This window comes from Curtobacterium luteum, from assembly GCF_014646995.1.
Lineage (GTDB): Bacteria > Actinomycetota > Actinomycetes > Actinomycetales > Microbacteriaceae > Curtobacterium > Curtobacterium luteum.
This window is the reverse complement of sequence record NZ_BMOI01000001.1, coordinates 268689-384031: the sequence shown is the minus strand read 5'-3', so window position 1 is coordinate 384031 and position 115343 is coordinate 268689. Positions and strand designations below refer to the sequence as shown.

Here is a 115343-nt window from a genome sequence, read left to right as displayed (position 1 = left end):
CCGCCGGAGAGGTCGTGGCCGAGGTCATCGCCGCGGTCGAGGCCGTCTTCGCCCGCGGCATCCCGCTCGTGATCTACAACGCCCCGTACGACCTGACCGTCCTCGACCGGGAAGCCAAGCGTCACGGCCTGGCCTCCCCCGTGATCGGCAACGTCGTCGACCCGCTGGTGATCGACAAGGCCCTCGACACGTACCGCAAGGGCAAGCGCACGCTCGAGGCCGCTTCGGAGCTGTACGGCGTGACGCTGTCGGACGCGCACGACGCCGGGGCGGACGCGATCGCTGCCGGCCGCGTGGCACAGGCGATCGCCGCGAAGTACCCGGACGAGCTCGGCGTCTCCGCCGAAGAGCTGCACCGCAAGCAGGTCGGCTGGTGCGCCGATCAGGCCGCGTCGTTCCAGGAGTACATGCGCACGAAGCGCGACCCGTCGTTCACCGCCGACGGTCGCTGGCCGCACCGCAACGGCTCGTAGGGCCGGCGTCGCGCGCTGCGGCGGTCGGGTGGCTCCGTTCTCCTGCCCGTCGGCCGCTGGTGCGCCACGCGACCGCCGCCGGTGCGTGCTCGCACAATCGAAGTCGTCCCGCACCACGGATCGCCGTGGTGCGGGACGACTCCGGTTGTGCACTGACGAACTGCACCGCAACCCGGCTGACGAACTGCACCGCGTCCCGACTGCCGATCCGTGCACCCGACCAGGCACCCGTGCACCCGACCGCGCGCCCACCCCGGGAACGCCGAACGGGCGGCCCTCCCGGAGGAGGACCGCCCGTCGCGGAACGCGAGGCTGCTTACTTGGAGAAGCCCTTGAAGCGCTGGTTGAACTTCTCGACGCGGCCGGCCGAGTCGAGGATGCGCTGCTTGCCCGTGTAGAACGGGTGCGACGCGGACGAGATCTCGACGTCGATGACCGGGTAGGTCGCACCGTCGAGCTCGATGGTCTTGTCGCTGGTCGCGGTCGAACGCGTCAGGAACGTCTCACCGGAGGCCAGGTCGCGGAAGACGATGGCGTTGTACTCGGGGTGGGTGTCGGTCTTCATGGAGATTCCTCGGTTGCAGATGGTCGGACTGCGCTGCGCTCGAGTGAGCACCGCGCGGGAAGTCGTCGGCGTGCGCCAGCCGTCCACGTTACCAGATCGGCCCGGCGAGCCGCTACGACGCGCGGGCGCTCCAGCGGCCGTCGTCCTTGGTCACGACGAGGTCGACGCCGAACGCCTGCGTGAGGGTCTCGTTCGTCAGGACCTCGTCGATCGGACCCGCGGCCTGCACGTGCCCGTCGGTGAGGACGAGCGCGTGCGTGAAGCCCACGGGGATCTCCTCCACGTGGTGCGTCACGATGACGATCGCCGGCGAGTCGGGGCTCTGGGCGTACCCGCCGAGCGTCCGCACGAGGCTCTCGCGTGCGCCGAGGTCGAGCGAGGCCGCCGGCTCGTCCAGGAAGAGCACCTCGGGGTCGGTCATCACCGCGCGGGCGATCTGGACGCGCTTCTGCTCACCGTCGCTGAGCTCCCCGAAGGTCCGCTCGGTGAAGGCCGCGAGGCCCCACTCGTCGAGCACGCGCTGCGCACGACGGACGTCGAGTTCCTCGTACTCCTCGTTCCACCGACCGGTGACCGAGTAGGCCGCGGTCAGCACGACGTCGAGGACGGTCTCCGTGAACGGGATCCGTCGGGCCAGGGCCGTCGAGGCGAAGCCGATGCGGGGACGGAGCTCGGCGAGGTCGGCGGTCCCGAGCTCGGTGTCGAGGACGTGCACCGACCCCGAGGTCGGGAAGGTCTGCGCGCCGGCGATCTGCAGCAGCGTCGTCTTGCCGGCACCGTTCGCGCCGAGCACGACCCAGCGCTCGTCGTCCTGCACCTCCCACGAGACGGAGTCGAGGATGGTGGCCCCGTTGCGGACCACGGAGACGTCTGACAAGCGCACGACCGAGGGCATGCCCCCAGCCTACGGGGTCGGACCGGGGCGTCCGTGGCGCGACACCGGTCGACGCGCGCCACGGACGAGGCCGCGTCAGCGCCCGGCGAGCACCTCGTCGTACACGGCACGGGTCCGGTGGGCGATGGCGTCCCACGTGAACTCGGTCTCGACACGGAGCCGTCCCGCGCGGCCCATCAGCTTCGCGAGCCCTTCGTCCTCCAGCACCTCGTTCAGGGTGGCGGCGAGGTCGGCGACGTAGCGGTCCGGGTCGGTCGGTGTCCCGGTGCCGTCCTGGGCCTGGTCGATCGGCACGATCCGGCCGGTCAGCCCGTCCGCGACGACCTCGGGGATGCCGCCGGTACCGGTGCCGACCACGGGGATGCCGCACGCCATGGCCTCGAGGTTGACGATGCCGAGCGGCTCGTAGATCGAGGGGCAGACGAACACCGTGCCGGACGACAGCACGTTCACGATCTCCTCGTGGGCGAGCATGCGGTCGATCCAGACGACGCCGTCACGCTCGGCGCGGAGCGACTCCACGAGCGCCGTGACCTCGGCCATGATCTCCGGCGTGTCCGGCGCGCCGGCGCACAGGACGATCTGCACGTCCGACGGGAGCGAGGCCACCGCGCGGAGGAGGTACGGCAGACCCTTCTGGCGCGTGATCCGGCCGACGAACACGACGCTGCGCCGCGTCGGGTCGATCCCGAGCGAGCGGACCGCGTCCTCGTCGACGGTGGGCTTCCACGCGTCGATGTCGATGCCGTTGTAGACGACCTGCACCCGGGAGGGGTCGATCGACGGGTAGGAGCGGAGGATGTCCGCCCGCATGGCCTTCGAGACCGCGATGACGCGGTCGGCACGCTCGAACGCCTCGCGTTCCATCCAGCTCGACAGACGGTACCCGCCGCCGAGCTGCTCGGCCTTCCAGGGGCGCAGGGGCTCGAGGCTGTGCGCGGTGACGACGTGGGGGATGTCGTACGTCAGCTGCGCGATCCGACCGGCCGCGTTCGCGTACCAGGTGTGCGAGTGCACGAGGTCGGCGCCCTCGACGTCCGCCGCGATCGCGACGTCGGTCCCGAGCGCCTGCAGCGCGCCGTTGGCCTGGCCGAGCGCGTCCGGCGTCCGGTAGGCCCAGACGTCGGCCTCGTCCCGGAACGCCCCGAAGGCGCGGACCCGCACCTCGGTGTCCGTGCCCGACCGCAGCGCTGCGGTGAGCTCGGCGACGTGGACGCCCGCCCCGCCGTACACCTCTGGTGGGTATTCCCTGGTCAACAGATCGACTCGCACGGGTTCAACGTAACCGTTCACCGGTCCGGACGCATACTGTGAGCGGTATGGCACCAAAGAAGGTCTTCGGCATCGTCCTCGCCGGCGGGGAGGGCAAACGCCTCATGCCGCTCACGGCGGACCGTGCGAAACCAGCAGTCCCGTTCGGCGGCAACTTCCGGCTCATCGACTTCGCGCTGTCGAACCTCGTGAACTCCGGGCTGCAGAAGATCGTCGTGCTGACGCAGTACAAGTCCCACAGTCTCGACCGGCACGTCGCCGAGACGTGGCGCATGGAGGGCCTGCTCGGCTCCTACGTGGCGTCCGTTCCCGCCCAGCAGCGACTCGGCAAGCGCTGGTTCGCCGGTTCGGCCGACGCGATCCTGCAGTCCCTCAACCTCCTCCGCGACGAGCGCCCGGACATCGTCGTCGTGGTGGGCGCCGACCACGTCTACCGGATGGACTTCCACCAGATGGTGGAGGCGCACATCGCGTCCGGCCGCAGTGCCACGGTCGCCGCGATCCGCCAGCCCATCGGCCTCGCCGACCAGTTCGGCGTGATCCAGGTCGCCGACGACGACCCGACGAAGATCGAGGCGCTCCTCGAGAAGCCCAAGGACGCGGTCGGCCTCGCGGACTCCCCCGGCGAGATCCTCGCGTCGATGGGCAACTACGTCTTCGACGCGGACGCCCTGGTGGACGCGGTCCTCCGCGACGGGCAGATCGAGACGTCGAACCACGACATGGGCGGCGACATCGTGCCTGACTTCGTGGCGCGCGGTGACGCCGGCGTCTACGACCTGCAGCGCAACGACGTCCCCGGCTCGAACGAGCGCGACCGGTACTACTGGCGCGACGTGGGCACGATCGACTCGTTCTTCGACGCCCACATGGACCTCATCGCCCCGGTGCCGGTGTTCAACCTGTACAACCAGGACTGGCCGATCTTCAACCAGCAGACGAACCTGCCCCCGGCGAAGTTCGTCCGCGACGCGAACGGGAACACCGGCTCCACGGTCGACTCGCTCGTCTCGCTCGGGTGCCTGGTGTCGGGTGCGCAGGTCGAACGCAGCATGATCGGCCCGTGGTGCAGCATCGACTCGGGTGCGAAGGTGCTCGACTCGATCGTGTTCGAGCGCGCGGCGATCGGCGCCGGCGCGACGGTCAACCGCGCCATCCTCGACAAGGACGTGGTCATCGCGCCGGGCGCCCAGGTCGGTGTCGACCGCGAGGCCGACGAGGCCCGTGGCTTCACGGTCACCGAGTCCGGGATCACGGTGGTCGGCAAGGGCGTCAAGGTCGACGCCTGACCGCGGACCACCGAGGACGGCCTGGAGGCACGGCTCGCGTCACGGACGCAGCCGTGCCTCCGTCTGTCGGTACCGTTGGTCCGTGCCCCGCTTCCTCGTCGTCCTCGATGCCGATTCCACCCTCCTCGAGGACGAGGTGATCGAACTCCTCGCCGACGCGGCGGGGACCCGACCACAGGTCGCGGCGATCACGGAGCGCGCCATGCGCGGGGAGATCGACTTCGCGGAGAGCCTCCGGGAGCGTGTCGCGACCCTGGCGGGCCTCCAGGACGACGTCTTCCGCACCGCGCAGGAGGCGGTCCGCGTGACGCAGGGCGCTGCGGACCTGGTCCGCGGCGTGCACGCCGCCGGCGGCTCCGTCGCGGTGGTGTCGGGCGGGTTCCACGAGGTGCTCGACCCCTTCGCCACCCGCCTCGGGCTCGACCACTGCCGGGCGAACCGGCTCGAGGTCGTCGACGGGGTGCTCACCGGGCGGGTCCTCGGCGAGGTCGTCGACGCGGCAGCGAAGGCCGCCGCGCTGCGCGAGTGGGCGGAGGCGGACGGCGTCGACCCGTCGCGGACCGTGGCGGTCGGCGACGGCGCGAACGACCTCGAGATGATGCGGGTCGCCGCGCTCTCCGTCGCGTTCGACGCGAAGCCGCGGGTGCGGGCCGAGGCCGACCTGGCCGTGGTCGACCGCGACCTGTCCGCCGTGCTGGCGCCACTGGGCCTGCGCGGCTGAGCGAACTCGGGCGCCGGCGCCGGCCGCGTCAGGCGGTGAGGACGGCCTTCGGGACGCGGTGCAGCGTCACCGCGCCGACCGCGGCGAACGGGTGCAGCGGGTCCGGTGTGCTGGAACCCGTCGGACCGCCGAGCTTCGAGTCGCCGACCGCGCTGAGCACGGCGTAGGCGTCCTCGGCGGTGAAGCCGTGGTCCTCGACCAGGAACGCGAACGCGTCCTCGTACCCGAGCCGCACGCTCTCCTGCACCGGGTCGCCGAGCCCGACGAAGAGCCAGTCGTCGGCGGTCTCGATGCGCGGCGCACGGAGCGGTCGACCGCCCCGCACCAGGTCGACGGACACGATCGCGGTGCCCTGCGCCTCGATCGCGACGAACGACGACTCCCCCTCGGCCATGATCGCGTGGATGTCGCCGATCGACAGCAACGCGCCCGGCACCCGGACCGGCAGGTACACCGTCGAGCCGGGGCGGGCCTCGGTGACGTCCATGTTCCCGCCCTCGGCGGTCGCGGGCATGATCGTCGAGTTCGTCCCCGACGCCGGCGCGACGCCGATGCACCCGATCATCGGCCGGACAGGGAACGCGTGCCGGTCGGTGACGTGCACGACGCCGTCCTCGATGGGGCAGCGGCGCGCGAAGACCCCCTCGGGCATGACGTGCTGGAGGGCGCCGGACCCGGGCAGCGACACCGACCACCCGTGCGTCGTGAGCGCGATGTCGTGGATGTGGACCGCCAGGGTGTCGCCGGGCTCGGCGCCCTCGACCCAGACCGGTCCGGTGACGGGGTTGATCGGTGCCTGCAGCTGCGCGAGGTCGTGGTGCTCGTCGAGCTCGGCGTAGACCGCGTCGGTGGTCTCGAAGCCGATCGTCTCGCCGGTCCCCGGGGCGATCCGGAGCACGGGTTCCCGGTCGGCGGAGAAGCCGGGACGCCCGAGGGTGTTCGGCAGGAAGTGGTCGGGGGTGGTCATCGCTGGCCCTTCTCCGTGGTGGTGGCGGGGTCACCGACGGACCCCTCGCCCAGTGTGCCCGGTTCCTCCGACCCGACCTCCGTCGAGCGGCCGGTCGACCGGTAGTACAGGAACACGCCCGCACCGACCACGAGCCAGACGACGCCGCCGACCTTGGCCTCGACGGCGGCGTTCAGGAGCACGTAGCCGATGATCAGGAAGCCGATGAGCGGCACGACGAGGTGGAGCAGCCAGTTCCGCGACTTCCCCCGGACGACGTGGTGCACGAACACCGAGACGTGCAGGAGCATGAAGCCGAAGAGGGCACCGAAGTTCACGAGGGACGAGATGGTGTCGATCTGCCCCACGAAGAAGAGCACCAGGATCGCGGACAGGACCGACACGACGATGATGGCCGCGGCGGGCACCTGTCGACGGTTCAGACGGTGCAGGAACGCCGGGAGCTGCCGGTCGCGGCTCATCGAGAACAGGAGACGGCTCGTGGCGGCCTGCGCCGCCATCGCGTTCGCGATCCCGACCGCCAGGACGTTGACCGCGAAGAAGGCCGTGGCCCACCCGCTCGAGGACGCCTGCTGGACCACGGTGAAGAACGCGTTCCCCACCTCGCTGTCCGGGAAGGCGTCACGGCCGGCTGCCAGCGCGGACGCGAGCCAGGTCTGCACGACGAAGAGGAACGCGACGATGACGAGCGCGAGGATCATCGCGGTGCCCGCACCTCCGCGGCGACCGGTCGACTCCTCGGAGAGCGTGGAGATCCCGTCGAACCCGAGGAAGCTCAGCACCGCGATCGACAGCGCGGACGCGATGAGCGGCGCCGACACCTTCGCGGGGTCCCACACCTGGTCCGTCGAGAAGGACGCGCCGGGGACGGTGCCGCCGGTCAGTGCCACGATCGCGATCACGACGAAGATCGCCACGAACACGAGCTCGATCAGCAGGAACACCCGGTTCGCGACCTTCAGGGACGAGACACCGAGCAGGTTGATCACGGTGTTGACCGCGACGAACAGCAGGGCCCAGAGCCACCGTGGCGAGCCGGGGAAGATCCCGACCATGCTCTCGGCCGCGAACACGTAGAGGAGCGTCGGGACGAGCAGGTAGTCGAGGAGGATCGCCCAGCCGGCGAAGAACCCCGCGGTGGGGTGGATACCTCGTCCGACGTACGAGAACACGCTGCCGGCGAGTGGGATCGACTTCGCCATCTGCGCGTACGCCAGCGCGGTGAAGATCATCGCGACCAGGCCGACGAGGTAGACCAGCGGCACCATGCCGCTGGAGGCGTTGTAGACGGTGCCGAAGATCGCCCACGGGGCGATCGGCACCATGAAGACCAGCCCGTACACGAGCAGGTCGGTGGTGGACACGGAGCGCTTGAGCTCCTGCTTGTAGCCGTAGGCCTCGAGCTGCTGCTGCGCGGAGAGCTCGCTGTGCTGCTGCGACATGGGGTTCCGTTCCGGGAGACGGTGCGTGGAGGGGGTGGCCGGACGGGCGGCGGGACGGGTGGTGGCCGCTCGGTCGGGGGACGGCGGATCAGCGGGCCGGCAGCCTGGTGGGTGTCGGCGGGTGGTCCGGGAGGGAGAGGACGGGAGGCACGGTGCGGGGGTGAGGGGCGCCTCCCGTCCGGCGTGGGGCCGGAGGACCCGCGCGTCGGTCGTCGGACCGACGCGCGCTGCTCAGTCGGCCGTGTCGTCGTGCGCCGCGAGGAACGTCGCGACGACGCGACGGAACGCCTCGGGCTGCTCCAGGTGGGAGCAGTGGCTCGCACCGGGGAAGACGTGCTGCTGGACGTCTGCGATCCGCTCGACGAACGGCTGCCAGGTCGCCGGGGTCGCTTCGTCGTGCTCGCCGGCGACGACGAGAGTCGGCACGGCGACGGCGTCCAGCCGGTCGACGATCGTCCAGTCCCGCATCGTGCCGATGACGTGGAACTCGTTCGGCCCGTTCATCGTGTGGTAGACCGTCGGCTCGGACTCCATCTGGGCCTCGGAGTCGACGAAGTCGGACGGCATCGGGACGACCCGGCAGACGTGGCGCTCGTAGAACACCCGCGTCGCCGCGAGGTACTCGGGATCCTCGACGGACCCGGCGGTCTCGTGCCGGGTCAGCGCGTCCTGGACGTCTGCCGGCAGCTGGGCGCGGAGCTCGGCGGCGCCGTCCACCCACAGCTGCATCGACGCCGGCGAGTTGCAGATCGCGAGACTCCGCAGGTGCTCCGGCTGCCGCACCGCGATCTCGGCACCGAGCATGCCGCCCCACGACTGTCCGAGGACGTGGTGGTCGCCGAGGTCGAGGTGGGCGACGAGCGCGTCGTACTCGTCGACGAAGAGCTGCGGCGTCCACGTCGACGCGGGTGCGTCCGGGCGGTGCGAGCTGCGGCCGCACCCGAACTGGTCGTGGTGGACCACGGTCCGGCCGGTCTCGTCGGCGATCGCGGCGAGGTTGCGGAGGTAGTCGTGGGCCATGCCGGGTCCGCCGTGCAGGACGACGAGGGGCAGCGCACCGGGCGTGGGCCGGTCGGGTTCGGTGATGCGGTACCAGGTGTGACCGTCCTGGAACGGCATCGTGCCTTCGGTGATGCGGGACATGACGGAAGCATGGCCCGCGCAAAGGTCTCGTGCAAGACCTTTTCGGGTCCTTTAACGTGGACGAAACGAACGAGGGGTCGGTCTTGTGGCGGAGCGGATGGTGGAGAGCCGGGTCGACGAGGTCGAGGACCGTCTGGTGACCGCGGTCGCCGTCGGCGAGTACCTGCCGGCGTCCCGCCTGCCCCCGGAGCGTGAGCTCGCCGGGCTCCTCGGCGTCGGCCGGGTCACCGTGCGCGCCGCCCTCGCGCGGCTCGTGGACCGGGGCCTGCTCGAGACTCGCCGTGGTCGCGGCGGCGGCACCTTCGTCCGGACACAGTGGCCCGACTCGTCGTCGGACGCGGTCGGACGCACGCTCCTCGCGCGGTGGGACGGCATCCGCGAGACCACCGACGCGATCGCGCTGCTGCACGGCGCGCTCGCGACCGCGGCTGCCGAGCGCATCACGCCGGAACAGGCGACCCTCGTCCGGGCACGCCTCGACGACTTCCGCGCGGCCACGTCGGGCCACGAGAAGCAACAGGCCGACGCCGTCCTGCACCGCACGGTGATCGACGCGGCAGGCAACGACGTGCTCGCGGACGCGTTGGCCGGACTCGAGTCACAGGTGTCGATCGCTGCGCCGGCACACCTCTGGGGAACCACCGAGGGCATGGCGGAGATGGAGGTCCGAGCGCTGCGGGAACACGAGGCGCTCGTCGAGGCGGTGTGCGCACACCGCGCGGCCGAGGCGGGCGAACTGGCCAGACGGCACGTCGGCATCGACCTCGAGCTGCTCGAGCGGGCGATGCTGCGGGCCGGTCAGGTCCCGACGGGCTGACGGCGCCGACCGGCCTCCCCGGCTAGTGCCCCATCCCGAGGCCGCCGTCGACGGGGATGACCGCGCCGGAGATGTACCCGGCACCGTCGCCCGCGAGGAAGAGCGTGGCGTCGGCGACGTCGTCCACCGTGCCGTAGCGCGACGCCGGGATCTGCTTCTTGAACTCGGCGACGAGCTCGTCCGGCAGCGACGCCGTCATGTCCGTCTGGATGAACCCGGGCGTCACGACGTTCGCGGTGATGCCACGCGATCCGAGTTCCCGCGTGATCGAGCGCGCCATGCCGATGAGCGCGGCCTTCGACGAGGCGTAGTTGACCTGGCCGACCTGCCCGTAGGTGCCGACGACGCTGCCCATGAGCACGATGCGGCCGAACTTCGCCTTCATCATGCCCTTCGTGGCGCGCTTCACCACCCGGAACGTGCCCGTCAGGTTCGTGTCGACGACGCTCGTGAAGTCCTCCTCCGTCATGCGGAGCAGGAGCTGGTCGTTCGTGATGCCCGCGTTCGCGACCAGGACCTCGACCGGGCCGAGCTCGGCTTCGACCTGCGAGAACGCCGCGTCGACCGAGGCGGTGTCGGTGATGTCCGCCTGCACGGTGAGCGCACCCTCGGGGCCGCCCGTGCCGCTCCGGGAGGTGACGGCGACGCGGTGCCCCTCGGCGACGAAGCGCGCCGCCAGGGCGTGTCCGATGCTGCGGTTGCCGCCGGTGACGAGGACGGTACGGGGGGTGCTCATGGTCGCTCCGTTCGAGGTGTGTCGGTCGGGGTGCCGAGCGGTTCCCCGCCGGACACGCCGGGCGCGTCGGACGGATGGCCGGTGGACACGCCCGGACGAGCGTACCCGAGCCGTTCCGCGCACTCGGCCCGCGCGCGGCGGAACCGGAATGTCCGCTCCGGGCTTAGGGTTGTCCCAGGAGACGATGGACATCCGAATGAAGACCACGCACAGCATCACGGCCCTCCCCGAGTCGCCGGAACTGGACCGTGCGCACCGGCTCTCACGGTACGTCTGGCAGATGGCCGTCCGAGTGATCTGCTTCGTTGCGGCGGTGCTCATGTGGACCGCGTGGCACACCTGGCTCGTGGTCATCCCGATCGTCCTCGCGGGCGTCATCCCGTGGGTGGCAGTCATCCTCGCGAACGCCGGCAACCGCGCCGAGAACGACGTCGTCGCACCGGCCGGGGCCGTGCAGCTCTACGACGCCGCGGACGTCCGCATGCGCGAGGAGCAAGAGGCCGCTCGTGCCCAGGCGTACCGCGACGAGCAGGACCGGCTCCGCGACGCTGCCCAGCACGCGCAGGACGAGTGGCAGCGCAACGGCGACCACACCAACGTCTGGCCCCCGAAGACCGGCGGACGACGCTGATGGGGGCGACCTTCGACCTCTTCACCGAGCCGGGGTCGACTCCCGTGTGCTCACGGGCCGGGTGCACCCAGACCGCCGAGTGGCGCGTCAACTGGCGGAACCCGCGCATCCACGCGACCGACCGGGTGAAGATCTGGGCGGCGTGCGACGAACACCGCGACTTCCTCGCCGACTACCTCCGTTCCCGCTCGTTCCCCGTCCGCGTGACGGGCATGCTCGAGGACGTCGACCGGCTCGACGACCTCCGTGACCCGAACGCCGGGCCGAAGAACGACGTCGGGGTGCGCGCCACCGGCACCGAGCGATGAGCGACGGCTTCGACCCGAGCTCCCGGTACGGCCGGCGTCACGCGGCGAAGATGCAGCGCAGCACGACGGCCGCGCCCGAGCACCGGCCCGGTGAACCGTTCGTCGGCTGGCGCTTCGTCCGCAGCCGTCGCTGGCTCGGCTACTTCGCGATCGCCGTCGCCTTCGCGATCGTCTGCGCCCTGTTCGGCATGTGGCAGTGGGACCGCCGCAACGAGGCCGTCCGCCAGAACGAGCAGATCGCCCAGAACTACGACCACACACCGGTGCCGCTCGACCAGGCACTCCCCCGGGCTTCGAGCTGGGACGCCGACCAGACCTGGCTCCGTGTCACAGCCACCGGCCGCTACGACACCGACGCCCAGCTGCTCGTCCGCAACCGCGTGCACAACGGACAGCCCGGGTTCGAGGTCCTCACCCCGCTCGTCACCGCGGACGGCCGTGCGTTCGTCGTCGACCGCGGATGGGTCCCGACCGGCAACCGGCAGGACGCGCCCGACCACGTCCCGGCGCCCCCGAGCGGCGAGGTCACGGTCGTCGTGCGCCTCCAGCAGAGCGAACCGCGCATCCCCGGCCGCTCCGACCCATCGCACACCGACCAGGTGCAGTCGGTCACGTTGTCCGACGTCCGCGACAAGATCGACATGCCGATCTGGACCGGCGCGTACGGCCAGCTCGCCTCTGAGGACCCGGCGCCGACGCAGACCCCACCGCTCGGCTGGGAGCGCCCGTCGGCCGACACCGGTCTGCACCTCAGCTACTTCATCCAGTGGTTCCTCTTCGCGGCCGGCGGCTTCGGGTTCCTCGCGTACGTGATGGTGCAGGAGTACCGCAACCTGAACCAGGACGACCCCGAGGAACGCGAGCGAGCCGAGGAGCGTCGTCGACGCCGGGACGCGAAGCCGAAGTCCGACGCCGAGGTCGAGGACGAGTTGCTGAACGTCGGTCGCTGAACGCGACCTGTCACGGACGGGAGGCGCGTGGCGGTGTCGCCACGGGCCTCCCGTCCGATCGCGCGCGCCGCGCGCCCGCCGGTCAGGCGAGCTCGATGAGCTCCGCGTACTCCTTGTTCCAGTGGTCCTCGGTACCGTCCGGCAGCAGCAGGACACGCTCCGGGTTGAGGGCCTCCACCGCTCCCGCGTCGTGCGACACGAGCACGACCGCACCCTCGTAGCCCGCGAGGGCGCCGAGGATCTCCTCACGCGAGGCCGGGTCGAGGTTGTTCGTCGGCTCGTCGAGGAGCAGCACGTTCGCTCCGGACACGACGATCATCGCGAGCGACAGCCGCGTCTTCTCGCCACCCGAGAGGACGCCGGCCTTCTTGTAGCCGTCGTCGCCGGTGAAGAGGAAGGAGCCGAGCACACGTCGGGCCTCGGTCTCGTTGAGGTCGTTCGACGCCGACACCATGTTCTCGATCACGGTGCGGTTGACGTCGATGTTCTCGTGCTCCTGCGCGTAGTAGCCGATCCGCAGCCCGTGGCCGGGGAGGATCTCGCCGGTGTCCGGCCGGTCGGCGCCCGCGAGGATGCGGAGCAGCGTCGTCTTGCCCGCACCGTTGAAGCCGAGGATGACGACCCGCGAGCCGCGGTCGATCGCGAGGTCGACCCCCGCGAAGATCTCGAGCGAACCGTACGACTTGGACAGCCCCTCGGCCATGAGCGGCGTGCGGCCGCACGGCGTCGGGGTGGGGAACCGCAGCTTCGCGACGCGGTCGACGGCACGCTCGTCCTCGAGGCCGGCCAGGAGCTTCTCGGCTCGGGCGACCATCTGGTGGGCCGCCGCTGCCTTCGTCGCCTTCGCACCGAAGCGCGCTGCCTGGTCCTTGAGGGTCGCGGCCTTCTTCTCGGCGTTCGCGCGCTCCTTGCGGCGACGTTCCTCGTCGGCGGCCCGCTGGCGCTGGTACAGCTTCCAGCCCATGTTGTAGACGTCGATCGACTGCCGGTTCGCGTCGAGGTAGAACACACGGTTCACGACCTCGTCGACGAGCTCGACGTCGTGGGAGATGACGATCACACCGCCCGGGTAGCTCTTCAGGTGCTCGCGCAACCAGACGATCGAGTCGGCGTCGAGGTGGTTCGTCGGCTCGTCGAGGATCATCGTCTCGGCGTCCGAGAACAGGATGCGCGCGAGCTCGATGCGCCGACGCTGACCACCGGACAGGGTCTTCAGCTGCTGGTCGAGGATGCGGTCCGGCAGCTTGAGGTTCGACGCGATCGACGCTGCCTCGGCCTCGGCCGCGTAGCCCCCGAGCGCGTTGAACTGGTCGTCGAGTCTGCTGTACCGGCGCATCGCCTTCTCGGCCACGGCCGGGTCGTCGCTCGCCATGTCGAGGGTCGCGAGCCGGATGCCCTCGACGAGCTCGCCGAGACCCCGAGCATCGAGGATGCGCTTCCGCGCGGTGTCCTCCGGGTTGCCGGAGCGGGGGTCCTGCGGGAGGTACCCGATCTCGCCGCCGCGTTCGATCTTGCCCGCGGTCGGCTGCGTCTCCCCCGCCAGCGCCTTCGTCATCGTGGTCTTTCCGGCACCGTTGCGCCCGACCAGCCCGATCTTGTCGCCCTTCTCGACACGGAAGGAGACGTTCTCCATGAGGAGGCGGGCCCCGACGCGGATCTCGAGATCGTGCACGGCAAGCACAGTGGACGTCCAATCAGTTGGTGGTTTTGCACAACGACGTGTGCGGGAGGCGCACCGCTACGCTGACGGGACCGATGGTCTCAGAACGGGACCAGCAGTCCATTCTAGGAGAATCCATGACGAACGCCACCGGGTTCGCTCGCCGCGCAGTGCTCGCCGACCGTCTTCGTTCCCACGGCCTGGCCACCGACGCCGCCCTCGTCGCCGGCGGTGCCCTGTTCACCGCAGCGATGGCCCAGGTCGAGGTCCCGATGTGGCCCGTGCCGATCACCGGCCAGACCCTCGCGGTCGTGCTCGTCGGCGCCACGCTCGGCGCCCGGCGCGGCATGCTCCCCCTCCTCGTCTACGCGGTCGCCGGCCTCGCGGGTGCGCCGTTCTTCGCCGGGTTCTCGGGCGGGTTCGCTGCCCTGACGTCGCCGAGCTTCGGCTACGTGATCGGCTTCATCCCCGCGGCCGGGCTCGTCGGCTGGTTCGCCCGTCGGAACTGGGACCGCCACGTCGGCCGGGCCTCGGTGGCGATGCTGCTCGCGAGCGCGATCCCGTTCGTGACGGGGCTGCCGTGGCTCGCGGTCGCGCTCGGCCAGCTCGGCGCGCCGAACGACCTGCAGTCGGTGCTCGCTGCCGGGCTGTACCCGTTCGTCCTCGGCGGTGTCGCCAAGGCGCTCATCGCGGCGGGCGTGCTGCCGCTGGCGTGGAAGGCCGTCGGCCGGCGCTGAGCGCCGCGCACCGCTCGGCAGCGGCCGGGGTCCCAGGGTGCTGGGACCCCGGCCGTTGTGCTGTCCGGCGGACGGGTGCGCGACACGCCCGAGTGCGGACGCCGAGGTCGCACGACATGCCGCAAGCGTGACGCCGAGGTCGCACGACATGCCGCACGCGTGACGCCGAGGTCGCACGAAGTGTCGCCAGCGCACCGCGGAAGCGACAGCTCGCGCGACCACGGCGAACTCCGCCGGGCGTGTCGTCGTCGCGGGTACCAGCCGCACGACACGCACGAGCCGCACGACACGCCCGGGTGCGGACACCGAGGAGGCACGACATGCCGCACGCGTGACGCCGAGGTCGCACAAAGCGTCGCCAGCGCACCGCGGAAGCGACAGCTCGTGCGACCACGGCGAACCCCGCCGGGCGTGTCGCGACGACCAGCGCGACCACATGAGCGACGGGAGGCGCGGTGCCCACTGGCACCGCGCCTCCCGTCAGGTGTGGTCGCGACTAGATCGAGAAGCCGAGCGCACGCATCATCTCGCGCCCGTCGTCCGTGATCCGCTCCGGGCCCCACGGCGGCATCCAGACCCAGTTGATCCGGAAGGCGTCGACGATCCCGTCGAGCGCGTTCGCGGTGTCACCCTCGATGACGTCCGTGAGCGGGCAGCCCGCACTCGTCAGCGTCATGCTGATGACGAGCGCGTTCGCCTCGTCGTCCATCGCGAGGTCGTAGATCAGCCCGAGGTCGACGATGTTCACGCCGAGCTCCGGGTCCTGGACCTCCTTGAGGCCCTCGACGACCTCGTCGAACTTCTCCGGGGAGAGTGCGGTGATCATCAGTTGCCCGCCGCTGCGGCCTGGACGTACCGGTCGTAGCCCTCGTTCTCGAGGCGCTCGGCGAGCTCGGGGCCGCCCTGCTCCGCCACCTTGCCGGCGACGAACACGTGCACGAAGTCCGGCTTGATGTAGCGGAGGATGCGCGTGTAGTGCGTGATGAGCAGCACGCCGAGGCCGGTCGCACCCTTCGCGCGGTTCACACCCTCGGACACGATCTTCAGTGCGTCGACGTCGAGGCCGGAGTCGGTCTCGTCGAGCACGGCGAACTTCGGCTTGAGGAGTTCGAGCTGCATGATCTCGTGGCGCTTCTTCTCGCCGCCGGAGAAGCCCTCGTTGACGTTGCGCTCCGCGAACGCCGAGTCCATCTTGAGGTCGGCCATCGACTGGCGGAGGTCCTTCACCCAGCCACGGAGCGCGGGGGCCTCACCGTCGATGGCGGTCTTCGCCGTGCGGAGGAAGTTCGACACCGTCACACCGGGGATCTCCACCGGGTACTGCATGGCGAGGAACATGCCGGCGCGGGCGCGCTCGTCGACGCTCATCGTGAGGACGTCCTCGCCGTCGAGCGTGATGGAGCCGCCGTCGACGTTGTAGCGCGGGTGCCCGGCGATCGTGTACGCGAGCGTGGACTTGCCGGAGCCGTTCGGCCCCATGATCGCGTGGATCTCGCCCTCGTTGATGGTGAGGTCGACGCCCTTGAGGATCTCCTTCGTGCCCTGATCGGTGTCGATCGAGACCTGGAGGTCACGGATTTCGAGAGTGGACATTGCGTTCCTTCGGTTGCAGCTGGTGCGCGGCGTCAGCCGCGGGACGTGGTGGGGGCCGATCCGGCCCGGGACGGCGGGGTCAGTCGACGGGGACCGGGTCGTGCACGTCGACGTAGACGTCGCCGTCACGGACCTCGACCCGGAAGACCGGCACGGGCTCGTACGCGGGGAAGTTCTGCGGCTTGCCGGTGGTCAGCGAGAACTTCGACCCGTGCGCCCAGCACTCGAGGGCATCGCCCTCGACGAACCCCTCGGCAAGCGAGATGTCGCCGTGGGTGCAGGTGTCCCCGATGGCGTGCACGACGCCCGCGGAGTCCTTCACGATCGCGACGGCGGTGCCGTCGACGACGACCCGCATCGGGCTGTCCACCGCGATGTCGGCCTCGGCGCAGACCTTCTCGGCCATCAGGCGTCTGCCTGCGCGGTCTCGGGGTCCGCCTCGGCGATGACCGAGCGACCAGCGGCCAGCTCCTCCTCGACGGCGGCGATGAGCCGCTCCTCGAGTTCGGGCGCACCGATCTTCTGGATGACCTCGACCAGGAAGCCGAGCACGACGAGGCGCCGTGCTTCTTCTTCCGGGATGCCCCGAGCCTGCAGGTAGAACAGCTGCTCGTCGTCGAAGCGACCGGTGGCGCTGGCGTGACCGGCGCCCTCGATGTTGCCCGTCTCGATCTCGAGGTTCGGGATGCTGTCCGCGCGCGTGCCGTCGGTCAGGACCAGGTTGCGGTTCTGCTCGTACGAGTCGGTGCCGTCGGCCGGGCGGCCGATGAGCACGTCGCCGATCCACACGGTGTGCGCACCCTCGCCCTGCAGCGCCCCCTTGTAGTTGACCCGTCCGCGCGTGTTCGGCGCGTCGTGGTTCACGTAGACCTGCTGCTCGATGTACTGCCCGGCGTCCGCGAAGTAGACGCCGTACATCTCGGTGTCGGCACCCTGCGCGCCGAGGTGCGTCGAGGGGTTCACGCGGATGACGTCGCCGCCGAGGGACACCACGACGTGCTTGAGGAAGGCGTCGCGGCCGACCTCGGAGAAGTGCGTCGAGACGTGCACCGCCTCGTCGTCCCAGTCCTGCAGGCTGACCACCGTGAGTCGGGCGTTGTCGCCGACGACGATCTCGATGTTCTCGCTCAGGAGGGCCTTGCCGCGGTTGTCGATGACGACGATGCCCTGCGCGTTCGGCTCGGCCGTGATGACCGTGTGCGCCGCGCGGGGCTGCGTGCCGAAGTCCGAGCGCGTGATGGTGATGAACTCGTGCTGCTCGGTGGCCGTGACCGTGACCGCGAGCACCGCGTCGCGCGCCGTCCAGGCGGCGGCGGATGCGCGGTCCTCGGGGAGCCCGGCCGAACCGACGCGCGGGTCGTCGCTGCGGACCCACTCGACGTCGGCGCCGTCGGACTGCCGCGCGAGGTACGGGTACGGCGAACCGTCGAGTCCGCCGTCGAGCAGCGGCTGGAGCTTCGCGAGCGGCGCGAACTTCCAGTTGACCTCACGACCGGTGACCGCCGGGAAGGCGTCGAGGTCGGCCGACTGGAAGCGCTCCGACCGGGTCTGGACGGGGACCTTCTTCTCTGCCGCGTCCCACCCGCCGTCGGAGTGCGCACGAGCGCCGTGCTGCTCGGTGCCGCCGGTCGCGGCGGCGCTGGGCTGTTCGGTGGTGCTGGACATCTAGCCGACGGATCCTTCCATGCTCATCTCGATGAGCTTGTTGAGTTCGAGTGCGTACTCCATCGGGAGCTCGCGGGCGATCGGCTCGATGAAGCCGCGGACGATCATCGCCATCGCCTCGTCCTCGGGCAGACCGCGGGACATGAGGTAGAACAGCTGCTCCTCGCTCACGCGGGAGACTGTGGCCTCGTGGCCAAGCTGCACGTCGTCGACGCGGATGTCGATCGCCGGGTAGGTGTCCGACCGGCTGATCGTGTCGACGAGCAGCGCGTCGCACCGGACGGTGTTCGCCGCGTGGTGCGCGTTCGGGTCGACACGGACCTCGCCGCGGTACCCGGCACGACCGCCGCCGCGGGCGATCGACTTTGAGACGATCGAGGACGTCGTGTACGGCGCCATGTGGATCATCTTCGCGCCGGCGTCCTGGTGCTGACCGGGACCGGCGAAGGCGACCGACAGCGTCTCGCCCTTGGCGTGCTCGCCCGCGAGGTAGATCGACGGGTACTTCATCGTCACCTTGGAGCCGATGTTGCCGTCGATCCACTCCATCGTGGCGCCCTCGTGCGCGATCGCACGCTTGGTCACGAGGTTGTAGACGTTGTTCGACCAGTTCTGGATCGTCGTGTAGCGCACGCGGGCGTTCTTCTTCACGATGATCTCGACGACGGCCGAGTGCAGGGAGTCCGACTTGTAGATCGGCGCAGTGCAGCCCTCGATGTAGTGGACGTAGGAGTCCTCGTCCGCGATGATCAGCGTCCGCTCGAACTGCCCCATGTTCTCGGTGTTGATGCGGAAGTACGCCTGGAGGGGGATCTCGACGTGCACGCCCTTCGGGACGTAGACGAACGAGCCGCCCGACCACACGGCCGTGTTCAGCGCGGCGAACTTGTTGTCGCCGGCCGGGATCACGGTGCCGAAGTACTCCTCGAAGATCTCGGGGTGCTCGCGGAGCGCGGTGTCGGTGTCCATGAAGATGACACCCTGCTGCTCGAGGTCTTCACGGATCTGGTGGTAGACGACCTCGGACTCGTACTGCGCGGCGACGCCGGCGACGAGGCGCTGGCGCTCGGCCTCGGGGATACCGAGCTTCTCGTAGGTGGCGCGGATGTCCTCGGGGAGGTCTTCCCACGACTGTGCCTGCTTCTCGGTGGAGCGCACGAAGTACTTGATGTTGTCGAAGTCGATGCCGGTCAGGTCGGCACCCCACGTCGGCATCGGCTTGCGGCCGAACAGCTGCAGGCCCTTGAGGCGGTTCTTGAGCATCCACTCGGGCTCGCCCTTGAGGTTCGAGATGTCGGTCACGACCTCCTCCGAGATGCCACGGCGCGCGGAGGCGCCGGCCGAGTCGGAGTCGGACCAGCCGAACTCGTATTGGCCGAGCCCTTCGAGCTCGGGACGGTCGATGAGCACGTCGGACATGGTCTCCTCGTTTCCTTCTCGCGGCAGCGTCACCGGGACCAACCCGGCGCAGCTGGACGCCATTCCACCCCGGACCACCGACACGGTCGGCCAGGGTGCTGCTGCCTCGCAACGCCAATGGTTCCACGCGGTGGCGGGCCGTAGTGACGATCTCGGCCCATTCGGAGCCGGCGCCTGCCTAGACTTGACTGCCGCTGAACCCTCGAATCCTACAGGTTCGGTGCACGGAACAACAGGAAGGCACCACCCTCGTGACTCGCGTCGGATCCCCCGTCGAGCAGGACGTCCGCACCCGGTGGTGGTCCCTCCCCCGCGCGGTCGACGTCCGCGTGATCTGGCTGGCGTGGGCGTCGTTCGTCGTGGAGGTCGTCCTCATCGGCACCGGCGGGCTCGTCCGGCTCACGGCGTCCGGCCTCGGCTGCCCGACCTGGCCGACGTGCACGTCGGACTCCCTCGTCTCCACGCCGGAGATGGGCATCCACGGCGTCATCGAGTTCGGCAACCGGCTGCTCACCTTCGTGCTGGTCGTCGTCGCGATCGCCACGTTCCTCGCCGTCGTGCGGATGCGACGCACCCGTCCCGAGCTGTTCTGGCTCGCCTTCGCCCAGGGTGCGGCGATCCCGGTGCAGGCCGTGATCGGCGGCGTCAGCGTCTGGACGAACCTCAACCCGTTCGTCGTCGGACTGCACTTCGTGGTCTCGGCCGCACTGACCTCGGTCACGGCCGCGCTCGTGTACCGCGCGATGAACGGGCCCCGCACCGCGGTCCGACTCGTCCCCGCGTGGTACACGAACGTCGTCCGCGGCACGGTCGCGGCCGTCGTGGTCACCGTCCTCGTGGGCATCCTCACCACCGGGAGCGGCCCGCACGCCGGCGCCGACGAGGCCGTCGACGGCGGACGACTGCACCGCACCGGGTTCGACCCCGCCGTCATGGAGCACGTCCACGCCGTCCCCGCCTACGTCCTCTTCGCCCTGACCCTCGTTCTGGTCGTCGGTGCGGTCCGGCTGCGACTCTCGAGCCGGTGGGCGCTGGCGCTCCTCGTCGTCGAGTTCGTCCAGATCGCGGTCGGCCTGACGCAGGCCCGGACTGGCCTCCCGGTCGGACTCGTCGGCACGCACATGGTGCTCGCCGGCCTCCTCGTCGCAGCGACCACGGCCGTCGTGCTCTCCACCCGCGGGAGCGCCGGTCGCGGCGCCGTCCGCGAGCCGCTGGACGCCTGACCGGCGTCCCGGAACGACGAAGCGCGCGTCGATCGACGCGCGCTCCGTCGTTCCCCGCGCACTCCGTGGTCCCCCGCACGCCCGGTTCGACGACGCACCACGTCATCGACGCGCGGATCGTCGGAACGCGCGCGTTCCGTGGTCTGGTCGCGACCGCCAACCGGACGGGAGGCACGGTGCCGGCCCGCCCCGCGCCTCCAGGTCGCCGTCGTGGAGCGACGTCATCGTCGTCGTCCGACGACAGAAATGTCGTCGCTTGCGCGGCCGCGCATCCCGCGTGCGCAACGAACGACGGGGCCGCTGTCGTTCGACAGCGGCACCGTCGTTCGACAGCGGCACCGACGGGCTCGTCGACAGCGGCCGCGTCGCGAACGTCGGGACCGGCACCGACGGGCTCGTCGGGACCGGTCGCGACCCTCCCTAGAAGGTGAAGACCTGCGGCAGCAGCGGGTCGATGCCCACCGCGATGAAGAGCAGGGTCAGGTACGTGATCGAGCTGCGGAACACGCGCATCGGGTGCACCTGCTCGACGTGCTGGATCGCCCGCGAGTACAGCCGGTGCGACTCGACGACGAACCAGATGCCACCCGCCAGTGCCACGACCGTGTACAGCGGCCCCATGTGGGCGACCGGGATCAGCAGGAGCGAGCACACCAGCGTCGCCCAGGCGTAGAGGACGACCTGCAGGCCGACGACCGTGCGGCCGCGCACGACCGCGAGCATCGGGACCTCGGCGGCGTCGTAGTCGTCGCGGTACTTCATCGAGAGCGGCCAGTAGTGCGGCGGCGTCCAGAGGAAGATCACCATGAACAGGATGATCGGCGCCCAGCTCAGCGACCCGGTGACACCGGCCCAGCCGATCAGCACCGGCATGCAGCCGGCGGATCCACCCCAGACGATGTTCTGCGGGGTGCGCCGCTTGAGCCAGAGTGTGTAGACGCAGACGTAGATCAGGATCGCGATGACGCTGAGCGCCGCGGCGAGCCAGTTCACGAAGACGACGAGGACGACCGTCGACACGATGCCGAGCGTCCACGAGAACACCAGGGCCTCACGGTCGGAGAGCTCGCCGGTCACGAGCGGCCGCGTGCTCGTGCGCTTCATGAGCCGGTCGATGTCGCGGTCGATGTAGCAGTTGAACGCCGACGCGGAGCCCGCCGACATCGCACCGCCGAGCATCGTCCAGAACACGAGCCAGAGGTCCGGGACGCCCCGCGCGGCGAGGAACATCGTCGGCGCCGTCGTGACCAGCAGCAACTCCATGACCCTGGGCTTCGTCAGGGAGACGTACGCCCGGACCTTGCGCGAGAGCGTCGATCGGGGTCGATCGGTGTCCGGCCGGGTCACGGTGGCAGTGGGCAAGGGAACCTCAGTCTGTTTCGCGTCAGCTCGCACACTCGGTGGACGGCTCCGTCGTCGTCCGGGCGTGCGTCGACCCGGAATGACCACGGGCCTCCGTCAGTTTAGGCCATCGAGGCGCCGCGACGATGCCCCGCCCCGCCATCCGGACCGATCGACGGTCGGACGAGCACTCCCCCGCCACGCGTGGCCGTGCCCGCCCGGACCGTGTGACCGCGACGGACCGACGACGCTGACACGCCCGGGCCGTCCGGACGGTCGGCGTTGGAGCGCTGCACCCCGCGTCCGCACACGGTGAACAGAACGTGTCACCTGAACCCTCACTGAGTGCATGGTCACTATGCTGGAGTCGCCCTCCCGCAGTGCGTGCCCCGAAGACGTCGGTCACGACGAGCCGGTCGGCCGCCAGCAGACGGCGACCCGAACCCCGGCCCCCGGGATGGCGATCATGTCCGTGCGATGGCACGAGCCCTCGCACATGTCGCATTCAAGAAGGGTCAACATCCAAGTGGCTGAATTCACCTGGGACGCCATCGACAGGAAGGCCGTCGACACGGCCCGCGTACTCGCCGCCGACTCGGTCGAGGCCGCCGGCAACGGTCACCCCGGCACCGCGATGAGCCTCGCGCCGGTCGCCCACCTGCTCTTCCAGAAGGTGATGCGTCGCGACCCCAGCGACTCCACCTGGATCGGCCGCGACCGCTTCATCCTCTCCGCGGGCCACGCCTCGATCCTCCAGTACGTGCAGTTCTACCTGCACGGCTACGGTCTCGAGCTCGAGGACCTCCAGCACCTCCGCAAGTGGGGCTCGAAGACCCCGGGTCACCCGGAGTACGGCCACACCGACGGCGTCGAGATCACGACCGGCCCGCTCGGCCAGGGTCTCGCGTCCGCCGTGGGCTTCGGCTACGCGCAGCGCTTCGAGCGCGGTCTGTTCGACCCGGAGACCGCCGACGGCGAGTCCCCCTTCGACCACTTCACCTACGTGATCGCCGGTGACGGCGACATGCAGGAGGGCGTGACGAACGAGGCCGCGAGCCTCGCCGGTCGCCAGCAGCTCGGCCGCCTGGTCGTCTTCTACGACTCGAACCAGATCTCGATCGAGGACGACACCGACATCGCGTTCTCCGAGGACGTCGCAGCCCGCTACGAGGCGCTCGGCTGGCACGTCCAGCACGTCGACTGGAAGAAGACCGGCGAGTACTCCGAGGACGTCGAGGAGCTGTACCGCGCCGTCGAGGCCGCCAAGGCGGAGACGACGAAGCCGTCGCTCATCGTCCTCAAGACGATCATCGGCTGGCCGTCGCCGACCAAGCAGAACTCCGGCAAGATCCACGGCTCCGCCCTCGGCGGCGAAGAGCTCAAGGGCCTCAAGGAGGTCCTCGGCTTCGACCCCGAGCAGACCTTCCACGTCGACCCCGAGGTGCTCGAGTACACCCGCGGCGCCGTCGCCAAGGGCCAGGCGGAGCACGCCGAGTGGCAGAAGACCTTCGACGCGTGGGCTTCGGCCAACCCGGAGAAGAAGGCGATGCTCGACCGCATCAACGCCGGCGAGCTCCCCGAGGGCCTCGAGGAGGCGCTCCCGGTCTTCCCGACCGAGAAGGCCGTCTCGACCCGTGCCGCGTCCGGCAAGGTCATCAACGCCATCGCGCCGCTCATGCCCGAGTTCTGGGGCGGTTCGGCCGACCTGGCCGAGTCGAACCTCACCACGATCGAGGGCGCCAAGTCCTTCGGCCCGGCCGAGGCCTCGACGAAGACCTGGAGCACCGACCCGTACGGCCGCGTGCTGCACTTCGGCATCCGCGAGCACGCGATGGGTTCGATCCTCTCCGGCATCGTCCTGCACGGGAACACCCGCCCCTTCGGCGGCACCTTCCTCATCTTCAGCGACTACATGCGCCCGGCGGTCCGTCTCGCCGCGCTCATGAAGGCGCCGGCGATCTACGTCTGGACGCACGACTCGGTCGCCCTCGGCGAGGACGGCCCGACGCACCAGCCGATCGAGCAGCTCACCGCCCTCCGCGCGATCCCGGGTCTCGACGTCGTCCGTCCGGCCGACGCCAACGAGGTCGCCTACGCGTGGCTCGAGATGCTCAAGCACAAGGACCGCCCGGCCGGCATCGCGCTGAGCCGTCAGAACCTCCCCGTCTTCGAGCGTGGCGAGGGCGAGGCCTCGGGTGAGACCTTCGCGTCGGCCAAGAACGTCGGCAAGGGCGCGTACATCCTCGCCGAGGCGCCGAACGGCACCCCGGACGTGATCCTCATCGCGACCGGCTCCGAGGTCCAGATCGCCGTCGAGGCGCGCGAGCAGCTCAAGGGCGAGGGCATCAACGCCCGCGTCGTGAGCGCGCCGTCCCTCGAGTGGTTCTTCGAGCAGTCGGAGAACTACCGCGACCAGGTGCTCCCGAAGGACGTCACCGCCCGCGTGTCCGTCGAGGCGGGCATCGCCATGAGCTGGCGCGACATCGTCGGCGACAAGGGCCGCAGCGTGTCGATCGAGCACTTCGGTGCCTCGGCCGACTACCAGACGCTCTTCCAGGAGTTCGGCTTCACGACGGAGCACGTCGTCGCGGCCGCGAAGGAAAGCATCGCAGCCTCCTGACCCACCAGGGCCGGGGTCCGGTCACCCGGATCCGGCCCTGCTGCCGGGAGGCGCGGCTCGGCCCCGCCACGCGCCCCCGGTCCCCACGACCACGGCCAGACGGCCGACGAAGGAAGAAGAACAACACATGGCTGAGACCACCCCCACCGCCGCCCTCTCCGAGGTCGGCGTCAGCATCTGGCTCGACGACCTCTCGCGCGAGCTCCTCGAGACCGGCAAGCTCGAGCAGCTCATCGCCGAGAAGAACGTCGTCGGCGTCACCACGAACCCGACGATCTTCGCGTCCGCCCTCGCCAAGGGCGAGCGCTACGACGCCCAGGTCAAGGAGCTCGCCGCCGCGGGCACCGACGTCACCGACGCGATCTTCGAGATCACCACGCAGGACGTCGCCAACGCGTCCGACGTCTTCAAGCCGATCTACGACGAGACCAAGGGCTTCGACGGCCGTGTCTCGATCGAGGTCGAGCCGGGCCTCGCGCACGAGACCCAGAAGACCATCGAGCAGGCCAAGTTCCTGTTCGACAAGGTCGGCAAGGAGAACGTCCTCATCAAGATCCCGGCGACCGTCGAGGGCCTCGAGGCCATCACCGAGGTCATCGCCGCCGGCATCTCGGTCAACGTGACCCTGATCTTCTCGCTCGAGCGCTACCGTGCCGTCATCGACGCGTACCTCGGCGGGCTCGAGAAGGCCAAGGCCGCCGGCCACGACCTCTCGAAGATCCACTCGGTCGCCTCGTTCTTCGTGTCCCGCGTCGACTCCGAGATCGACAAGCGCCTCGACGCCGTCGGCACCGACGAGGCCAAGGCCCTCAAGTCGAAGGCCGGCATCGCCAACGCACAGCTCGCGTACCAGGTCTGGACCGAGGCGTTCGCCACCGAACGCGCCCTCGGCCTCCTCGAGTCCGGTGCGAACACGCAGCGTCCGCTGTGGGCCTCGACCGGTGTCAAGGACCCGTCGCTGCCCGACACGCTCTACGTGACCGAGCTCGCCGCCCCGAACACCGTGAACACCATGCCGGGCAAGACGCTCGACGCGACGTTCGACCACGGCGAGATCCACGGCGACGCCATCGCCGGCTCGTACGACGCCGCGCAGGAGGTCCTCGACCAGGTCGCCGCGCAGGGCATCTCCTACGACGAGGTCGTCGCGCTGCTCGAGAAGGAGGGCGTGGACAAGTTCAACGTCTCCTGGGGCGAGCTCGTCGACACCGTGAAGAACGCCCTCGAGGGCGCGAAGTAGCGTGACCGTCTCCATCGCCGCCAGCGGCGCGGCTGCACGGGCCATCGACACGGTGGTCCCGCAGCTCGTCGCCGACCTGGTGGCGTCGGGCATCACGGCGCAGGACCCCGGTCTCTGGGGCCCTGCCGCCGAGTCGGAGGCGTCGAAGCGTCTCGGGTGGACGGAGGCCGTCTCGGTCTCCCGTCCGCTCGTCGCGGAGATCACGGCGCTGCGCGAGCAGCTCGCCGCCGACGGGGTCGACCACGTCGTCCTCGCCGGCATGGGCGGCTCCTCGCTCGCGCCCGAGGTGATCACGCGGACGTACGGCGTCCCGCTGACGGTGCTCGACTCGACCGACCCGGGCCAGGTCCGGGCGGCGGTGGGACACGACCTCGAGCGCACCGTGCTCGTGGTCTCGTCGAAGTCCGGCTCCACCCTGGAGACCGACTCGCAGCGACGGGTGTACGAGCAGGCGTTCCGTGACGCGGGGATCGACCCCGCGTCACGGATCGTCGTCGTCACCGACCCGGGCTCCTCGCTCGACGACCTCGCACACGACGCCGGGTACCGCGTGTTCACCGCGGACCCGGACGTCGGTGGCCGGTTCTCGGCCCTGACCGCGTTCGGCCTCGTGCCGTCCGGGCTCGCCGGCGCCGACATCGACGAACTCCTCGACGAGGCCGACGCCATCTCGGTGCTCCTCGCCGTGGACACCGACGAGAACCCTGGGCTGGTCCTCGGCGCCGCCCTCGCGACGCTCGACCCGGCCGTGGCGAAGATCGGCATCGTGCCGGACGGCACCCACATCGTCGGGTTCGGCGACTGGGTCGAGCAGCTCCTCGCCGAGAGCACCGGCAAGGACGGCAAGGGGCTGCTGCCCGTCGTGCTGACGCCGGACTCCCCCGAGGTCACCGCGGGTCTCGCCGACCTGCAGATCGTCCGCATCGTCGGTTCGCGCGAGGACGAACGGCACGTCGCCGAGGGCGAGGTCGAGATCGACGGCACCCTCGGTGGCCAGTTCCTCGTGTGGGAGTACGCGGTCGCCGTCGCCGGGCGCCTCATCGGGATCAACCCGTTCGACCAGCCCGACGTCGAGGCCGCCAAGGCCGCGGCACGCGGGCTGCTCGACGATGGCCCCGCGCCGACGGAGCCGGCCTTCACCGAGGGCGGCACCGCCGTCCGCGCGACCGCCGGTCTGGCGGTCGGGACGACGATCGCGGAAGCCGTGACGGGCCTCCTGGCCGGACTCGACGCGACCGGCTACCTGGCCGTGCAGGCGTACGTGGACCGCACCGCGAACCGCGACCTCGAGTCGCTCCGCGACGCCTTCGCGGCGCGCAGCGGCCGACCCGTCACGTTCGGCTACGGCCCGCGCTTCCTGCACTCGACCGGGCAGTACCACAAGGGCGGACCCGCGAACGGCGTCTTCCTGCAGATCGTGGCCGACGAGGCGGAGGACCTGGCGATCCCGGGCCGCTCCTTCACGTTCGGCCGACTCATCCAGGCCCAGGCCGCCGGCGACGCGAGCGTCCTCGCGCAGCACGGCCGGCCGGTCCTGACCCTCACGACGTCGGACGTCGCCGCTGCCACCGCAGCGTTGCGCGCCGCCGTCTCCCTCTGACTCGTAAGGAGTTCACCGACTCATGTCACCGGTGGCGATCACCCCGGAGCACAACCCGCTCCGGTTGCCGACCGACCGACGTCTGAACCGGATCGCGGGCCCCAGCACCCTCATCATCTTCGGCGTGACGGGTGACCTGTCGCGCAAGAAGCTGATGCCCGCGGTCTACGACCTCGCGAACCGGGGGCTGCTGCCGCCCGGCTTCGCGCTCGTCGGGTTCGCCCGGCGCGACTGGGAGGACCAGGACTTCTCCCAACTCGTGCACGACGCGGTCCGGGACCACTCCCGCACCCCCTTCGACGAGGCCGTCTGGAAGCAGCTCGAACAGGGCATCCGCTTCGTGCAGGGCTCGTTCGACGACCCCGAGGCGTTCCTCGAGCTCAAGCGCACCGTCGACGAGCTCGACGCCGAGCGCGGCACGCTCGGCAACCACGCCTTCTACCTGTCGATCCCGCCGAAGATGTTCCCGGTCGTGACCGAGCAGCTCAAGGTCTCCGGGCTCACCGAGAAGTGCGACGGCTCCTGGAGCCGCGTCGTGGTCGAGAAGCCGTTCGGCTCGGACCTCCGCACCGCACGCGAGCTGAACGCGATCGTCGAGAGCGTCTTCGCTCCCGACGACGTCTTCCGCATCGACCACTACCTCGGCAAGGAGACCGTCCAGAACCTCCTGACGCTCCGATTCGCGAACCAGATGTACGAACCCATCTGGAACTCGAACTACGTCGACCACGTGCAGATCACGATGGCGGAGGACATCGGCGTCGCCGGACGTGCCGCGTACTACGACGGCATCGGGGCGGCGCGCGACGTCATCCAGAACCACCTGCTGCAGCTCCTGGCGCTCACCGCGATGGAGGAGCCGGTCTCGTTCAAGGCCGCGGACCTCCGTGCCGAGAAGGAGAAGGTGCTCTCCGCGGTCCGGCTCCCGGCCGACCTGGCGACGGCCACCGCCCGCGGGCAGTACGCCGGCGGGTGGCAGGGCGGCGAGAAGGTGCTCGGGTTCCTCGAGGAAGCGGGCATGAACCCCGAGTCCACGACCGAGACCTACGCCGCGATCAAGCTCGACATCGCGACCCGCCGCTGGCAGGGCGTCCCGTTCTACCTGCGTGCGGGCAAGCGCCTCGGCCGCCGCGTCACCGAGATCGCGATCGTGTTCAAGCGCGTCCCGGAGGACGTGTTCGGCATCCCCCAGTCGCCGCTCGGCCAGAACGCGCTCGTGATCCGCGTCCAGCCGGACGAGGGCGTCACGCTCCGCTTCGGTTCGAAGGTGCCCGGCGTCGGTACGCAGGTGCGCGACGTGACGATGGACTTCGGCTACGGGCACGCGTTCACCGAGGCCTCACCCGAGGCGTACGAGCGACTCATCCTCGACGTGCTCCTCGGCGACCCGCCCCTGTTCCCCCGTCACCAGGAGGTGGAGCTGTCCTGGAAGATCCTCGACCCGATCGAGGAGTTCTGGCGGGAGCAGGGTCAGCCCGAGCAGTACCGTCCCGGCACGTGGGGCCCGGCGTCCGCCGATGCCCTGCTCGCCCGCGACGGCCGGACCTGGAGGCGTCCATGAAGATCGACATGCCGAACACCACGGTCTCGAAGATCCAGAAGAAGCTCGTCCACATCCGCGAGGAGGGCGGTGCGGTCGCACTCGGCCGCGTCCTCACGCTGATCATCTCGACGGCCCTCGGCCACGAGGAAGAGGCGATCAACGCGGCGAACGAGGCGTCCCGCGAGCACCCGATGCGCGTCATCATCGTCTCGAAGAACGAGGGCGACACGAAGTCCCCGGGCCGTCTCGACGCGCAGATCCGCGTCGGCAGCGACGCGGGTGCGAGCGAGGTCATCGTCCTCCGTGCGTACGGCGAGACCGCCACCGACGAGGAGAGCCTCGTCACGGGTCTCCTGCTGCCGGACGCTCCGGTCGTGGCGTGGTGGCCGGATGCCGCTCCGGCGCAGCCGTCCGAGTCCGCCCTGGGCCGGATCGCCCAGCGCCGGATCACGGACGCCGCCGCGCAGAAGGACCCGAACGAGGCCATCGCGGCGCTCGGCGCGTCCTACGTCCCGGGTGACACCGACTTCGCGTGGACGCGTCTGACGCTCTGGCGCAACCAGCTCGCCGCGGCGCTCGACCAGCCGCCGTACGAGCCGGTCACCGCGGTGGAGGTCTCCGGGGCGTTCGACAGCCCGTCGACGATCCTCCTGGCAGCCTGGCTGCAGCTGCAGCTCGAGGTCCCCGTGGCCGTCGTCACGTCGCCGCGTGCGACCGGCTCGAGCGGGATCCACGGCGTCAAGCTCGTCCGCGAGTCCGGCGCCATCGAGCTCGAGCGCTCCCTGGTGGACGTCGCGACGCTCTCGATGCCCGGGCAGCCCACGCACGACCTGTCGCTGCCGCGCCGGAACCTGCGCGACTGCCTGGCCGAGGAACTCCGTAGACTCGACCCGGACGTCCTCTTCGGAGACGTCGTCAAGCACGGGGTGCCCCAGCTGCGCGAGTCCATCGCCGGCTGAGCACACCACTCGACCGGTCCGTCCGCATCCACGGGCGGACCGGTCGGACCGAAGGCGGTCCGCTCGCCGGCCTGCCGACCTCGAACACGGGAGTCACGTGACCAACGAACGACGGGTGCTCGTACACCCCGACAAGCAGGCCCTCGGCGCGTCGGTCGCCGCACGCTTCATCACCAAGATCATCGACGTGCTCGACGAGCAGGAGCGCGCGGACATCGCCATCAGCGGCGGTTCCGTGTCCACCCTCGTCCTCGCGGCGATCGGGCAGTCGCAGGCTCGTGAGAGCGTCGACTGGTCGAAGGTGCACGTGTGGTGGGTCGACGAGCGCTGGGTGCCCGCCGGCGACGCCGACCGCAACGACACCGGGACGCAGTCGGACTTCTTCGAGCACGTCGACATCCCGGCGGAGAACATCCACCCGATCGCGACGTCGGACTCCGGCCTGTCGATCGAGGACGCCGCGCTGCAGTACGAGCGCGAACTGCAGGACGCCGCTCCCGAGGGTGCCGCCGCGCCCCGGTTCGACATCACGCTGCTCGGCGTCGGCCCCGACGGGCACACCGCGTCGCTGTTCCCGGAGTTCCCGCAGCTCACCGTCACCGACCGTGCCGTGCTGCCGGTCGACGACTCCCCCAAGCCGCCGCCGCAGCGCCTGACGCTGACCTACCCGGTGATCAATGCGTCGCAGCGGGTCTGGGTGATCCTGTCCGGCGCCGAGAAGGCGTCCGTGCTCGGACTCGCCCTCGCCGGCGCCGCCGTGGACGAGGTCCCCGTCGGCGGCGTCCAGGGTCGGAAGCGCACCGTCTTCTTCGTCGACCAGGACGCCGCGCGCGACGTCCCGGAGAACCTCATCGCGTCGACGTACTGACGCGGGACCCCGGACGGGAGGCGCGGTGCCGGCTGGCACCGCGCCTCCCGCCGTTCACGGGGTGCGCCGGGCGCGGCGCGCCGGGCGCCGTGCGTGCCGGGCGGTCACGACTCCCCGCGACCCTTCGCCGAGCGGTCGCGAACCGTCGGCCAGGCGGAGCGTGAGCGACCGTTCGTGACCAGGACAGGGCGTCCAGACGGGGTGTCGCGACCGCCCCGACACGCCGGCCCCGCCCCTCGTGCTGGTCGCAGGAACTGTCGCTCGCCGGCGCGTCTGACGGCATGTCGTGCGACCAACGCGCACGGCACGCGGAATGTCGTGCGACCAACGAACACGCGGCGGGCCGACGAGCAGACACGAAGGCCCCCGCACCGGATCGGTACGGGGGCCTTCGGACGTGCGTGGTGCCTACTTCGAGGCGGTGCCGCGACGCTCGCGGAGCTGCTGGAGCGCGTCCTCGAGGAGCTGCGCTGCCTCTTCCTCGGTGCGGCGCTCCTTCACGTACGCGAGGTGCGTCTTGTACGGCTCGGTCTTCGCGACGACGGGCGGGTTCTCCTTGTCGCGGCCGGCCGGCAGACCGGTCGACGGCGAGTCCACCGTCTCGGGGATCTCGTCCTCGGGAAGGCCCGCGGCGAAGTACCGCACGACCTCGTTGCCCAGGGCGTCCCAGTACGAGATCGCCACGCGCTCGGCCTGGACCCCCCGGTCCTGCTCGCCCATCGGGCCCGCGCCCACGCGCGATCCGCGGATGGCGCTGCCTCCTGATGCCATGTGTCAGCTCCCCGTCGTGAACTTGTTGATGAGACCGAGCACGATGATCGAGATGATCCAGACCAGACCGAGGATCACCGTGATGCGGTTGAGGTTGCGCTCGGCGACGCCGGACGCCCCGAGGTTGCTCGTCACGCCGCCGCCGAACATGTCGGAGAGGCCGCCACCGCGGCCCTTGTGCAGCAGGATGAGGAGCGTGAGCAGGAGGCTCGTGATCGCGAGCAGGACCTGCAGCACGACGGAGAGAATCGCCACGACGTACCTTTCGTGTCAGTCAGCCATGCGAGTATACCGGCCCGGTGGACCGGACCGAGCCCGCAGGCCGGGCGTGGCTCAGGCCGGCCGTGCGGACACGACCGGCCTGAGTGCGGTTGTCAGAGTCCGACGTGCTGCCGGAAGCGGGCGATCGCCGCGAACTCCTGGACGTCGAGCGACGCCCCGCCGACCAGTGCGCCGTCGACGTCGGGCTCGCGGAGGAACCCGGCGATGTTGCCGGACTTCACCGATCCGCCGTAGAGGACACGGGTCGCCGCAGCGGCCTCGTCCCCCCAGGCGGCGGCGATGCCGCGACGGATCGCCGCGCACTCCTCCTGCGCCTGCTCGGCCGTGGCCGCCTGGCCGGAGCCGATCGCCCAGACCGGCTCGTAGGCCACGACGATCTCGGCGGGCTGCACAGCGTCGAGGACGACCTGCAGCTGCTCGACCGCGACGACACCTGCGCCGCGCTCCTCACGCTGCTCGCCGGTCTCACCGACGCAGACGACCGGCACGAGCCCGTGCTTGATCGCCGCTGCGGTCTTCGCCGCCACGACCTCGTCGGTCTCGCCGTGCATCGTGCGACGCTCGGAGTGGCCGACGATGACGTACTGCGCGTCCAGCGCGGCGAGGAAGGCACCCGAGACGTCACCGGTGTAGGCACCGGAGTCGTACTGCGAGAGGTCCTGTGCGCCGAAGCGGATCGGCAGCTTGTCCGCCGAGATGAGCGTCTGCACGCTGCGGAGGTCGGTGAAGGGCGGGAACACCGCCACCTCGACGTCGTCGAAGTTGTGGCGGGCGTCCTTCAACGTCCATGCGAGCTTCTGCACGGTGGCGATGGCCTGGAGGTGGTCCAGGTTCATCTTCCAGTTACCGGCGATGAGAGGAGTTCGGCTCATCGGGACCACCCCAGTGCTTCGAGACCGGGCAGCGCCTTGCCCTCGAGGAACTCGAGGCTCGCACCGCCGCCGGTCGAGATGTGCCCGAACTGGTCGTCCGAGAACCCGAGCGACCGCACGGCCGCAGCGGAGTCACCGCCACCGACGACCCCGAGGCCGTCGACCTCGGTGAGCGCCTGCGCGACGGTCTTCGTGCCGGCGGCGAAGGCCGGGAACTCGAACACGCCCATCGGGCCGTTCCAGAACACCGTCTTCGAGCCGGACACCGCCGACGCGAAGCGCGCGGCCGTCTCCGGACCGATGTCGAGCCCGATGCCGTCGGCACCGAACGAGGACGACTCGATCGCGTCTGCGGCGACCGTCTCGTGCGCTGCGTCCGCCGCGAACCCGGAGGCCACGACGACGTCGGTCGGCAGGTCGATCGTGACCCCGAGCTCCTGCGCCCGCGAGAGGTACTCGCGGACGGTGTCGAGCTGGTCCGCCTCGAGCAGCGACTTCGCGACCCCGTGGCCCTGGGCCGCGAGGAACGTGAAGAGCATGCCGCCACCGATGCAGAGCGTGTCGACCTGCGGCAGGAGGTGGTCGATGACGCCGAGCTTGTCGCTCACCTTCGAGCCGCCGAGGACGACCGTGTACGGCCGCTCCGGGGTCGACGTGAGGCGCTCGAGGACCGTCAGCTCGGTCTCGATGAGCGAGCCGGCGGCCGACGGCAGCGCCGACGCGAGCTCGTACACCGAGGCCTGCTTGCGGTGCACGACACCGAAGCCGTCCGACACGAACGCGTCGCCAAGGGCGGCGATGCGCTCGGCGAACGCCTGGCGCTCGGACGCGACCTTCGAGGTCTCCTCCGGGTTGAAGCGGAGGTTCTCGAGCAGCAGGACGTCACCGTCGCCGAGATCCGCGACGGCCGCGGTCGCCTCGTCGCCGACGGTCTCGCCGACGAAGGTGACCTCCTTGCCGAGGAGCTCGGAGAGACGCTGCGCCACGGGGGCGAGCGAGTACTCGGGCGCCGGCGACCCGTCGGGCCGACCGAGGTGCGAGATCACGATGACGCGGGCGCCGGCGTTGACGAGCGTGTTCAGCGTGTCGAGCGACGCACGCACGCGGCCGTCGTCGGTGATCCTGCCGTCCTTGAGCGGGACGTTCAGGTCACACCGGACGACGACGCGCTTGCCGGCGAGGTCGCCGAGGTCGCCGAGGGTTCGGAGCGCCATGGGTTAGAGGCGCTCGCCCACGTACTCGGTGAGGTCGACGAGGCGGTTCGAGTAGCCCCACTCGTTGTCGTACCACGAGGTGATCTTCACGAGACCGCCGATGACCTTGGTCAGGCCGGAGTCGTAGATCGAGGAGTGCGGGTCCGTCGTGATGTCGGTCGACACCAGCGGGTCCTCGCTGTAGAGCAGGATGCCCTTGAGCGGGCCCTCCGCGGCCTCCTTGTAGGCGGCGTTGATCTCGTCGACCGTGACCTCGGACTTGGTCTCGAGGGTGAGGTCGGTGATCGAGCCGGTGGGGACCGGGACGCGCAGCGCGAAGCCGTCGAGCTTGCCGGCGAGCTCCGGGAGGACCAGGCCGATCGCCTTCGCCGCACCGGTCGAGGTCGGGACGATGTTCAGGGCCGCGGCACGGGCGCGACGCGGGTCCTTGTGCGGGCCGTCCTGCAGGTTCTGATCGGCGGTGTAGGCGTGCACCGTCGTCATGAGGCCGCGCTCGATGCCGAACTTGTCGTGGAACACCTTGGCGAGCGGCGCGAGGCTGTTCGTGGTGCAGGACGCGTTCGAGATGATGTTGTGGTTCGCCGGGTCGTACGAGTCCTCGTTCACGCCGAGCACGATCGTGACGTCGTCACCGGTCGCCGGGGCCGAGATGATGACCTTCTTGGCGCCCGCGTCGATGTGCTTCTGCGCGTCGGCGGCCTTGGTGAAGAAGCCGGTCGACTCGATGACGATGTCGACGCCCAGCTCGCCCCACGGGAGGTTGGCGGGGTCGCGCTCCGCGAGGACCTTGATCGCCTTGCCGTCGACGACGATGTTGTCGCCGTCGAGCTCGACCGTCGCCGGGAGCTTGCCGGTGATGGAGTCGAACTTCAGCAGGTTCGCGAGCGACGCGTTGTCGGTGAGGTCGTTCACCGCCACGATCTCGAGGTCGCTGCCCTTGGCCAGTGCGGCCCGGAAGAAGTTACGGCCGATGCGGCCGAAGCCGTTGATACCGATCTTGACGGTCAATGGATCTCCTGGTGGGTGTGGAGCGCCCGAGGGGGCGCTGCTTTCGGAGTCGGGGGCCCTTCGGGCCCACGTGTGGTGGACGATACGCCCCGTAACGTCGCCGTAACGACCCTAGCAGTCGGACACTGCGCGACCGTGCCGGATGACGGTCCGTCCGGACGGTCGCGACGAGAGCGCCCACCATCGGACGGGAGGCTCCCCACCGGCACGGCCGAACCGCCGCTGGCGCGTCGCTCCGGAACCGGCGGCGTGGGCCCAGGTGCCAGCTGGCACCGCGCCTCCCGTCCGATGGGTCGTCAGACCCCGATCAGGCCCCTTCGAGCTCCTCCGGGACGCTCGCCTCGGTCCCCGGGATGCCGAGGTCCGACGCCTTCTTGTCGGCCATCGCGAGGAGGCGGCGGATCCGCCCGGCGATCGCGTCCTTCGTCATCGGCGGCTCGGCGTGCTGCCCGAGCTCGTCGAGGGACGCGTCACGGTGCTCGAGGCGCAGCGAGCCGGCGTACTTGAGGTGGTCCGGGACCTCGTCGCCGAGGATCTCGAGCGCGCGCTCGACCCGGGCGCACGCGGCCACGGCGGCCTGCGCGGAACGGCGGAGGTTCGCGTCGTCGAAGTTGACCAGGCGGTTGGCGGTGGCGCGGACCTCGCGGCGCTGACGCATCTCCTCCCACTCGGCCGTCGTCCGTGCGGCACCCATGACGGTGAGCATCTGGCCGATCGCCTCGCCGTCGCGGATGACGACGCGGTGGACACCACGGACCTCGCGGCCCTTCGCGGCGATGCCGAGCCGGGAGGCCGCGCCGACGAGCGCCATCGCGGCCTCGTTGCCGGGGCAGGTCACCTCGAGGGCGGCGGCGCGACCCGGGTCGGTCAGCGTGCCGGACGCCAGGAACGCACCGCGCCAGATGGCGGCGAGGTCCTCGCGGTTGCCCGTGGTGAGGCGGTTCGGCAGCCCACGGACGGGCCGACGACGCGCATCCATCAGCCCGGTCTGGCGCGCGAGGGTCTCCCCCGCCTCGAGCACCCGGACCAGGTACCGCGTGCCGCGACGGGAGGACGCGGACGACCCGACGCTCGCCTCGGACCGGACGCCGTAGAGCTCCGCCAGGTCCTTGCGCACCCGGTGCACGATGATGCGGGTGTCGAGCTCGACCTCGACGGCGATCCTGCCCGAGATGACGTGCAGGCCGCCCGCGAACCGCAGGATGGTCGCGAGTTCGGCGGCGCGGACCGTGTTGCGGTTCACGACGACCCTGGCCAGTTCGTCCTTGACCTCGGCAGTCAACGGCACAGCATCATTCCTAACGTTTTCTCGGTGGGGCTCCGCGGCCCGGCGACGCTCGCGTGGGGAGCGGCCGGAGGGACGGTCACTCCCGGCCGAGATCTCGGTTCTTCACACGCACGGCGACGCTGGGCATCCCGCGGAGGAGACTCGCCAGCTCGGCGACGATGGCGACCGAACGGTGCTTGCCGCCGGTACAGCCGATGGCGATCGTAGCGTGTCTTTTGTTCTCGCGCTGGTACCCCTCGAAGACCGGCTCCAGCACATCGGCGTAGCGCTCGACGAACGGACGGGCTCCCGGCTGTGCCAGGACGTACTCCGAGACAGGGGCGTCGAGCCCCGTGTGGGCCCGGAGTTCCGGGACCCAGTAGGGGTTCGGGAGGAAGCGGACGTCGGCCACCATGTCGGCGTCCGCGGGCAGGCCGTACTTGAACCCGAAGCTCATCAGCGTGACCTGCACCCCGACGAAGTGGTCGTCCGCGAACTTCTCGGTGACGGTGTTCGCCAGCTGGTGGATGTTCAGGTCAGAGGTGTCGATGATCATGTCCGACGCCTCGCGGAGCCCGGACAGCCGGGCACGCTCGCGGCCGATGCCGTCGAGGAGCGTGCCGTCGCCCTGCAGGGGGTGCGGACGCCGGACCTGCTCGAACCGACGCACCAGCACGGCGTCGGTGGCCTCGAGGAAGAGCACCCGCACCCGCGCGGAGGTCGTGGACCGGACCTGTTCGACCGCCTGCTCGGGGTCGGTGAAGAACCGGCCGCCGCGGACGTCCACGACGGTGGCGATCTTCGGGATCTTCTCGCCGGCGCGGTCGGCCAGCTCGGTGAGCGGCGCGAGCATCTGCGTCGGCAGGTTGTCGACCACGTACCAGCCGAGGTCTTCGAGGGCTTTCCCGACCGTGGACCGCCCCGCACCGGACATCCCCGTGACGATGAGGATGTCGTGCTGCTGGGGGGTGATGGTAGCGGCGGTGTCAGTCATCTGGGAGGGAGCTCCGTCGTCGCGGCCCGGGCGGGTCGCCCGGGAGGGTGTCGGCTGGTGGTCGGCCACGTCAAGGCTATCGCCCGTGCCGTGCGGGGCGCGCGGATCGGCCGGGAGGCACACATCGCCTCACGCGGGCAGTTCCGGCCCGTCGTCGGTCACGTCCGGCACGACGACCACGGAGCGCTCGTCGCGGACCGGGGCCGCTCCGTCGGGTGCCGAGGCGCTGCCGGGTGCGGAGGCGCTGCCGGGTGCGGAGGCGCTGCCGGGTGCGGACGCGCTGCCGGGTGCGGACGCGCTGCCGGGTGCGGACGCGCTGCCGGGTGCCGAGGCGCTGGCGGGTGCCGAGGCACTCGTCGGGGCCTGTGCGAGCTTGGCGACCACGGCGGCCGCCGTCGCGGGTCCGATGCCGGGCACGACACCGATCTCCTCGGCGGTCGCGGCCCGGAGGCGCGCGACCGACCCGAAGTGCTTCAGCAGCGCGGCGACCCGCGACGGCCCCAGCCCCGGTATCTCGGAGAGCTGCGACCGGACGTCCCGCTTGCGACGGGTGCGCTGGTGCGTGATCGCGAACCGGTGTGCTTCGTCGCGGATGCGCTGGACGAGGAAGAGCGCCTCGGAGTTGCGCGGCAGGATCACCGGGAAGTCGTCGTCGGGCAGCCAGAGCTCCTCGAGGCGCTTCGCGATGCCGACGAGCGCGATGTCGTGGACCCCGGCCTCGTCCATCGCCCGCTTCGCCGCCTGCACCTGCGGTTGCCCGCCGTCGACGATCAGCAGCTGCGGCCGGTAGGCGAAGCGTTTCGTCGGCTTCGAGCCCTCCACGACGTCGTCGGTGGTGACGTCCGGGACGTCGGGCACCGCTGCGTCCTCGTCGAGGCGTGCCAGCCGCCGCGAGAGCACCTGGTACATGCTGTCGGTGTCGTCCGTCGTCTCGGCGATCGTGTACCGCCGGTACTGGTCCTTCCGGGGCAGCCCGTCCTCGAACACGACCATCGAGGCGACGACGTTCGTGCCCTGCAGGTGCGAGATGTCGTAGCACTCCATGCGCAGGGGCGCTTCCGTCATGCCGAGGGCCTCCTGGATGTCGGCCAGGGCCGCGGACCGGGTCGTGTAGTCCGCGGAGCGCTTGGTCTTGTAGAGCATGAGCGCCTGCGCCGCGTTCTGCTTCGCCGTCCGCGCCAGCCCGGCCCGGTCACCGCGCTGGGCGGTGCTGAGTTTGGTGCCACGGCCGCCCCGTCGCTGGCTGAGCCACTCCTGCAGGGCCTCGGCGTCCTCCGGCAGCTCGGGCACGACGACCTCACGCGGCGGCTCGTCACCCGCGGCGTAGTTGCCCTGCACGATCTGCTCGACGAGGTCGCCCGTGGCGATGTCGAGCTCCTTGTCGACGACCCAGCCGCGCACACCGCGGATGCGGCCGCCCCGGACGGAGAACAGCTGCACTGCCGCGGCGAGCTCGTCCTCGGCGATCCCGAACAGGTCGAGGTCGACGCTGTCACGCAGCACGACCGCGCTCTTCTCGAGCACCGCCTCGAGCGCCTCGACCTGGTCGCGGTACTTCGCCGCCTGCTCGTACTGCATCGCGTCGGCCGAGGCGCCCATCCGCTGCCGGAGGTGCGTGATGACCCGACGGTCGTAGCTCGACATGAAGCGCACGAACTCCTCGACGAGCGCGCGGTGCTCCTCGATCGTGACCTTCTGCGAGCAGGGCCCGCCGCACTTGCCGATCTGCCCCGGGAAGCACGGCTTCCCGGTCTGCATCGCGCGCTTGTACGAGGAGTCCGAGCACGTGCGGATCGGGAACACCTTGATCATCAGGTCGATCGTGTCGTGGACGACCCAGATCTTCGGGTACGGACCGAAGTACTTCGCACCCTTGATCCGCCGGTTCCGCGTCACCATCACCCGCGGGGCTTCGTCACCCAGGGTGATCGCCATGTACGGGTAGGACTTGTCGTCACGGAACTTGACGTTGAACGGCGGGTCGAACTCCTTGATCCACGTGTACTCGAGCTGCAGCGCCTCGATCTCGGAGCCGACGGTCGTCCACTCGACGCTCCGCGCCGTGAGGACCATCCGCCGGGTGCGCTCGTGGAGCGTCGGCAGCGGCGCGAAGTAGTTGCTCAGGCGTGCACGGAGGTTCTTGGCCTTGCCGACGTACAGCACCCGGCCGTTCTCGTCACGCCACCGGTAGACGCCCGGGTCGGTCGGGATCTCCCCCGCCTTCGGCCGCCACGGAACGGTGTCCGCCACCTACCGAGCACCCGCCTTCTGCTTCGTGCCCGACTTCGCCCCGGCCCGCGCCGACGCACTCGCCGTGCGGGCGCCCACGGCCTGCTCCTTGCCCACGCGGGCGTCCTGCGCGTCGAAGATCTCGCGCAGGAAGACACCGGTGTGGCTCTCCGGCACGTCGGCCACGTGCTCGGGCGTCCCGGTGGCGAGGACGGTCCCGCCACCCGCGCCGCCTTCGGGCCCCATGTCGATGAGCCAGTCCGCCGACTTGATGACGTCGAGGTTGTGCTCGATCGTGATGACCGTGTTGCCCTTGTCGACCAGGCTCTGCAGGACGAGCAGGAGCTTCCGGACGTCCTCGAAGTGCAGCCCCGTCGTCGGCTCGTCGAGCACGTAGACGGTGCGCCCGGTGGAACGACGCTGCAGCTCCGTCGCGAGCTTGACGCGCTGCGCTTCGCCGCCGGACAGGGTCGTCGCGCTCTGACCGAGCCGGACGTACCCGAGGCCGACGTCGACCAGGGTCTTCATGTAGCGGTGGATCGCGGAGATCGGCTCGAAGAACTCCGCCGCCTCGCTGATGGGCATGTCGAGGACCTCGGAGATGTCCTTGCCCTTGTAGTGGACCTGGAGGGTCTCGCGGTTGTACCGGGCACCGCCGCAGACCTCGCACGCCACGTACACGTCGGGCAGGAAGTTCATCTCGATCTTGATCGTGCCGTCGCCCGAGCAGTTCTCGCAGCGACCGCCCTTGACGTTGAAGCTGAAGCGGCCGGGCTGGTACCCGCGCGCCTTGGCCTCGGGCGTCTCGGCGAACAGCTGCCGGATCCGGTCGAACACGCCCGTGTAGGTCGCCGGGTTCGAGCGCGGCGTCCGGCCGATCGGTGCCTGGTCGACGTGCACGACCTTGTCGAGCTGGTCGAGGCCCTTGACGCGCGTGTGCTTGCCGGCGATGTGCCGGGCGCCGTTGAGCTGGTTCGCCATGACCTTGTAGAGGATGTCGTTGACCAGCGTCGACTTGCCGGAGCCGCTCACACCGGTCACCGCCGTGAACACCCCGAGCGGGAAGTCCACGTCGATCTCCTGCAGGTTGTTCGCCCGGGCGCCCTGCACGCTGACGACGCGCTTCGGGTTGACCTTCCGGCGCTCGGCCGGGACCTCGATCGCACGCCGGCCGGCGAGGTAGTCCCCGGTGACGGACTCGCGGTTCGCGATGATGCCCTCGTACGAGCCCGAGTGCACGACCTTGCCGCCGTTGACGCCGGCGCCCGGGCCGATGTCGACGACCCAGTCCGCGGTGCGGATGGTGTCCTCGTCGTGCTCGACGACGATGAGCGTGTTGCCGAGGTTCTTCAGCTTGACGAGGGTGTCGATCAACCGACGGTTGTCGCGCTGGTGCAGCCCGATGCTCGGCTCGTCGAGGACGTAGAGCACGCCGGTCAGACCCGACCCGATCTGCGTCGCGAGCCGGATGCGCTGGGCTTCACCGCCCGACAGGCCGCCGGCGCCGCGCGCCAGCGTGAGGTAGTTCAACCCGACCTCGAGCAGGAACTCGAGCCGTGCGCGGATCTCACGGAGGACAGCGGCGGCGATGTGCGCTTCGCGGGTGGTGAGCGTGAGGTGCTCCATGAACGCGTACGCGTCGTCGAGGGACATGTCGGTGACGTCGGCGATGCTGCGCCCGTCGACCGTCACGGCGAGCACCTCGGGCTTGAGGCGCGTCCCGTCGCACACCGGGCAGGGGACCTCGCGCAGGTAGCCCTGGAAGCGCTGGCGCTGCGAGTCCGACTCGGCTTCGGCGAACTTGCGCTCGATGTAGGGCATGACGCCCTCGAACCCGCTCGTGTAGCGCATCTCACGCCCGAAGCGGTTGCGCCAGGAGACCGACACCTGGAAGTCCTTGCCGGTGAGGATCGCCGCCTGGACCTTCGGGTCGAGCTGGTTCCACGGGGTGTCGAGCGAGAACCCGAGGTCCTTCCCGAGGCCCGCGAGGAGCTTCTCGAAGTAGGAGTACAGGCCGCTCGTGCCCGTCCACGGGAGCAGGACACCGTCCCGGAGCGATGCTTCCGGATCGCCGAGGACGAGGTCGGGGTCGACGGACATGCGCGTGCCGAGGCCGGAGCACTCCGGGCAGGCGCCGAACGGCGCGTTGAACGAGAACGTCCGCGGCTCGATCTCGGTGAGCGCGAGCGGGTGGTTGTTCGGGCACGAGAGGTTCTCTGAGTAGGTCCGGACGGCACCGGGGCCCTCGTGGTCGACGAGGTCGATCGCGACCGTCCCGCTGGTCAGGCGCAGGGCCGTCTCGAGCGAGTCGGTCAGCCGCCCGAGGATGTCGTCGCTCGCGACGAGGCGGTCGACGATGACCGAGATGTCGTGCTTGACCTGCTTCTTGAGCTTCGGCGGGTCGCTGAGCTGGACGCGCTCACCGTCGACGATCGCACGGGCGTAGCCAGACGCGGCGAGCTCCTGGAAGAGGTCGACGAACTCACCCTTCTTCTTCGAGACCACCGGCGCGAGCACCTGGAAGCGCGTCCCCGACTCGAAGCCCATGAGCTGGTCGGCGATCTGCTGCACGCTCTGCTTGCTGATGACCTCGCCGCACACGGGGCAGTGCGGGACACCGATGCGCGCCCAGAGCAGGCGCATGTAGTCGTAGACCTCGGTGATGGTGCCGACCGTCGACCGGGGGTTGCGGTTCGTCGACTTCTGGTCGATCGAGACCGCGGGCGAGAGCCCCTCGATGAAGTCCACGTCCGGCCGGTCGACCTGGCCGAGGAACTGCCGCGCGTACGCCGACAGGGACTCGACGTAGCGCCGCTGCCCCTCGGCGAAGATCGTGTCGAACGCGAGGGACGACTTGCCGGAGCCGGAGAGCCCGGTGAAGACGACGAGCGAGTCGCGGGGGATCTCGAGGTCGACGTCGCGGAGGTTGTGCACTCGCGCACCACGGACGCTGAGCGTCGAGGTGCTGTGCGGCGCAGTACCGCCCGGGAGGTGGAGGTCAGCGGGCTCGCCGAAGGCGTTCCGGCCCGGGGACGCGGTACCGCGGTCAGAGGTGATGGTCATCGCCGTCGATTCTACGAACCCGGTCTGACATTCGTCGGGTCGAGCGGATCACCCGAGTGCGTCGAGAGCGAACGCGACCCCGGACGCCCGCTCGCTCGCGGCCCACAGCCGGGCCGCTTCGAGGCGGTCGTGGGCCTTCGACTCCGCGACGACCGGGGTCGCCGGTCCGCGGAGCTGCAGGCTGCCCGCCGGTCCCCAGTACTCCCCGGACCGGACGTCGTCCCCGACCGCGGCGTGCACGATCGGGTCGGCTCCGGCGTCCTTGCCCTGTGCGTACAGCCGCTGCGCCGGCCGCGTCCAGGCGGGCTCGGGGCGGGCCGACGCGACGAGGGGACGGTCCGGAGCCAGCACGTCGAGGGAGAACCCGGGGTGCGCCACGACGCTCGACACGGGCGAACCGGCGTCGGCGAGCCGCTCGGCGAGCTCGAAGCCGAAGAGCATCACGGCGAGCTTGCTCCGGCCGTACTGCCGGTAGCTGGAGTAGTGCCCCGCGCCGAGCGGATCGGCACGGTCGAGTCGTGCCCACCGGTGGGCGATCGAACCGAGGTGGACGATCCGGCCTGCGCGGTGCGCGAGCAGCGGGAGCACTCGCCCGGCCAGTGCGAAGTGCCCCAGGTGGTTCGTGCCGATCTGCAGCTCGTGACCCTGCGCCGTCGTGCGCTGCTGTCGGGAGCCCACCACGCCGGCGTTCGCCACGAGGGCGTCGAGGCCGTCGGGGTACCGCTCGCCGAGGGTGTCCGCTGCGGCTGCCACCGAGTCGAGGTCCGCGAGGTCGAGCCGGACGTGGTCGAGCTCCGCGTCGGGCACTGCGGCTCGGATGCTGCGCAGTGCGGCGTCCGTCCGCTCGGGGTTCCGCGCCGCGAGGACGACCCGGTGTCCGGCCGCCGCGAGCTGCTCCGACGCCCAGTACCCGAGTCCGGCGGTCGCACCCGTCACGACGAGGGTGCGCCGTCCGCCGGCCTCAGCGGACATGGCCGGCGGACTCCATCTGCCGGAGTGCCTTCTTGAGGTCCTGCACCTCGTCGCGGAGCCGCGCCGCGAGCTCGAACTTCAGCTCGGCCGCGGCCTGGAGCATCTGCTCGTTCAGGTCCGCGATGGTCGCCTCGAGCTGGGTGGCCCCCTCGCCCGCGATGCCGCCGCGCTTGAGGTTCGGGGTCGGGGAGCGTCGGCCGTCCGCTGCCGGGCGACCTTCGAGCAGCGCCTTGGTGTCGTCGTTCTCCCGTTGCAGCACCTCGGTGATGTCGGCGATCTTCTTGCGGAGCGGCTGCGGGTCGATGCCGTGCTCGAGGTTGTACGCGACCTGCTTCTCGCGGCGACGGTCGGTCTCGTCGATGGCGTTGCGCATCGAGTCGGTGATCTTGTCCGCGTACATGAGCACCTGGCCCGAGACGTTGCGCGCCGCGCGTCCGATCGTCTGGATGAGCGAGGTCGAGGAACGGAGGAACCCTTCCTTGTCGGCGTCGAGGATCGCGACGAGCGAGACCTCCGGCAGGTCGAGACCTTCCCGGAGCAGGTTGATGCCGACGAGGACGTCGTACACGCCCTGACGCAGTTCGGTGAGCAGCTCGACGCGCTTCAGGGTGTCGACGTCGGAGTGCAGGTACCTGACGCGCACCCCCGCGTTGCCGAGGAAGTCCGTGAGCTCCTCGGCCATGCGCTTCGTCAGGGTGGTGACGAGGACACGCTCGTCCTTGTCCACGCGCTGCGTGATCTCCTCGAGCAGGTCGTCGATCTGGCCGTCGCTCGGCTTGACGACGATCTCCGGGTCGACGAGGCCGGTCGGGCGGATGATCTGCTCGACGACGCTGTCCGTGACCCCGAGCTCGTAGCGGCCCGGCGTGGCCGACAGGTAGACCTTCTGTCCGGCGCGCTCGAGGAACTCCTCCCACGTCAGCGGTCGGTTGTCGAGTGCGCTCGGCAGGCGGAACCCGTGCTCCACCAGGGTGCGCTTGCGGGACGCGTCGCCTTCGTACATCGCGCCGATCTGCGGCACCGTGACGTGCGACTCGTCGATCACGATGAGGAAGTCGTCCGGGAAGTAGTCGAGCAGGCAGTGCGGGGCTTCGCCCGCGACGCGGCCGTCCATGTGCCGCGAGTAGTTCTCGATGCCCGAGCAGAATCCGATCTGCTCCATCATCTCGATGTCGAACGTGGTGCGCATCCGGAGCCGCTGGGCTTCGAGCAGCTTGCCCTGCCCCTCGAGCTCGGCCAACCGCTCCGCGAGCTCGACCTTGATGTCGGCGATGGCACGGTGCATGACGTCGGTGTCCGCGACGTAGTGCGACGCCGGGAAGATCGACACGGCCGGCAGGTCCTCGATCACGGACCCGGTGAGCGGGTGCAGCGACGACAGTGCCTCGATCTCGTCACCGAACATCTCGATGCGGATCGCGTGCTCCTCGTACATCGGGATGATCTCGATCGTGTCGCCCCGGACCCGGAACGTGCCGCGGGCGAAGTCGACGTCGTTGCGCTGGTACTGCATCGAGACGAACTTGCGGACGAGCTGGTCGCGCGAGATCGTCTGCCCGACGTGCAGGGCCACGGACGCGTTCATGTACTGCTCCGGCGTACCGAGGCCGTAGATGCAGGACACCGTCGACACGACCACGACGTCGCGCCGGCTGAGCAGCGAGTTCGTCGTCGAGTGGCGGAGGCGCTCGACCTCGGCGTTGACGGACGAGTCCTTCTCGATGAAGGTGTCCGTCTGCGGCACGTAGGCCTCGGGCTGGTAGTAGTCGTAGTACGAGACGAAGTACTCGACGGCGTTGTTCGGCAGGAGCCCGCGGAACTCGTTCGCGAGCTGTGCCGCGAGGGTCTTGTTGTGCGCGAGCACGAGCGTCGGCCGCTGCACCTGCTCGATCAACCACGCGGTCGTCGCCGACTTGCCGGTACCGGTGGCACCGAGGAGCACGACGTCGGTCTCACCGGCGTTGATCCGTCCGGCGAGCTCGGCGATCGCCGCCGGCTGGTCCCCGCTCGGCGAGTACTCGCTGATCACCTCGAACGGGCGGACCGCACGCGTGGGCTCGATGTCGACTGCCATGCCGTCAACGGTAGCCGTGACCACTGACAACACCCGGGTCCGATCGCCCACAGCGCACGGCCGCGTCCCAGGGTCCCGACGCTCCCACCGGTCATCCCCGGCGTACTGTCCGCTGCAGGCAGGCTCAAAGACCGCTGATAAGGACCCGACGTAGCCTCCGGTCCGTTCAGCAACCCGAACCCTTCTCCCCCGAAGAGGCCCCATGACGACGGCGACCCCGGCCGCACCCTCCCCCGCGAAGGGCACCCCGTTCCGTGGGCGCATCCGCGGCAAGGTGCTCCTGCTCCTCTGCTGCATGTACGCGATCTCGTACATCGACCGCACCAATATCTCCACGGCACTCCCCCACATCACCGAGGACTTCGGGTTCAGCGAGACGACCGCCGGCGTCGTGGTGTCGGCGTTCGCCCTGCCGTACGCGCTGCTCCAGGTGTTCGGCGGCACCATCAGCGAGAAGGCCGGACCTCGGCGTGCGCTCTTCGTCATCACCGTGCTCTGGGGCGTGGCGACGCTCTGGACCGGGCTGTCCGTCGGCTTCTGGACGCTCGCCGCCGCCCCCTTCCTGCTCGGCCTGACGGAAGCCGCTGCGTTCCCCGCTGCGACCCAGGCGATGAGCCGCTGGATCCCCCGCGACCGCAACGGCTTCGCGCAGGGCGTGGTGCACTCCGCTGCCCGGCTCGGCAACGCGGTGGCACCGCTCCTCGTCGCCTGGGTCATCGCCGCGACGGGCAACTGGCGGTGGGCGTTCGTCGCGACCGCGCTGCTGTCCGTCGTCTGGGCCCTGGTCTGGTTCGTCTGGTTCCGTGACCGCCCGGAGGCCGCGAAGGGCATCACCGACGCCGAGCTCTCGGAGCTCCCGCCCGTCGAGACCCGCGCCACGCGTCCGCCGGTCCCGTGGCGGCAGCTCGCGCGGCAGATCCTCCCGGTCACGTTCGTCGACTTCGGGTACGGCTGGGTGCTCTGGGTCTTCCTCACCTGGATCCCGACGTTCCTCAGCAGCACGTACGGCCTCGAGATCGGCTCCTTCGCCTGGTTCACGTCCGGCGTCCTCCTCGCCGGTGTCGTCGGCGACACCGTCGGCGGGGTGCTCAGCGACCGGCTCATCCACCGCGACGGCGACACCCGCCACGCTCGGCGCGTGGTCCTCGTCATCGGGCTCGGCGGCTCGCTGGTCTGTCTCCTGCCCCTCGTGTTCGGTCAGGGTCTCGCTGTCGCGACGGTCGCCCTGGCCCTGTCCTTCTTCTTCCTCGAGCTCTGCAACGCGAACCTGTGGGCGATCCCGATGGACGTGGCGCCGCAATGGTCCGGTACGGCGTCGGGCTTCACGAACACCGGCTTCGGCATCGCCGGTGTCGTGTCACCGATCGTGTTCGGCGCCCTGATCGACGCGTCCGGATGGCAACTGCCGTTCGCGCTGTCCTGCGCGCTGCTCGCGGCCGCCGCCGTCGTGGCCTGGCTCATGGACCCGAAGCGGCTGACGTCGGTCGACGGCCGACTGGAGGTCGGGACCCCGTCGTCGGAGCGCGGACACGCCTGACCGGCGCACGAACACGGGAGCGGTCACGGGCCGTGGACGCGACCCGGTGGCGGCCTGGAGGCGCGGCGCACGTCCGGTGCCGCGCCTCCAGTCCGGTGATCTCGGGGTCAGCCGGCGGCCGCCGCCGCGCGTTTCCGCGCGCGTGCCTCGCGCTGCGACCGTGAGGCGAGTGACGGCCGGCCCGTCAACGGCACACTGAGCGGCGTCCAGCGGAAGACCTCGGTCAGGGCGACCGACAGGACCACCACGAGGACGTAGGTGACCGGGGTGAGCCACGGTCGTGCGACGTGCGCCTCGAGCCAGCTGTCCCCGTACAGGAGCAGCCAGATGACGAACGGGTGGCTCAGGAAGATGCCGAACGAGCGGTCCGATCCGTGGTCGACGACCTTCGCGAGCCAGCTCCCCGGCCGCCGTCGGTCGGCCCAGCGGGCACCGATCGCGAGGAACCCGACGAAGACCGCGGAGCTCCAGACGACCTGCACGGGCTGGAGCGGCGTCCCGGCGGCGTACAGCGACTGCCCGAGCAGGACCTGCAGGGTCCAGACGCCGAGTGTGCCGACGGCGGTCGCCGCGAAGCCCCAGAGCACGCCGCGTCGGTGCACGCGGATGAAGCGCAGGAACCGGTCCGCGTGGTCGGCGGCGACCGCGCCGGAGACGATGAAGAACACGTACGAGAAGAAGAACTGCTTCTGGTACCCGTGCAGCCACGCGTCGCTCGCCGGGAAGTACTTGTAGCCGGCGAACACGACGACCTGCACGACGAAGGCGACCGCGAGCACCGTGACGTGGTGCCCACGGGTGCGCCGGACGATCCACACCAGGACGGGCAACAGCAGGTACACCTGCATCGTCACCAGCAGGAAGTAGAGGTGGTACCAGGCGACACCGGTGACGATCCCCTCGGCGTACGTGCGCACGAGGTCCGGGACGTCACCGCGCCGCGTCGGGCTGAGCAGCCACGAGGCGGCGACGTACACGAACGACCAGGCCAGGTACGGCACACCGACGAGCAGGAACCGCTTCGGCCAGAACTGTGCCATCGGCCGCGGGCGGAGGTCGTAGCTGTAGACGAGCACGAACGCGGTGAGGGAGAAGAACACCAGTCGCGTGAAGTGGAGCAGCCCGAGGAGCGCGTTCTGCCCGACGTCGTCCGTCGCCGCCGTGTGGCTGGTCGTGTGCACGCCGATGACGCAGGCGAACGTGAGGATGCGGAGGACGTCGACCTCGTAGAGGTGCCGGGGCCGTCCGTCCGCGGAGCGTGTCGGGGACGGTGCCGTCTCCGGCGTGGCTCCCCTGCCCGCGGTCGTGCTCGGGGCCGTGCTCGGTGCCGTGCTCGGTGCGCTGCTCACGGGTGCTCCGCCATGGTCCGGACGTCGGCGCGGCGGATCTTCCCCGTCGGTGCGCGCGGCAGGTCCGGGACGACCGAGATCTCGACCGGGCGACGGAACCGGGTGAGCGCCGCTGCCGCTCGCGCCTCGAGGTCGGCGACCAGGGCGTCGGCGTCGACCTCGACGTCCGGTTGCGCGATGACGTAGGCGACCGGCACGGCGCCGAGCACGTCGTGCGGCCGACCCACCACGACGGCCTCGAGCACGCGGTCGTCGCCGAGGAGGACGTCCTCGACCTCGGACGGGTAGACCTTCTCGCCACCACGGTTGATGACGTCGTCGGAGCGGCCGGCGAGCGACACCCAGCCGTCGGCGGACATTGAGCCCACGTCGCCGGTGCTGAGCCATCCTGCGGCGTCGAACCGCTCGGCAGCGCGTCCGCCGAGGTAGTGGTCGACGATCCCCGGACCACGCACCCACAGCGCACCGACCTCGTCGGCCGCGGCCCGGGAGCCGTCCTCGCGGCGGACCTGCACCTCGCAGCCCACCGGCACGCCGACGGTGCCCGGTCGTGGGGGTGCACCGAGCGGCGTCGCGGTGATCTGCGAGGCGCCCTCCGTCATGCCCCAGCTCACGACGAGCGGGACGTCGCCGAGCGCCTCCCGAACCGGGTCGGGCAGCGGGGCCGACGCGCTGCGCACGAAGCGGAGTCCGGCGGGGAAGTCGAGCGGGCCGGTCTTCGCCAGGACCGCGAGGACCGCGGGCACGGCGTTGAGCCAGGTGATCCGACGCTCCGACAGGAGCTCCCAGAAGCCCGTCCGGCGGAACCGGCGGTCGAGGACCAGGGTGGCCCCGGCGACCAGCGTCGAGAGGAGCCCGACGACCTCGGCGTTGACGTGGAAGAGCGGGAGCGAGTTGAACCCCCGGTCGTTCGCGGTGAGGCCGTTGTGGGCGGCGACGGCCCGTGCCACGACGAGCAGCTGGGACTCCGGCAGCTCGACGCCCTTCGGTGTGCCGGTCGACCCGGACGTGAAGAGGACGACGGACCCCTGCCCCGGAGCGTCCGGCACCGACGTCGGCACGTCACCGTCCCGCACACCGGTCGGGAGGAACGTGGCCTGGTCGATCCGTGACGACGGAGCTCCCGGGACCGCGGCGTCCTCGTCGCGGTCGGAGACGACGAGCCCGGCGCCGCCGATGAGGTCAGCGAGCCGGGCGGGCTCGCCGACCGGCTGCCCGGTGTCCACCGGGACGGAGCGACGCCCGGACGCGACGGCCGCGAGGTGCACCACCGCGAACGCCAGGGGGTCGCCGACGTCGACGAGGACGGCCCCGGACGCCGGCACACCGATGGCGTCGAAGGTCGCCGACCACGCGGTGACGGCGTCGTCGAGGGCCCGCCGGGTCACGACGCGCTCGGACCGCGCGTCCTCGAGGAACGGGTGGCCGCCGTCGTCGTCAGCGCGCTGTCGGATGAGGGCGCGCAGTCCGGGGAGTCCTGCTGCTTGCTGCACGACCTGAGCGTATTGCCAGTGCCTATGATCCGCCCGGGCTGTGCGGTTCTGCGGTGCCGGGCGCGAATCGGTGGAGCAGCCACTGCCACAGGGGCAGCATCACCGGGGTGCCGTCCCGGTCGAGCGGCGTCGAGTCCTTGATGATGCGCGAGTGTGCCTGCGACGGGTCGCCGAGCCGCAGGTCGGTGAGGATCGCGTGCGGGTCGGCTCCGGGCAGCGGCGGCGTGGTGTCGGTGCCGAACGGTCCGGAGGGCCCTGTCAGACCGAGCGCGTGCCACGAGCCCCGGATGCGGGGACCGAACTCGTCGGCACGGTCGTCGATCGCGTACATCCGGGTGACGGGCGTCCGGCCCGGCCGGTCCATCCACGCGGCGTGCACCGCGCCGAGGGACTCCACGGGCGACGAGAACATGAGCACACCACGCACGGTGCGGATGTGCCCGATGTAGGCCGCTTCGCCCCCGCCCTGCGAGTGCCCGGCCACGACGACGTCCGACCAGTCGATGCCCTCGCGGGCGTCCACGAAGCGACCCCACCCGCCGTCCGGGTCGTGGTCGTCGAGGTACTCGATCGCGTTGCGCAACCGCGAGACGATCGACCCCGCCGGTGTCACCTGGCTGAACTGCGAGGGACGGCTCCCGTCGAACCGGTTCCGTTGGACCTGTCCGTAGCACCGGGCGTCGGCCTCGCACGTCCCCGAGAGGGTCTTGCCGAGGTTCCAGTAGTCGAGCCCGAGCACGTGGTACCCGTCCTGCAACGCGGCGGCGAGGAAGCGCTGGTACTGCGCGGGCTTCGCGCGGGTCGCAGGCAGGAAGAGCAGCATCGGGCCGTCCGCGTTCGTCCGGGCGGCGAAGTCGTCGCGGTTCGGCTCCAACCGCTCCCCGGCGATCGACCCCAGTCGGAAGCGGTGGAACTCGCCGTCGGGCCCAGAGCGGTCGCCACGGGTCCGTTCCTGGGCCGCCGTCCGCCCGTCGTCGCTGAGCCGCTGCGCCGCGAGCACGTTCGCGGCGACGACCGTGCCCGCCCCGGTGGCGAGCAGCAGGACGAACGCGACGAGGAGCAGGACGCGGTGCTTCACCCCGCGATCCGCGCCCACACCTCGTCCGCGGACCGGAGGGTGTCCTCCACCGTGCCGGTCGCGTCGACGACGTGGTCCGCCAGGGCGAGCCGTTCCGCGTCGCTGGCCTGGGCGGCGACGCGTCGCTCGGCGTCCGCGCGGTCCATCCCGCGGTGTGCGACGAGTCGCTCGACACGCTGCGTGGCGGGGGCGTCGACGACCACCACGGCGTCGAAGCGGATCGGCCGCGCGCCGGCAGCCTCGGCGAGGAGCGGGACGTCGTACACCACCACGGCGTCGGGGTCGGCTGCCTCGGCGGCGTCGAACGCCTGCTGCGCGAGCCGCCAGACCTCCGGGTGGGTGATCCCCTCCAGCGCCTTCCGCGCGTCCGGGTCGGCGAACACGACGGCTCCGAGGGCGGGTCGGTCCAGCGACCCGTCCGGCGCGATGACGCTCGGTCCGAACCGCGCCGCGACCTGGGCCAGCCCGGGGCTGCCGGGAGCCACCGCTTGCCGGGCCAGCCGGTCGGCATCGACCACGACGGCCCCGTGGTCGGCCCAGCGGGCGGAGACCGTGGACTTGCCGGCGGCGATGCCACCCGTGAGACCGATGATGCGCACGACGTCCAGGCTAACGGGATCGGCTCGTGGAACGCCGGAAGCCCGGCACTCCCCGCTGAGGGAGTACCGGGCTTCCGGTCGCGGTCTGCCGCTCGATCAGTTGTTCGAGCTGAGCTTCTCGCGGAGCGCCGCGAGCGAGGCGTCGTCGGCGAGGGTGCCCGCACCGTTCGACTCGCTCGAGAACGTGGAGGACGACGAGGACGACGCGCTGGCCGGGAGGTCGAAGCCACCCTGCGCCTCGTCGGCGATCGTCTTCGCGACCTGGGCCTTGTGGGCCTCCCAGCGCGACTGGGCGGCCGCGTACTGCGCCTCCCACTCGGTGCGCTGGGCGTCGAAGCCCTCGAGCCACTCGTTCGTCTCCGGGTCGAAGCCGTCCGGGTACTTGTAGTTGCCCTGCTCGTCGTACTCGGTCGGCATGCCGTAGAGCGCCGGGTCGAACTCGGTGCCCTCCGGGTCCACGCCCTCGTTCGCCTGCTTGAGGCTGAGCGAGATACGACGACGGTCGAGGTCGATGTCGATGATCTTGACGAAGACCTCGTCGCCGACCGACACGACCTGCTCGGCGAGCTCGACGTGCTTGTTCGACAGCTCCGAGATGTGCACGAGGCCCTCGATGCCGTCGGCCACGCGGACGAACGCACCGAACGGCACGAGCTTGGTGACCTTGCCCGGTGCGATCTGGCCGATCGCGTGGGTGCGGGCGAAGACCTGCCACGGGTCTTCCTGCGTCGCCTTGAGCGACAGGGAGACACGCTCGCGGTCCAGGTCGACCTCGAGGATCTCGACGGTGACCTCCTGGCCGACCTCGACGACCTCGCTGGCGTGCTCGATGTGCTTCCAGCTGAGCTCCGAGACGTGGACGAGACCGTCGACACCGCCGAGGTCCACGAACGCACCGAAGTTGACGATCGAGGAGACGACGCCCTTGCGGACCTGGCCCTTGTGGAGGTTGTTGAGGAACGTGGTGCGCGACTCGGACTGCGTCTGCTCGAGCAGGGCGCGGCGCGAGAGGACCACGTTGTTGCGGTTCTTGTCGAGCTCGAGGATCTTCGCCTCGAGCTCCTGACCGAGGTACGGCGTGAGGTCGCGGACGCGGCGCAGCTCGATGAGCGAGGCCGGGAGGAAGCCGCGGAGGCCGATGTCGACGATCAGACCGCCCTTGACGACCTCGATGACCGTGCCGGTCACGACGCCGTCGGACTCCTTGATCTTCTCGACGTCGCCCCAGGCGCGCTCGTACTGCGCCCGCTTCTTCGACAGGATCAGGCGGCCTTCCTTGTCCTCCTTCTGGAGGACCAGGGCCTCGACCTCGTCGCCGACCTCGACGACCTCGTTGGGGTCGACGTCGTGCTTGATCGAGAGCTCGCGCGAGGGGATGACACCCTCGGTCTTGTAACCGACGTCGAGGAGGACCTCGTCGCGGTCGATCTTCACGACGGTGCCGGAGATGAGGTCTCCGTCGTTGAAGAACTTCAGGGTCTTCTCGACCTCGGCCAGGAAGTCATCAGCCGAGCCGATGTCGTTGATGGCGACCTGCTTGGGAGCCTTGGTCGTGGTGGTTGTCATGTAGAGATTGCTCCGAACGGACATGAGTCGGGCTGCACGGCGAGGGAGCGACCCTCTGGTCCGCACCTCGGACGAGGGCGAGCCGGACAGCGGTGTGGTTGTTTGGCGCGGATTGCGCCGCGCAAGTCTAACCGCTGCGGAAGGACGCCCACAACCGGGCGTGTCGCCGCGCGTCGCGACGTGACGGCGGACGGGAGGCGCGGTGCGGACCCGCACCGCGCCTCCCGTCCGCCGTCGGCGACAGCCGGCCGGCCGCGTGCTCGACGTCAGCCGACCAGCGCGGTCCGCAGCGTGTCGAGTCCGATGCTGCCGAGCGCGAGGGCACGGTGGTGGAAGGACTTCAGGTCGAACGAAGCGCCTTCGCGGGCGGCGACCTCGTCGCGGATGGACTCCCAGACGCGCTGCCCCACCTTGTAGGACGGCGCCTGTCCGGGCCACCCGAAGTAGCGGGCGACCTCGAACCGGACGAACTCCGGCGCCATGTTGACGTTCTGCCCCATGAAGTCGAGGGCGTACTCCCACGTCCACGCGCCGCCGTCGGGGTTCGTCTTCTGCAGGTGCACCCCGATGTCGAGCACGACCCGGGCGGCACGCATCCGCTGGCCGTCGAGCATGCCGAGCCGGTCGCCGTCGTCGTCGAGGAAGCCGAGCTGTTCCATCAGACGCTCGGCGTACAGCGCCCAGCCCTCGACGTGCCCCGACGACCCGGCCAGCTGGCGGCGCCAGGTGTTCAGCTCGCCGCGGTTGTAGACGCCCTGGCTGATCTGCAGGTGGTGGCCGGGGACGCCCTCGTGGTAGACCGTCGTCTTCTCACGCCAGGTGCCGAACTCGGTCACGCCCTGCGGCACGGACCACCACATGCGACCCGGGCGGGAGAAGTCGTCGGACGGACCCGTGTAGTAGATGCCGCCCTCCTGCGTCGGGGCGATCCGGCACTCGAGGCGCTTGATCGGCTCCGCGATGTCGAAGAACCGGCCGTCCATCTCGCGGATCGACTCGTCGCTCGTCTCCTGCATCCACCGCTGCAGCGCGTCGGTGCCGTGCAGGATGCGTGCCGGGTCCTGGTCGAGGACCTCGATCGCCCGGGCGACGCTCGCGCCCGACTCGATGCGGTCGGCGATGCGCTCCTGCTCGTCCCGCATCCGGGCGAGCTCCTCGAGGCCCCAGGCGTACGTCTCGTCGAGGTCGACCGTGGCGCCGAGGAACCGGCGGGAGTGGAGCTCGTAGTCCTCGCGTCCGACGGCGTCCACCGGGGTCGCCAGCGGCAGGAGCTCGTGCTCGAGGAACTGCCCGAACGAGCGGTACGCAGCGGCCGCCACGGTGGCACCGCGGCGGAGGTCCTCACGGAGGGACTCGGGCAGCGCACCGCCGTCCTCGAGGGACGCGCCGTCGGCGAGCTGCTGGAACAGCCCGTCCTCGGCGCCGGTGCGGGCGGCCTGCTCGGCGATCAGCGCGACCTGGCGCTTCGCCGGGGTGACGTGCTCCCGCGTGCCCTCGAGCAGGGTCTCGCGGATGCCCTCGAGGGCGTCCGGGAGGGCGGCGAGTCGACTCGCGACGTCCTGCCAGTCCGTCTCGGTCGCGGTCGGCATGAGGTCGAGGACCTCGCGCACGGACTGCGCCGGGCTCGCGATGACGTTGAGGTCGCGCAGGTGGAGCTTCCGCTCGTACGACTCGGCGATGAGGTCCAGCTCGGCACCGAGGTCGGCCTTCGTCACCCGGTCGACGTCGTCGGTCGCCTCGGCGGCGTCGAGGGCGCGCTTCGTGGCTGCGGCGGCCTCGGCCGTCGCGGCGGCGCCGGCGGGCGAGGTGTCGCCGTACTCCCCCGTGCGGCCGGGCACGCCGATGTACGTGGCGACGGTGGGATCGAGGTCGACGAGGGTGGTCACCCAGTCCTCGGCGACGCGGTCGACGGCGGTGGGCTGGCGGACGGGACGCTCTTGGCTCATGCAGACGACCCTACCGAGGAGCGTTCGCCTGGTCGTCCCCTGCGTGCCGGGTCGTTCGTCCTGACCACCGACGCCCCGGTTCCGTCGTGCATCGCACGCGTGACGGGAAGGACGGCACGGCGCTCGAGCAGGATCGTGTGCCTGCGCCAGCGTGGTGCGCGCGCTGACGACGGACGGGAGGCGCGGTGCCAGCTGGCACCGCGCCTCCCGTCGGTCGAGTGGTCGCGTCGCGACCAGCGGCGTCAGTGCGCCGCGGCTTCCCAGTTCGGGCCGACACCCACCGAGACGTCGAGCGGGACGCTCAGTTCGGCAGCGCCGCCCATCCGGGTGCGAAGGATCTCCTCGACGCGCTCCTGCTCGCCGGGCGCGACCTCGAGGATGAGTTCGTCGTGGACCTGGAGCAGCAGGTGCGAGTCGAGGTCGCCGTCGCGGAGGTCCGCAGCGACACCGAGCATCGCGATCTTCATGATGTCGGCGGCGGAGCCCTGGATCGGCGCGTTCAGGGCGGCGCGCTCGGCGTTCTCGCGGAGGACGCGGTTCGGGCTCTTGAGGTCGGGGAAGGGACGGCGGCGGCCGAAGATCGTCTCGGTGTAGCCGTCCTCGCGGGCCTGCTCGACCACGTTGCGGAGGTAGTCCCGGACCGCGCCGAACCTGGCGAAGTACTCCGTCATGAGGGTCCGGGCCTCGGACTGCTCGATGCGGAGCTGCTTGGACAGGCCGAACGCGCTCAGTCCGTACGCGAGGCCGTACGACATCGCCTTCACCTTGGTGCGCATCTCCGGCGAGACGTCGGCCGGCTCGACACCGAAGACCCGGGCGCCGACGAAGCGGTGCAGGTCCTCGCCCTCGTTGAACGCCTGGATCAGCCCGGGGTCGCCGGACAGGTGCGCCATGATCCGCATCTCGATCTGCGAGTAGTCGGCGGTGATCAGGGTCGTGTAGGGCTCGGCCACGGCGAACGCCGAGCGGACCCGACGCCCGACGGCCGTCTTCACCGGGATGTTCTGCAGGTTCGGGTCGGTCGAGGAGATGCGACCCGTGCTGCTGCCGGTCTGCTCGTAGCGTGTGTGGATGCGGCCGTCGACGATCGCGGCGTCGAGGGTGTCGACGATCTGGCGGAGCTTCGTGGCGTCGCGGTGCTGCAGGAGCAGGCCGAGGAACGGGTGCGGGTGCTGCTCCTGCAGGTCGGCGAGGCTCGCTGCGTCGGTCGAGAAGCCGGTCTTCGTCTTGCGGGTCTTCGGCATCGCGAGCTCGGTGAAGAGGACCTCCTGCAGCTGCTTCGGCGAGCCGAGGTTGACCTCGTGCCCGATCTCGGCGAAGGCCTGCTGGGCGAGGTCGGCGGCGCGCTCCCCCAGCTCGTGCGACAGGTTCGTGAGGACCGGTCGGTCGATCGCGACGCCGGTGGTCTCCATGGCGGCGAGGACGTGCACGAGCGGCAGCTCGATGTCGTCGAGGACCCGCAGCGAGGACTCGTCGAGCCGGGCGCGGATGGCGGTCGTGACGCGGAGCACGTACCAGGCGTGGACGCCGACGTTCACCGGGTCGGTCTCGGGCACGAGTTGGTTCGGGTCGGCGGTGGGGAGCTCTTCGCCGAGCTCCTGGTAGACGAGGTCGGCGAGGGGCTGCCCCTGCTTGCCGGGCTGCGCCAGCCACCCGAGGATGCGGGCGTCGCCGACGAGGCCGTTGACCGTGAAGCCGACGGTGGCGAGCACCTTGATCGCCGTCTTCGCGTCGTGGAAGTGCTTCGGTGCGTCCGAGGCGAACCAGGCCGCGAGCTGCTCGTAGTCCTTCGCGCCGCTGCCGCCGGGGACCAGCACCGCGTCGTCGTGCGTGGCGATGCCGATCGCGCTGAGCCGGCCGTCGATGACCTCGACCGCGACGCCGAAGCCGTTCGCCGCGTCCTTCGCCTTGCGCTCGAGCCAGTAGCCGAGCTCTTCGTCGATGATCGTGGTGACCTTCGGCGGCACCGGGGCGCCGTCGTCGACCCCGCCCTCGGCGGCAGCGGACTCGGACGGTTCGCCCGTGCCAGCGACCTTGAACACGCGGTCGAGGAGCGTGCGGAACTGGAGCTTGGCGAAGAGGTCGCGGACCGCCTGCTCGTCGAGCGGGCGGAGCGCGACGTCGGCCGGGCCCACCGGCAGCTCGACGTCGTTGACGAGCCGGTTCAGCTTGCGGTTCCGGACCGCGCGGTCCTTCTGCTCGCGGAGGTTGTTGCCGACCACGCCCTTGATCTCGTCGGCGTGCTCGAGCACCCCGTCGAGCGAGCCGTAGAGGTTGATCCACTTGACGGCGGTCTTCTCGCCGACCTTGTCGATGCCGATCAGGTTGTCGCTGGTCTCACCGACGAGGGCCGCGATGTCCGGGTACTGGTGCGGCTCGATGCCGTAGCGCTCGTACACCTTGTCGCGGTCGTAGCGGGTGAGCTCGGAGACACCGCGGACCGACGGGTACAGCAGCGTGACGTCGTCGTTCACGAGCTGGATCGAGTCGCGGTCGCCGGACACGACGTAGACCTGGTAGCCCTGCTCAGAGCCCTGGCGGGCGAGGGTCGCGAGGATGTCGTCGGCCTCGTAGTCCTCCTTCGTGACCGTCGTGATGCCCATCGCCTCGAGCGCCTGCTGCAGGAGCGGGATCTGGCCCTTGAACTCCGGCGGCGTCTCGGACCGGGTGCCCTTGTAGTCCTCGTACTCACGGGTGCGGAACGAGAACCGGGAGATGTCGAACGCGACGGCGAGGTGCGTCGGCTTCTCGCGCTGGAGGAGCATGAGCAGCATCGAGATGAAGCCGTGGATGGCGTTCGTGTGCTGCCCCTCGCGGTTCACGAAGCTGTCGACCGGCAGCGCGTAGAAGGCCCGGAAGGCGAGCGAGTGGCCGTCGATGACCATGAGGGTAGGCTTTGCGGAGTCCGACACCCGGACAGCCTACCGACGCCATCCGACACGGGAGTCCTGCGCGCGTGACCGACGAAGCGACCACCACGAACGCCGTCGACGACCGGCTCGCCGTGCGCGGGATGGGCGAACTCGCCGAGAAGATGGGCATGGTCATCACCGAGCTCACGGCCGAGCGCGCGGTGGGCACGATCCCGGTCGAGGGCAACCGGCAGCCGGTCGGCCTGCTCCACGGCGGCGCCTACGTCGTCCTCGCGGAGAGCCTCGGTTCGATGGCGGCGAACGTGCACGCCGGCCCGGGTCGCTACGCGGTCGGCATCGAGCTCAACGCTTCGCACTCGCGCAGCGCGACGAGCGGGATCGTCACCGGCACCTGCACGGCCATCCACCTCGGGAACACGCTCACCACGCACGAGATCGTCCTCACCGACGACCAGGGGCGACGCTGCTCCACGGTCCGCATCACCAACATGATCCGCGACGCCCGCTGACGGAACCACCTGGGCCTCCCGTCAAGCGCGGTCACGACACCCCGCGTGCGCGCCGCGCTGGGGTCAGGAAACGTCGCCCCGCGGCGACGAGAGCGACACGTCGCGCGCCCACGGCGCCGGCGCTCGGGAGCGCCGGACGGGAGGCCCGCGACGGGCGAGCGCCACGCCTCCCGACCGCCTTGTGGTCGCCGCGTGGTCGCCGAGCGCGAGCCGCGACGCCGAGCGGTCACGACACCCCGCTCGCGCGCCGCGCTGGAGTCAGGAAACGTCGCCCCGCGGCGACGAGAGCGACACGTCGTGCGCCCACGGCGCCGGCGCTCGGGCGCGCCGGACGGGAGGCCCGTTACGGGCGTGCACCGCGACTCCCGTCCGCCGTGTGGTCGCCGAGCGGTCACGACACCCCGCCCGCGCGCAGCGCTGGGGTCAGGAAACGTCGCTCTGCGGCGACGAGAGCGACACGTCGCGCGCCCACGGCGCCGACGCTCGGGCGCGCCGGACGGGAGGCCCGTGACGGGCGAGCACCGCGACTCCCGTCCGCCGTGTGGTCGCCGAGCGGTCACGACACCCCGCCCGCGCGCAGCGCTGGGGTCACGAAACGTCGCTCTGCGGCGACGAGAGCGACACGTCGCGCGCCCACGGCGTGCGCGCCCGGGCGCGCCGGACGGGAGGCCCGAGGCGAGCGGGCACCGAGCCTCCAGGCCGCCGTGTGGTCGCCACGGACGACGAGAGCGCCGCCTCCCCGAGGGGAGGCGGCGCTCTCGTGCGAGCGACCTGCGTCGCTACTTCTTGGCGCTGAGCTGCTCGATGATCGCCTTCGCGACGTCGTGCATGGTGAGACGGCGGTCCATCGAGGCCTTCTGGATCCAGCGGAACGCCTCGGGCTCGGTGAGGCCCATCTTCTCGTTGAGGAGCCCCTTGGCCCGGTCGACGAGCTTGCGGGTCTCGAAGCGTTCGACGAGGTCGGCGACCTCGGCCTCGAGCGTGATGATCTGCTGGTGACGCGAGAGGGCGATCTCGATCGCGGGCAGCAGGTCGTTCGGCGTGAACGGCTTGACGACGTAGGCGAGGGCGCCGGCCTCGGTCGCGCGCTCGACGAGGTCCTTCTGGCTGAACGCCGTGAGGAGGACCACCGGAGCGATGTGGTTCTTGGAGAGCTTCTCGGCCGCGGAGATGCCGTCGAGCTGGGGCATCTTGACGTCCATGACGACGAGGTCGGGGCGGAGGTCGGTCGCGAGCTGCACGGCGGTCTCACCGTCGCCCGCTTCACCGACGACGTCGAAGCCGTTGTCGCGGAGGATCTCGACGATGTCGAGGCGGATGAGCGACTCGTCCTCGGCGACGACGACGCGACGCGGTGCTGCTGGGGTTGCTTCTGTGTCACTCACGCAGAGCAGCCTACTAGACCACGGAACTGCCAGTTGTCGGGACTGTCCCCTGCGCAGTGACCGCCGTTGTACGAGTGGCGGGACTCGAACCCGCACGCCGTGAGGCAGAGCATTTTGAGTGCCCCGTGTCTACCGTTCCACCACACTCGCGAGGAGATCAGGCTAGCAGCACCCGCAGCTCGAACACGGCGCCGCCGAGCGCCCGGCTCCCGCCCTCCCGGCCCGCACCGCCCCGGTCCGCACCGCCGTGGCGCACACCGGCGTGCGCGAGCGACCCGCCGTGCGCGTCCGCGATCCCCCGTGCGATCGGCAGCCCGAGCCCCGCACCGCCCGAGCGGGCGTCCCGGGAGGCCTCGAGCCGCACGAGCCGGTCGAAGACGCGTTCCCGGTCGGCCTCGGGGATGCCGGGGCCGTCGTCCTCGACGCGGAGGAGGGCTTCCCCGGGCCCGTCGGTCAGTTCCAGCCGCACGCGCCCGGCTCCACCGGACGCCCGCGCCGCGTTGTCGACGAGGTTGCCGACGACCTGTGCGAGGCGGTCGGGGTCGACGTCGGCGACGACCTCGTGGCCGGGGACGTCGACGTCGAGGGTCGTGCTCGGCAGGCGGAGCCGCAGCCGCTCGGCCTCGGCGGCGAGCCACGGCCCGAGGTCGGTCGGCCGGCGGTCGAGGTCGATCCCCCGGTCGAGCCGGGCCATCGTCAGCATGTCGTCGACGAGGCGCGCAGCGCGGTCAGCCTGTCGGACGACGTGCACGGCCATCGCCTCGGTGGTCGCCGGGTCCGCGGGACCGTTCCGGACGAGGGTGTCCGCGGCGGCTCGGACACCAGCGACGGGGGTGCGGAGTTCGTGCGCGGCATCGGAGAGGAACCCGCGCACGCGCCCCTCGGCAGCCACGGCCTTGGCCTCCGCTCCCTCGACGGCGTCGAGCATCTCGTCGAAGGCGAGTGCCACCCGGCCGATCTCGGTGTCCGTCCGGGCCGGTCGGAGCCGTCGCCCGCGGTCGCCGGCGGCGATCGACCGTGCGGCGCCGGTCATCTCGTCCAGCGGTCGCATCGTCCGTCGGACGACGAGCACGAGCCCGACCACCGCCACGCCGAGGAACGCGGCCGACGCGCCGCCGAGGACCCACCCGACCTGCGCGAGCGTCTCCTGGACGTCCCGTGTCCCCGCTGTCAGCGTGATGCGCGTGCCGTCCGCGAGGTCCGAACGCAGGGTCAGGACGCCGTCGTCGTCGCGCACCGAGGACGACGTGATGCGCGTCCCGGTGCTGCCGCCGGCCGTGGTGTCGCCCGTCGTCCCGGCGCTCGACGAACCGGCCGTCGCCGGGCCCGCGCCCCCGTCCGAGCCCGAGCGCTTCGCCGGTCCCGGCAGTCCCGCGGGGTCGGGCGGTCCCTTCCGGAGCTGGGCCGGCGTGGGTCCGGCCTCGACGGAGGCCCCGTCCGGCTCGACGATCCGGACCGAGAGGCCCTGCGCCGACAACCGGTCGGCGAGGTCGTCCGCGTCGAGCACCCCGACGAGCGCCGCGGCCGCCGAAGCGCGGTCCCGGAGGCGCTCCTCGACCTGGGCGGTCAGCCGGGCGCCGAGGACCGCCTCGACGGCGACGACGAACACGGCGAGCAGCACGGCGAGCAGCACCGTGACGGCCACCACGGTCCGCAATCGCAGGGAGGTGGTGCGGAGGCGTCCCGCGGGGTGGTTCACGCTGCGCCCCGGTCGGTGGCGAGCCGGTACCCGAGCCCCCGCACGGTGTGCACGAGCCGCGGCCCGTGGGCCTCCATCTTCCGACGCAGGGCGCTGAGGTGCACCTCGACGACGTTGGGTGCGATGTCCTCGTACCCCCAGACCTGCGTCGTGATCTGCGCCTTCGAGACGGTCCGCCCACGGCTCTCGGCGAGGAACCGCAGGAGGCGGAACTCCGTCGCCGTCAGGTCGAGCAGGACACCCGCTCGCCGCACGGTCGCGCCGTCCGGGTCGAGCACCAGGTCGCCGACCTCGATCACGGACGGAACCCGCCCCCGTCGCCGCAGCACGGCCGTGACGCGGGCGACGAGCTCGGCCATCGCGAAGGGCTTCACCACGTAGTCGTCGGCACCCTCGGCGAACCCGCGGAGTCGGTCGTCGAGCTCGTCCCGCGCCGTCATCATCACGACGGCGGCGTCGGAGCGGGCACGGATGCGGGCCGCCAGGAGGATGCCACTCGGCCCGGGCAGCATCCAGTCGAGCAGAACGAGGTCGGGTGCCGCACGGTCGAGGTCCTCGGCGATGCGTCGGCCGTCGGAGGCCTCGGCGACGACGAAGCCCTCGGCGCGGAGGGTCGTCGCGACCGCGGTGCGGAGGGAGTCGTCGTCCTCGACCACGAGGATGCGTGCTGGTGCGTTCACGGCGGACACGGTAGGTCGGCTCGGCCATCACGGAGCATGGAACGACCTGGAGAACGCCTGTGCGCCGCCGATGCTTCAGTCCTGCTTCAGATTGGGAACCGACCGTCGTCCTCGTCGGCGGACCGCCCGGTCCGCCGCCCACGAAGAGGAGACACCATGCAGCACGAACAGGACGACCGCCCCACCGTCGGGCGTCGGCGCCGGACCCTCCGCGCGGTCGGCATCGGCTCGGCAGCCGCGGCGGCGCTGGTCCTCGGCGGGGTCGGCGTGACGGCCGCGATGGCCGCGCCGAGCGCGCCCTCGACCGCGCCGAGCGGAGCGCCCACGGGTGCGCCGAGCGGGGCCCCGAGCGGGGCTCCGTCGGGAGCCCCGACCGCGGGACCGGCCGCGCCGGGGAAGGGCAGCTCGGCAGCACCGGGCGGGAACGCAGCACCCGGCTCCGCACCGGCCCCGGGCTGCCTCGCCGGTCCGCTCGCCGACGGGAAGGCACCCACCCCGCCCAAGGACGGCAAGACGCCCACCCCGCCCAAGGACGGCAAGACGCCCACCCCGCCCAAGGACGGGACGGCACCGAAGCCCCTGGAGGACGGCACCGCCCCGACCCCGCCCACCGGCAGCAGCGCACCCGGCCAGGACAGCACCGCCACCCCGGCCCCGACCAGCGGGTCCTGACCCGCGGGTCCTGACCAGCCGGTCCCGACCCACTCGTCACCCCACCGGTGCCCGCTGCGGGAGGCACGCACGGTCGGCCGACAGGTCGACGCGTGTCGTGCCTCCCGGCCGGCGGGCAACCGTCAGGAACGCTCGATCGCCTCGACCGCGGCGACCAGGCCGGCCCGTCGCGGCGACCGCCGCGGCAGCACGCCGAGGAGGGCCCGCAGGACCTGCGGGTCCTGCGCGCCGTCCGGTGTCCGCGACCAGGCCAGCAGCGCGTCGACGCCGCCGTCGGCGACGAGCGCCTCCCGGAACCGTGTCCGCACCAGGTCGCGCAGGTCGTCGACGCCCGGTGACGCCGACCCCGGGAGCACCGGCCCGGTGTACCGATCGACGGCCTGGAGGCGCGCCCCGCGGTCGAGCGCGGACAGCACGGTGTCGACGTCGGTGCGCAACCCCTGCAGGCGGTACGGCCGCGACGTCAGGCGAGCGTCCGGTGCGTGGTCGGCGAGCACGCGTCGGAGGCGCACCACCTCAGCCCGGAGGGTCGTCACCGCGCGGACGTCGCCGTAGACGGCGACCGCGAGGTCCGCGGCCGGGAGGCCCGCAGGCGCTGCCGCGAGCACCGCGAGGATCTCCGAGTGGCGCTCCGACAGCCGCACCGCGCTCGACCCCGTCCGGAGGGTCGCCGTGTCCGACCCGAGGAGCTCGAGCTCAGCGGGGTGCGGTGCCGCGGACGACGGGCGCCGGAGCGCCGCGAGGGCGAGTTCCGCCTCGGCGGCAGCGGCGGCAGCGGTGAGCAGGGGCAGGGTGTGCCGTTCGACAGCGCGGTCGTCGCCGGTGAGGTCGAGCGCGCCGACCACGGTGCCCGATGCGTCTCGGAGCGGGACCGCCGTGCACGAGAACGCCTTGACGGCGGTCGCGTAGTGCTCCTCGGCGTGGATCTGGACCGGACGACCGAGCCGGAGGGCGGTCCCCGGTGCGCTCGTGCCGGCGTGCTCTTCCGCCCAGTCCGCGCCGGGCACGAAGCCCATCTCCTCGGCGGCACTGCGGGCCCGGTGCGCCCCGTCCACCCACACGAGACGTCCTGCGGCGTCCGCCAGGGCGACGATGCAGCCGGCGGCGCGGGCATCGTCCAGCAGGAGTCGCCGGACGACCGGCAGGGCGGTGCCGAGTGGTCCCGCCCGTCGGACCGCGTCGAGTTCGTCGCGGCCGAGCGCCAGTGGCGGCAGCCCATCCGGGTCGACGCGGGCAGACCGGCGCCACGACTCGGCCACGAGCGGACGGAGGCCGGACGGTGCGCGCATGCGGCCTCCTGTCCGGATCCCCCGCCGCGTCGTCGCGGTCGGTGCGGTCAGCCTACGTCCGACCTGGCGCGCGGACCATATCCGCGGTGGCGCAGTGGGCACAGTGGGCGCAGTGGGCACAGTGGGCACAGTGGGCGCGTTCGGTGCCGGAAGCGCGCGGGGGACGATCCGCCGCTGGACGGACGTCCCCCGCGGCCGAGCGTTCGTCCTGGATCAGGGAGGGAACGCTCTCGCCGGTAACCATCCGGCTGACATCAACTCTCTCACGACGGGAGGGTTCTCGACCACTGCCCCGCCGACGACCGCCGGACGGCGGGAGCCGTGCAGGGGCCCACAGCTGCCGCGGCTGCCGCTGTTACCGCGGAGCGAGCGGTCGTCGGAGCGTGGCGGACGGCAGCTCCGCGAACACCTGCTCGTAGTAGGCGGCGAAGCGGCCGAGGTGGGAGAACCCCCACGCTCGCGCCACCTCCGCGACGGTGGTCTCCGCGGCGTCGGCGGAGAGCAGCTCCGCGCGCACGCGGTGTAGGCGCGTCTCACGCAGGAACCGCATCGGCGTGATGCCGACCTCGCGTTGGAAGGCGTCCTGGAGACCACGCACGCTGAGACCGGATGCGCGGCTGACGTCCGTGACCGAGATCGGGAGGTGGGCGTTCGCCACGATCCACTCCTGTGCGGAGCGGAACCGAGCCGTCCCGGCGGGCGGCACGACCCGCTTCCGGGGCGAGGCGTCGAACGCCGCTGCCACGGCCTCCGCGAGGGCGAGGTTCCTCCGGATGCGGGTGGATCGTGCCGTGTCGACGTGGAGCAGTTCGGGTCCGGCGGCGGAGATGACCCGCTGCAGCGTCCGCAGCGCTTCGGGGTCCGGGTGGCGGCGGAACACCAGCGGCCCGGGGACGCCGTCCCGGTGCGCCGCGGCGACCGCTTCGAGGAAGTCGCCGTCGAACCGGACCAGGTGCTGCGTGTTCGGCGTCGCGTCGAACGTGAACTCCCGGTGCGCCGGGTACATCACCGGCACGCCCGGGACCATCTCGAGCGGGCTGCTCGAATCCGTGTCGAGCAGGATGCCGGGACGTGTCGCCCACGCCAGGATGTACTGCCTGCCCGGGTTGATCGTGCCCCACCGCCGCGCGCCGACGGCCGAGGTGTTGACCGAGACGTGCTCGTCCCCGACGGTGCGGTACCGCCACGCGAACTCGCCGCGCGTCGCGCCGCTGATGTGGATGTCGTGACTGGCGTAGACACGCTCGTAGAAGGACACCGCCTCGTCGATGTCGAGGCCGCGCCGATCCAGGTGTTCGGCGCGAGGAGAGTCAGATGGCATACCGGAGTGATCCTGACGCACGCCACCGACGCCGCAGCCTCGCGCAGGGGTGCCACGGGGTCCTCAGCGGCCGAGAACTGCGCCAGACGGACGAACAGCGCGGACCACCCGCGTTCTGCGGATGATCCACGCCGTTCGCGACCGGATTCCCGGCCCGCTACCGCCCCTGCGGCACGAGTCCGAGGTCGACCAGCTCGTCGTCCGTCAGCATCCGCGATCGGGTCAGGAAGCGCTTCCCCTCCGGCACCTCGAGCGAGAAACCAGCGCCCCGCCCGTCGACCACGTCGATCGTGAGGTGCGTGTACTTCCAGTACTCGAACTGCGCGCGGGACATGTAGACCTCGACGGGGTCGATCCCGTCGATGTCGAGTGCGCCGAGCAGGACGTCGCCGGGGCCCGTGCGGAACATGCCGACGGGGTAGCACATCGGGCTCGAGCCGTCGCAGCAGCCGCCCGACTGGTGGAACATCAGCGGGCCGTGCCGGGCGGCGAGGGAGCGCAGGAGCTCCTCCGCCGCCAGGGTGGCCGCCACGCGGGCGGTGCTCATCAGAAGAAGCCCATCGGACCCTCGGCGTAGGACACGAGGAGGTTCTTCGTCTGCTGGTAGTGCTCGAGCATCATCTTGTGGTTCTCGCGCCCGATGCCGGACTGCTTGTAGCCGCCGAACGCCGCACCCGCCGGGTACTGGTGGTAGGTGTTCGACCAGACGCGCCCGGCCTGGATGTCTCGTCCCGCCCGGTACAGCGTCGTGGCCTCACGGCTCCACACCCCGGCGCCGAGCCCGTAGAGCGTGTCGTTGGCGATCCGGATGGCGTCGTCGTAGCCGCTGAAGGACGTCAGCGCCAGGACCGGCCCGAAGATCTCCTCCTGGAAGATGCGCATCGCGTTGTCGCCCTCGAACACCGTCGGCGTGACGTAGTACCCGCCGGACAACTCGCCGCCGAGGTCCGCGCGCTCGCCACCGGTCAGGAGCTTCGCGCCCTCCTGCTTGCCGATGTCGATGTAGCTCAGGATCTTCTCGAGCTGGTCGTTCGAGGCCTGCGCCCCGATCATCGTCGACGGGTCCAGGGGGTGGCCCTGCTTCACCGCACGGACCCGGTCGAGGCCGTCGGCGACGAAGCCGTCGTAGATCTCCTTCGCCACGAGGGCTCGGGACGGGCAGGTGCAGACCTCGCCCTGGTTGAGGTTGAAGAAGGCGAAGCCCTCGAGGGCCTTGTCGTAGAACGCGTCCTGCTCCTGGGCCACGTCGGCGAAGAACACGTTCGGGCTCTTGCCACCGAGCTCGAGCGTCACCGGGATGAGGTTCTGCGACGCGTACTGCATGATGAGCCGGCCGGTGGTGGTCTCGCCGGTGAACGCGACCTTGCGGATGTCGGGGTGCTGCGCGAGCGGGGCGCCGACCTCGATGCCGAAACCGTTCACGACGTTGAGGACCCCGGCGGGCAGCAGGTCGCGGATGAGCTCGACGAGCACGTGGATCGAGGCGGGGGTCTGCTCGGCGGGCTTGAGGACGACGCAGTTGCCCGCGGCGAGGGCAGGCGCGAGCTTCCACACCGCCATGAGGATCGGGAAGTTCCACGGGATGATCTGCCCGACGACGCCGAGCGGCTCGTGGAAGTGGTAGGCCACGGTGTCGTGGTCGATCTCCCCCGTCGAGCCCTCTTGCGCACGGATCGCACCGGCGAAGTAGCGGAAGTGGTCGATCGCGAGCGGGATGTCGGCGCCGAGCGTCTCCCGGATCGGCTTGCCGTTCTCCCACGTCTCGGCGACGGCGAGCATCTCGAGGTGCTCCTCCATGCGGTCCGCGATCCGGTTGAGGATCGTGGCCCGCTCGGCGACGCTCGTCCTCCCCCACGCCGGGAACGCCTTCCACGCGGCCTCCACCGCGCGGTCGACGTCGGTCGAGTCACCGCGGGCGACCTCGCAGAAGACCTTGCCGGTCACCGGCGTGGGGTTCTCGAAGTACTGCCCACCCGCGGGGGCGACGTACTCCCCGCCGATGAAGTGGTCGTACCGCGACCGGTACTCCACGAGCGAGCCCGCCTCGCCGGGTGCGGCGTAGGTGGACGGGGACGGTGCGATGGTCATGGTGGACACCTTTCGACGACGTTGTCGGTGACGCTGGGTCCGCGCCTGCACGGCACGGTACGACCGGGCAGGTTGCATCCGGTTGCACGCTCACCCGCCCGGCTGCACGTGGCCGCGCAACCGTGGTGTCCACCCCCGGGTACCGTCGGAGTCCGAGCAGCGCCGATCAGGGAGGAAGCTCGTGGACTCTCGTGCCGTCCGCACGTTCCGCGTGTTCGTCGTGGTGACCGCCGTGGTGGCGATCGCCCTCGGGGTGGTGGCGGTGGCCTGGCCGCGTCCGACGCTGGTCCTCGTGGCGGTCCTGTTCGGCGTGTACCTGGTCGTGGCGGGCGCGCTGCGCGTGTTCGCCGCGGTCCGGGGGCACGGCACGGCCCCCGTGTGGCGGTGGACGTCCGGCGTGGTCGGCGTCCTGGTCGGCCTCGCCGGCCTGCTGTGCCTCGTCGATCCCGCGGTCCCGCTGGTGGTGTACGCCGTCCTCGCCGGCCTCGGCTTCGTCATCGAGGGCATCGTGGCGGTCGTCGGCGCGTTCGCCGGGCACCCGGGCTCGTCGCGGGTGCCGAGCACGGTCAGCGGTGTGCTGTCGGTGCTCGGCGGCATGGCGGTCCTCGTCGCGCCGGGACTCGCGCTCGCGGTCTTCACGGTGCTCGCGGGCATCGCCCTCATCGTGGTCGGCGCCGCCGCGCTGCTGCTCCTGCCGCCGCGGGCCGCAGCGCGCCGCTGAACCCTGCCCCCTACGCGGCGCCGGTCCCGAAGAGCAGACCCAACCCGTAGGTCACCACCGCGGCGCCGAACCCGATCGCGAGCTGCCGCAACGCTCGCTTCAGCGGCGACGCCCCGCTGAGCACCCCGACGACCGCGCCCGTGCCGAGCAGCGCGATCCCGACGAGCACACCCGCGAGCGCGATCGCCGGCCACCCCTCCAGTCCGAAGGCGTACGGCAGGATCGGGATCACCGCACCGGAGGCGAAGAAGCAGAAGCTCGACACCGCCGCGCTCATGCCGTTCCCGACGGCCTCGTGGTCGTCGCGGGTCGCGGTCGCGCCCGTGTCCGACCCCACCGCGAGCCCGGCGATCACCTCGTCGGCGTGGGCGTGCGCAGCCGCCTCGTCCATCCCGCGCGCCCGGTAGACGAGAGCGAGCTCGTTGGCGTCCACGTCGAGGTCCGCGACGGCGCGACCGGCCTCCGGGTGCGGTGACGACGCCTCGAGGAGCTCGCGCTGCGACCGCACCGACACGTACTCGCCCGCGCCCATGGACAACGCACCCGCGAGGAGGCCCGCGATGCCGCTCAGGAGGACGAAGTGCCGGTCGGCGCCCGACGCGCTGATGCCGATGATGAGCGCGAGGTTCGACACCAGGCCGTCGTTCGCACCGAACACTGCGGCGCGGAACGTGCCGGACAGGCGCATCCGTCCACGGTTCGCGAGGCCGCGGACGACTTCGCCGTGGATCCGCTCGTCGGCCGCCATGCGGGCCGTCGCGTCCGCGTCCTCCGCGTACGGCGAGCGGTCCTCGGCACGCTGCATGAGCGCGAGGACGAACACCGATCCGAACCGCTTGGCGAGGGCGGCGAGCACGCGCGTCCGCAGGCTCCCCCGCTGCGGCCGGCCCACGTCGTCACCGAGGAGTTCGAGCCAGTGCTGCGCGTGCCGCCCCTCGGCGTCGGCGAGGGCGGCGAGGATCTCGCGCTCCTCGCCCTCGCGGCGGGCGGCGAGGTTCCGGTAGACGGCGGCTTCCGCGCGCTCGTCCGCCAGGTACCGACGCCAGCGACGGACGTCGGCCCCGGTCGGTGCTGACACGGTGTCATCCTGGAGGCTCACACCGGCCATCCTGCCCGGTCACGCGGGCACGTGGTCGCCTCGGCCGCGGCGCGGATCCGGAACGCGGGCACGGTCTGCCCCGGGTGCGTCCGGATCGCGGGCGCTGGCGCGGGCGCGACGTGCCCCGGTCACGTCGTGCGGGGTGGGACGCGACAGGGCGCGGACCGGAGGCGGCGTGTGTCGCGCACACCGTGCCTCCCGTCCGCGCCCTGTCGGGACGCGACCGGCGTCAGTCGCGCACGTAGGCCGGAGCGGCCTCGGCGTGCGCGTCACCGACGCGGTGCACGCGGAGGTCGTTCGTGGAGCCCTCGATGCCGGGAGGCGATCCCGCCGTCACGACGACCCGGTCGCCGGGTGCCGCGAGACCGTGCTCGAGCAACACGTCGTCGACCTGCGAGAACAGCTCGTCGGTGTGCGTCTTCCGGTCCACCAGGAAGGAACGGACGCCCCAGGTGAGCGCCATGCGGCGGCGCGTCGCCTCGTTCGGGGTGAAGGCGATGATCGGCAGGCCGTGGCGCAGGCGCGACATGCGGCGGGCGGAGTCGCCCGACTCGGTGAACACGCAGAGGTACGACGCCTCGGTGAACTCCGCGATCTCCACGGCGGCGAGGGTGATCGCGCCGCCGAGGGTGCGCGGCTTCGTGCCGAGCGGCGCGATGCGCTCGAGGCCGTGGTCCTCGGTCGACTCGACGATGCGGGCCATCGTGCGGACGGTCTGCACCGGGTACTCGCCGACGCTGGTCTCGCCCGAGAGCATGACCGCGTCCGCGCCGTCGAGCACGGCGTTCGCGACGTCGGACGTCTCGGCGCGGGTCGGGATCGGGGACGAGATCATCGACTCGAGCATCTGGGTCGCGACGATGACCGGCTTCGCCATGCGGCGTGCGAGTTCGACGGCGCGCTTCTGCACGATCGGCACGGCCTCGAGCGGCAGCTCGACACCGAGGTCGCCGCGGGCGACCATGATGCTGTCGAAGGCGTCGATGATCTCCTCGAGCGCGTCGACGGCCTGCGGCTTCTCGATCTTCGCGATGACCGGGAGGCGCTTGCCCTCCTCGTCCATGATCTCGTGGGCACGCTGCACGTCGGCGGCGTTGCGCACGAACGAGAGCGCGATGAGGTCGGCACCCTGGCGGATCGCCCAGCGGAGGTCGGCCTCGTCCTTCTCGCTCAGCGCGGGGACGTTGACGGCGACACCGGGCAGGTTGATGCCCTTGTTGTTCGACACGGTGCCCGCGACGACGACCTCGGTGCGCACGCGCACGCCGTCGGTGTCGAGGACGCGGAGTCGCACGCGGCCGTCGTCGATGAGGAGCGGGTCGCCGGGCTTGACGTCCTGCGGGAGGCCCTTGAACGTCGTGCCGCAGATCTCCTTCGAGCCGGGGACGTCCTCCGTGGTGATGGTGAAGACGTCGCCGACGGCGAGCTCGTGGGGGCCGTTCGCGAACTTCGCGAGGCGGATCTTCGGACCCTGCAGGTCGACGAGGATCGCGACGGGCTTGCCCAGCTCCGCGGCGGCGCGGCGGACGTTCTCGTAGTTGGCCTCGTGGACGCTGTAGTCACCGTGGCTGAGGTTGAGTCGGGCGACGTCGACGCCCGCCTCGATGATCTCCTTGACGGTCTCGTACTCCGACGTTGCCGGTCCGAGCGTCGAAACGATCTTTGCGCGTCTCAATGGATTCCTTCTGGTGGTGGGTGGTGCTTGGGTTTCCGCGCTGTGGGGCCGCGCGGAACGAAGCGAGGCCACCAGCACCCTACCGAGTGCTGGTGGCCTGCCGCTCACTCGCGGGTCGGGGTTCCCGATGCGTTCACGTCGGTCTCAGACCGTGATCGCGCGGTCGGTCGCCTTGACCGGAGCGGGCAGGATCGTCGAGCCCTCGAGGTAGGCGTCGACCTTGGCCGCTGCGGCACGGCCCTCGGCGATCGCCCACACGATGAGCGACTGTCCGCGACCGGCGTCCCCGGCGACGAAGACGCCCGGTTCGTTGGTCGAGTAGTCGGCCTCACGAGCGAGGGCGCCGGAGGGTGCAGTGGGCAGGCCGAGCTGCGGCGCGATGGTGTCCGTCTCGGGGCCGGTGAAGCCCATGGCGATGAGCACGAGGTCCGCAGGGATCTCGCGCTCGGTGCCGGCCTTCGGCACACGACGGCCGTCGAGGTACTCGGTCTCGGCGACCCGGAGGGCACGGACCTCGCCGGCCTCGTTGCCGAGGAACTCGACGGTGGAGGCGAGGAAGTGCCGCTCGCCACCCTCCTCGTGTGCACTCGTGACCTCGAACACGGTCGGGAACATCGGCCACGGCTGCTCGGACGGACGCTCGAGCGGCGGCTGCTTGCCGATCGCGAGGTTCGTCACGCTCAGGGCGCCCTGCCGGTGCGCCGTGCCGATGCAGTCCGCGCCGGTGTCGCCGCCGCCGATGACGACGACGTGCTTGCCCTCGGCCGTGGTCTGGTTGTCGACCGTCGTGCCGGCGTTCGTCTTGTTCTGCTGCACGAGGTAGTCCATCGCGAAGTGGACGCCGGCGAGGTCACGACCGGGGATCGGCAGGTCCCGCGGGACGAGCGCACCCGTCGCCACCACGACGGCGTCGTAGCGCGACTTCAGGTCGTCCCAGGTGATGTCCCGGCCGATCTCGACGCCGGCGCGGAAACGGGTGCCCTCGGCCTGCATCTGGGCGAGACGCGCGTCGATCTGGCGCTTCTCCATCTTGAAGTCCGGGATGCCGTACCGGAGCAGGCCGCCGATGCGGTCGTCCCGCTCGTAGACGGCGACGGTGTGCCCGGCGCGCGTGAGCTGCTGCGCGGCCGCGAGGCCGGCGGGGCCCGACCCGACGACGGCGACGGTCTTGCCGGTCAGGCGCTCCGGCGGGTGCGGGGTGACCCAGCCGTTCTGGAACGCCTCGTCGATGATCGAGACCTCGACCTGCTTGATCGTCACCGGCGGCTGGTTGATGCCGAGCACGCAGGACGCCTCGCACGGCGCCGGGCAGAGCCGGCCCGTGAACTCCGGGAAGTTGTTCGTGGCGTGCAGTCGCTCGATCGCCTGCCGGCCCTCGCCGCGCCAGGTGAGGTCGTTCCACTCCGGGATGAGGTTGCCGAGCGGGCACCCCTGGTGGCAGAACGGCACGCCGCAGTCCATGCAGCGGCCGGCCTGCCGCTTGAGCGCTCCGGACTCCTGCTGCTCGTAGACCTCTTTCCAGTCCATGAGCCGCACGGGAACGGGGCGACGGGGCGGGAGCTCGCGCTCCTGCACCTTGAGGAAGCCCTTCGGGTCAGCCATGCGAAGCCTCCATGGTGTTCGGTCGCGGTGCGGTCGTGCGCGGTGCGGGTTCGACGAGGTCAGCCATTGGTCGCCTCCAGGATGCGGTTCCAGACGACGTCGCCGTCGGGGTCGAGACCCTCGTCGACGGCCTGCTGCCGGGTCGCGAGGACCGCGGCGTAGTCACGGGGCAGGACCTTGACGAAGTCGCTGAGGTCTCCGGACCCGAGCAGCTCGGCGGCGACCGTCGACCCGGTCTCCGCACGGTGCCGTTCGAGCAGGTCGGTGACGATCTCCACGTCGGCGCTGTCGAGCGGTCCGAGTCGGAGCTCGCCGCTCGCGAGGGCGTCCTGGTTGACGTCCTCGTCGCGGAGGCCGCGCACGTACGCGGTGCCCCCGGACATGCCGGCACCGAGGTTGCGCCCCGTCTCGCCGAGGATCAGCGCGAGGCCGCCGGTCATGTACTCGAGGGCGTGGTCGCCGACGCCCTCGACGACGGCGGTCGCACCGGAGTTGCGGACCAGGAAGCGCTCGCCCACGATGCCGCGGATGAACATGCTGCCCTGGGTCGCGCCGTAGCCGATGACGTTGCCGGCGATGACGTTCTCCGCGGCGTCGAACGCGGACTCCTCGTCGGGGCGCACGATGATCTCGCCGCCGGAGAGGCCCTTGCCGACGTAGTCGTTGCTGTCGCCGACCAGCCGGAGCGTGACACCGGCCGGCAGGAAGGCGCCGAGCGACTGCCCCGCGGACCCGCGGAGCGTGATGTCGATGGACCCCGCCGGGAGCCCGTGCTCGCCGTGGCGGAGCGTGACCTCGTGACCGAGCATCGTGCCCACGGCGCGCTCGGTGTTCCGGATCGGCAGGTCGAGCGTGACCGAGCCGCCGTGCTCGAGCACGTCGGCGGTGCGCTGGATCAGTCCGACGTCGAAGTGCTCGTCGAGCTCGTGGTCCTGCTCGCGGTGGTGTCGCCGCGGCTCGCCCGGCTCGAACGTCGGACCCTGGAGGACCGGCGCCAGGTCGAGTCCCGAGGCCTTCCAGTGCTGGACGGCGCGGTCGACGTCGAGGACGTCGGCCTGCCCGATCGCTTCGTCGAGCGAACGGAACCCGAGCTCGGCGAGGAGCTCGCGGACCTCCTGCGCGATGAACTCGAAGAAGTTGACCACGTAGTCGGCCTTGCCGGAGAACCGTGCGCGGAGCTCCGGGTTCTGCGTCGCGACGCCCACGGGGCACGTGTCGAGGTGGCACACCCGCATGAGGATGCAGCCCTCGACCACGAGCGGCGCCGTCGCGAACCCGTACTCCTCGGCCCCGAGCAGGGCGGCCACGACGACGTCGCGTCCGGTCTTCATCTGCCCGTCGACCTGCACCACGACGCGGTCGCGCATGCCGTTGAGCATGAGCGTCTGCTGGGTCTCGGCGAGACCGATCTCCCACGGCGTGCCGGCGTGCTTCAGCGAGTTGAGCGGTGACGCGCCCGTGCCGCCGTCGTGCCCCGAGACGAGCACGACGTCCGCCAGGGCCTTCGTGACACCCGCGGCGACGGCGCCGATCCCGGACTGGCTCACGAGCTTCACGTGGACGCGCGCCGACGGGTTCGCCCGCTTCACGTCGAAGATCAGCTGCTTGAGGTCCTCGATCGAGTAGATGTCGTGGTGCGGCGGCGGCGAGATCAGCCCGACGCCGGCCGTCGCGTGCCGCGTCCGGGCCACCCACGGGTAGACCTTCTGCGGCGGCAGCTGACCGCCCTCGCCCGGCTTCGCCCCCTGGGCCATCTTGAGCTGGATGTCCGTGGCGTGCGTCAGGTACATGCTCGTCACGCCGAAGCGGCCGGAGGCGACCTGCTTGATCGCGCTGCGGCGTTCCGGGTCGAGCAGGCGTTCGACGTCCTCGCCGCCCTCGCCCGTGTTCGACCGAGCACCGAGCCGGTTCATCGCGATCGCGAGCGTCTCGTGCGCTTCCTTCGAGATCGACCCGTAGGACATGGCGCCCGTGTTGAACCGCTTGACGATCGACTCGATCGGCTCGACCTCGTCGAGCGGGATCGGCTGCCGGACGCCGTCCTTGAAGCGGAAGAGGCCGCGGAGCGTCATGAGCGCCTCGGACTGGTCGTCGACCGCCTTCGAGTACTCGCGGAAGATGTCGTAGCGCCGCGCACGGGTGGCGTGCTGCAGGCGGAAGACCGTGTCCGGGTTGAAGAGGTGCGGCGGTCCTTCGCGGCGCCACTGGTACTCGCCGCCGGTCTGGAGTCGCTCGTGCGAGAGCACCGCGCCGTCCTGCGGGTACGCCTGTGCGTGGCGTTCCGCGTTCTCACGGGCGATCACGTCGATGTCGACACCGCCGAGGATCGAGGACGTGCCGGTGAAGTACCGGTCGACGAACTCCTGGGAGAGCCCGACGGCCTCGAACGCCTGCGCGCCGGCGTAGCTGGACACCGTGGAGATGCCCATCTTCGACATGATCTTGAGGACGCCCTTGCCGAGCGCCTTGATGACGTTGCGGACGGCCTGCTCGGGCGTGATCCCGGTGATCATGCCCGCGCGGACGAGGTTCTCGCAGGTCTCCATCGCCAGGTACGGGTTGATCGCCGATGCGCCGTAGCCGATGAGGGTCGCCACGTGGTGGACCTCGCGCACGTCGCCGGCCTCGACGATCAGGCCGACCTTCATGCGCTGCTCGGTCCGGATGAGGTGGTGGTGCACGGCGGCGAGCAACAGCAGGCTCGGCACGGGCGCGTTCTCCGCGTTGCCGTCCCGGTCCGACAGCACGATGAACTGCTTGCCGGACTCGATCGCGGCGTCGACCTCGTCGCAGACCGCGTCGATGCGGTTCTGCATCGCGGCCTCGCCGTCGTCGACGCGGTACAGCCCCTTGATCGTGACGGTGAGGTGGCGACCGGACGCGGTCTCGAAGTGCTGGATCTTCGCGAGTTCGTCGTTGTCGATGACCGGGAAGCCGAGCACGATCTGCTTCGCGTGCTCGGGGCCGGCGGACAGCAGGTTGCGCTCCGGCCCGAGGCCCATGCCCATCGAGGTGATGACCTGCTCGCGGATCGAGTCGAGCGGCGGGTTCGTCACCTGCGCGAACTGCTGCGTGAAGTAGTCGAAGAGGAGCCGAGGGCGCTGCGACAGCACGGCGATCGGCGTGTCCGATCCCATGGCCCCGAGGGGCTCCGCGCCGGTCTGCGCCATCGGGCGGAGGAGGATGCGGACCTCTTCCTCGGTGTAGCCGAACGCGCGCTGGCGCCGGGTCACCGAGGCCGGGGTGTGCACGATGTGCTCGCGCTCCGGCAGGTCGGACAGCTTGATGCGGCCGGACTCCAGCCATTCGCTCCACGGGCCCGAGGTCGCGAGGGATCGCTTGACCTCGTCGTCCTCGATGATCCGGCCAGCCTCGGTGTCGACGAGGAACATCCGCCCGGGGCGCAGGCGGCCCTTGCGGACGACCTTCGCAGCGGGCACGTCGATGACGCCGGTCTCCGAGCCCATCACGATGAGACCGTCGTCGGTCACGAGGAACCGGCCCGGACGCAGGCCGTTCCGGTCCAGGGTCGCACCGACGAGCGTGCCGTCGGTGAAGGTGATGGCGGCCGGGCCGTCCCACGGCTCCATGAGCATCGAGTGGTACTCGTAGAACGCCCGGAGCTCGGGGTCCATGCCGGTCTGGTTCTCCCAGGCCTCCGGCACCATCATCGAGACGGCGTGCGGCAGCGACCGGCCCGTCAGGCTGAGGAGCTCGAGGACCTCGTCGAACGACGCGGAGTCGCTCGCGCCCGGGCTGACGATCGGCAGCAGCGGCGCCATGTCGCCGAGCAGTTCGCTCTCGAGCTGCGACTGCCGTGCGCGCATCCAGTTGCGGTTGCCGCGGACGGTGTTGATCTCGCCGTTGTGCGCGAGGGTCCGGAACGGTTGCGCGAGCGGCCACGACGGGAACGTGTTGGTCGAGTAGCGGGAGTGCACGATCGCGAGCTTCGACGCGAACCGCTCGTCGCTGAGGTCGGGGTAGAAGGGCTCGAGCTGGAGCGTCGTGACCATGCCCTTGTAGACCATGGTCCGGCTCGACAGCGACATGAAGTAGACCTCGGCGTCGTGCTCGGCACGCTTGCGGAGCCGGAACGCCTGCCGGTCGAGTGCGATGCCGCTCCACGCCGCGCCGTGCACGTCGTGGCGCACCGAGGCGACGAAGAGCTGGGCGAAGGCCGGCATCGCGGCACGCGCGAGCGTCCCGAGGACCTCGGGACGGACCGGGACCTCGCGCCAGCCGAGGACCCGCAGGCCCTCCTCGCGCGCGAGGCGGTCGATGACACCCTGCACGCGGTGGCGGTCGTCCTCGTCGAGGGGCAGGTACGCGGTACCGACGGCGTACCCCCCCGCTGCCGGCAGGTCGAACGGCACCTCGTCGCGCAGGAACGCGTCCGGCACCTGGCACAGGATCCCCGCACCGTCGCCCGTGCCCGCGTCCGAGCCCACGGCACCGCGGTGCTCGAGGTTGCGGAGGGCACCGAGCGCGGCGTCGACGATGTCGTGTCCGGCGGTGCCGCGGAGCGTCGCGACCATGGCCAGGCCGCAGGCGTCCTTCTCGTTGGCCGGGTCGTACATGCCGGTCGCCTCCGGCACGGCCGAGAAGCGGCGGTGCGGGGGCAGGAGCCCGGACGTCGACGACTGGGTGCGCGACTGGCTTGGCTGGAGCGCCATGGGGAACCGTCCTCACGAGGATGGGAACAGGGACAGCGGTGGCCCGGTGGTGCGTTCCGCCCGGACGGGCGGGACAGGTGCCCGTTCGTGCCGCCGGTGGGTTGCCCCGTCGGCACGGGTGGTGTGGAGCCCGGTTCGTGGCGGGCGGTGGTGGTGCGGTGGTGCTGCTGCCGGGTGGGTGCGCCCGACGGTCCGGACGGCTCGCGAGGGTGCTCCCGAGACCGGCGTCCGGTTGCTGGTCGGTGTCCGTCCCGCCGCGGTGGGCGACGGGGCCGGACGCTAGGACCGGGTGGAGCCGACCGGGTCGGCGGCGACGGCCGCGGGCTCGTCGTCGTGCTCCGACCAGGTGTCGTCCGAGTCTACATCGGCGCGTGCCGACGGCCCGCGACCCGGCAGGTACGGCGACGGCTCCTTGCCGGTGTGCCGCCGCGACTGGACGACGAAGATCACGATGCCGAGCACGATCGCGGCGAGGGACATCCACACGTTGGTTCGCACGCCGAAGAACGTCTCGCTCGTGTCGACGCGGATGGACTCGAGCACCGACCGACCGGCGCCGTACCAGATGAGGTAGAGCGCCATGACCTTGCCCCACTGCAGCGTGAACTTGCGCGCGAGGAACAGGATGACGAGCGCGCCCAGGACGTTCCAGATGATCTCGTACAGGAAGGTCGGCTGGAAGAGGGTGCCCTCCGGCAGGCCCTTCGGGTACGCGGCGTTCGAGGACTCGATCTGGAGGCCCCACGGCAGGCTCGTCGGCATGCCGAACAGCTCGTGGTTGAAGTAGTTGCCGAGTCGGCCGCTCGCCTGGGCGAGGAGCACCCCGGGCGCGATCGCGTCGATGAAGCTCGTGAACCGCAGGCCGACCTGGCGGCACCCGATGTACGCCCCGACCGAGCCGAGGATCAGCGCGCCGAAGATCGCCAGACCGCCTTCCCAGATGTAGAGGAAGGACAGCGGGTCGCGCCCGGGGCCGAAGTAGTCGCTGACGTGGGTGAACACGTGGAACAGGCGCCCGCCGATGATGCCGGCCGGGACCGCCCAGATCGCGATGTCGATGATGACCCAGCGCTCGACCCCGCGGGCGTTCAGGCGGTGGTTGGCCAGGAGCACGGCGATGACGATGCCGATGAGGATGCAGATCGCGTACGCGTGGATGCGGAAGTCGAGCGGCAGCGACCAGCCGAACGTGTCGCGCAGCCAGGCCGTCAGGTCGAAGTACTGCCAGGCGGTGCTCGGGCTCGGGATGCTCAGGAGGGGCATGGAGGTGCGGTCGCCTTTCGGTGCTTGCTGGCCGGGCCGCCGTGAACCGCGGCCCCGATCACTGTAGCGCGGACCACCGTCCGCCATGACCGTGCCGGACGGTCCTGTGGGAATCGTGACGGACGGGGATCGTCACGGACGGGGATCGTCACGGACGGGGATCGTGACGGACGGGGATCGTCACGGACGGGGACCGTCACGGACGGGAGGCCCGGATCGCGTGACCGGCGTCGGTCACGCGATCCGGGCCTCCAGGCCGTCCCGCTGGGTCAGCGGCGCTGTGCGCCGGTCGTGAGGTCCGCCGCGCGGTCCGCGACGCCCCGGACCCCGAGGTCGGCGAGGGCGCGCACGAACGCCGACCCGACGATCGCGCCGTCGGCGTACTCGAGCACCTCCGCGACCTGGTCGGCGGTCGAGATGCCGAGTCCGACGCACGTCCGGTCGACACCGGCGTCCCGCAGCCGCGACACCACGGTCCGGGCGGCGGCGTCGACCCCGAGCCGCGCGCCGGTGACGCCCATCGTCGACACCGCGTAGACGAAGCCGCGGCTGGCCTCCACCGCCTGGTGCATCCGGGCGTCCGTCGACGACGGGGCGGCGAGGAAGACGCGGTCGAGGTGCGTGCGCTCCGAGGCGTCCATCCACTCCCGGGCCTCGTCCGGGATGAGGTCCGGGGTGATGAGCCCGGAGGCCCCGGCTGCGACGAGGTCGTCGGCGAAGCGGTCGACCCCGTAGCGGAGGACCGGGTTCCAGTAGGTCATCACGAGGACCGGCACGTCGGCGCGGCTCGTGATCTGCTCGACGGCGTCGAACACCTGCGCCACCTTGAACCCGTTCGCCAGGCTCTCCTCGGCGGCCCGCTGGATCACCGCGCCGTCCATGACCGGGTCGGAGTACGGCAGGCCGAGCTCGATGACGTCCACGCCGTTCTCGGCGAGGGCGACCGCGGCGTCGACGCTGGTCTGGACGTCGGGGAAGCCGGCGGGCAGGTACCCGACGACCGCCCCGGCGCGTTCCGCGTTCGCCGCGTCGATGGTCGACGCGACCGAGGCGTTCGTGTTCGTGCTCACAGCTGCACCGCGCTCTCGTCGAGGATGCCGAAGTAGCGGCTGGCGGACGCCACGTCCTTGTCGCCGCGGCCGGACAGGTTCACGAGGATGACCCCGTCGGGGCCGAGCTCCTTGCCGAGCTTGATCGCGCCGGCGAGGGCGTGCGACGACTCGATCGCCGGCAGGATGCCCTCGGAGCGGCTGAGCAGACGGAACGCCTCCATCGCCTCGGTGTCGGTGATGGGCTCGTACTTCGCGCGACCGATCGCCGCGAGGTGCGCGTGCTGCGGACCGACGCTCGGGTAGTCGAGTCCGGCGGAGATGCTGTGGCTCTCGATGGTCTGCCCGTCCTCGTCCTGCATGAGGTACGACTTCGTGCCCTGCAGGACGCCGGTCCGCCCGAGCGAGATGCTCGCCGCGTGCCGACCGGTCTCGAGGCCCTCGCCGCCGGCCTCGTACCCGTGCAGGGCGACCGACTCGTCGTCGAGGAACGCATCGAAGATCCCCATCGCGTTCGACCCGCCGCCGACGCACGCGGCGACGGCGTCCGGCAGGCGGCCGACCTTGTCGAGGACCTGCTGCCGTGCTTCGTCGCCGATCACCTTGTGGAACTCGCGGACCATCTCCGGGAACGGGTGCGGACCCGCGACCGTGCCGAGCAGGTAGTGGGTGTGCTCGACGTTCGCCACCCAGTCGCGGAGGGCGTCGTTGATGGCGTCCTTCAGCGTGCGGGACCCGGTCTCGACGGGGACGACCTCGGCGCCGAGCAGTCGCATCCGGGCGACGTTCAGGGCCTGGCGCTCGGTGTCGACCGCCCCCATGTAGACGACGCAGTCCATGCCGAAGAGCGCGGCGGCGGTGGCGGTGGCGACGCCGTGCTGGCCGGCGCCGGTCTCCGCGATGAGCCGCGTCTTGCCGAGGCGCTTCGCGACGAGGGCCTGGCCGAGCACGTTGTTGATCTTGTGCGAGCCGGTGTGGTTGAGGTCCTCGCGCTTGAGGATGATCCGGGCACCGCCGGCGTGCTTCGCGAACCGCGGCACCTCGGTGATGATCGACGGACGGCCGGTGTAGTCGCGCTGCAGGTCGTCGAGCTCCTGCCGGAACGCCGGGTCCGCCCAGGCCTCCCGGAAGGCCGCCTCGAGCTCGTCGAGCGCCAGGACGAGCGACTCGGGGACGAACCGCCCGCCGAAGTCGCCGAAGTACGGGCCGTGCTGTTCGCGGAGCGAGGTCACGATGTGCCTTCCGTGCGGGGTCCGGAGCTGCCGGACCGTGTGGGTCGTGCTGGGGAGCCGCGGGACGGGACCCGGTCGCCGCGCTCGGGCGCCGCGATCGGCGTCAGGAACGCGCTGCGGCGATGAACGACGCGAGGGTGGCGGCGGGGTCGTCGCCCGTGACGAGCGCCTCCCCCACCAGGACGACGTCGGCACCCGCGGAGCGGTAGTGCGCGACGTCGGCAGGACCGGCGACCGCGGACTCGGCGACGCGGACCACGCCGTCGGGGATGCGGTCGGCCAGCGAGCCGAAGAGGTCGCGGTCGAGCGAGAAGTCGGTCAGGTCGCGCGCGTTCACCCCGAGGATCCGGGCACCGGCGTCGAGGCCACGGGAGACCTCGTCGGCGGAGTGCGCCTCGACGAGCACGCGCATCCCGAGTTCCTCGGCGAGGCCGTGCAGCTCGACGAGCCGTGCCTGCTCGAGCGCCGCGACGATGAGCAGCACGACGTCGGCGCCGGCAGCGCGTGCCTCGACGACCTGGTACGGGTCGGCGATGAAGTCCTTGCGCAGGACCGGGACGCCGACGCGGGCCTTGACGGCTTCGAGGTCGGCCAGACTGCCGAGGAACTTGCGGCCCTCGGTCAGGACGCTGATCGTCGAGGCGCCACCGCGCTCGTACTCCGCGGCCAGGGCCGCGGGGTCCGCGATGGTGGCCATCGAGCCGCGGGACGGGCTGGCACGCTTGACCTCGGCGAGGATCTTCACGTCGTCGCCGGGGGCGAGGAACGCGAGCGCGTCGAGGGGCGACGCCACCCGGTCGAGGTCGCGTTCGACGTCCGCGTAGGGACGGTCGGCGCGACGGGCGGCCGCGTCCTCGAGCGCGCCCGCGACGAGGGTCTCGAGCACGTTCGACATGCTCGGACTACTCGCCGTGGTGCTTCGGGACGAACTTCGGGCCGTTGACGCCGTAGCCCGCCTTCGCCATGACGCCGCCGACGACGAGACCGATGACGACGACCGCGGCGGAGATCCACACGCCGATCGGCTGGTCGAACCAGAAGAAGAGCGTCCCAGCCGCGAAACCGATCAGCATGATGACGACGGCCGTCCAGGCTGCCGGCGAGTGGCCCTCGCCGAGTTCTGCGGGCTCAGTGTTGCTCACGGTGCTCCTCGTTCTGCTCCGGCGTCGTCGGTCGATCGCCGCCTTCCAACCCTACCGCGTCGACCGCCGCGGTCCGTGCTCGCTCGCCGTCGGCGGACGGCTCGGTCCGTGCTCGCTCGCCGTCGGCGGACGGCTCGGTCCGTGCTCGCTCGCCGCGGGCGGACGCCCCCGGGTCTCCGTCGGACGGGACCGGCGTCTGGTCGGCGTCGGTCGGGTCGGTGCCCGCCGAGAGGTCGTCCCAGTCGGTGATCGCGTCCCGCTGCACGGCGACCGCGCGGGCGTCGGCGGCGGCGCCGGCGGTCGCGGCGCCGTACTTCCGGCTCGGACCGGGCCAGGAACGTTGGACGAACAGGACCACGACGCCGAGCAGCACGGCCAGCACGCCGCCGACGATGCCCACCGCCGGCCAGGCTGTGACGTCGACCGAGGACACGACGCGCCGCACGCCGCCGAGGTCGCTCACCCCGGCGACCTCACCGATCGCTCCGCGGGCCGCAGCGACGGGGTCACGCAGGGCGGACACCCCGGTGACCACGACGGCGACGCCGAGCAGGACCTCGATGACGGCGAGCACCACACGCACCACCCGACCCGCGATCGTCATCGCGAGGAACAGCGCGAGGCTGGCGATCGCGAGGGCGGTGTACTGCGGGACCGACTTCGAGCCGTCCGCCGTGACCGTCGAGACGACCGCGGCACCCGCGCGGAGGTGGACCGTGAACCACGTCTGGGTCCACGACAGCATCACGATGCCCGCGACGACGAGCCCGGCGACGACGACGAGGGGACGGGACCGCCGGAGCGTCACGACAGCACCTCGCGCATCCGGTTCGCGGTCGCGACCGCACGGAGCGGAGCGGCGGCCTTGTTCACGGCCTCCTGGTGCTCCGTGGCGGGGTCCGAGTCCGCGACGAGTCCGGCGCCGGCCTGCACGCGGGCCACACCGTCCTGGATGAGGGCGGTCCGGATCGCGATCGCGAGGTCGGCGTCGCCCGCGAAGTCGAAGTACCCGACGACCCCCGCGTAGGCACCACGCTTCGCCGGCTCGAGCTCGTCGATGATCTCCAGCGCGCGGGGCTTCGGCGCACCCGACAGTGTGCCGGCGGGGAACGTCGCGCGGAACACGTCGATGGCCGAGGCGTCGGTACGGACCGCGCCCTCGACGCTCGACACGAGGTGCATGATGTGGCTGAAGCGCTCGACCGTCATGAACTCGGTGACCGCCACCGTGCCCGGCTCGCACACCTTCTGCAGGTCGTTGCGCGCGAGGTCGACGAGCATGAGGTGCTCGGCGCGCTCCTTCGGGTCCTCGAGCAGGTCCTCGCCGAGGCGGACGTCCTCCTCGGGGGTGGCGCCACGCGGACGCGAACCGGCGATCGGGTGCGTGATCGCCCGGCCCGCCTGCACCTTGACCAGGGCCTCCGGTGAGGCGCCGACGATCCAGAACGGCTCGTCGTGGACGTCGCGCAGCGCCAGGAAGTACATGTACGGGCTCGGGTTGAGCATGCGCAGCACCCGGTAGACGTCGAGCGGGTCGGCCGTGACGTCCTGGTCGAACCGCTGCGAGATGACGACCTGGAAGACGTCCCCGTCTCGGATGAAGTCCTTCGAGCGCTCGACGGCCGCCATGTACTCGTCCGGGGTCGACCGGTGGGTCGGTGCCGGGTCGGCGATGTCGAACGCCTCGGCGACGGTCGCGACGGTCGGCTGGACGAGGTCCGCCTGCATCCGGTCGAGCCGGGCCTGCGCGTCCGCCCACATGGTGTCCGCGTCGTCGACGCCGTCGTTGAGCACGCTCGCGACGAGCAGGACGAGCCCGGTGCGGTGGTCGAGTGCGGCGAGCTCGGAGACGAACGCGAGCGCCTGCCCGGGGACGTCGAAGTCCGCGGCGGGCACGTTCGGCAGGTGCTCGAGCTGCCGGACCGCTTCCCACCCGATGAACCCGACCGTGCCGCCGACGAGCGGCGGTGTACCGGGGACCCGCGGGGTGGCCCACCGCTCGTGCAGGCGCGCCAGCACGTCGAGCGGAGCGCCGTCGAGCGAGTCGACCGCACGCGACGCCGGGATGCCGGTGTCGATCCAGGCCGCGCGGTCGCCGTCCTGCGTGAGGACGCCGAAACTCCGCACACCGACGAACGACCAGCGCGACCACAGGCCGCCCTGACCGGCCGACTCGAGGAGGAACGAGCCCGGGCGACCGTCGGCGAGCTTCCGGTACACGCCGACCGGGGTCTCGCTGTCGGCGAAGAGCGCGCGGACCACGGGCACGACCCGGTGGTCGGCGAGGAGCCCGTCGAACTCGGCGCGCGCGGTCGTCGTGCTGGTGGTCATCGGGTGGCCTCCGGGGCGGTCGCCGTGACGGGCGTGAGCGGATCGACGTCGAAGCACGCGTGTGCGCCGGTGTGGCAGGCCGCACCGACCTGCTGCACGGTCACCAGGAGGGTGTCGTCGTCGCAGTCGAGGGCTGCTGCGCGCACGTACTGTGCGTGGCCGGAGGTGTCGCCCTTGCGCCAGTACTCCTGCCGGGAGCGGGACCAGAAGGTCACCCGGCCCTCGGTCAGGGTGCGGCGGAGTGCCTCCCGGTCCATGTAGCCGAGCATGAGGACGTCCTTCGACGATTCCTCCTGCACGATGGCGGGGAGCAGGCCGTCCGCACCGAAGCGCACGCGGTCGAGGACCGCGTCGGTGCTGGCGTTGGTGCTGTCGGTCATGAGGCTCCTAGCCTACGGCGCGCGGTGCGCGCGGGACGGACGGGAGGCCCGGGGCGGCGCCGCCACGTGCCTCCAGGCCGGTGGTCGGGCACGTCGAGGGCCGCAGCCGGCCGGCCGGACCGGGTCAGCGGACGAGGTGGCCCGCGGCGCGGAGCGCCGACTTCACGTCGCCGATCGTCATCTCGCCGCGGTGGAAGACGCTCGCCGCGAGGACCGCGTCGGCACCCGCGTCGACCGCCGGTGCGAAGTGGTCGAGGAGCCCTGCACCGCCCGAGGCGATGACCGGGACGGACGCGACCGCGCGGACCGCGGCGACCAGTTCCAGGTCGAACCCGTTCTTCGTGCCGTCGGCGTCGATCGAGTTGACGAGGAGTTCCCCGGCCCCGCGCTCGACGGCCTCGTGCGCCCAGCGGATCGCGTCGAGGTCGGACTCGGTGCGGCCGCCGTGCGTCGTGACGACGAACCCGGACGGCATGCGGTCGGAGCGCTTCACGTCGAGCGAGAGGACGACCGCCTGCGCGCCGAACCGGTCGGCGATCTCGCCGACGAGCTCGGGCCGTGCGATCGCGGCGCTGTTCACGCCGATCTTGTCCGCGCCGCACTGCTGCAGCCGGGCCACGTCGTCGACGCTGCGGACGCCACCGCCGACCGTGAGCGGGATGAAGACCTGCTCGGCCGTGCGGGTCACGGTGTCGTACATCGTCGCGCGGTTCTCGACCGTCGCACCGACGTCGAGGAAGGTGAGTTCGTCCGCGCCCTGTTCGTAGTAGCGCGCCGCGAGCTCGACCGGGTCCCCGGCGTCCTGGAGGTCCAGGAAGTTCACGCCCTTGACCACGCGCCCGCCCTGCACGTCGAGGCAGGGGACGACCCGGACCGCGACGCGGCCCTCGCGTGCGGGCGAGCCGGACGCGTCCTCGGGCACCGGGGCGGTCACAGTCGAGCCGCGTGGATCGAGCTGACCAGGATCGCCCGCGCGCCGAGCTCGTACAGCGAGTCCATGATCTGGTTCATGTCCGACCGCGGGATCATCACGCGGACCGCCGACCAGTCGCGGCCGTGGAGCGGCGAGACCGTCGGCGACTCCATGCCCGAGGCGATCGCGGTGGCGTCCGGCACGAGCGCCGTCGGGATGTCGTAGTCGAGCATCACGTAGCCGCGCGCCACGAGCACGCCGTGCAGCCGACGACGGAGGACGTCGATGCCCGCGCGGTCCTCGTCCGTGGCGATGAGCACGGCGGTGGACTCGAGGATCACCGGGCCGAAGATCTCGAGCCCGGCCTGCCGGAGCGTGCTGCCCGTCGAGACGACGTCGGCGACCGCGTCCGCGACCCCGACCCGGACGGCGCTCTCGACCGCGCCGTCGAGCTTCACGAGCGTCGCGGTGACACCGTGGCCGGCGAGGAAGTCGCCGACGAGGCCGGGGTAGCTCGTCGCCACGCGCACGCCCTCGAGGTCCTGCAGCGCGGAGAACCGCCCCGGCGTGCCCGCGAACCGGAAGGTCGAGCCCGCGAAGTCGAGCGCGTCGACCTCGTGCGCCTCGGACCCGGAGTCGAGCAGGAGGTCACGGCCGGTGATGCCGACGTCGAGGGCACCCGAGCCGACGTAGGTCGCGATGTCGCGCGGGCGGAGGAAGAAGAACTCGACCCCGTTCCGCTCGTCGATCAGGTGCAGCGCCTTCGGGTCACGGCGACCGGCGTACCCGGCCTCCTTGAGCATCTCGGAGGCGGTCTCGGACAGCGAGCCCTTGTTGGGCACGGCGATGCGGAGCATCAGGGGTCTGCTTTCTGGTGGAGGTGTCGGGCGGTCCGTCGGGGTGCGCTGGGCGCTGGTGGGCGCTGGGCGCCGCCGGGCGCTGGTGCGCCGCTGGGCGCTGGTGCGCTCCCTACAAATGTCGCCAGACGTCCGCCGGGGTGAGCCCCTTCGCGACCATGAGCACCTGGAGGTGGTAGATCAGCTGCGAGATCTCCTCCGAGGTGCGCTCGTCGCCCTCGTACTCGGCCGCCATCCAGACCTCGGCTGCCTCTTCCACGATCTTCTTGCCGATCTGGTGCACGCCGGCGTCCAGTTCGGCGACGGTGCCGGAGCCCTCGGGGCGCGTGCGCGCCTTCTCGGTCAGCTCCGCGAACAGGTCGTCGAACGTCTTCACGCGGTCCAGGCTACCGTCCCGAGCGGGTGCAGAGGCCACACCGTCCGGACGGGAGGCGCGGCTCGGGTCCGCCACGTCCGTCACGGCTCCCGTCATGCTCGCGCCGCCGTGGCTGCCGCGCGCAGGTCCGCGATGCGCTGGGCCGGCTCGCCGCCGTACACCGCCGAGCCCGCGACGAGGGTGTCGGCGCCGCTCCGCACGGCCTCGGGCACGGTGTCCACCGCGATGCCACCGTCGACCTCGAGCCAGACGTCGAGGCCGGACGCGTCGACCGCCGCGCGGGCGTCGGCCAGCTTGGGCATCACCTCGGGCATGAAGGACTGCCCGCCGAACCCCGGCTCGACGGTCATGAACAGGATCATGTCGTAGGCGTCGAGGTGGTGCAGCACCTGCGTGACCGGCGTCCCCGGCTTCACGGCGACGGCGGCACGGGCCCCGTTCGACCGGATCGCGGCGGCGGTGGCCACCGGGTCGGTCGCGGCCTCGAAGTGGAACGTCACGCTCGACGCACCCGTCTCGGCGTACTTCGGTGCCTGCGTGTCGGCGTCGGTGATCATCAGGTGCACGTCGAGGGGCACCGGGGAGACCTCCTGCAGGCGCTGCACGATCGGGAGCCCGAGCGTGAGGTTCGGCACGAAGTGGTTGTCCATCACGTCGACGTGCACCAGGTCGGCGGTCTCGATGCGGTGGAGCTCACGCTCGAGGTTCGCGAAGTCGGCGGACAGGATGCTCGGCGAGATGCGGATCGTCACCCGGCAAGCCTACCGGCGGTGCCAGTGGTGCCCCGAGACTCGGTTCGCGTTCCGCGAGACTCGGTCTCAGCGACGGTTCTCGGGCGCCGCGGCACGAGAGCCGTCGCTCAGCCCGAGACTCAGCATCGCAGCCGCGCCGCCCGCTCAGCCCGAGACTCAGCATCGCAGCCGCGCCGCCCGCTCAACCCACGCGGCGGAACAGTGCGACGAACATGGCGTCGGTGCCGATGCGGTGCGGCCACAGCTGGGCGACCGGTCCGTCCGCAACCTGCGGGTCCCGCACGGCCACCGACCGGACGACCCCGGCGGTGTCGAGCTGCTCGAGCACACCGGGGTGGCGTTCGAGCACGGCGTCGACCTGCCCGCGCGTCTCCGCGAGGTGCGGTGAGCACGTGACGTACGCCAGGGTCCCGCCGGGCGCGAGGACGCGGACGGCCGCGTCGAGCAGCTCCGACTGCAGCTCGGCGAGCTCCGGCACGTCCTCGGGCTGCTTGCGCCACCGCGCCTCCGGTCGACGCCGGAGCGCCCCGAGCCCGGTGCAGGGTGCGTCGAGCAGGACGCGGTCGTACTGCACGCCTGCACCGTCCCGACCGAAACGTCGCCCGTCACCCTCGACGACGGTCACCACGTCGCCGAAGCCCGCGAGGGCCTTCCGCACGAGACCGACCCGCGCGGGGACGAGTTCGTTCGCGACGAGGTGCGCACCGCCGACGGCAGCCTCCGCCGCGAGCAGCGCTGCCTTGCCCCCGGGGCCGGCGCACATGTCCAGCCACCGCTCGCCCGGTCGGACGTCGGACGACCTGCTGAGCGCGAGGGCGGCGAGCTGCGAGCCCTCGTCCTGCACGCGGAGCCGCCCGGCGGCGACACCCGGCACGCGGGCGGGGTCGCCGGACACCCCGCGGATGCCGGTGGGCGAGACCGGTGAGAGGTCCGCCTCGGACCGGACGGGAGGCACGGCGCCGGTCGCCCGGTCGGCCTCCGACGGGTCGTCGGTCCGGTCCACCGCGTCGCTGACGTCCTGCCCGTCGGTGTCGGCGTCCGCCCTGTGCACGGGCGCGGCGTCGGCGTCTGCCGGGTCAGCCGGGTCGTCGGCCGCCGCGGTGACGGTGGCGATGTCGTCGTCCGTCGCGAGTCCGGGGAGCGCCGCGAGCTGCACGCGCGGTGCGACGTTGTCGGCCGCGAGCAGCGCTGCGAGCTCGTCGCGGGACCGCTCGGCGGCGAGGGCGTCCCGCAGCGCCGACACGACCCACGTCGGGTGCGACCACCGCGTCGCCAGGAGCGCGTCGCCGCCGCGGCCCTCGGTGATCGCGGCGTCCCACTCGGCGTCGGTCCGCGCGGCGACCTTGCGCAGCACGGCGTTGACGAAGCCCGTGGCCCGGCGGGCGCCGACCTCACGAGCGAGCTCGACGGTGGCGGACACGGCGGCGTGTGTCGGGGTGCGCATGCCGAGCAGCTGGTGCGTACCGAGACGCATGACGTCGAGGACGTCCGCCTCGATGTTCTCGACCCGGCGACCGGACGCGATGCCCACGATCACGTCGTACCGACCGAGCATCCGGATCGACCCGTAGGTCAGCTCGGTCGCGAACGCCGCGTCGCGTGCGGAGAGCCCCGCGCGACGGATGCGTGACGGGAGCAGGAGGTTGGCGTACGCGTCGTCGACCTGCACGGCGCGGAGCACGTCGAACGCGACGCGCCGGGCCGACGTCGGCCGGGCTCCACGGGCCCGCTGCCCGTTCACCGGGGCGCTCACGCGAGGACCTTCCCGTCCAGCGGGCCGAGCCCACGGGCCCACGCAGCGGCGTCCATCGCCTTCTTGCCCGCCGGCTGCACCTCGGTGAGCACGAGCGGGACGTCCGCCGTCCCGACCAGCAGCTGACCGTCGACCAGGCCGAGCGCGCCGGGCGCGAGGTGCGGGGCGGAGGAGGCCGTGCCTCCCGGCCGGACGGCGCTGCGGAGCAGCTTCACGCGGGTCTCGCCGAGGTGGGCGAACGCGCCGGGCTCGGGCGTGACGCCGCGGATGCGGGCGTGGACGCTGAGGGCGGGCTCGTCGAAGCGGACGTGCGCGTCGTCGATGGTCGGCTTCGGGGCGAGGGTGACGTCGCCGGTCTGCTCGGTGGCGACTGCGGTGCCGGCGGCGAGGTCGTCGACCACCCGGGCGACGACCTCGGCGCCGGTCTCGGCCATCGCGGCGAGGACGTCGCCGCTCGTCGCGTCCGGGTCGATCGTGAACGGCTCGGACGCGTACACGGGGCCGGCGTCGAGGGCCTCGACCAGCTGGAACACCGTCGCGGCGGTCTCGGTGTCGCCCGCCATCACCGCACGCTGGACGGGTGCGGCGCCGCGGTACGCCGGCAGGGCGGAGAAGTGCAGGTTCACCCAGCCGAGCCTCGGGGTGTCGAGGGCGGGACGGCGGAGCAGTGCGCCGTAGGCGACGATCACGCCGAGGTCCGGCTCGAGCGCGGCGATCTGCGCGGTCACGGTCTCGTCGACCCGGGAGGCCTCGAAGACCGGCACTCCGAGCTCGGCGGCGACCTGCGCCACCGGGGTCGGCGTCAGGACCCGCTTGCGACCCTGTGGCGTGGCGGGACGGGTGAGGACCGCGACGATCTCGTGGTCGGACGCCGCGAGTCGGCGGAGGGTGGGGACGGCCGCAGCGGGGCTGCCGGCGACGACGAGACGCATGGGGTCCATCGTCCCATGTGCGCGGCACTGGGCGGCACGGCGGGCCCCGGGTGCGTACGGTCGGCAGCACGGCACCGTTCGCCGCACCAGGGAGGCACCATGTCCGACGTCACCACGTCCACCGACCGCTACGCCGGGTCCAGCATCCAGAAGATCGCCCTCGTCGTCGGGATCGTGTTCCTGCTCGTCGGGATCGCCGGGTTCGTCCCGGGGCTCACGACGGGCGACCTCGCCGGGGCAGGACACGGTTCGATGGCGATGTTGCTCGGGATCTTCCAGGTGTCCGTCCTGCACAACATCGTGCACCTGCTGTTCGGTGTCGTCGGGCTGCTCGCGGCGCGCTACCCGACCGGCTCCCGCATGTACCTCGTCATCGGCGGGGTCGTCTACTTCGTCCTGTGGGTCTACGGGCTGTTCACCGCCGGCACGATGTCGGGCGCGAACTTCGTGCCGCTGAACTGGGCGGACAACTGGCTGCACCTCGTGCTCGCGGTCGGCATGGTCCTGCTCGGCGTCGTCTTCCCGCGGGAGCGCCGGCGTCCGGTCAGCCCCTGACGGGCGCCGAGCGCACCGAGCACCACGCACGACGGCCCCGGGAGCGCAGCGCTCCCGGGGCCGTCACACGACCGGCGTCAGTCGTCCCCGACCGACGCGCGCGCTTCCACGAAGGCATCGACGCACCGCCGCACCTGCTCCTCGGTGTGCGCCGCCGACAGCTGCACCCGGATCCGCGCCTTCCCCTTCGGCACCACCGGGTAGCTGAACGCCGTCACGTACACCCCGCGCGCCTGCATCTCGTCGGCGATCCGCGCCGTCCGCACCGCGTCGTGGAACATCACGGGCACGATCGGGTGCTCCCCCGGCAGCAGCTCGAAGCCGGCGTCCTCCATCAGGGTCCGGAACTCCCGCGCGTTCGAGGCCAGCCGCGCCCGCGCATCGTCGGAGCGTTCGATGAGGTCGAGCGCCGCGACCGTGCCCGCGGCGATGACCGGCGCGAGGGAGTTCGAGAACAGGTACGGCCGCGACCGCTGCCGGAGCAGGTCGACGACCTCACGGCGGGACGACACGTAGCCCCCGGACGCACCGCCGAGCGCCTTGCCGAACGTGCCCGTGTACACGTCCACCCGGTCGGCGACGCCGCAGAGCTCCGGGGTCCCGCGCCCGTACTCCCCGACGAAGCCGACCGCGTGCGAGTCGTCGACGATGACGAGCGCGTCGTACCGCTCGGCGAGGTCGCAGATCTCGGCGAGCGGCGCGATCGACCCGTCCATCGAGAACACGCCGTCGGTGACCACGGCGCGGAAGCGGGCCGACGAGGCGGCCGCGAGCTGCGCCTCCAGGTCGGCGGTGTCGCGGTTCCGGTACCGGAACCGCTGCGCCTTGGACAGCCGGATCCCGTCGATGATCGAGGCGTGGTTCAGCTCGTCCGAGATGATCGCGTCCTCCGGGCCGAGCAGCACCTCGAACAGCCCACCGTTCGCGTCGAAGCACGACGAGTACAGGATCGTCGCCTCGGTGCCGAGGAACGCCGACACCCGACGCTCGAGGTCGAGGTGCAGGTCCTGCGTCCCGCAGATGAACCGCACGCTCGCCACCCCGTAGCCCCAGCGGTCGAGGGCGTCCTTCGCTGCGTCGACGAGGTCCGGCGAGTCCGCGAGCCCGAGGTAGTTGTTCGCGCAGAAGTTGAGCAGGTCGGCGCCGTCCGCCTCGATCGCCGCCCGCTGGGGTCCGGCGATCCCCCGTTCCCGCTTCGTCAGCCCCGCCGCCTCGATGCCCGCGAGCTCCCCCGCCAGGTGGTCCTTGATCGCGCCGTACATCAGTGCTCCGTCCAGTCGATGACGACCTTGCCGCCGTCCGCGCTCGCCGCCGCGGCGAACGCCTCCTCCCAGTCACGCGCGGCGTACCGCGCCGACACGATCGAGCCGATGCGGTCCCGCAGCACCGCACTCGTCTGCAACATCGAGCTCATCGCCTGCCACGTCTCGAACATCTCGCGGCCGTAGATGCCCTTCACCGTGAGCATGTGCGTGACGACCTTGCCCCAGTCGACGGCGATCGGGCCGCTCGGCAGTCCGAGCATCGCGATCCGGCCGCCGTGGTTCATGTTCTCGACCACCGCCGGCAGCGCGGTCGGCGCGCCGGACATCTCGAACCCGACGTCGAACCCCTCGCGCATGCCGAGCCGCTCCTGTGCCGCGCGGATCGCCGCGGCGCCACCACCGTCACCGCGCACGTCCACACCGAGGTCCGCACCCATCGCCTCGGCCATCCGGAGCCGGTTCGGGCTCACGTCGGTGCCGACCACGAACCGGGCGCCCGCGTGGCGTGCGACCGCGATCGCCATGAGCCCGATGGGCCCGCACCCGGCGACCACGACGTCCTCGCCGACGAGCGGGAACGCGAGCGCCGTGTGGACCGCGTTGCCGAGCGGGTCGAACAGGGCGCCGACCTCGGGTTCCACCGGGCCGTGGTGCACCCACACGTTCGTGCCCGGCAGGGTCAGGTACTCCGCCAACGCGCCGTCGCGCTGGACGCCGAGGCCCTTCGTCCGGATGCACATCTGCCGCCGACCCGCGCGGCAGTTCCGGCAGGTCCCGCACACGATGTGACCCTCGCCCGAGACCCGGTCGCCCACGGCGACGTCGCGGACGGCGACGTCGCGGACGGCGGCGCCCACCTCGACCACCTCGCCGAAGAACTCGTGGCCGGGGACGAGCGGCGTCGTCACCGCCGACGCCGCCCAGTCGTCCCACCGCTGGATGTGCAGGTCGGTCCCGCAGATCCCGGTCCGGAGGACGCGGATGAGGACCTCGTCCTCCGCGGGTTCCGGCACGGGCCGGTCGGTCATGGTCAGTCCCGGACCGGCGTCCGGCTTGTAGAGCGCCCGCATCGGCGTCACCTCGTCACTTCGTCGTGCGTGTGATGTGTCCATCGGTGGTTCGTGGCCACCGTCGACCAGCCTCCCACAGGTCGGCCCGCGTGCGTCGCGGCTCCGGTCCGGTGTCGGCCTGGAGGCGCGGCTCATCCCCGCCCCGCCGGTCGCGTGGGTGAGTGGTCGGCCGGGGTGGAGTCGGGCGGGGCGGGGTGATCGGCCGGGCGCCGGTCGTGGCGCGTGCAAACGACGACGGTCGTGGCGCGTGCAAACGACGACGGCGCGGCTGTCGCACGACGACGACGGCGTCGTTCGGCAGCGACGGACGCCGGCGCCGGTCGTTGCGCGTGCAAGGAGCGACGACGCCGCTGTCCCACGACGACGGCGCGGTCGTTCGGCAGCGGCGGCGCGGCCGTTCGGCAGCGGCGGCGCGGTCGCCTCGGAACCCTGGCCGCCCGGGTCAGACCTCGGTGAAGGGCTCCGCGTCGTCGAGTCGCACGCGCAGGCTCGGCGCCGCACGGCGACGGTTGCCGCCGGGGAGCACCCGCCGGGCCGACGAGCGCCGGATCACCTCGGCCTTGAGCGTCGCGGCGACCTCGGCCCCGTGCGCGTACGGGAACCGCACGATCGCCCGCACCGTCCCCGGGACCGCATCGCCCTCGACCGGCACCGGACCGAGCACGGGTCCGGCGGTCGCGTCCCCGAGCGCCTCGACCGCCGCCGTCACCGCCTCGTCCGTCCCGGTGAGCGTCGCGACGCGGACCGCGGGCGGGAAGTGCAGCTCGCGCCGGTCGGCGAGCTCGTCGTGCGCGGGGACGTCGAGGCGCCAGGTGGCCATCGCGGTGGCCAGCCGACCGCCGATGCCGACGAGGTAGACCTCGGCGCCGGGCGCACCCTTCGCGGCGGCGTTCGTCCAGAAGCGCAGGACGTCCTCCTGCACGCGGAGCCCCTCTCGGGCGAGGAGGCGCTCCCCGTCGAGGAGGAGCACGCACGCGTACCCGCCGGGCACGCTCGGCTCGGCGCCCCGGGTGGCGACGACGACGGCAGGACGCGCCGGGACCTCGTCGAGCGGTCGGGAGCCGTCCGCGACGACGATGCGCGTCCCCGGGAACGCCCGACCGAGTTCGTCGGCGGTGCGTTGTGCGCCCTGGCCGACGGGCTTGAGCTTGCCGCCGCCGCACGTCGGGCAGCGGAACCCGACCGCGAGGGCCCCGCAGAACCGGCACTGCGGCGTCGCGTTCCGGTGCGGCGTGCCGAGCGGACCACCGCACACCCGGCAGTGGGCCCGCTCGCCGCAGTCCGCGCACACCAGCCCCGTGCCGAAACCCGGGTTCGCGACCTGGACGAGCACGGGACCGTGCTGGCTCGCCTCGCGGGCCGCGCGCCACGCGGTGCTCGGGATGCGGGCCTGCGCGGCGAACCCCTCGGCGCTCGCCTGCTGCGCCGTCGGGATCACCTTCGGAGTGGGCACCCGGTACGGCGCGACCTCCTGCAGCCAGTGCAGCTCGACGAGCCGCTGCACGTCGGTGGAGCGGGCGTGAGCGAGGAAGAGCAGCGCGGCCGCCGACTGCGCCGTCCGGACCAGGGCGACGTCGCGGGTGTGCACGTACGGCGCCCGGGGCTCGACGAACGAGGCGTCCCCGTCGTCCCACATCGCGATGAGTCCGAGCTCGGTCGCCGGTGCGAAGACGGCGGTCCGGTTGCCGATCGCGACCACGGCGTGCGTCCGGGCCTGCAGCAGCGCCTTCGCCCGCTGCCCGTTCGTCTGCTTCGCGTCGAACCGGACGACCCGCTCCGTCGGCAGCACGGCGAGCAGGGCCCGTTCGAGGTCGGCGACGTCGCGGAAGTCCGGGACGGCGAGCACCGCGGACTGCTCCCGCGCCACGACGTGGGACGCGGCCTGGGCGAGGGTCGCGGCCCACCCCGGCACCCAGACGGGCTCCTCGGCGGAGCCGAGGTCGACGGGGTGTGGGACGGCGTCGACCGCAGCGCGACCGTGGGCGGCGAGGAGTGCCTCCAGGACGCCGTCGGCGTAGCCGGTGACGGGGACGGGCTCGACCGACGGCGGCGACCACGCGGTGTCGCGCGCCAGCCAGGCCTTCTCGGCCCGGACCTGCCGCGTCGGCACGGCGAGCCGGAGCACGTCCGAGGCGACACCCGCAGCACGGTCGGCGACGGCGCGCGCGAGGGTCCAGATCTCGGGCGCCAGGACGGGCGCGGGCGAGAGGACCTCCTCGACCTGGCTGAGCTCGCCTGGCCAGTCCCCCTCCGACACGACCTCGACGACGTACGCGTCGGACATCCGCGCCCCGGTGCGGAGCGGCACCTTCACGCGCACCCCGGGCACGCAGTCGTCCTCGAGCTCGCTCGGCACCCGGTAGTCGAACAGACGGTCCAGCTGCGGGAGCGGCGAGTCGAGGACGACGCGCGCGACGGTGGTCACACCCGGGCCTAGACGGCGGCGGTGACGAGTCCTGCTGCGGCGCGGAGCTCCTCGACGCGGTCGAGGTGCTCCCAGGTGAAGCCCGGGAGTTCACGACCGAAGTGGCCGTACGTCGCCGTGGTGGCGTAGCGCGGCTTGAGCAGGTCGAGGTCGCGGATGATCGCGGCCGGGCGCAGGTCGAACACTTGCAGGATCGCGGCCTCGATGGTGGCGTCGTCGACGTGGCCGGTGCCGAACGACTCGACGTACAGGCCGACCGGCTTCGCGCGGCCGATCGCGTACGCGACCTGGACCTCCAGGCGGTCGGCGAGTCCGGCGGCGACGGCGTTCTTCGCGACCCAGCGGAGCGCGTAGGCGGCTGAGCGGTCGACCTTGGACGGGTCCTTGCCCGAGAACGCACCACCGCCGTGCCGGGAGGCACCGCCGTAGGTGTCCACGATGACCTTGCGACCGGTGAGGCCGGCGTCGCCCTGCGGGCCGCCGATCTCGAAGCGACCGGTCGGGTTCACGATGACGTCGACGTGGGTCGAGTCGAGGTCGACCAGGTCGAGCACCGGGCGGATCACGTGCTCGGTGACGTCGGCCGTGAGCTGCTCGAGCGTGACGCTCGGAGCGTGCTGGGTCGAGAGCACGACGGTCTCGACGGTCTTCGGGACGACGCCGTCGTAGCCGACCGTGACCTGGGTCTTGCCGTCCGGACGGAGGTAGGGCAGCTCGCCGGACTTCCGGACCGCGGCGAGGCGCTCGGCCAGACGGTGGGCCAGCCAGATGGCGACCGGCATGTACTCGGGCGTCTCGTTCGTCGCGAAGCCGAACATGATGCCCTGGTCGCCGGCACCCTGACGGTCGAGCGGGTCGACGCCCGCGCCGGACCGGCTGTCGAGCGACTCGTCGACGCCCTGGGCGATGTCGGGCGACTGCGCGCCGATCGACACCTCGACGCCGCATGTGTGGCCGTCGAAGGAGACCTCCGACGAGTTGTACCCGATGCCCGTGATCACGTCACGGACCAGCTTCGGGATCTCCACGTAGCCGGAGGTCGTCACCTCGCCGGCGACGTGCACGAGACCGGTGGTGACCATGGTCTCGACGGCGACGCGCGCGTGCGGGTCGACCTCGAGCAGTGCGTCGAGGATGGTGTCCGAGATCTGGTCGCAGATCTTGTCGGGGTGCCCCTCGGTCACCGACTCGGACGTGAAGAGGCGCAGGTTGCTCGTCGTCACCGCGGTCAGTCGGTGGGCTGCTGCTGCTTGGTGACCGTCAGCTTGTCCTCGTTGATCTCGTGGAGCGCGACGGAGAGCGGCTTGTCGTCGATCGTGGAGTCGACGAGCGGACCGACGTTGTCGAAGAGCGAGCCCTCGTGCAGGTCGGCGTAGTAGTCGTTGATCTGGCGGGCACGCTTGGACGCGAAGATCACGAGCGCGTACTTCGACTCGACCTTGGCGAGCAGGTCGTCGATGGGCGGGTCGATGATGCCCTGGGGGTTGGCCATGGTGTCTCCTGTCAACGTTCGTGTCGCGCCCGGTGGGCACAGCGCAGCCCCGGCTAGGGCGCAGTGAACAAGTCTACGACTTCGTGTGCCGCGGTGCTGACATCGGAGTTCACGATCTTCACGTCGAACTCGTCCTGCGCGGCGAGCTCCACCTTCGCCGTCTCGAGTCGACGCGCCTGCTCCTCGGGCGACTCGGTGCCGCGACCGATGAGCCGCCGGACCAGTTCCTCCCAGGTCGGCGGCAGCAGGAAGACGAGCACGGCCTCCGGCATGGCGTCCTTCACCTGGCGGGCACCCTGCAGGTCGATCTCGAGCATCACCCGGTCGCCGGCGTCGAGCGCGCGGTCGATCGGCGGCCGAGGGGTGCCGTAGCGGTAGGAGTTGTGCACGGTCGCCCACTCGAGCAGTTCGCGGTCGCGGATCATCCGGTCGAACTCGGCGTCGTCGACGAAGTAGTAGTGCACCCCGTCGACCTCGCCCGGGCGGGGCTTCCGTGTGGTGGCGGAGACGCTGAGGTTCACGTCCGGGAAGTGCTCGCGGATGTACGCGCTGACCGTGCCCTTGCCGACCGCGGTCGGGCCTGCGAGCACGACGAGCTTCGACGCGGTGCGCTTCCCGCCGCGGGCGGCGAGCCACTCGGCCAGGGCGTCCCGCTGCCGGACCCCGAGTCCGCCGAGGCGCTTGGACGAGGCGATGCGCAGCGTCCGCATGACGGCGTCGGCGCGCGCCGGACCGATGTTCTGCAGGGAGGTCAGCAGATCGCGGACCCGGAGGGACTTCTCTGCCGGGGCGCCCTCGTCGGACCAGGCGGCACGGCAGACCTCGAGCGGTGTCCGCTCCCCCGCGACGACGGCCGCCTTGACCGCTGCCCGGGCGCGCCGGGCCGCGACCGCTGCCTGCGCGGCGGCGACACGGTCGACCTCCGGCGGGTTCCGGTGCGCCGGGAGCGCCTCGCGGTCGTTCCCGTCCGTCACGCGGCGGCCCCGAGTGCGGCGGCGATGCGGTCCGCGCGGTCCGCGACGAGCGCGGCGACCCCGTCCGGCCCGTCGACGAGCAGGCCGCGCGACTCGTTCACGAGCACCTGCTCGGCCCGGGAGCCGTAGAGCGAGCGGAGGTCCTCGATGCGGGCACCCTGCGCGCCGAAGCCCGGCGCGAGCACCGGCGCGATGCCGATGTCGTCGCCGGAGATGCCGAAGTCGCCGAGGTCGAGGGTCGCGCCGAGCACGAGCCCGACGTCGCCGAGGGGCGCATCGCCCGCGTTCCGGTTGTCGTCTGCCACGTCCTCGACGATACCGGCAGCCACGGTCCGGCCCGCACGCGGCCCCTCGGCGAGCACGGCCGTCTGCAGCACGCGCGCCTCGGGGTTGCTCGTCGCAGCGAGCACGAAGACACCCGCGCCGTTCGCCCGCGCCGTGTCGATCGTGCCGCGCAGCGAGCCGTAGCCGAGGTACGGCGACACCGTCATGGCGTCCGCCCGGAACGGACCATCGCGGTCGATCCAGGCTTCCGCGTAGTCGTCACCGGTGCTGCCGATGTCGCCCCGCTTCACGTCGGCGACGACCAGGAGGCCCGCATCGCGCGCCCGACGGAGCGTCGCGTCGAGCGCGCGGAAGCCCGCCACCCCGGCGGCCTCGAAGAACGCGATCTGCGGCTTGACCACGGCGGCGCGGCCGGCGGCCGCGTCGACCAGGGTCGCGCCGAACGCGGTGAGGCCCTCCTCGTCGCGGCCGAGCCCCCACGCCGCCAGGGTGGCGGCGTGGGGGTCGATGCCGACGCACAGCGCCGAACGCGACGCCATGGCGGACGCGAGCCGGACGCCGAAGGAGGCCGCGCCTCCCCCCATCGGCACGGCCGACCGACCGCTGGCGCGTCGGTCCGGGACCGGCGGCGTGGACCCAGGCTGTGCCACCGCGCTCACCAGGTGGCGCGCTCGAGCGCGTAGTCCTGCAGGCTGCGGACCGTGTGCTCGGTGCCGATCGTCTCGATCGCGGCGACCGCCGCGCCGAGCTGGGCGATCGTCGTGAAGAGCGGCTTGTCCGCGGCGACCGTGGCCGCACGGATCTCGTAGCCGTCCGCACGACCGGCCGCGCCGGACGGGGTGTTGATGACGATGTCGACCTCGCCGCGGGCGAGCAGGTCGACGACGCTCTCCCCGCCCTCGCTGTACTTCCCGACCAGCGTGACCTCGATGCCGTTGCGACGGAGGACCTCGGCGGTGCCCTCGGTCGCGGTGATCGTGAAGCCGAGCTGCTGCAGACGGTGGATCGGCAGGACGACCTGCCGCTTGTCGGTGTCGGCGACGCTCACGAAGACCGTGCCGCTCGTCGGCAGTCCGCCGTACGCCGCGTCCTGCGACTTGAGGAACGCCCGCGGGAAGTCACGGTCGATGCCCATGACCTCGCCGGTGGAGCGCATCTCGGGGCTGAGCACCGAGTCGACGACCTGCCCGTCGTGGGTGCGGAAGCGGCGGAAGGGCAGCACGGCCTCCTTCACGGCGACCGGCGCCTGCGCGGGCACCGACGAGCCGTCCCGCTCGGGCAGCAGGCCCTCGGCGACGAGCGCGTCGATCGAGGTCCCGGTCATGACGCGGCTCGCTGCCTTCGCCAGCGGGATGCCGAGCGCCTTCGAGACGAAGGGCACCGTGCGGCTGGCACGGGGGTTCGCCTCGAGGACGTAGAGCACGCCGGCGCCGATCGCGAACTGGACGTTCAGCAGGCCCTGCACGCCGATGCCGCGGGCGATCCGCTCGGTGGCCTCGACCACGCCGCGGATCTCCGCCTTGCCGAGGCCGACCGGGGGCAGGGTGCACGCGGAGTCGCCGGAGTGGATGCCGGCCTCCTCGATGTGCTCCATGATCCCCCCGACGTAGAGCCGCTCGCCGTCGAAGAGGGCGTCCACGTCGATCTCCACCGCGTCGTCGAGGAAGCGGTCGACCAGCAGCGGCAGCTCCGGACCGATGATCGCCTGGTCGGCCATCCGGTCGAAGTAGTCCGCGAGGGCGGCCGGGTCGTACACGATCTCCATGCCGCGCCCGCCGAGCACGAAGGACGGGCGGACGAGGACCGGGTAGCCGATCTCCTCCGCCACCGCGGTCGCGCTCGCGAGGTCGTGGGCCGTGCCGTTGCGCGGTGCGAGGAGCCCGGCTTCGTCGAGGATCGCGGAGAACTGCCCGCGCTCCTCGGCGGAGTCGATCGCGGACGGCGAGGTACCGAGGATCGGGATGCCCGCGGCCTCGAGCGGCTTCGCGAGCCCGAGGGCGGTCTGCCCGCCGAGCTGCACGACCACACCGACGAGCTCGCCGGACGCCGCTTCGGCCGCGATGACCTCGAGGACGTCCTCGGTGGTGAGCGGCTCGAAGTACAGGCGGTCGGACGTGTCGTAGTCCGTGCTCACCGTCTCGGGGTTGCAGTTGATCATGATCGTCTCGAACCCGGCGTCGCTCAGCGCGAAGGACGCGTGCACGCAGGAGTAGTCGAACTCGACGCCCTGGCCGATGCGGTTCGGGCCGGATCCGAGGATGACGACCTTCTTGCGGTCGCTCGCGGCGACCTCGGTCTCGGTGTCGTACGACGAGTAGTGGTACGGCGTGAGGGCCGGGAACTCACCGGCGCAGGTGTCGACCGTCTTGAAGACCGGCCGGATGCCGAAGCCGTGGCGGGCGTCCCGCGCGTCCTGCTCGGAGATCCCACGCAACGATGCGATCTGCGCGTCCGAGAACCCGTGCTCCTTGGCCCAGCGCAGGGTGTCCGCGTCCAGGGTCTCGGCGGCGGCGACCTCGGACGCGACCTCGTTGATGAGCACGATCTGGTCGATGAACCACGGGTCGATCTTCGTGGCCTCGAACACCTCGGCCGCGGTGGCGCCGGCGACGAGCGCCTGCTGCACGGTGACGATGCGCCCGTCGGTCGGGATCGCCGACTTCGCGAGCAGGGCGTCCTTGTCGAGTTCCGCCGCCGGGGTGTCCCAGTGGAACGACGATCCGCGCTTCTCGAGCGAGCGGAGCGACTTCTGCAGGGCGGTGGCGTAGTTGCGGCCGATCGCCATCGCCTCGCCGACGCTCTTCATCGTCGTGGTCAGGGTGGCGTCCGCCGCGGGGAACTTCTCGAACGCGAACCGCGGGGTCTTCACGACCACGTAGTCGAGCGTCGGCTCGAAGCTCGCCGGCGTGACCCGGGTGATGTCGTTCTCGATCTCGTCGAGGCGGTACCCGATGGCGAGCTTCGCGGCGATCTTCGCGATCGGGAAGCCGGTGGCCTTCGACGCGAGCGCCGACGAACGGGAGACGCGGGGGTTCATCTCGATGACGATGACGCGGCCGTTCGACGGGTCGACGGCGAACTGGATGTTGCAGCCACCGGTGTCGACACCGACACGACGGATGATGTCGATGCCGATGTTCCGCATGTTCTGGTACTCGCGGTCCGTCAGCGTCAGCGCGGGCGCGACGGTGATCGAGTCGCCGGTGTGGACGCCCACCGGGTCGACGTTCTCGATCGAGCAGATGACGACCGTGTTGTCGAAGTTGTCGCGCATCAGCTCGAGCTCGTACTCCTTCCAGCCGAGGATCGACTCCTCGAGGAGCACCTCGGTGGTCGGGCTGGACTGGAGGCCGTCACCCACGAAGCGGACGAGCTCCTCCTCGTTGTACGCGAACCCCGAGCCGAGGCCGCCCATCGTGAAGGACGGCCGGACGACGAGCGGGTAGCCGAGGTCCTGCGCGTACTCCTTGGCTTCCTCGAGCGTGTGCGCGATGTGGCTCCGGGCGACGTCGGCGCCGGACTCGAGCACGAGCTCCTTGAAGAGCTGGCGGTCCTCACCGCGCTGGATCGCGTCGACCTTGGCGCCGATGAGCTCGACCCCGTACTTGTCGAGGATGCCCTCGGCGTCGAGCTTGATGGCCGCGTTGAGCGCCGTCTGGCCGCCGAGGGTCGGCAGGACCGCGTCGGGCTGCTCGATCTTGATGATCTCCTCGAGCGACGCGCTCGTGATCGGCTCGATGTAGGTCGCGTCGGCGAAGTCCGGGTCGGTCATGATCGTCGCCGGGTTCGGGTTGACGAGGATGACGCGGACGCCCTCGGCTCGGAGGACGCGGCACGCCTGGGTGCCGGAGTAGTCGAACTCGGCGGCCTGCCCGATGACGATCGGACCGGAGCCGATGACGAGGACGGAGTTGATGTCTGCGCGCTTCGGCATCAGTTGGCTTCCTTGGTGACGTCGGCTGCGGGGGTCGTGGCGTCGGCGGTCGCCGCGTCGAGCGGCTTCTCCTCGCGACGGGCTCGGACCAGGTCCGCGAACCGGTCGAACAGGTACATGGAGTCGTGCGGGCCGGCCGCGGCCTCGGGGTGGTACTGCACGCTGAACGCGGGCACGTCGAGCGCACGGAGACCCTCGACCACGTTGTCGTTGAGCGAGTAGTGCGACACCTCGACGCGACCGAACCCGGCCGGCGACTCGAGGACCTCACCGAGGGGTGCGTCGACCGCGAAGCCGTGGTTCTGGCTCGTGATCTCGACCTTGCCCGTGGTGGTGTCGAGCACCGGCTGGTTGATGCCGCGGTGTCCGAAGGGCAGCTTGTAGGTGCCGAAGCCGAGCGCACGCCCGAGCAGCTGGTTGCCGAAGCAGATGCCGAAGAACGGTCGCCCCGTCTTCAGCGACTCCTGCAGCAGCGACACCTGCGCGTCGCTCGCCGCCGGGTCACCGGGTCCGTTCGAGTAGAAGAGCGCGTCGGGGTCCAGCGCTTCGAGCGCTTCGGCCGTGATGTCCTGCGGCACGACGTGCACCTCGAAGCCGCGCTCGGCGAGGTAGCGCGTGGTCGAGGCCTTCACGCCGAGGTCGAGCACGGCCAGTCGGCCGATCTGCTCGCCGACCGCCGGGACGACGTAGGTCTCCGGCGTCGACACGACGGCGGAGAAGCTGGCCCCGGCCATGGTGGCCTGTGCCCGCACCGCGTCCAGCTGCGACTCGGCGGACAGCTCCGCATCAGGTCCGCTGAACACGCCGCCCTTCATGGCACCGGCGTCACGGATCCGGCGGGTGAGCGCGCGGGTGTCGACGCCCGAGATGCCGACGATGCCGTCCCGCACCAGGTGGTCGTCGAGCGTGGCGTTCGCCCGGTGGTTCGAGACGATGCGGCTGGGGTCACGCACCACGTAGCCGGCGACCCAGATGCGACGGGACTCCGGGTCCTCGTCGTTGACGCCCGTGTTGCCGATGTGCGGCGCGGTCTGCACCACGATCTGCCCGGCGTAGGACGGGTCGGTCAGCGTCTCCTGGTAGCCCGTCATCCCGGTCGCGAAGACCACTTCACCCAGGGTTCGGCCTCGGGCGCCGTACGCCCGTCCCTCGTAGCGGGTGCCGTCCTCGAGGACCAGTACGGCCCGTTCGCGTGTCATCAGTTCGTCCCTTCGCCCGCGGTGTGCGGGTGCTCGTGCTTCGTCGTCAGTCCCTGCAGGGCGGCGAGTGCTGCTGCAGCGTCGCCCTCCGGGAACCGGAAGTAGGTGTCGAGGTCCGTCGCACCTGCGGCGCCGGTCGCCGTCCATCGCACACGGACCAGTCCCCCGGGTTCGACGACCCGGTCGATGGCCCAGGTCGCGCGGTCGGCGCCGCGGAGGGCGTCGGCAGCGACCCAGCGGTCGGCTGCTCCGGCGTGATGCAGGACCACGCCGCGCTCGTGGACGGTCACGCCGCCGCGGCTGCGGAAGCCCAGGCCGCCCGCCGTGATCCGCTCCAGCGGCTGGTCGGCGCGGGTCGTCGCGACGGTGAACCCGTCCCACGACCCGGCCTGCGGACCCGGGTCCGCGGGCACCGGCACGGGAGGCACGGCTGCGGCCTGCGCGCGGGTCCGGCTCCGCCAGGTGCGCGCCATGGCGACGAAGAGCAGCGCCACCAGGAGGAGGATGACCCCACCCGTGAGCCACCGGGCCGCGTCGCCGCTCACCGTGCCGCCGCCCGGACGCGCGCAGCATGCGCCGCCACGGTCCCGGCATCGACGACCGCGCCGTCGAGGACGGTCGGGAAGCCGTGGTGGAAGGTCGCGACGACCCGACCGGGCAGGCGCATGCCGAGGTACGGCGAGTTCTGTGACTGGCCGGCGAGGTCGGCGACCGAGAAGTCGCGCACCGCGCTCGGGTCGTACAGCGTGACCTCGGCCGGCGCTCCCTCGGCGATGCGCTGGCCGTGGCCCTCGACCCGTCCGATGCGTGCCGGGGCCTCGGACAGCACCCGCGCGACGTCGGCCCAGCCGAGCTGCCCGCTCTCGACCACGGCCGCCTGCACGACGCTGAGCGCGGACTCGAGGCCGACCATGCCGTTCGCGGCGGCCGGCCACTCGCAGCACTTCGCCTCCGAGGTGTGCGGCGCGTGATCGGTCGCGACGATGTCGATCGTGCCGTCCGCCAGGGCTGCCCGGAGGGCGTCGACGTCCTCGCGGGCGCGGAGCGGTGGGTTCACCTTGTAGCGGGCGTCGTACCCGGGCGCGCCGTCGACCCCGGCGATGAGGTCCTCGGTGAGGACGAGGTGGTGCGGCGTCACCTCGGCGGTGACGTCGATGCCGCGGGACTTCGCCCAGCGGATGACCTCGACGCTGCCGGCCGTCGACACGTGGCAGACGTGGAGCCGCGCGCCGACGTGGTCGGCGAGGAGCACGTCGCGGGCGATGATCGCCTCTTCGGCCACTGCCGGCCAGCCCGCCAGCCCGAGCTCCGACGACAGCCGTCCCTCGTTCATCTGGGCGCCGATGGCCAGGCGCGGCTCCTGGGCGTGCTGCGCGATGACGCCGCCGAAGCCCTTGACGTACTCGAGGGCACGGCGCATGAGCAGCGGGTCGGCGACGCACGAGCCGTCGTCCGAGAACACCCGGACCCGCGCGCGGCTCGTCGCCATCGCGCCGATCTCCGACAGGTGCGTGCCCTGGAGGCCCTGCGACACCGCGCCGATCGGCCGGACCGTGACGTAGCCGGCGTCGTCGCCGAGCGCCTGGACCTGCTCGACGACCCCGGCGGTGTCCGCGACCGGGTTCGAGTTGGCCATCGCGTTCACGGCGGTGAAGCCGCCGGCGGCCGCAGCGCGGGACCCGGTGAGGACGGTCTCGGCCTCCTCGCCACCGGGCTCGCGGAGGTGGGTGTGGAGGTCGACGAGGCCGGGCAGCGCGACGAGACCGTCCGCGTCCACGACCGTCGCGCCGGCCGCGTCGAGACCGGACCCGACCGCGGTGACGTGGCGTCCCTCCAGGCGGATGTCGGCACGCGTGCCGTCGACCAGCTGCGCGCCGCGGATGAGGTGGGCGGTCATGCGACGGGCTCCTTCGTGGGTGCTGCGGCCGGCTGCGCGACCGAGGTCGCCGGAGCCGATCCGGTGAGGGCCAGGTAGAGGACGGCCATGCGGACACTGACGCCGTTCGCGACCTGCTCGACGACGGTGGAGCGGGGGTCGTCGGCCGCGACGCCGGCGATCTCGAGGCCGCGGTTCATCGGCCCCGGGTGCATGATCAGCGTCCGCTCGGACAGCCCCGCCGCGCGGGCGGCGGTCAGGCCGAAGTGCCGGGTGTACTCGCGCTCGTTCGGGAAGAACGCGTCGTGCATGCGCTCCTGCTGGATGCGCAGGAGCATCACGACGTCCGGGTCCTCCGCCAGGGCGACGTCGAGGTCGTGGTGGACCGCGGCGCCGAACGGACGGTCGACCGCGGGCAGCAGGGTCGGCGGGGCGACGAAGGTCACCTCGGCCCCGAGCGTCGCGAGCAGCCAGGCGTTGCTCCGCGCCACGCGGCTGTGCAGGACGTCGCCGACGATCGCGACCCGGACCCCGTCGAGGCCCTTCCCGCGGCTCGCGGCACCGTGCAGCCGGCGGCGCATGGTGAAGGCGTCGAGCAGCGCCTGGGTGGGGTGCTCGTGCGTGCCGTCCCCGGCGTTCACGACCGGGACGTCGATCCAGTCCGCGTCCGCGAGCACGCGCGGCGCGCCCGAGGCACCGTGCCGCATCACGATGCCGTCGATGCCCATGGCCCCGAGCGTCTGGACGGTGTCCTTGAGCGACTCGCCCTTGGAGACGCTCGAGCCCTTCGCGGCGAAGTTGATGACGTCGGCGGAGAGGCGCTTGGCGGCGGCCTCGAACGAGATGCGGGTGCGGGTGGAGTCCTCGAAGAAGAGGTTCACGATCGTCTTGCCGCGGAGGGCCGGGAGCCGCTTCACCTCGCGGGTGTTCACCTCGGCCATCTCCTCGGCGACGTCGAGGATGCCGATCGCGTCGGCCCGCGAGAGGTCGGCGGTGGAGAGCAGGTGCTTCACGAGGTCACCCCCGTGCGATGCGCGGCGGGCTGCTGCGCGGCGGGCTGCTGCGGCTCGATCTGCTCGATGACGACCTCGTCGCGGCCGTCGGTCTCGGTCAGCCGCAGCGTCACGCGCTCGTCGGAGGCCGTCGGGAGGTTCTTGCCGACGTGGTCCGCCCGGATCGGCAGCTCGCGGTGCCCGCGGTCGACGAGGACGGCGAGCCGCACCGCCCGGGGACGACCGATCCCCTGCAGGGCGTCGAGCGCCGCGCGCACGGTGCGGCCGGAGTACAGCACGTCGTCGACGAGCACGACGACCTTGCCGTCGATGCCGCTCGTCGGGATCGTCGTGCGGTGCGGCGCGCGACCGATGCCGTGCCCGAGGTCGTCCCGGTGCATCGTCACGTCGAGGGTGCCGAGCCGCTGCTCGCGGTCGGCCGCCCACTCGGGCTCGATGTCGGACAGGATCGCCGCGAGGCGCTCCGCCAGGACGGCACCCCGCGTCGGGATGCCCAGGAGCACGAGGTCCGAGGCGCCGTGGTTGGCCTCGAGGATCTCGTGCGCGATGCGTGTCAGAGCACGCGTGATGTCGGTGTTCTGCAGGACCGTTCTGGTGCCCACGCCGACCTCCTTCCCCGCCTCACCGGACGGACTTAAAGGACGCTGACGTGGTCAACCCTACCGGGACTCCCGGTCTCCTGCGACCGTCCGACCGGACGGTGCGTCGTGCTGCTTCGCACCGGGGGCCCGGCCGCCCGCGACGGCGCCGAGGACGCCGTTCACGAAGCCGGCGGACTCCTCGGTGGACAGTGACTGCGCGAGCTCGACCGCCTCGGCGATCGCGACCGCGTCGGGGACCTCGCTGTTGAACCGGAGCTCCCAGACGCCCATCCGGAGGATGCACCGGTCGAGCACGGGCATCCGCGCGATGGACCAGCCCTGGGCGTGGTCGACGATCACGGAGTCGATCTCGTGCCGTGCCTCGTCGACGCCCGTGACGATCTGACGGGCGTAGTCCCAGCTCGAGGCGCGCTCGGGCTGGTCGAGGTGCCGGACGGTCTCCGTGGCGAGGACGTCAGCGATCGGCAGGTCGCGGACCTCTGCCACGTACAGCATGTCGAGGGCGCGCTTGCGGGCCTTCGAACGAGCACTCATGGACGAACGCCTAGTTGTTGACGCGGCCGAGGAAGCTGCCGTCGCGCGTGTCGATCTTCACGGTGGTGCCGTTCTCCAGGTACAGCGGGACCTGGATGCGGTGACCGGTCGCGATGATCGTCGCGTCCTTCGTGCCACCGGACGAACGGTCGCCCTGGAGCCCCGGCTCGGTCTCGACCTCGGTGACGATCGACGTCGGGAGCTCGATGTAGAGCGGGTTGCCCTCGTTCATCGCGATGGTGACCATCGCGGACTCGAGGAGGTAGTTCTTCGCGTCGCCGACGACGGTCTCCGAGACGGGGATCTGGTCGTAGGTGTCGGTGTCCATGAACACGTAGGACTCGCCGTCCTGGTACAGGTACTGGTAGTCGCGGCGGTCGACGGTCGCGGTGTCGATCTTGGCGCCCGCGTTGAACGTGCGGTCGACGACCTTGCCGGAGACGACGTTCTTGAGCTTGGTGCGGACGAACGCACCGCCCTTGCCCGGCTTGACGTGCTGGAACTCGACGACCGACCAGAGCTGGCCGTCGATGATGAGAACGGCGCCGTTCTTGATGTCAGTGGTGCTCGCCATGGGTCTTCCGTTCGATGGTGTTGTGAAGGTCTCGCGGACGCGGGGTCCGGCGCGGCGGTCGCTGGCCGGATCGGCGCGACGCCCCGTCGAGTGTAGCGGACGGGGTCGTGCCGCCCCGCGCGGCGCCGCGCGGCAGCGTCCGGTGCGGCGGCCTCGCACCGTGCGACCGCGGCCAGGACGGTGCGAGGCTGCCCACAGCGTGCGACGTTGTTCCGCCGCACCGTGTGCACAACCTCGCACCGTGCAGGGAGCTCCGCGCACCGTGCCTGCGCCCCGCCCGCTCAGTCCCGCCGCCGCGCCCGCCACGCGTCGAGCGCAGCCCACCCGAGCAGCACCACGGCCGCCCCGCCGAGCAGCCCGCCGGCCGCCCCGGTCGAGAGCACCGCCGTCGGCCGCGCCGGCAGGGTCAGGTACACGATCGCCAGGATCCCCGCCCCGGAGCCGAGCAGCACGAGCAGGATCCGCCGGATCAGCCCCGTGACGAGCCGTCGGTCCTGCCGGTCGCCGAAGAGACGGATGTTGACCGACAGCCGACCGGTCTCGATGGCCTCGGTGATGCGGTCCACCCGCCGCGGGAGCTTCCGCGCCGCCGACACGACCCCGAACAGCTCGCGGACCGCGACGTCGCGCAGGGCGGATGGGCGCAGCTGGTCCCGGATCTGCTGCTTCGCGAGGTCGCGGGACTCCTCCAGCAGGTCGAAGGACGGCGTCAGCGTGCGGAGCGTCCCCTCGAAGATCGCGAGGGCGCGGGCAGCCGCCACGAAGTCCGGCGGCGGCTTCAGCCGGTAGCGCCCGAACACCTCGACGGCGTCGTCGACGGTCTGCACCCCGATCCGCGCGCCCGGCCCGAGCTCGTCCGCGACGAACCGCGCGATGTCGCGCCGGAAGTCGGCCTCGTCGCGCGGATCGCGCACCGGGGCCATCCGCAGGACGTTGTCGGCGATCCGGGCCGTGTCGTCCTGCAGGTAGCCGGCCAGCAGGTCCTGGACCGTGTCCCGGAGACCCGGGTCGAGCCTCCCGACCGAACCGAAGTCGATCAACGCGGGCCGACCGTCGGGCAGGAGCACGACGTTGCCCGGGTGGAGGTCCGCGTGGTACAGCCCGTCGAAGACGACCTGTCGGAGGAATGCCCGCAGGATCGCGCGCATCGGCGCGTCCAGGTCACGGTCGGTGCGCTGCGCCCGCAGCGCACTGAGCGTCTCGCCCTCGAGGAACTCCATGACGAGCACCCGTCGTCCCGACAGTTCGGGGTACGGGACGGGCAAGTAGACCTCGTCGGGGCGGGCGCTGCGCGCCTGCGCGGCCCGGAGCGCGGCGAGGTTCCTTGCCTCGGAGGAGAAGTCCACCTGCCGGACCAGGTCCGCCGCGTACTGCGCGGCCACGTCCACCACGCCGACCTGCCGGGCCTCGGTGCTCGTGCGCGCCAGGAACCGCACGACCCGCAGCGCGATGTCCACGTCGCGGCGCACGGCGGCGTCGATGCCGGGCCGCTGGACCTTGACCGCGACCTCGGTGCCGTCGTGCAGCCGGGCCCGGTGCACCTGCGCGATCGACGCCGCGGCCACCGGTTCGGGGTCGAACGCGGCGAAGACCTCGTCGACCGGAGCGTGCAGGTCGGTCGCGAGCAGCTCGGCGACCTCGGCGGCGGGAGCCGGTGCCACGTTGCGCTGCAGGTGGGCGAGGCCCTCGGTCCACTCCTCCGGCAGGAGGTCGTCCCGCGTCGAGAGCAGTTGGCCCATCTTGACGAAGCCGCCGCCCGCCTCCTCGAGGGCGCGTCGCAGGTGCTCGGCCTGGTCGCGTCGGAGGTCGCTCGTCGCGGGGTCGTGTGAGAAGTCGAGGCGGCGGAACGGCACGAGGTGGTGGCGTCGGGCGATGCGCAGGAGTTCGGCGAAGCGGCGGCCGCGGGTTCGCAGGCTGCCGACGTCCGCGTCCTGCTGGCCGAGGTCGCTCAGGCGGGGCGGGGTGGGCACCCAGCCAGTGTGCTCCCGTGGCCTGGGTCCGCCGCGTGTGCGTCGGGTAGGCAGGTTCCTCCTGCACCGGCCTGGAGGCACGGGGCGTTCTGCACAGGTCGGGCTGCGGTCACCCCGGGGTCGGTTCGCGGACGTCAGGATGCGGGGATGGAGACAGCACTCACCAGCGCGGTGATCGCCGCAGCTGCGGCGATCTGCGCCGCCGTGGTCAGTTGGTTCAGGGCGTTCCAGTCGCGGCGGGCAGCGGATCGGGAGCACGCGTGGCGGCGCTTCGTCTGGTCGATCGGTGACCAGCGCAGCAAGGCGGAGTACGACATCTCGATCGCTGTGCTCCGCGAACTCGAGCACGTAGCGTGGTGGTCCAAGTCAGGCCGGGGGCTCGCCACGCGCGCGCTGCGCCGGGTGACTCCCCCGGACGAACGGTACGACGACAGAGAGGAGCATCGCTGATGCCCATCTTGAAGCCGCTGCCCGACGCCATGGACCCGGATCGTGACGATGACGAGTACTGGGCGTACGAGAACGGCGCCACGGTCCCGGAGTACCTGGAATGGCGTCGCACCGGCGTGCTCACCGTGTCGATGCGCGTCAAGTGGTGGTGGCGGCGGACCCGGCGCGTCCTGCGCTGAACCCGAGCCACAGACCTGCTAGACGCCGACCTCTTGGTACGCCGTGAAGAGCAGGTGGTCCTCCGGACCCTCGAGCGTCGTCGGCTTGCCCACCCCGTCGAGGATGATGAACCGCAGCATGCCGGCGCGCGCCTTCTTGTCCCGGCGCATCGTCGCGAGGAGCCCCTCCCACCGGCCGATGCCGTAGGTGGTCGGCAGCTCGAGCGACTCGAGGATCGCGCGGTGCCGGTCGACCGTGGCGTCGTCGAGGTGCCCGGTGAGCCGCGCGAGCTCCGCGGCGAACACCATGCCGACGGCGACCGCGGCACCGTGGCGCCACTGGTAGCGCTCAGCGTGCTCGATCGCGTGCCCCAGCGTGTGCCCGTAGTTGAGGATCTCGCGGCGGCCCTGCTCGGTGAAGTCGTCCGACACCACCTGCGCCTTGAGCTCGATCGCGAGCTCGACCACGCGCCGGAACTCGGGTGTCGTCGGGTCGGTCACCCGGTCGACGTCCGCCTCGATGACGTCGAGGATCTCCGGCACGGCGATGAAGCCGGCCTTCACGATCTCCGCGAACCCGGTCAGGATCTCGTTGCGCGGCAGGGAGCGGACCAGGTCGAGGTCCGCGACGACCGCGCGGGGGGCGGAGAAGGAACCGACGAGGTTCTTGCCCTCGTTCGTGTTGATCCCGGTCTTGCCACCGACGCTCGCGTCGACCATGCCGAGCACGCTCGTCGGGATCGCCACGTACGGGACCCCACGGAGCCAGGTCGCGGCGACGAAGCCGGCGAGGTCCGTGACGGCTCCCCCGCCGAGTCCGATGACGGCGTCGGTGCGGGTGAAGTCCGACTGGCCCATGATCTGCCAGCAGAACGCGGCGACCTCGACCCGCTTCGCCGCCTCGGCGTCCGGCACCTCGGCGATCAGGGCGTCCAGGCCGGCCGCGACGAGGAGCGCACGCAGGTCGTTCGCGCGTGCGCCGAGCGTCGGCGCGTGCACGATGAGCACCTTCGCGACGCGGGGTCCGAGGAGGGCGGGCACGGAGCCGAGCAGGCCCGAGCCGACCGCGACGACGTACCCGTCGTCCCCGCCGACGCGGATCTCGGTGGTGCCAGCGGGCAGGGCGGGTTCGGTCACGGTGTCCCTCCGGTGTGCTCGGGCGCGTCGATCGTGCCCGGTTCGCCGTCGCGTACCCACGCGACGACCTCGTCCACCACGCGGGACATCGGCCGCCGCGAGGTGTCCACGACGATGTGGGCGAGCTCGGCGTACGTCGCCGCACGCTCGTCCAGGATGGTCTGCCAGGCGTCGATGCCGCCGTCCGCGAGCAGGGGCCGGTCACTCCCGGCGATCCGCTCGGCCACGGCCTCCGGCGACACCGTCAGGAGCACGATCCGTGCACCGACGAGCGACTCGCGGGTCGCGGCGTGTGTCACGGCTCCCCCGCCGACAGCGACGACCCCGCCGGTGGTGACCGCGTCACGGACGGCGTCGGCCTCGAGCTCCCGGAACGCCGGCTCGCCACGCGTGGCGAAGATCGCCGGGATCGGGCCGTGCTCGCGCACGATCACCCGGTCGGTGTCGGTGAAGGGCACGCCGAGCGCCTTCGCCACCCGCTTGCCCACGCTCGACTTGCCGGCGCCCATCGGCCCGATGACGACGACGGGCGCGGTGAGGCGGCCGGTGCGTGGACTGCCGCCGCCGCGCGGACCGCCCACACGCGGATCGCCCGAGTGCGAGCCGTCCCCGCGCGGACCGCCGGCCCGCGGACCCGCCGTCACAGGACGGGCGCGGAGTCCGCGGACTCGGTGCGACGGGAGCGGAGCGTCTCCGGGATCGACGCCAGGTAGGCGTCGAGGTTCCGCTTCGTCTCCGCGACGTTGTCGCCGCCGAACTTCTCGAGCACGGCGTCAGCGAGCACGAGCGCCACCATGGCCTCGGCGACGACGCCGGCGGCCGGCACCGCGCAGACGTCGGAACGCTGGTGGTGTGCGGACGCGTCCTCACCGGTGGTCACGTCGATCGTGTGCAGCGCGTGCGGGACGGTCGCGATCGGCTTCATACCGGCGCGGACGCGGAGCACCGTACCGGTGGACATACCGCCCTCGGTGCCGCCCGCTCGGTCGGTCGTGCGGACGATCTCGCCGTCCTCGCGGTACAGCTCGTCGTGCGCCTCCGAGCCCCGGCGTCCCGCGGTCGCGAAGCCGTCCCCGACCTCGACGCCCTTGATCGCCTGGATGCCCATGATCGCGGCCGCGAGACGCGCATCGAGACGGCGGTCCCACTGCACGTGCGACCCGAGCCCCGGGGGCACCCCGTAGAACAGCACCTCGACGACCCCGCCGAGGGTGTCGCCGTCCTTCTTCGCGGACTCGACCTCGGTGACCATCCGCGCCGACGTCTCGGCGTCGAAGCACCGGAGCTGGTCGTCGTCGAGCCGGTCGACGTCCTCGGGCAGCGGCAGCGCGGTGCCGTCGGGGACGCGGACCGTGCCGACCTGCAGCGTGTGCGCGACCGACCGGATGCCGAGCTCGGCGAGGAAGGACTTCGCGACCGCGCCGAGTGCGACGCGGGCAGCGGTCTCGCGGGCAGACGCGCGCTCGAGGATCGGCCGCGCCTCGTCGAAGCCGTACTTCTGCATCCCGACGAGGTCGGCGTGACCGGGACGCGGACGGGTCAGCGGGGCCGAGCGGCCGCGCGACATGTCGGTCTGCTCGACGGGCTCGGGGCTCATCACCTCGACCCACTTGGGCCACTCGGTGTTGCCGATGCGGATCGCGATCGGGCTGCCCATCGAGTACCCGTGCCGGACACCGCCGGACACGTGGAGCTCGTCCTGCTCGAACTTCATGCGGGAGCCCCGGCCGTACCCGAGCTTGCGGCGCGCGAGGTCGGTACGGATGGACTCGAACGACACCGGGACACCCGCGGGCAGGCCCTCGAGCATCGCGATCAGTTCGGGTCCGTGGGACTCACCAGCAGTCAACCAACGAAGCATGGCCCAATCCTCCCACAGCACGGTGCCGCGAGACGTCGCAGCGGGTCACTGGTAGTCGGGATGCGCCCGGAGCCACGCCTGGAACTTCGCGACCGCGACCTGGTGCTCGGCGAACGTGTCCGAGAACACGGTCTCGCCCGTCTCCAGGTTCACGGTGACGAAGAAGAGCCACTTGCCCTTCGCCATGTTGGTCACGGCCTTGATCGCGACGTCGCCCGGGTTCGAGATCGGTGCCGGCGGCAGACCCTTGTGGACGTAGGTGTTGTACTTGTTCGACGCGTCGTTCCGCTCGGCGTCGGTGGTGGTCACCCGGTGCGTGTTGCCGGTCCCGTAGGCGACGGTCGCGTCGGACTGCAGGGCCATGCCGTCGTCGAGCCGGTTCTGGAAGACGCGCGCGACCTTCGGGTAGTCGGCGGCGAGACCGGCCTCCTTCTGCACGAGGGACGCGAAGACGATGACGCGCTCCTGGTCTTCCTCGGCCACTCCGGCGGACGCCAGGTGCTCCTTCATCGTGTCGACCATCGACTGGAAGTACTGCTTCGCGGTCCACCCCGGGTTGATCGGGTACGTCGCCGGGAAGAGCCAGCCCTCGAGGGTCGTCGCGTTCGCCGGGAGCCCGTACGCGGACACGTCCTTCGCCGCAGCGGTGACCTCGGCCTTCGTCAGGCCCGCCTTCGAGACCATCCCGGCCTCGATGTCCGCGAGGGCCGTCCCCTCCGGGATCACGATCGACGCCTTGACGGCGTTGGCGGGGTCCTGCAGAGCCGCGAGGGCCGCCTTCGAGCTCATCTCCTTCTTGAGGGTGTACGAGCCGGGCTGGAACTGGACGTCGGGTGACTGCAGCAGGAGCTTGTAGAAGACCTTCGAGCTCTTCACGACGTCGCTGCGCTGCAGCGTCTTCGCGACGTCCTCGCCGATGTCGCCCTGCCGGATCGTGATGGTGACCTTGCCGGTCCCGTCGCCGCTGTAGTCGTCGGACTCCTGGGCGCCGGTGATCGCTGCGACGACCTGCTGCACCTTCGGTGCGATGAACTGGTAGCCGGCGACGCCGCCCGCGAGCACGATCGCGACGATGACGAGGCCGGCGATGAGCGGGCCGCGTCGGCGCGGCGGCCGCGGATCACGACCCCGACGGGAGGCACGGCCTCCCCCGCCTCGTCCCTCGCCACCGCGTGCTGCCGCGGCTCGCGATGCGTCCTCGGCCGGGACCACGTGCTCGCCGGTGAGGAGCGCGGTCACCTCCGGGTGCAGCTCGTCGGCGCTCGTCGCGACCGGGGCGTCCGCCGGTGACACCGGTCGGCTGCGGTCGCGACGGGTGACCGGTTCGTCACGGTCGACGGCGAAGCCGCCCGGGTCGGCCGGCGCACGCTCGGCCTCTGCACGGCCGGCCTGCGCCCGATCGGCTCCTGCCCGCGCGGCCTGCGCACGGTCGTGTTCCGCCGTCGCGGCGTCTGCCCGCGTGGCGTCGGCCCGCCTGGCGTCGGCCTGCGCGGCGCCCGTCTGCGCGGCGCCCGCCTGCGCGGCGTCTGCCCGTGCGGCCTCACGCGCTCGCGCCTCGCGCCGCGACAGCGGCCGGTCGGCTCCCGGCCCGGCGTCGTCGCCGGCCCGTCGCCGTCCGCCGTCACCGGCGGGCGAGATGATCGCGTTCCAGTCCAGGTCGTCTGCCAACGGATCCTCTGGTCTCTCGTTCGGGGACTCCACCTGGGGCACCG

99 protein-coding genes and 1 tRNA gene (1 of these 100 only partly in view) are annotated in these 115343 nt (G+C 71.5%); 22 read left to right on the top strand and 78 right to left on the bottom strand.

Annotated features, from left to right (window positions below; genetic code table 11):
• Window positions 1-473, top strand: partial view of an exonuclease domain-containing protein gene (locus IEY20_RS01640; RefSeq protein ID WP_175329369.1) — the 3' portion only. Its footprint begins 238 nt before the window's first position; only the last 473 of its 711 coding nucleotides appear in the window; the start codon falls outside the window, past its left edge; the stop codon is at window positions 471-473.
• Between the two features lie 316 nt (window positions 474-789).
• On the opposite strand, the gene IEY20_RS01635 is transcribed toward IEY20_RS01640, so the two are convergent.
• The 3 genes from IEY20_RS01635 to glgA form a co-directional block, all read right to left on the bottom strand.
• Window positions 790-1038, bottom strand: a complete 249-nt coding sequence (locus IEY20_RS01635) for a type B 50S ribosomal protein L31 (protein ID WP_022905175.1) — start codon at window positions 1036-1038, stop codon at window positions 790-792.
• 112 nt (window positions 1039-1150) lie between these two features.
• The gene (locus IEY20_RS01630) at window positions 1151-1933 is read right to left on the bottom strand and encodes an ABC transporter ATP-binding protein (RefSeq protein WP_022905176.1); all 783 of its coding nucleotides are present in this window, start codon (window positions 1931-1933) and stop codon (window positions 1151-1153) included.
• Window positions 1934-2008: 75 nt separating this feature from the next.
• Entirely contained in the window at window positions 2009-3205 is a 1197-nt protein-coding gene (gene glgA, locus IEY20_RS01625) for a glycogen synthase (RefSeq protein WP_175329201.1), read from the bottom strand.
• A gap of 47 nt (window positions 3206-3252) precedes the next feature.
• Here glgA and IEY20_RS01620 point away from each other — a divergent pair, with 47 nt between their 5' ends.
• Both IEY20_RS01620 and serB read left to right on the top strand, forming a co-directional pair.
• The gene (locus IEY20_RS01620) at window positions 3253-4494 is read left to right on the top strand and encodes a glucose-1-phosphate adenylyltransferase (protein ID WP_175329200.1); all 1242 of its coding nucleotides are present in this window, start codon (window positions 3253-3255) and stop codon (window positions 4492-4494) included.
• 82 nt (window positions 4495-4576) lie between these two features.
• Window positions 4577-5215, top strand: coding sequence for a phosphoserine phosphatase SerB (serB, locus tag IEY20_RS01615; protein ID WP_175329199.1), 639 nt, complete (start codon window positions 4577-4579; stop codon window positions 5213-5215).
• 28 nt (window positions 5216-5243) lie between these two features.
• On the opposite strand, the gene IEY20_RS01610 is transcribed toward serB, so the two are convergent.
• From IEY20_RS01610 to IEY20_RS01600, 3 genes are all read right to left on the bottom strand, one after another.
• Window positions 5244-6182, bottom strand: a complete 939-nt coding sequence (locus IEY20_RS01610) for an acetamidase/formamidase family protein (RefSeq protein ID WP_175329198.1) — start codon at window positions 6180-6182, stop codon at window positions 5244-5246.
• Entirely contained in the window at window positions 6179-7624 is a 1446-nt protein-coding gene (locus IEY20_RS01605; RefSeq protein WP_229727795.1) for an APC family permease, read from the bottom strand. The genes IEY20_RS01610 and IEY20_RS01605 overlap by 4 nt, the downstream gene beginning before the upstream one ends.
• A gap of 231 nt (window positions 7625-7855) precedes the next feature.
• Window positions 7856-8767, bottom strand: coding sequence for a proline iminopeptidase-family hydrolase (locus tag IEY20_RS01600; protein ID WP_022905182.1), 912 nt, complete (start codon window positions 8765-8767; stop codon window positions 7856-7858).
• Between the two features lie 97 nt (window positions 8768-8864).
• On the opposite strand from IEY20_RS01600, the gene IEY20_RS01595 reads away from it, so the two are divergent.
• Entirely contained in the window at window positions 8865-9584 is a 720-nt protein-coding gene (locus tag IEY20_RS01595; RefSeq protein WP_175329197.1) for a FadR/GntR family transcriptional regulator, read from the top strand.
• A gap of 22 nt (window positions 9585-9606) precedes the next feature.
• On the opposite strand, the gene fabG is transcribed toward IEY20_RS01595, so the two are convergent.
• Complete coding sequence (gene fabG / locus IEY20_RS01590; protein ID WP_175329196.1) at window positions 9607-10320, bottom strand: 3-oxoacyl-ACP reductase FabG; 714 nt, start codon at window positions 10318-10320, stop codon at window positions 9607-9609.
• 196 nt (window positions 10321-10516) lie between these two features.
• On the opposite strand from fabG, the gene IEY20_RS01585 reads away from it, so the two are divergent.
• Genes IEY20_RS01585 through IEY20_RS01575 form a run of 3 tightly spaced genes read left to right on the top strand, consistent with a single transcriptional unit; the run spans window position 10517 to window position 12209 of the window.
• Entirely contained in the window at window positions 10517-10951 is a 435-nt protein-coding gene (locus IEY20_RS01585) for a DUF3099 domain-containing protein (RefSeq protein ID WP_175329195.1), read from the top strand.
• Complete coding sequence (locus IEY20_RS01580) at window positions 10951-11259, top strand: hypothetical protein (RefSeq protein WP_083881989.1); 309 nt, start codon at window positions 10951-10953, stop codon at window positions 11257-11259. Before IEY20_RS01585 ends, IEY20_RS01580 begins: the two co-directional genes overlap by 1 nt.
• Entirely contained in the window at window positions 11256-12209 is a 954-nt protein-coding gene (locus tag IEY20_RS01575) for an SURF1 family cytochrome oxidase biogenesis protein (protein WP_175329193.1), read from the top strand. Before IEY20_RS01580 ends, IEY20_RS01575 begins: the two co-directional genes overlap by 4 nt.
• 82 nt (window positions 12210-12291) lie before the next feature.
• On the opposite strand, the gene IEY20_RS01570 is transcribed toward IEY20_RS01575, so the two are convergent.
• A complete protein-coding gene (locus IEY20_RS01570; RefSeq protein ID WP_175329192.1) occupies window positions 12292-13890 on the bottom strand; it encodes an ABC-F family ATP-binding cassette domain-containing protein in 1599 nt (532 codons plus the stop codon).
• 116 nt (window positions 13891-14006) lie between these two features.
• Here IEY20_RS01570 and IEY20_RS01565 point away from each other — a divergent pair, with 116 nt between their 5' ends.
• Window positions 14007-14606, top strand: coding sequence for a biotin transporter BioY (locus IEY20_RS01565; protein ID WP_175329191.1), 600 nt, complete (start codon window positions 14007-14009; stop codon window positions 14604-14606).
• A 496-nt stretch (window positions 14607-15102) separates the two neighbouring features.
• Here IEY20_RS01565 and IEY20_RS01560 read toward each other — a convergent pair whose 3' ends face one another.
• The 5 genes from IEY20_RS01560 to sufB form a co-directional block, all read right to left on the bottom strand.
• Entirely contained in the window at window positions 15103-15432 is a 330-nt protein-coding gene (locus IEY20_RS01560) for a metal-sulfur cluster assembly factor (RefSeq protein ID WP_022902786.1), read from the bottom strand.
• Window positions 15432-16199: a Fe-S cluster assembly ATPase SufC gene (sufC, locus tag IEY20_RS01555; RefSeq protein WP_175329190.1), complete on the bottom strand. Its 768-nt coding sequence runs from the start codon at window positions 16197-16199 to the stop codon at window positions 15432-15434. The genes IEY20_RS01560 and sufC overlap by 1 nt, the downstream gene beginning before the upstream one ends.
• A 79-nt stretch (window positions 16200-16278) precedes the next feature.
• Window positions 16279-16605: a non-heme iron oxygenase ferredoxin subunit gene (locus IEY20_RS01550; protein ID WP_372378814.1), complete on the bottom strand. Its 327-nt coding sequence runs from the start codon at window positions 16603-16605 to the stop codon at window positions 16279-16281.
• Window positions 16605-17864: a Fe-S cluster assembly protein SufD gene (sufD, locus tag IEY20_RS01545; RefSeq protein WP_175329189.1), complete on the bottom strand. Its 1260-nt coding sequence runs from the start codon at window positions 17862-17864 to the stop codon at window positions 16605-16607. Before sufD ends, IEY20_RS01550 begins: the two co-directional genes overlap by 1 nt.
• Window positions 17865-19283 carry a Fe-S cluster assembly protein SufB gene (gene sufB, locus IEY20_RS01540; protein WP_022902337.1) on the bottom strand — a complete coding sequence of 473 codons (1419 nt, stop codon included), beginning with the start codon at window positions 19281-19283 and terminating at the stop codon, window positions 17865-17867.
• A gap of 251 nt (window positions 19284-19534) precedes the next feature.
• On the opposite strand from sufB, the gene IEY20_RS01535 reads away from it, so the two are divergent.
• The gene (locus IEY20_RS01535; protein WP_175329188.1) at window positions 19535-20506 is read left to right on the top strand and encodes a COX15/CtaA family protein; all 972 of its coding nucleotides are present in this window, start codon (window positions 19535-19537) and stop codon (window positions 20504-20506) included.
• A gap of 420 nt (window positions 20507-20926) precedes the next feature.
• On the opposite strand, the gene IEY20_RS01530 is transcribed toward IEY20_RS01535, so the two are convergent.
• Window positions 20927-21853 (bottom strand): heme o synthase, encoded by a 927-nt coding sequence (locus IEY20_RS01530; protein WP_175329367.1) that lies wholly within the window; start codon window positions 21851-21853, stop codon window positions 20927-20929.
• Window positions 21854-22373: 520 nt separating this feature from the next.
• Between IEY20_RS01530 and tkt the strand changes: the two genes are divergently transcribed.
• From tkt to pgl, 6 genes are all read left to right on the top strand, one after another.
• Window positions 22374-24467 (top strand): transketolase, encoded by a 2094-nt coding sequence (gene tkt, locus IEY20_RS01525; RefSeq protein WP_175329187.1) that lies wholly within the window; start codon window positions 22374-22376, stop codon window positions 24465-24467.
• A gap of 127 nt (window positions 24468-24594) precedes the next feature.
• A complete protein-coding gene (tal, locus tag IEY20_RS01520; RefSeq protein WP_175329186.1) occupies window positions 24595-25707 on the top strand; it encodes a transaldolase in 1113 nt (370 codons plus the stop codon).
• Window position 25708: 1 nt separating this feature from the next.
• Window positions 25709-27307: a phosphoglucose isomerase-related protein gene (locus IEY20_RS01515; protein WP_022902304.1), complete on the top strand. Its 1599-nt coding sequence runs from the start codon at window positions 25709-25711 to the stop codon at window positions 27305-27307.
• 22 nt (window positions 27308-27329) lie between these two features.
• The gene (zwf, locus tag IEY20_RS01510; protein WP_022902305.1) at window positions 27330-28868 is read left to right on the top strand and encodes a glucose-6-phosphate dehydrogenase; all 1539 of its coding nucleotides are present in this window, start codon (window positions 27330-27332) and stop codon (window positions 28866-28868) included.
• Complete coding sequence (locus tag IEY20_RS01505) at window positions 28865-29809, top strand: glucose-6-phosphate dehydrogenase assembly protein OpcA (RefSeq protein WP_022902306.1); 945 nt, start codon at window positions 28865-28867, stop codon at window positions 29807-29809. Before zwf ends, IEY20_RS01505 begins: the two co-directional genes overlap by 4 nt.
• A gap of 97 nt (window positions 29810-29906) precedes the next feature.
• Entirely contained in the window at window positions 29907-30677 is a 771-nt protein-coding gene (gene pgl, locus IEY20_RS01500) for a 6-phosphogluconolactonase (protein ID WP_031272339.1), read from the top strand.
• Between the two features lie 408 nt (window positions 30678-31085).
• Here pgl and IEY20_RS01495 read toward each other — a convergent pair whose 3' ends face one another.
• The 11 genes from IEY20_RS01495 to uvrB form a co-directional block, all read right to left on the bottom strand.
• Entirely contained in the window at window positions 31086-31448 is a 363-nt protein-coding gene (locus IEY20_RS01495) for an RNA polymerase-binding protein RbpA (protein ID WP_175329185.1), read from the bottom strand.
• 3 nt (window positions 31449-31451) lie between these two features.
• Window positions 31452-31703, bottom strand: a complete 252-nt coding sequence (secG, locus tag IEY20_RS01490; protein ID WP_022902309.1) for a preprotein translocase subunit SecG — start codon at window positions 31701-31703, stop codon at window positions 31452-31454.
• A 119-nt stretch (window positions 31704-31822) separates the two neighbouring features.
• Window positions 31823-32602, bottom strand: coding sequence for a triose-phosphate isomerase (gene tpiA, locus IEY20_RS01485; protein WP_175329184.1), 780 nt, complete (start codon window positions 32600-32602; stop codon window positions 31823-31825).
• The gene (locus IEY20_RS01480; protein WP_175329183.1) at window positions 32599-33816 is read right to left on the bottom strand and encodes a phosphoglycerate kinase; all 1218 of its coding nucleotides are present in this window, start codon (window positions 33814-33816) and stop codon (window positions 32599-32601) included. Before IEY20_RS01480 ends, tpiA begins: the two co-directional genes overlap by 4 nt.
• A 3-nt stretch (window positions 33817-33819) precedes the next feature.
• Window positions 33820-34824 carry a type I glyceraldehyde-3-phosphate dehydrogenase gene (gap, locus tag IEY20_RS01475; protein WP_175329182.1) on the bottom strand — a complete coding sequence of 335 codons (1005 nt, stop codon included), beginning with the start codon at window positions 34822-34824 and terminating at the stop codon, window positions 33820-33822.
• A 307-nt stretch (window positions 34825-35131) separates the two neighbouring features.
• Window positions 35132-36112 carry a DNA-binding protein WhiA gene (whiA, locus tag IEY20_RS01470; RefSeq protein ID WP_058749582.1) on the bottom strand — a complete coding sequence of 327 codons (981 nt, stop codon included), beginning with the start codon at window positions 36110-36112 and terminating at the stop codon, window positions 35132-35134.
• A 76-nt stretch (window positions 36113-36188) separates the two neighbouring features.
• Entirely contained in the window at window positions 36189-37085 is an 897-nt protein-coding gene (gene rapZ, locus IEY20_RS01465) for an RNase adapter RapZ (protein WP_175329181.1), read from the bottom strand.
• Window positions 37086-37214: 129 nt separating this feature from the next.
• Window positions 37215-39335, bottom strand: a complete 2121-nt coding sequence (gene uvrC, locus IEY20_RS01460) for an excinuclease ABC subunit UvrC (RefSeq protein WP_229727793.1) — start codon at window positions 39333-39335, stop codon at window positions 37215-37217.
• Entirely contained in the window at window positions 39336-42377 is a 3042-nt protein-coding gene (uvrA, locus tag IEY20_RS01455) for an excinuclease ABC subunit UvrA (RefSeq protein ID WP_175329180.1), read from the bottom strand.
• 48 nt (window positions 42378-42425) lie between these two features.
• A complete protein-coding gene (locus IEY20_RS01450; RefSeq protein WP_175329179.1) occupies window positions 42426-43349 on the bottom strand; it encodes an SDR family NAD(P)-dependent oxidoreductase in 924 nt (307 codons plus the stop codon).
• Complete coding sequence (gene uvrB / locus IEY20_RS01445; protein ID WP_277927286.1) at window positions 43339-45411, bottom strand: excinuclease ABC subunit UvrB; 2073 nt, start codon at window positions 45409-45411, stop codon at window positions 43339-43341. The genes IEY20_RS01450 and uvrB overlap by 11 nt, the downstream gene beginning before the upstream one ends.
• A gap of 214 nt (window positions 45412-45625) precedes the next feature.
• On the opposite strand from uvrB, the gene IEY20_RS01440 reads away from it, so the two are divergent.
• Window positions 45626-46960: an MFS transporter gene (locus tag IEY20_RS01440; protein ID WP_188888857.1), complete on the top strand. Its 1335-nt coding sequence runs from the start codon at window positions 45626-45628 to the stop codon at window positions 46958-46960.
• A 107-nt stretch (window positions 46961-47067) separates the two neighbouring features.
• Here IEY20_RS01440 and IEY20_RS01435 read toward each other — a convergent pair whose 3' ends face one another.
• From IEY20_RS01435 to polA, 7 genes are all read right to left on the bottom strand, one after another.
• Complete coding sequence (locus IEY20_RS01435) at window positions 47068-48309, bottom strand: acyltransferase (RefSeq protein ID WP_175329176.1); 1242 nt, start codon at window positions 48307-48309, stop codon at window positions 47068-47070.
• Window positions 48306-49802, bottom strand: coding sequence for a class I adenylate-forming enzyme family protein (locus tag IEY20_RS01430; protein ID WP_175329175.1), 1497 nt, complete (start codon window positions 49800-49802; stop codon window positions 48306-48308). Before IEY20_RS01430 ends, IEY20_RS01435 begins: the two co-directional genes overlap by 4 nt.
• Before the next feature lie 22 nt (window positions 49803-49824).
• The gene (locus tag IEY20_RS01425) at window positions 49825-50880 is read right to left on the bottom strand and encodes a BPSS1187 family protein (protein ID WP_175329174.1); all 1056 of its coding nucleotides are present in this window, start codon (window positions 50878-50880) and stop codon (window positions 49825-49827) included.
• A complete protein-coding gene (coaE, locus tag IEY20_RS01420; protein ID WP_175329173.1) occupies window positions 50877-51479 on the bottom strand; it encodes a dephospho-CoA kinase in 603 nt (200 codons plus the stop codon). Before coaE ends, IEY20_RS01425 begins: the two co-directional genes overlap by 4 nt.
• Window positions 51480-51575: 96 nt before the next feature.
• Window positions 51576-53045, bottom strand: a complete 1470-nt coding sequence (gene rpsA, locus IEY20_RS01415) for a 30S ribosomal protein S1 (protein WP_175329172.1) — start codon at window positions 53043-53045, stop codon at window positions 51576-51578.
• A 266-nt stretch (window positions 53046-53311) separates the two neighbouring features.
• On the bottom strand, window positions 53312-54991 hold the full coding sequence (locus IEY20_RS01410) for a DUF885 domain-containing protein (RefSeq protein WP_175329171.1): 1680 nt from the start codon (window positions 54989-54991) through the stop codon (window positions 53312-53314).
• Window positions 54992-55233: 242 nt separating this feature from the next.
• Entirely contained in the window at window positions 55234-57903 is a 2670-nt protein-coding gene (polA, locus tag IEY20_RS01405; RefSeq protein ID WP_175329170.1) for a DNA polymerase I, read from the bottom strand.
• A 101-nt stretch (window positions 57904-58004) separates the two neighbouring features.
• On the opposite strand from polA, the gene IEY20_RS01400 reads away from it, so the two are divergent.
• The gene (locus tag IEY20_RS01400; RefSeq protein ID WP_042726647.1) at window positions 58005-58373 is read left to right on the top strand and encodes a PaaI family thioesterase; all 369 of its coding nucleotides are present in this window, start codon (window positions 58005-58007) and stop codon (window positions 58371-58373) included.
• Window positions 58374-59152: 779 nt separating this feature from the next.
• On the opposite strand, the gene IEY20_RS01395 is transcribed toward IEY20_RS01400, so the two are convergent.
• The 4 genes from IEY20_RS01395 to IEY20_RS01380 form a co-directional block, all read right to left on the bottom strand.
• On the bottom strand, window positions 59153-59758 hold the full coding sequence (locus IEY20_RS01395; RefSeq protein ID WP_022903868.1) for an ANTAR domain-containing response regulator: 606 nt from the start codon (window positions 59756-59758) through the stop codon (window positions 59153-59155).
• 69 nt (window positions 59759-59827) lie between these two features.
• Window positions 59828-59908 (bottom strand) — tRNA-Leu (locus IEY20_RS01390).
• A 7-nt stretch (window positions 59909-59915) separates the two neighbouring features.
• A complete protein-coding gene (locus IEY20_RS01385; protein ID WP_229727791.1) occupies window positions 59916-61406 on the bottom strand; it encodes a HAMP domain-containing sensor histidine kinase in 1491 nt (496 codons plus the stop codon).
• A gap of 47 nt (window positions 61407-61453) precedes the next feature.
• The gene (locus IEY20_RS01380) at window positions 61454-62137 is read right to left on the bottom strand and encodes a response regulator transcription factor (RefSeq protein WP_175329168.1); all 684 of its coding nucleotides are present in this window, start codon (window positions 62135-62137) and stop codon (window positions 61454-61456) included.
• A gap of 156 nt (window positions 62138-62293) precedes the next feature.
• On the opposite strand from IEY20_RS01380, the gene IEY20_RS01375 reads away from it, so the two are divergent.
• The gene (locus tag IEY20_RS01375; RefSeq protein WP_175329167.1) at window positions 62294-62809 is read left to right on the top strand and encodes a hypothetical protein; all 516 of its coding nucleotides are present in this window, start codon (window positions 62294-62296) and stop codon (window positions 62807-62809) included.
• A gap of 122 nt (window positions 62810-62931) precedes the next feature.
• Here IEY20_RS01375 and IEY20_RS01370 read toward each other — a convergent pair whose 3' ends face one another.
• From IEY20_RS01370 to exaC, 4 genes are all read right to left on the bottom strand, one after another.
• Window positions 62932-64098, bottom strand: coding sequence for a GAF domain-containing protein (locus IEY20_RS01370; protein WP_175329166.1), 1167 nt, complete (start codon window positions 64096-64098; stop codon window positions 62932-62934).
• A gap of 355 nt (window positions 64099-64453) precedes the next feature.
• A complete protein-coding gene (locus tag IEY20_RS01365; protein ID WP_175329165.1) occupies window positions 64454-65419 on the bottom strand; it encodes a helix-turn-helix domain-containing protein in 966 nt (321 codons plus the stop codon).
• A 157-nt stretch (window positions 65420-65576) separates the two neighbouring features.
• On the bottom strand, window positions 65577-65966 hold the full coding sequence (locus IEY20_RS01360) for a DUF779 domain-containing protein (RefSeq protein WP_175329164.1): 390 nt from the start codon (window positions 65964-65966) through the stop codon (window positions 65577-65579).
• The gene (gene exaC, locus IEY20_RS01355) at window positions 65966-67507 is read right to left on the bottom strand and encodes an acetaldehyde dehydrogenase ExaC (protein WP_022903861.1); all 1542 of its coding nucleotides are present in this window, start codon (window positions 67505-67507) and stop codon (window positions 65966-65968) included. Before exaC ends, IEY20_RS01360 begins: the two co-directional genes overlap by 1 nt.
• Before the next feature lie 181 nt (window positions 67508-67688).
• Here exaC and IEY20_RS01350 point away from each other — a divergent pair, with 181 nt between their 5' ends.
• Window positions 67689-68228, top strand: a complete 540-nt coding sequence (locus tag IEY20_RS01350) for an HdeD family acid-resistance protein (RefSeq protein WP_175329163.1) — start codon at window positions 67689-67691, stop codon at window positions 68226-68228.
• Between the two features lie 10 nt (window positions 68229-68238).
• Here the strand turns inward: IEY20_RS01350 and IEY20_RS01345 are convergent, their stop codons facing one another.
• From IEY20_RS01345 to fmt, 18 genes are all read right to left on the bottom strand, one after another.
• On the bottom strand, window positions 68239-69336 hold the full coding sequence (locus IEY20_RS01345) for a VIT1/CCC1 transporter family protein (protein ID WP_175329162.1): 1098 nt from the start codon (window positions 69334-69336) through the stop codon (window positions 68239-68241).
• Between the two features lie 220 nt (window positions 69337-69556).
• Window positions 69557-71002: a pyruvate kinase gene (gene pyk, locus IEY20_RS01340; protein ID WP_175329161.1), complete on the bottom strand. Its 1446-nt coding sequence runs from the start codon at window positions 71000-71002 to the stop codon at window positions 69557-69559.
• 144 nt (window positions 71003-71146) lie between these two features.
• Entirely contained in the window at window positions 71147-72604 is a 1458-nt protein-coding gene (locus IEY20_RS01335; RefSeq protein ID WP_175329160.1) for a glutamate synthase subunit beta, read from the bottom strand.
• Window positions 72605-72663: 59 nt separating this feature from the next.
• Complete coding sequence (gene gltB, locus IEY20_RS01330; RefSeq protein ID WP_373290323.1) at window positions 72664-77277, bottom strand: glutamate synthase large subunit; 4614 nt, start codon at window positions 77275-77277, stop codon at window positions 72664-72666.
• 279 nt (window positions 77278-77556) lie between these two features.
• On the bottom strand, window positions 77557-78540 hold the full coding sequence (gene lgt / locus IEY20_RS01325; RefSeq protein WP_175329159.1) for a prolipoprotein diacylglyceryl transferase: 984 nt from the start codon (window positions 78538-78540) through the stop codon (window positions 77557-77559).
• Window positions 78541-78809: 269 nt separating this feature from the next.
• On the bottom strand, window positions 78810-79610 hold the full coding sequence (trpA, locus tag IEY20_RS01320; RefSeq protein WP_175329158.1) for a tryptophan synthase subunit alpha: 801 nt from the start codon (window positions 79608-79610) through the stop codon (window positions 78810-78812).
• Window positions 79607-80821: a tryptophan synthase subunit beta gene (gene trpB / locus IEY20_RS01315; RefSeq protein WP_022903082.1), complete on the bottom strand. Its 1215-nt coding sequence runs from the start codon at window positions 80819-80821 to the stop codon at window positions 79607-79609. The genes trpA and trpB overlap by 4 nt, the downstream gene beginning before the upstream one ends.
• A gap of 103 nt (window positions 80822-80924) precedes the next feature.
• On the bottom strand, window positions 80925-81707 hold the full coding sequence (gene trpC, locus IEY20_RS01310; protein WP_175329365.1) for an indole-3-glycerol phosphate synthase TrpC: 783 nt from the start codon (window positions 81705-81707) through the stop codon (window positions 80925-80927).
• 16 nt (window positions 81708-81723) lie between these two features.
• Entirely contained in the window at window positions 81724-81963 is a 240-nt protein-coding gene (locus IEY20_RS01305) for an HGxxPAAW family protein (RefSeq protein ID WP_022903083.1), read from the bottom strand.
• Entirely contained in the window at window positions 81950-82771 is an 822-nt protein-coding gene (locus tag IEY20_RS01300) for a Trp biosynthesis-associated membrane protein (RefSeq protein WP_175329157.1), read from the bottom strand. The genes IEY20_RS01305 and IEY20_RS01300 overlap by 14 nt, the downstream gene beginning before the upstream one ends.
• A complete protein-coding gene (locus IEY20_RS01295; RefSeq protein ID WP_175329156.1) occupies window positions 82768-84294 on the bottom strand; it encodes an anthranilate synthase component I in 1527 nt (508 codons plus the stop codon). The genes IEY20_RS01300 and IEY20_RS01295 overlap by 4 nt, the downstream gene beginning before the upstream one ends.
• A complete protein-coding gene (hisI, locus tag IEY20_RS01290) occupies window positions 84291-84674 on the bottom strand; it encodes a phosphoribosyl-AMP cyclohydrolase (protein WP_022903086.1) in 384 nt (127 codons plus the stop codon). Before hisI ends, IEY20_RS01295 begins: the two co-directional genes overlap by 4 nt.
• A 124-nt stretch (window positions 84675-84798) precedes the next feature.
• A complete protein-coding gene (hisF, locus tag IEY20_RS01285) occupies window positions 84799-85608 on the bottom strand; it encodes an imidazole glycerol phosphate synthase subunit HisF (RefSeq protein ID WP_229727789.1) in 810 nt (269 codons plus the stop codon).
• Window positions 85605-86444 (bottom strand): ATP phosphoribosyltransferase, encoded by an 840-nt coding sequence (gene hisG / locus IEY20_RS01280; RefSeq protein ID WP_175329155.1) that lies wholly within the window; start codon window positions 86442-86444, stop codon window positions 85605-85607. Before hisG ends, hisF begins: the two co-directional genes overlap by 4 nt.
• A gap of 112 nt (window positions 86445-86556) precedes the next feature.
• Complete coding sequence (locus tag IEY20_RS01275) at window positions 86557-86820, bottom strand: phosphoribosyl-ATP diphosphatase (protein WP_058726551.1); 264 nt, start codon at window positions 86818-86820, stop codon at window positions 86557-86559.
• 92 nt (window positions 86821-86912) lie between these two features.
• Window positions 86913-87572, bottom strand: a complete 660-nt coding sequence (gene rpe, locus IEY20_RS01270) for a ribulose-phosphate 3-epimerase (protein WP_175329154.1) — start codon at window positions 87570-87572, stop codon at window positions 86913-86915.
• Between the two features lie 181 nt (window positions 87573-87753).
• On the bottom strand, window positions 87754-89325 hold the full coding sequence (locus tag IEY20_RS01265; protein WP_229727787.1) for an RsmB/NOP family class I SAM-dependent RNA methyltransferase: 1572 nt from the start codon (window positions 89323-89325) through the stop codon (window positions 87754-87756).
• Window positions 89322-90257 carry a methionyl-tRNA formyltransferase gene (gene fmt / locus IEY20_RS01260; protein WP_175329153.1) on the bottom strand — a complete coding sequence of 312 codons (936 nt, stop codon included), beginning with the start codon at window positions 90255-90257 and terminating at the stop codon, window positions 89322-89324. Before fmt ends, IEY20_RS01265 begins: the two co-directional genes overlap by 4 nt.
• Before the next feature lie 99 nt (window positions 90258-90356).
• Here fmt and IEY20_RS01255 point away from each other — a divergent pair, with 99 nt between their 5' ends.
• On the top strand, window positions 90357-90812 hold the full coding sequence (locus tag IEY20_RS01255; protein WP_022904568.1) for a DUF4383 domain-containing protein: 456 nt from the start codon (window positions 90357-90359) through the stop codon (window positions 90810-90812).
• A 77-nt stretch (window positions 90813-90889) separates the two neighbouring features.
• Here IEY20_RS01255 and IEY20_RS01250 read toward each other — a convergent pair whose 3' ends face one another.
• From IEY20_RS01250 to IEY20_RS01175, 16 genes are all read right to left on the bottom strand, one after another.
• Complete coding sequence (locus IEY20_RS01250; RefSeq protein ID WP_175329152.1) at window positions 90890-92074, bottom strand: glycine C-acetyltransferase; 1185 nt, start codon at window positions 92072-92074, stop codon at window positions 90890-90892.
• Window positions 92074-93147 (bottom strand): L-threonine 3-dehydrogenase, encoded by a 1074-nt coding sequence (tdh, locus tag IEY20_RS01245; protein WP_175329362.1) that lies wholly within the window; start codon window positions 93145-93147, stop codon window positions 92074-92076. The genes IEY20_RS01250 and tdh overlap by 1 nt, the downstream gene beginning before the upstream one ends.
• Before the next feature lie 442 nt (window positions 93148-93589).
• Window positions 93590-95572 carry a primosomal protein N' family DNA-binding protein gene (locus IEY20_RS01240; RefSeq protein WP_175329151.1) on the bottom strand — a complete coding sequence of 661 codons (1983 nt, stop codon included), beginning with the start codon at window positions 95570-95572 and terminating at the stop codon, window positions 93590-93592.
• A gap of 8 nt (window positions 95573-95580) precedes the next feature.
• Window positions 95581-96795: a methionine adenosyltransferase gene (gene metK / locus IEY20_RS01235; RefSeq protein ID WP_175329150.1), complete on the bottom strand. Its 1215-nt coding sequence runs from the start codon at window positions 96793-96795 to the stop codon at window positions 95581-95583.
• A 5-nt stretch (window positions 96796-96800) separates the two neighbouring features.
• Window positions 96801-97064, bottom strand: a complete 264-nt coding sequence (gene rpoZ, locus IEY20_RS01230; protein WP_022906709.1) for a DNA-directed RNA polymerase subunit omega — start codon at window positions 97062-97064, stop codon at window positions 96801-96803.
• Window positions 97065-97117: 53 nt separating this feature from the next.
• Window positions 97118-98038, bottom strand: a complete 921-nt coding sequence (gene gmk / locus IEY20_RS01225; RefSeq protein ID WP_175329149.1) for a guanylate kinase — start codon at window positions 98036-98038, stop codon at window positions 97118-97120.
• Window positions 98035-98907 (bottom strand): orotidine-5'-phosphate decarboxylase, encoded by an 873-nt coding sequence (gene pyrF, locus IEY20_RS01220; RefSeq protein ID WP_175329361.1) that lies wholly within the window; start codon window positions 98905-98907, stop codon window positions 98035-98037. The genes gmk and pyrF overlap by 4 nt, the downstream gene beginning before the upstream one ends.
• 71 nt (window positions 98908-98978) lie before the next feature.
• Window positions 98979-102257 carry a carbamoyl-phosphate synthase large subunit gene (gene carB, locus IEY20_RS01215; protein WP_175329148.1) on the bottom strand — a complete coding sequence of 1093 codons (3279 nt, stop codon included), beginning with the start codon at window positions 102255-102257 and terminating at the stop codon, window positions 98979-98981.
• Complete coding sequence (gene carA / locus IEY20_RS01210) at window positions 102257-103456, bottom strand: glutamine-hydrolyzing carbamoyl-phosphate synthase small subunit (protein WP_175329147.1); 1200 nt, start codon at window positions 103454-103456, stop codon at window positions 102257-102259. The genes carB and carA overlap by 1 nt, the downstream gene beginning before the upstream one ends.
• Window positions 103456-104001, bottom strand: a complete 546-nt coding sequence (locus IEY20_RS01205) for a PH-like domain-containing protein (protein ID WP_175329146.1) — start codon at window positions 103999-104001, stop codon at window positions 103456-103458. Before IEY20_RS01205 ends, carA begins: the two co-directional genes overlap by 1 nt.
• On the bottom strand, window positions 103998-105353 hold the full coding sequence (locus IEY20_RS01200) for a dihydroorotase (protein ID WP_175329145.1): 1356 nt from the start codon (window positions 105351-105353) through the stop codon (window positions 103998-104000). Before IEY20_RS01200 ends, IEY20_RS01205 begins: the two co-directional genes overlap by 4 nt.
• The gene (locus IEY20_RS01195) at window positions 105350-106345 is read right to left on the bottom strand and encodes an aspartate carbamoyltransferase catalytic subunit (RefSeq protein ID WP_175329144.1); all 996 of its coding nucleotides are present in this window, start codon (window positions 106343-106345) and stop codon (window positions 105350-105352) included. Before IEY20_RS01195 ends, IEY20_RS01200 begins: the two co-directional genes overlap by 4 nt.
• The gene (gene pyrR / locus IEY20_RS01190; protein ID WP_175329143.1) at window positions 106342-106947 is read right to left on the bottom strand and encodes a bifunctional pyr operon transcriptional regulator/uracil phosphoribosyltransferase PyrR; all 606 of its coding nucleotides are present in this window, start codon (window positions 106945-106947) and stop codon (window positions 106342-106344) included. The genes IEY20_RS01195 and pyrR overlap by 4 nt, the downstream gene beginning before the upstream one ends.
• A gap of 57 nt (window positions 106948-107004) precedes the next feature.
• Complete coding sequence (gene nusB, locus IEY20_RS01185; protein ID WP_022902499.1) at window positions 107005-107481, bottom strand: transcription antitermination factor NusB; 477 nt, start codon at window positions 107479-107481, stop codon at window positions 107005-107007.
• Window positions 107482-107491: 10 nt separating this feature from the next.
• Window positions 107492-108055 carry an elongation factor P gene (efp, locus tag IEY20_RS01180; protein WP_022902498.1) on the bottom strand — a complete coding sequence of 188 codons (564 nt, stop codon included), beginning with the start codon at window positions 108053-108055 and terminating at the stop codon, window positions 107492-107494.
• 281 nt (window positions 108056-108336) lie between these two features.
• Window positions 108337-110025 (bottom strand): ABC1 kinase family protein, encoded by a 1689-nt coding sequence (locus tag IEY20_RS01175; protein ID WP_175329142.1) that lies wholly within the window; start codon window positions 110023-110025, stop codon window positions 108337-108339.
• 147 nt (window positions 110026-110172) lie between these two features.
• Between IEY20_RS01175 and IEY20_RS01170 the strand changes: the two genes are divergently transcribed.
• Both IEY20_RS01170 and IEY20_RS01165 read left to right on the top strand, forming a co-directional pair.
• Window positions 110173-110475: a hypothetical protein gene (locus IEY20_RS01170; RefSeq protein ID WP_188888855.1), complete on the top strand. Its 303-nt coding sequence runs from the start codon at window positions 110173-110175 to the stop codon at window positions 110473-110475.
• The gene (locus IEY20_RS01165; protein WP_022902496.1) at window positions 110475-110654 is read left to right on the top strand and encodes a hypothetical protein; all 180 of its coding nucleotides are present in this window, start codon (window positions 110475-110477) and stop codon (window positions 110652-110654) included. Before IEY20_RS01170 ends, IEY20_RS01165 begins: the two co-directional genes overlap by 1 nt.
• Before the next feature lie 18 nt (window positions 110655-110672).
• On the opposite strand, the gene aroB is transcribed toward IEY20_RS01165, so the two are convergent.
• The 4 genes from aroB to mltG are packed head-to-tail and all read right to left on the bottom strand — an operon-like array spanning window position 110673 to window position 115299.
• Window positions 110673-111770, bottom strand: a complete 1098-nt coding sequence (gene aroB, locus IEY20_RS01160; RefSeq protein WP_175329140.1) for a 3-dehydroquinate synthase — start codon at window positions 111768-111770, stop codon at window positions 110673-110675.
• Entirely contained in the window at window positions 111767-112351 is a 585-nt protein-coding gene (locus IEY20_RS01155) for a shikimate kinase (protein WP_502798665.1), read from the bottom strand. The genes aroB and IEY20_RS01155 overlap by 4 nt, the downstream gene beginning before the upstream one ends.
• Before the next feature lie 59 nt (window positions 112352-112410).
• A complete protein-coding gene (aroC, locus tag IEY20_RS01150; protein WP_175329139.1) occupies window positions 112411-113631 on the bottom strand; it encodes a chorismate synthase in 1221 nt (406 codons plus the stop codon).
• 45 nt (window positions 113632-113676) lie between these two features.
• A complete protein-coding gene (mltG, locus tag IEY20_RS16990) occupies window positions 113677-115299 on the bottom strand; it encodes an endolytic transglycosylase MltG (RefSeq protein ID WP_229727786.1) in 1623 nt (540 codons plus the stop codon).
• Window positions 115300-115343: the final 44 nt, after the last annotated feature.

Bases quoted from the DNA above. Each gene is read 5' to 3' on its own strand.
- IEY20_RS01565 (WP_175329191.1), top strand. From the start codon at position 14,007: ATGACGAACGCCACCGGGTTCGCTCGCCGCGCAGTGCTCGCCGACCGT.
- lgt (WP_175329159.1), bottom strand. From the start codon at position 78,540: ATGCCCCTCCTGAGCATCCCGAGCCCGAGCACCGCCTGGCAGTACTTC.
- carA (WP_175329147.1), bottom strand. From the start codon at position 103,456: ATGACACGCGAACGGGCCGTACTGGTCCTCGAGGACGGCACCCGCTAC.
- IEY20_RS01365 (WP_175329165.1), bottom strand. From the start codon at position 65,419: ATGCCATCTGACTCTCCTCGCGCCGAACACCTGGATCGGCGCGGCCTC.
- IEY20_RS01610 (WP_175329198.1), bottom strand. From the start codon at position 6,182: ATGACCACCCCCGACCACTTCCTGCCGAACACCCTCGGGCGTCCCGGC.
- efp (WP_022902498.1), bottom strand. From the start codon at position 108,055: ATGGCGAGCACCACTGACATCAAGAACGGCGCCGTTCTCATCATCGAC.
- sufC (WP_175329190.1), bottom strand. From the start codon at position 16,199: ATGTCCACTCTCGAAATCCGTGACCTCCAGGTCTCGATCGACACCGAT.
- tpiA (WP_175329184.1), bottom strand. From the start codon at position 32,602: ATGAGCCGAACTCCTCTCATCGCCGGTAACTGGAAGATGAACCTGGAC.
- IEY20_RS01480 (WP_175329183.1), bottom strand. From the start codon at position 33,816: ATGGCGCTCCGAACCCTCGGCGACCTCGGCGACCTCGCCGGCAAGCGC.
- IEY20_RS01505 (WP_022902306.1), top strand. From the start codon at position 28,865: ATGAAGATCGACATGCCGAACACCACGGTCTCGAAGATCCAGAAGAAG.
- pyrF (WP_175329361.1), bottom strand. From the start codon at position 98,907: ATGGGGGGAGGCGCGGCCTCCTTCGGCGTCCGGCTCGCGTCCGCCATG.
- IEY20_RS01575 (WP_175329193.1), top strand. From the start codon at position 11,256: ATGAGCGACGGCTTCGACCCGAGCTCCCGGTACGGCCGGCGTCACGCG.
- IEY20_RS01635 (WP_022905175.1), bottom strand. From the start codon at position 1,038: ATGAAGACCGACACCCACCCCGAGTACAACGCCATCGTCTTCCGCGAC.
- IEY20_RS01595 (WP_175329197.1), top strand. From the start codon at position 8,865: ATGGTGGAGAGCCGGGTCGACGAGGTCGAGGACCGTCTGGTGACCGCG.
- IEY20_RS01255 (WP_022904568.1), top strand. From the start codon at position 90,357: ATGTCCGACGTCACCACGTCCACCGACCGCTACGCCGGGTCCAGCATC.
- sufD (WP_175329189.1), bottom strand. From the start codon at position 17,864: ATGTCCAGCACCACCGAACAGCCCAGCGCCGCCGCGACCGGCGGCACC.
- fabG (WP_175329196.1), bottom strand. From the start codon at position 10,320: ATGAGCACCCCCCGTACCGTCCTCGTCACCGGCGGCAACCGCAGCATC.
- rpsA (WP_175329172.1), bottom strand. From the start codon at position 53,045: ATGACAACCACCACGACCAAGGCTCCCAAGCAGGTCGCCATCAACGAC.
- hisG (WP_175329155.1), bottom strand. From the start codon at position 86,444: ATGCTCCGCATCGCCGTGCCCAACAAGGGCTCGCTGTCCGAGACCGCC.
- IEY20_RS01605 (WP_229727795.1), bottom strand. From the start codon at position 7,624: ATGTCGCAGCAGCACAGCGAGCTCTCCGCGCAGCAGCAGCTCGAGGCC.
- IEY20_RS01585 (WP_175329195.1), top strand. From the start codon at position 10,517: ATGAAGACCACGCACAGCATCACGGCCCTCCCCGAGTCGCCGGAACTG.
- rpoZ (WP_022906709.1), bottom strand. From the start codon at position 97,064: ATGGCCAACCCCCAGGGCATCATCGACCCGCCCATCGACGACCTGCTC.
- IEY20_RS01345 (WP_175329162.1), bottom strand. From the start codon at position 69,336: ATGGCCGGTGTGAGCCTCCAGGATGACACCGTGTCAGCACCGACCGGG.
- IEY20_RS01170 (WP_188888855.1), top strand. From the start codon at position 110,173: ATGGAGACAGCACTCACCAGCGCGGTGATCGCCGCAGCTGCGGCGATC.
- IEY20_RS01410 (WP_175329171.1), bottom strand. From the start codon at position 54,991: ATGAGCCAAGAGCGTCCCGTCCGCCAGCCCACCGCCGTCGACCGCGTC.
- tdh (WP_175329362.1), bottom strand. From the start codon at position 93,147: ATGCGGGCGCTCTACAAGCCGGACGCCGGTCCGGGACTGACCATGACC.
- IEY20_RS01250 (WP_175329152.1), bottom strand. From the start codon at position 92,074: ATGTACGGCGCGATCAAGGACCACCTGGCGGGGGAGCTCGCGGGCATC.
- carB (WP_175329148.1), bottom strand. From the start codon at position 102,257: ATGCCGAAGCGCGCAGACATCAACTCCGTCCTCGTCATCGGCTCCGGT.
- IEY20_RS01440 (WP_188888857.1), top strand. From the start codon at position 45,626: ATGACGACGGCGACCCCGGCCGCACCCTCCCCCGCGAAGGGCACCCCG.
- fmt (WP_175329153.1), bottom strand. From the start codon at position 90,257: ATGCGTCTCGTCGTCGCCGGCAGCCCCGCTGCGGCCGTCCCCACCCTC.
- IEY20_RS01630 (WP_022905176.1), bottom strand. From the start codon at position 1,933: ATGCCCTCGGTCGTGCGCTTGTCAGACGTCTCCGTGGTCCGCAACGGG.
- uvrA (WP_175329180.1), bottom strand. From the start codon at position 42,377: ATGACCATCACCTCTGACCGCGGTACCGCGTCCCCGGGCCGGAACGCC.
- aroC (WP_175329139.1), bottom strand. From the start codon at position 113,631: ATGCTTCGTTGGTTGACTGCTGGTGAGTCCCACGGACCCGAACTGATC.
- IEY20_RS01370 (WP_175329166.1), bottom strand. From the start codon at position 64,098: ATGCGCGCACCGTCCGGCCTCCGTCCGCTCGTGGCCGAGTCGTGGCGC.
- hisI (WP_022903086.1), bottom strand. From the start codon at position 84,674: ATGACCGACAGCACCAACGCCAGCACCGACGCGGTCCTCGACCGCGTG.
- nusB (WP_022902499.1), bottom strand. From the start codon at position 107,481: ATGAGTGCTCGTTCGAAGGCCCGCAAGCGCGCCCTCGACATGCTGTAC.
- gltB (WP_373290323.1), bottom strand. From the start codon at position 77,277: ATGGCGCTCCAGCCAAGCCAGTCGCGCACCCAGTCGTCGACGTCCGGG.
- IEY20_RS01620 (WP_175329200.1), top strand. From the start codon at position 3,253: ATGGCACCAAAGAAGGTCTTCGGCATCGTCCTCGCCGGCGGGGAGGGC.
- IEY20_RS01200 (WP_175329145.1), bottom strand. From the start codon at position 105,353: ATGACCGCCCACCTCATCCGCGGCGCGCAGCTGGTCGACGGCACGCGT.
- sufB (WP_022902337.1), bottom strand. From the start codon at position 19,283: ATGTCCGACGTGCTCATCGACCGTCCCGAGCTCGAAGGGCTCGGCCAA.
- rapZ (WP_175329181.1), bottom strand. From the start codon at position 37,085: ATGACTGACACCGCCGCTACCATCACCCCCCAGCAGCACGACATCCTC.
- tal (WP_175329186.1), top strand. From the start codon at position 24,595: ATGGCTGAGACCACCCCCACCGCCGCCCTCTCCGAGGTCGGCGTCAGC.
- IEY20_RS01495 (WP_175329185.1), bottom strand. From the start codon at position 31,448: ATGGCATCAGGAGGCAGCGCCATCCGCGGATCGCGCGTGGGCGCGGGC.
- IEY20_RS01450 (WP_175329179.1), bottom strand. From the start codon at position 43,349: ATGTCCGCTGAGGCCGGCGGACGGCGCACCCTCGTCGTGACGGGTGCG.
- IEY20_RS01360 (WP_175329164.1), bottom strand. From the start codon at position 65,966: ATGAGCACCGCCCGCGTGGCGGCCACCCTGGCGGCGGAGGAGCTCCTG.
- exaC (WP_022903861.1), bottom strand. From the start codon at position 67,507: ATGACCATCGCACCGTCCCCGTCCACCTACGCCGCACCCGGCGAGGCG.
- IEY20_RS01295 (WP_175329156.1), bottom strand. From the start codon at position 84,294: ATGACCACCAGCACGACGACCGCGCGCGCCGAGTTCGACGGGCTCCTC.
- IEY20_RS01600 (WP_022905182.1), bottom strand. From the start codon at position 8,767: ATGTCCCGCATCACCGAAGGCACGATGCCGTTCCAGGACGGTCACACC.
- IEY20_RS01165 (WP_022902496.1), top strand. From the start codon at position 110,475: ATGCCCATCTTGAAGCCGCTGCCCGACGCCATGGACCCGGATCGTGAC.
- IEY20_RS01335 (WP_175329160.1), bottom strand. From the start codon at position 72,604: ATGGCTGACCCGAAGGGCTTCCTCAAGGTGCAGGAGCGCGAGCTCCCG.
- IEY20_RS01400 (WP_042726647.1), top strand. From the start codon at position 58,005: ATGGGCGAACTCGCCGAGAAGATGGGCATGGTCATCACCGAGCTCACG.
- IEY20_RS01560 (WP_022902786.1), bottom strand. From the start codon at position 15,432: ATGATCACCGCACTCTCCCCGGAGAAGTTCGACGAGGTCGTCGAGGGC.
- IEY20_RS01375 (WP_175329167.1), top strand. From the start codon at position 62,294: ATGCAGCACGAACAGGACGACCGCCCCACCGTCGGGCGTCGGCGCCGG.
- IEY20_RS01550 (WP_372378814.1), bottom strand. From the start codon at position 16,605: ATGGCCGAGAAGGTCTGCGCCGAGGCCGACATCGCGGTGGACAGCCCG.
- zwf (WP_022902305.1), top strand. From the start codon at position 27,330: ATGTCACCGGTGGCGATCACCCCGGAGCACAACCCGCTCCGGTTGCCG.
- IEY20_RS01580 (WP_083881989.1), top strand. From the start codon at position 10,951: ATGGGGGCGACCTTCGACCTCTTCACCGAGCCGGGGTCGACTCCCGTG.